Below are 115,343 nucleotides of genomic sequence, written 5' to 3' on the forward strand. Positions count from 1 at the left end.
ATGATCATTGAAGATTTATTGATTTCATTTGGAGCAGAAACTAAAAACTACGAATCCGGAGATATCATTTTCCGGGAAGGGGAATTTTCTACATTTTATTACCAGATCGAAAAAGGACAGATCAAGCTCAACAATTATACGGAAGACGGTAAAGAATTCATTCAGAATATATTTTCGCACGGCCACAGTTTCGGCGAATCACTGCTTTTTGTAGACCGTCCCTACCCGATGAATGCCATCGCTATAGAAGATTCCACCATTTACAGACTCCCGAAATCCAGCTTTTTGAATCTGATCAAGCAAAATCAGGAAGTTTCATTGAACGTTTACCAATGCATGGCGGAAAGAATGTATTACAAATACATCATGCTTTACAATCTTTCTTCCCAGAACCCCATCCTGAAACTGAAACAGCTGATGGATTATCTTAAAAGCTACCACGAAGACAAGACGCCCTATTCTTTCCAGATTCCACTTACCCGGCAGCAGCTCGCATCACTTACCGGCCTCCGCGTAGAAACAGTGATCAGAGCAATAAAGAGCATGGAAAAAGAGAAAATTTTAAAAATAGAGAAGAGGAAGATTATGTACTAAAGTTCCTGGTCTGGAAGTTTTGAAGATGGGAAATGGAAGTTTATTTTGTGAGGTATAACCCGAACTCCGCATCCCGCAACAAAAAATTCCTGTGGATATGTTACTACTGGTGGCTTCGGGAGCCTCTGCCACCAGATATTTGTCATTTTTTTACTATTTCAGGATTCTAGCTATCACTCTAAAACTCTCCAACACTATGACTCTCGGACGAAATACCCCGCAACTACTCCCCATCCAGCTGCCGTTGAAATTCCTCCAGATACCTCGCAATGTGGATACCGTCTGCCAGCCCATGATGCGCTTCCACAGAAACCGGAAGATATTTTTTGCCATCTTTGATATTGAACTTTCCGAATGTAATTTTCGGGACAGATTCGGAATTGTTGAAGCTCGTAGGATGCAGCAGAGCACTGAACGAGTTCCAGGGGATTGTAGAATGCCTGATCAGATCTTTCCCAAGCTCACCGTTGTTCATCCTGATCCCTGAAGTACGCTGTACATCTTCAATTTCCTCCTGCATAACCGCATTAAATACGGCAAAATCCTTTGAAAACGGAATAAAGGCAAAACCAAAAGTCCCGTCTTCCCTTCCGATGGTTGTTCCCGCATGGATGGCATCATACAAAACCACCTGATTGTCAACAATCCGCAGTTTCAGTTCATCTACTGCATTCACAGCAACCATCGACCGGTGAAGATAAGTGGCAAAAAATGAATCACCATTTTCCTTTGCATGAGCATAAGCTTTTGTACAATCTACCTCTGTGGTAAAGCCGAAATACGGGCTTGCCATCTTTGAGAAAAATTCAAAATGCTCTTTCCTGTTCCATTTTTCGATATCTATGATCTTCATTGAATTTTTATTTGCTGCAAATTTCCGGAAGTTTTCTGTGTTTTGAAAATTTATCTTAAATAATCCGAGTTCGGGATAAGAAATTTTCGTTTATATAATAGAGTAAGGAAGTTTGAAGCCGGAAGAGGGAAGTTATTGAAGTCCAAAGACAGAAATACACCGCGGTATTATTAATTTTTAGAATCCGCTTCAACATATTTAAAAACAGCTGTTTACTATTATTGTCTGGTAGTAACCTCCAGCCTCTGGCTTCCAGCTTCCAGCCTTAAATAAATTATTGAAATAAATAATCAGAGATATAGCAGAACCTTAATATCAGAAAGGCAGTTTTGGTCGGTTTTTTGTTTCCAATCAGACAGTTAAATATTGTACATTACTATATTCCCGGACTTTAGTATTTCTAAAAAGTCCGTTTAATACATACATTTAAAAAAGTAAAATATGGAAACAGAAAAAATAGGATTCATCGGATTAGGAAATATGGGCCATCCAATGGCTAAAAACCTTGAAAAAGCAGGCTTCCCACTATCCGTTTACAACAGATCAGCCGAAAAAGCCGAAAGTTTTAAAGAAAAATCAATTGTTTATACAGAAATTTCCGACCTGGTTAAAAACAACACTATCATATTCACCATGCTTACGGATGACAGGGCGGCAAAAGCAGTGTATGAAGACATTCTGAAATCAGACATCAGCGGAAAACTCTTTATAGATATGAGTACCATTTCTCCTCAGGCAACTTCTGAGCTCAGTGGTGCAGTCAAAATAAAGGAAGCCTCTTTCATTGATGCACCGGTGGCAGGAAGCACGGGACCGGCAAAGGATGGAACTTTAATTATTATGGCCGGCGGTGAGGAAAAAGATCTTCAGCGTGCCATGCCTTATTTTGAAAAACTGGGAAAAGCGGTCAAACATCTGGGCGAAAACGGAAAAGGAATTGCAGGAAAACTGTCCATCAATTACTTCCTGTCCGCCATTTATCAGGGATTGGCAGAAACCGTTCTGTTTGCTGATAAATTAGGAATTGAACGTACTTCCATGCTGGAAATCATCAACGAAAGCGCCAGTGGAAACGGAGCTACCAAAGTGAAAACACCCATGCTGATTAATGACCAGTACGAGCCAGCCTTTGCTTTGGATCTGATGCTGAAAGATATTCTGCTCGCTAAAGAAGCCGGGGCCGATTTTCCTTTATCCAAAGTTTTAAGCGAAACCTATCAGTCTGCCCATGATGAAGGTTTTGGAAAAGATGATGTGATCGGGATTATCAATTATCTGAAAAAATAGGCCCAATAAAACAAAGACTTGCAATTTAAAAACATTAATCTTTTTAAAGGTAAACACATGGAGATTCAAAATTTTAAAGGAAATACATGGTCCGCGAGAAAAGTTGATCAGATTTATATCGTAAGCATTAAAAACGGATCAGGTATCGTGGATACCTTGACAGATTTTATTAAAGATCAGAATATCAAAGCCGGGGAAGTGACCGGAATCGGGGCTGTGGATGAAGCAACCCTGCGTTTTTTCAAGCCTTCGGATAAGAATTATGCAGACAAAACATTTAAAGAACAGATGGAAATCACCAATATCTCCGGAAATATTTCTGAGATCGAAGGAAAACCTGTTCTTCATATGCATATTACGCTGGGAAGAGAAGATTATACGGCTCTGGCAGGCCATCTTCTGGATGCCAGGATCTGTGGCGCAGGAGAATTTATTTTCTATCCGCTCAATACCAGAGTTGTGAAAATTAAAAATGAAGAAGCGGGAATCAATTTCTATGATTTTGAAAAATAAAATAATGTAGGGAAATCCAACCGGAAGAATTATTGAATAGGTTCGTCATTGTCAAAGACTGTTATCAACCGTCCGATAGTTCTTCCATCTTCCCGCCTCCAGTGTCCATTCCCGTTAGTTTAATTTCTTTAGTTCAAACTCGTCTTAAAATAGTATTTTTGATTAAATCTTTTCCAGATGTTTGACATCCTTCTTGCTCACATACAAAACAAAATTGACCTTTCAGAACAACAGAAGAATGACATTCAGTCATTTTTTACCTTAAAAAAGCTGCGTAAAAAACAGTATCTGCTACAGGAAGGCGACATTTGCAAATGTCTGTCATTTGTAAACAGCGGTCTGCTGAAATCCTATGTTTTAGACGAAAAAGGAAACGAAAAGATCAATATGTTTGCGTTTGAAGGATGGTGGATCTCTGATTTCAACAGCTTTATCAACCAGGAAAAAGCCGTACTGAATATCGATGCCGTAGAAGAAACCGAAATCTTAATGATCACTTTGGAGGATTATGAAAAAATGATGCTGGAAATTCCTGTTATGGACCGTTATTTCAGGATCCTCTACCAAAACAGCCTGGTTACAAAAGATTACAGGCTGATGGCTTCCAACAGCTTTACAGCAGAAGAAAAATACATGCAGTTTGCTCAGAAAAACCCGGAAGTCATCAAAAGAGTTCCGCATAATCTTATTGCGTCCTATCTGGGGCTGGCTCCCGAAACCGTAAGCAGAATACGCAAAAAATGGTCCCTCAATACTTGATCTGAATCAACAGAAACCCATGACCCAGATCAAGTGTTTCTGCCTTTCCTGTTTATAATTTTGTCCTGTTAATCTAAGAATATGGACAATACAAAAAATACCGCACTCGTTGTGGGTGCTACAGGAATTACAGGCAGTAATCTCGCAGAAGAACTTATATCACAGGGATGGACCGTTTATGGACTGTCCCGGAACCCAAACAGCAACATCCCTGCACTTCTTCCGGTTAAGGCCGATTTACTGGATATCGAAAGTCTGCATAAGGCATTGGATAGCATCTCTCCTACCCACGTTTACTTTACCACATGGATGCGGAATGATACGGAAGAGGAAAATATCCGGGTGAACAGTGCTTTGGTAAGAAATCTTTTGAATGTACTGGCCCCGAAACAATCCGTAAAACATGTGGCGCTTGTCACCGGACTTAAACATTATTTAGGACCTTTTGAAGCCTATGCCAAAGAAGGAAAGCTTCCGGAGACTCCTGTGAGAGAAGAACATCCGAGACTTCCGCTTCCTAATTTTTATTATGCCCAGGAAGATGAAATTTATAAAGCTTCAGAAAGGGACGGATTTACATGGAGTATCCACAGACCGCACACGGTCATTGGTTATGCAGTGGGTAATCTGATGAATATGGGAACTACTCTGGCGGTTTATGCAAGTATCTGCAAAGAAACAGGAAGGAAATTTGTGTGGCCCGGATCTGCCGAGCAATGGAATGGCGTTTCTGATGTGACGGACGCCAGAATTTTAGCAAAACAACTGGTATGGGCTTCTACAACTGATGGGGCAAAGAACCAGGCTTTCAATATTGCCAATGGTGATGTATTCCGCTGGAAATGGCTTTGGAAAAGACTTGCAGACTGGTTTGGAATTGAAGTTGAAGATTTTGACGGTACCGTAAGACCGCTGGAAAACGAACTGAACAATGCCGGAGAAATATGGAAAGAGATAGCATCCAAACATGGCTTAAAGGAAAATAATATCAACAGGCTGGCATCTGCATGGCATACCGATCTGGATCTCGGAAGACCTCTGGAAGTCATGTGTGATATGTCCCGAAGCCGGAAACTGGGATTTACAGCCTATCAAAATACTGAAGATTCTTTTACTGAGCTGTTTGAAAAACTGAGAGCAGAAAGATTGATCCCTTAATCTGAATTCGATTAAAAGTTGGAAGATGCTGTTATTATCCATGTCAAGGTTCAAAACCTTGACATGGATAATTACCAATAAAAACATGTCTGCAGTCCTGATTCCGGTTTCAATAATTACCACTTCAGAATCCCGGCATATGAGAAAAAAGGAGCAACGATCAGTTGCTCCTTTCTTATTATTAATGTGTTTTTTTATTTACTTCTAAACTTCAGTGGTTGTGAGGCCGAACTTCTGTTTAAATGAATAATAGAAATGGGAAAGGTTTTCAAATCCCAGTTCCAGATAGATCTCCGACGGTTTTTTGTCTTTATGCCGGATCTGATAATAGGCTTCATCCAGTCTCCTGTCTTTAAGCCATTGCTTGGGTGTGGTATTGAATGCTTTAGTGAAATCACGTTTAAACCCTGAAAGACTGCGGCCTGTGAGCCTTGCAAATGTTTCCACAGATACATTGAACATGAAATTCTTATTCATAAACTCCTTCAGATCGATCTTATACGGTTCCGAGAAATCAAAAAGCATATTGACAAAATCAGGATTGCTCTGGAGAATCAGTTCTATCGCTTCTTTGATCTTTAAAACGATCAGCCTGGAAGTCGCTGTTTTCGTTTTGTCGATATACGGAAGAAGCGAAGTAAAATAACCGCTGAAAAACTCATCAGATTCAAAGAAAAGCTTTTGGGTATCCGGAAATTTATCAACCGCCGTGATTTTATTTTCTGCCGCATACTGCCGGAGCGTTTCCATGTCAAGAGTAATCGCCAGAAACTGATACTTCCCGTTTTTTGCAGGCTGCTTGATCGTACGGATCAGCTGGTTTTTTCTGACCAGAACCACCGTATTCTCCTTGATTATCGTTTTACCTTTATCGTGGAAGGCATGCGTTTCACCGGACAGCTGAAAACCCAGGAAATGATCCGGAATAAATTCCTCATGTCCCCTGTACGTTTCAAAAGCACAGGAATACACCAGTTTATCGAAAATGATTTCAGAAGTTCTCTCCATGATACAAATATCTGAAATTTAGCCCATAACCGCAGCACCCGCCGCCGCAATCTCTTTATCCTGCTCAGGAGTTCCGCCCGAAGATGCGATGGCTCCAATGATCTTTCCTTCGGCATCTTTGATCACTACGCCGCCGGCAATCGTTAAAAGTCCATCATTGGAATTCAACATACCATATCCGTGAATATCTGCTCCGGCAATAATGGTTCCCATCACATCGCTGTCAATTCCAAACATCACGGCAGTTTTTGCTTTTTTAAGAGCAAAATCAATCACGCCATATACACTGTCCAGCCTTGCAAGCGCCATCAGATGTCCGCCTGTGTCCACCACGGCTAAACTTACCGGAATATTGATGGATCTTGCTTTTTCTACGGCTGCATGGAGTGATTTTGCAGCCTGTTCATACGTCATGCTCATGATTTAGCTTTTTGCCGTCCATGCTTCAGCCTGAAGCTGTTTTACAAAATCTTCCGTTTCTTTTGGATGCACATTTCTGAAATTAGAGTTTTCGTCCAGTGCCACATCCACGATTACATCTGCCATAGACTGCGGATCCAGCTGGTGAGCCAGAGAATCTGCAACCCCGTCAAACGCTGAATTGGGTGTGAAATTCACCTTTGGATCATACCAGCGGAAGATGGAATCTACTCCTCTGTCATTAAATCCTGTTCCAAAAACACCCGGATTACACGTCGCAATCTTAATGTTAAACGGAGCCAGCTCAGTTTTTAAACCTTCTGCAATAGATTCCATCGCATGCTTGGAAGCACAGTAAGCCGCCACGTATGGAACCGTCCATAAACCACCCATCGAAGTAGTAAATACTATTTTACCCGGTTTTTTCTGTTCAATGAATTTTTTCACAAAGCCCTGAGCAAGTTCCAGCCCTCCAAAAACATTCACATCAAACATAGAACGGATGAATTCCAACGGCTGCTCAGCGATAGGACCGCCTTCCATAATACCGGCATTGCTGATCAGAATATCAATATCATATTTCTGATGAATGTAAGCAATGTCTCTTGAATTGGTCACATCCAGCTTATCTACTGTCAGTTCAATTCCCTGTTCTTTTGCTTCACGGATTAAATCACTCATCTGTGGATAAACCTGTGCCGTAGCAATTACTTTGTGTCCTTTTCTGGCAAGATCAAAAGCGGCTGTTTTTCCGAAACCGCTTGCTGCACCTGTAATTAAAATTGTTTTACTCATTTTGTTTTCTTATTGTTACAGATACAAATTTCAAGGATTTTCAAAGAGTTTTTATTGGTGGAAAGCTCAATGTTTTATTGCTGAAAAGTCCAAGATAGAACAGATTCTTGCAAACGTAATTTTTACTTAGGAAACATTCTCAGATTCTGCCTTTTTTTGTTCCCGCTTTTGCTTATAAAAACTTTTATCGGCAATATAAATCGTCTTCCTGATCTCACAATAAAGAGTTTCCTTGCTTTTATCGGTAAGCTGAGTAGTTTTAACTATCACAATCTCCTTTTCTGTTTTTATTCGTTCCTCTATCTCCTTTAATTCTTCCTGTGTATAAGTAAACTCTGCATGAAGATCAATATGAGCAGGTCTTTTGAAATAGATTTCTGCAGATTTGCCCCAAATAACATATTGATGGTCTGTAAGATAGATCAGTTGTACCATGGGTATAGGATCTACCGAAGAAAACATACTGCCTCCAAAGATGGTTCCCATATAATTTTTATTTTTATAAGTGATGGGAAGTTTAATGCAGATTTTTGATAAATCATCAGACACCGATTGTATTCTGGCTGTGCTCCTGCGGTACATGGGAGATAAATTGAATGCCCATTTAAAGAGTTTGGGAAGTCCAACAATCTTTGCTCCGTATTTGCTTAAATTCTGGTAAAAAGTCATTGTTAAAGTTTTAGATTTTCAATAATTTCATTCATCAATACTTGAATTTTATCTTTCGTATATAACCTTCCTATCTGAGCCAGTCCTACCAGCATAGACAGCAGTTCCAGTGCTTTCAGTCTGCAGTTTCTGATCTCCCGGAATTCTTTTTTTTCAATTCCGGATTCTAAAATTGCTGCAGTATGGGATAATATCGTTTCATTGAATTCTTTCAGCTTCTCTGTAACCTTTTCTTCCAGTGAATGATAGTCGGAGGCCAAAGTTCCGGTTAGGCAGATCTGCCGTTTATCTATCAGAAAAAGATAATAATTAAAGAGGCCCTGCAGTTTTTCAGTTTCCGTAAGAGCTTTCTGGGATTGTTCCAGGCTCAGAATCCTTTGCTGATGAACTTCAATAATGGCCAGGCACAGGTCTGCCTTGGTTGGAAAATGATAATGTATTGATGATGTTTTTATATTTATTTTCTTTGATATATCAGCATAACTGAACGCATTATATCCTTTCTCTATCAGAAATTGATTTCCGGTTTCAATAATTTTATCTTTGGTATTCATTATCTATCTATTAGTAGGTAGATAAAAGTACAAAATAAAAATGATTTTCAAAATTTTAATTTAAAAACCTGATTAATCAATATTTTAGAGGGAAATAAAGGAATTGGTTAGATTTTTGAAGATTAAAGTATAACCAAAACGCTATAAGACAAAAGTTTTATAGAAAAATCAAAATATTTTCCATTGAAACTCATAACATTCACAAAAGAAGGCATTTACTGTCCGCAGGGAAAATTCTATATTGATCCCTGGAGACCTGTGGATTTAGCCGTCATCACCCACGGACACGCTGATCATGCCCGCTGGGGAATGAAAAAATACCTTTGCCATCATTATACCAAACCCATTCTCTATCAAAGAATCGGGATCGATATTGAATGCCAGAGCGTAGAGTATGGAGAAACTGTTACCATCAACGGGGTAAAGGTTTCGCTGCATCCTGCCGGCCACATCATCGGCTCTGCACAGGTACGATTGGAATACAAAGGCTATGTCACCGTCATATCCGGAGATTATAAAGTTCAGGAGGACGGACTGAGTACACCGTTTGAGCTGGTAAAATGCAACGAATTTGTAACAGAAAGCACTTTCGGACTGCCTATCTACAACTGGCTGGAGGTTCCGGATCTGAATAAAAAACTTCAAACCTGGGTGCTTAAAAACCAGGAAAATTCAAAGACATCCGTATTTATAGGCTATTCATTGGGAAAAGCCCAGCGTATTATGAAAGCGGTGGAAGGTTTAGGGAAAATATACACCCATTATTCCATCGGAAAACTGAATGAAGCCTTTGAATCCGTAGGAATTGAGCTTCCTGATTACACAATTGCCGATTTCAGGGAAAATGCAAAAGAAGTCCAGCATCAGATCGTTATTGTGCCGCCGGCGCTTTTAGACAGCAGTATCATCAGAAAAATACCCGATGCTGCCACAGCCATCTGTTCAGGATGGATGCAGGTCCGCGGGGCAAGAAGATGGCGCAGTGCGGATGCCGGATTTGCCATGAGCGATCACGCCGACTGGAAAGGATTACTGCAGGCCGTGAAAGCTACAGAAGCTGAAATTGTACACGTCACCCACGGGCAGACTGAAATATTTTCAAAATATCTGAATGAAATAGGCATCAAAGCGGATGTTGTACAGACCCAGTTCGGTGAAGATGAGGAAGAAGCAGAAAAAGAAATCATTGAAAACCCGGAGCCATGAAACATTTTGCAGACCTTATCAATGCCTTGGAAACCACCAATAAGACCAATGCAAAAATAGAAGCCATCATTGATTATCTGGAACGCGCACCGGATGAAGATAAAGTATGGTTTATTGCCCTGTTTACCGGAAAAAGGCCCAAAAGGAATGTCAATACCAATTACATGAAAGAATGGGCGCTGGAGATTACAAAACTGCCGTTCTGGCTGTTTCAGGAAAGCTATTCTTCAGTGGGAGATCTTGGTGAAACCCTTTCCCTGATCCTTCCCCCGCCTTCGGAAAAAATTGAGCGTACCCTTTCCCAATGGATGACAGATATTGTTAATTTAAAAGAGAAGTCAGAAAGTGAGAAGAAAGAATTTGTCCTCCATTCATGGAACGGATTGGATTATACGGAACGTTTGATCTTCAATAAATTACTGGGAGGAAGTTTCAGGATTGGGGTTTCCGATAAAACTTTGATCAATGCCCTGACCAAATTTTCTTCCCAGGAATCCAGCACACTGATGCACAGCCTGATGGGTAAATGGATTCCCGGAGAGGTTTCATTTCAGGAACTGATCTCGGCAGAAAATATAAATCCGGACAATTCAAAACCCTATCCTTTCTGCCTGGCCTATCCGCTGGAAAAAGAACTGCAGGAACTGGGGAATCCTGAAGACTGGCAGATAGAATATAAATGGGACGGAATCCGTGGCCAGATTATTAAAAGGAACGATGAAGTCTTTATCTGGTCCCGGGGTGAAGAGCTTGTCACAGACCAGTTCCCGGAAATAAAAGAGACGGTTCTCCTCATGAAAGGCAACTTTGTTTTAGATGGAGAAATACTTGCGGTAAAGGATTCTAATGTTTTAAATTTTAATGAATTACAGAAAAGATTAAACAGGAAAACTTTAACCAAAAAAATGCTGGCAGATATTCCGATTGAAGTTTTTGTTTATGATCTTTTAGAACTGGAAGGAACCGATCTCCGAGAAAAATCAATGGCATCAAGAAGGGCTATGCTGGAAGAATTACTGCTGAATGAAGCACCTCAGAATATTAAACTTTCAGAGGTTATTAGGTTTGAAAACTGGAATGATCTTAATGCGATACGGGAAGGATCCAGAGACATCAACAGTGAAGGCTTGATGCTGAAACAGAAAAATTCCCCTTATCATGCCGGCCGGAAAAAAGGCGACTGGTGGAAGTGGAAAGTAAGTCCGCTGACAATTGATGCCGTCTTGATTTATGCCCAAAAAGGAAGCGGAAGAAGAAGCGCCTACTACACCGATTACACTTTTGCCGTAAAAAACGGAGACGCCCTGGTAACCATTGCAAAAGCTTATTCCGGCCTTACCGACAAAGAAATCATGGAGGTCAGTAAGTTTGTCAACAAAAATGCCATTGAAAAATTTGGGCCCGTGCGGACGGTAAAAGCAGAACTGGTATTTGAGATCGCCTTTGAAGGAATAGGTTTCAGCAGCAGGCATAAAAGCGGCGTGGCTTTAAGGTTTCCAAGAATTGTAAGATGGCGGAAAGACAAAACGGTGGATGAAATAGACGAACTTGAAGAAATAAAAAAACTGATCCAATAATTTGAAAACATTTGAAAATACCAACGGATTTAAAGTCATTCAGCAATGGATGGCTGATAAAGGTATTTCCCCTTTCAAATTCCAGATAGACACCTGGCAGAAATTCGGAAACGGATACAGCGGAATGGTGGTTGCCCCCACCGGTTTTGGTAAGACATTTTCCGTTTTCCTTGCCCTGATCTCAGATTTTATGAATCATCCGGAACAATACAAAAAAGGATTGAAAATGATCTGGATCACTCCCCTTCGGTCCCTTTCCAAAGATATTGCCAAAGCCATGCAGGAAGCGATGGATGAAATAGGCCTCGACTGGACCGTAGGAGTAAGAAACGGAGATACAGAGCAGAAAATAAAACAGCAGCAGATCCGGAATATGCCGGAAATACTGGTCGTTACCCCCGAAAGTCTCCACCTGCTTTTAGGCCAGAAAAATCACATCCGGTTCTTTCAGGACACGAAATGTGTGGCAGTTGACGAATGGCATGAATTACTGGGTTCAAAGCGTGGAGTCATGGTGGAACTCGCCATCTCACAAGTAAGAAAATACGTCCCAAAAATAAAAATATGGGGAATTACGGCTACCATTGGAAATCTGAATGAGGCCATGGATGTTTTAATTCCTTATAACATCAAAAAGACCAAAATCACAGCCAAAGAACATAAAAAAATAGACATTATCCCCGTAATTCCTGATGAGATTGAAATTTTACCGTGGGCTGGGCATTTGGGAGCAAAACTGGCCGACAAAATAGTTCCGATTATTCTGGATTCAAAATCTACCATTGTTTTCACCAATACCCGGAGCCAGAGTGAAATGTGGTATCAGCTGCTGTTGAGCGCCTATCCGGATTTCGCAGGCCAGATTGCCATTCACCACAGCTCCATTGATGCCCATCTCCGGATCTGGATTGAAGAAAATTTAAGCTCCGGAAAGCTGAAAGCCGTAGTTTCCACTTCATCTTTAGATCTCGGCATCGATTTTAAGCCGGTAGACACTGTCATCCAGATTGGCTCGGCAAAAGGTGTGGCAAGATTCCTGCAGCGGGCCGGACGAAGCGGACACTCCCCTTTTGAAACCTCTAAAATTTACTGCGTTCCCACCCATTCACTGGAACTGATCGAAGTGGCGGCATTAAAAGAAGCGGTAAAACAGAAAGTCATAGAACCCCGCGATCCGCAGGTCCTGTGTTTCGATGTGCTGGTTCAGTTTCTGATGACTCTTGCAGTAGGTGACGGATTCTATCCCGAAGAAACCTTTGAAAGAATTAAAAAAGTATTTGCATTCCAGGAAATGACCCCGGAAGAATGGAAAAGCATCCTGGATTTTCTGACCATTGGCGGAAGTGTATTAAAAAGCTATGAAGAGTTTCACAAGATTGTGATCATGGAAGACGGCCTTTACAAAGTGACCTCCCGGAAAATCGCCATGCTTCACCGTATGAATATGGGCGTTATTGTAAGCGATGCCATGCTGAAAGTAAAATTTATTTCTGGCGGTTATATCGGAATGGTGGAAGAATATTTTATCTCAAAATTAAAAAAAGAAGAAAAATTTATTCTTGCCGGACGGACTCTTGAAGTAGCCATGATTAAAGATATGACCGTATACGTCCGTGCAGCAAAAGGAAAAGCCATGGCTCCGAGTTATTTGGGCGGAAGGCTTCCTTTAAGCTCCAATTTAGGTCATTTTTTAAGAGAAAAGCTCTCCCACGCCCTTAATCCGAAAGCTTCAGAAAAAGAACTGAAATTTTTGCATCCATTACTCGCCAACCAGGAAAAACATTCCCATATTCCCAAAGATGATGAATTTCTGGTCGAACTGATCAAAAACCGGGAAGGCTATCACCTGTTTATGTATCCTTTTGAAGGCCGTCTGGTCCACGAAGTCATGGCAGCCCTCATTGCGTACCGTATTTCAAAGCTCGCTCCCATCTCCTTTTCTATGGCGATGAATGATTATGGTTTTGAACTGTTCAGCGACAAGGAAATTCCGTTAAACGAAGATAATCTTCATAAAATCCTGACCCGGGACAATCTGATGAATGATGTGATCGCCAGCATCAATTCCGCAGAAATGGCAAGACGGAAATTCCGTGATATTGCTGTAATCTCAGGAATGGTGATCCAGAATTACGCCGGAAAACAACGTTCCAACAAATCATTACAAAGCTCTGCAGGCCTTATTTTTAAAGTTCTGGAAGATTATGACCCCGATCATTTCCTTGTAAGACAGGCCTACACCGAAGTCTTCAATATGCAGCTGCAGGAACAGCGCCTCGTGGAAGCCTTTAAAAGAATTGAAAAATCAAAAATCATTTTAAAATATTCCCATACCTTTACTCCATTGAGTTTCCCGATCAAGGTAGACAGCCTGAGGCAGACGCTTTCCAGTGAAAGTCTGGATGCAAGGATCAGGAAGATGGTGGAACAGGCGGGGAAGAGTTTTAGAGTTTAAAGTGATGAGTGATGAGTTGTGTTGCGGGATGCGGGGTCCGAGGGTCATAGTGTTGGAGAGTTTTAGAGTGATAGCTGTCGGAACCGGAAAATGTGAAAAAAACGACAAATATCTGGTGGCTGAGGCTCCCGAAGCCACCAGCAGCGGTTTTGCCCATCCTATCCGCCTTCTCAGGTTCCTTCACCCTTTAACCTCAAATAATCATCAAATACTACAAGAAATTGAACATCGCAGTAAAAAATATCACTCTCAACAACGAAGTCTTCACTTTGACCAATCAACGTGCAGCGTTTTGGAAAAAGGAAAAAGCATTGATCCTGTCTGATCTTCATATCGGAAAGACCGCTCATTTCCGGAAAAACGGGATTGCGCTGGCCAATCATATTATGAAAAGTGATCTGGAGAGGCTTTCCGTTCTTATTGAATATTTTCAGCCGGAAAAATTCATCGTGGTCGGAGATCTGCTTCATGCCGGAGATAACTCGGATGTAGATGAATTCTGCAGCTGGAGAAGCCAGTATCCTGATCTTCAGTTTTATCTTATTAAAGGAAATCATGACCGCCTGTCTGCGGCACTGGAGAAGAAACTATGCCTGAATTTTAAATCTGATTTTCTGACCATCCGCGATTTTACCCTGATTCATGATTTTGATAAAAAACGTCCGGAATTTCAGATTACAGGACATATTCATCCCGGTGTTGTATTGAATTCTTCAGTGAAAAGCATACGGCTTCCCTGCTTTGTTCAGACGGACAACCAGCTGCTGCTTCCGGCATTCAGTGAATTTACAGGGTTGGATACCAAAAATATTCCCAAAGGCGGAAAATTCTTTGTGTTTACGGATGCGGAGATTCATGAAGTCTAAGGGTGAGGTTAAGATTAAGGTTGAGTGTGTAAGCGGAAAAAGACTGCCCGGTAACAGACAGTCTTTGAAAATATAATAAACAGGTGAAATTATTTTTGATTTTTGCTTAAACGGATGCTGTACATCGTAATGACTACCGTTGCGAATAAAAACAAAGCTCCGATCCATGGTGTACTCGCCAGTCCAAGAGAAGAAGTTACCACAATACCTCCTGTATACGAACCAATCGCAATCCCGATATTGAAAGCGGCAATATTAATTCCTGAAGCTACATCTTCGGTTCCCGGAAGTTCTTTTTCCGCAATCTGAACCACTAAAAGCTGCAGTCCCGGCACGCTGGCAAAAGAAAGACCTCCCAAAAGAAATAAGGTGATAATGCTTAAGATCTGATTACCCGCAGTGAAATAAAATGCCAGCAAAACTAATCCCTGAGCTCCAAACATCCACAGAAGTGCTTTTAAAGGATTTTTATTCGCCGTTTTTCCTCCTAAAAGATTTCCCAAAGCAATCGCAATCCCGTAAATAAGCAGAATAAAAGTAACCGTAGACTCCTGAAATCCTGTAATTTCCTGTAAAATCGGGGATAAATACGTGAAAACAACAAATGTTCCTCCATATCCCATGGCTGTCATTAAAAAGGCGAAAATCATCCGTCTGTTTCCAAATACTTTGGGAAGGCTTTTCAGAGAAGCAGTCTGGTCGCTTTTAAGGTTTTTCGGAACCAGAAGCATACTCGCGATCAAACCAATAATCCCCAGGATAGAAACCCCGATAAAAGTGGCTCTCCATCCAAAATGCTGCCCAATAAAAGTTCCCAGTGGAACTCCCGTTACAATGGCAAGAGTAAGCCCTGCAAACATGATGGAAATGGCTGTTGCTCTTTTCTCTTCCGGTACCAGCGATGCAGCAATGGTTGAACCGATGGAAAAGTAAACGCCGTGCGCAAATCCCGTCAGAATTCTGGCCATCACCAGCGTTATAAATCCGGGAGCAACCGAAGCCAGTCCGTTTCCGATCACGAAAAGCAGCATGATTGAAATTAACAGGATTTTACGGGGAATTTTCCCTGTCAGAGCCGTGAGAATAGGTGCGCCGATAGCCACTCCAATCGCGTATAGGCTTACCAGAAGACCTGCCGAAGGAATGCTGATTCCCAAATCACCCGCCACCGTAGGAAGAAGTCCTACAATCACAAATTCAGTGGTTCCTATTCCGAATGCACTGATGGTTAATGCCCACAAAGCAGCAGGCAGCCCTTTGCTCTTTACGGCAGACTTTGTATTGATCTGTATTTCTTTTTGATAATTCATTGTATTGTTATTTGTAGTGTTTTGACTAGGCAAATTTCCGATGAATTATTCTATTATAAAAATTATTTAAATTCTAGTTAATTATCAGAATAATGATAGTTTGTTTTTTTGATCAAAAATTCCGTTCCTTTGCATTAAAGTCAGCATTTCTTATGAAAAAATCAGAAGCAACCCGCCTGAACATCCTGCAGAAAGCCTTTGAACTGATCTACGCAAAAGGATATCAGACCACCAGTGTGGATGAGATCATTGCTACGACACAGGTTACAAAAGGCGCTTTCTATTATCACTTTAAAACCAAAGATGAAATGGGTCTGGCGATCATCAATGAACTTCTGAAAAACAACTTTAAAAGTACTTTTATTGAACCGCTTCAAAACACTGACAATCCGCTGGAAAGCATCTACCAGCAGGTATATGATATTTTGATGGAAAACGATTTTTTAAAGGTAGAATATGGCTGCCCCGCTTCCAATTTCACCCAGGAAATGGCTCCCTGGCATATGGATTTCACCAAAGCCCTGAATGAGCTTTCCGGACGCTGGGAAAATGCGATGATCACCTGTATTGAAAACGGAAAGAAGCAAGGTTCTGTAAAAGAAAAGGTCAATGCCAGAGAAATCGCGGTTTTTGTGATGTCCGGCTATTGGGGAGTGCGGAATTTAGGAAAATTAGAGAATTCAAAATCAGCATATCTTATTTATTTAAAAGGACTTAGATCTTATTTTGATTCTCTTCAATAATTTTTTTATCAAAAAACATACTAACTAGTATGTTTTTGTTATACCTTTGAAGCATTCAAAAAAATCATCATGTACCAGACGCTTACTTTTCTGCATTCCTCATTCCGGTGGATCGTTTTATTAAGTCTTGTTTATGCCATCTGGAGAGCTTTCAGAGGGTATTTTTATCAAAAGTCATTTTCAAAAACCGATGATTCGGTACGCCACTGGACGGCAACCATCGCTCACATCCAATTGATTCTGGGGATTATATTCTATATTAAAAGTCCTATTGTAAAGTATTTCTGGAAAAATTTCAGTGAAGCGAAAGAATCTTTGGACCTGCTTTTCTTTGGGATAATTCATATTTCTCTTATGATCACTGCTGTTGTCCTGATCACCATTGGTTCCGCTTTAGCCAAGAGAAAAGATACAGACCCGGAAAAATTTAAAACCATACTAATCTGGTTCACTATTGCGCTTGCCGTTATTTTTATAGCGATCCCGTGGCCGTTCTCCCCTTTTGTTAACAGACCTTATTTCAGATAATTATGATGCATTTATTTAAAACAAAAATCGGACGCCTGAGAATTCTGGCTATTCTGGAAGGAATATCTCTCCTGACCTTAGTATTCATTGCGGTTCCCATGAAATACGGATTAGGAAATCCAGCCCTCGTAAAAATGATGGGCCCTGTTCACGGAACCCTGTTTCTTCTTTTCCTGTTTAATACTTTAAGCGTAGGTGTGGAACAGCAGTGGAAGTTTCGGGAAACCACCTGGAAAGTACTTTTAGCGTGTTTTATTCCTTTCGGGACCTTTTATATTGACCATAAAATCCTAAGCAGGCTATGAAAAGTATTCTGCTACTTGGCGCCATTGTACTGGCTGTTTATGTTATTTACCGTGTTTACAGATATCAGACCCTGGATGATGGCTTAGATCAACTGATTAGAAAAGGCGCTGTCATTCTGGATGTAAGAACTGAGAATGAGTATAAAACAGGCCATATTGAAGGATCCGTCAATATATCTCTGGGAACCCTCAGAGAAAGGTATATTGAACTCAATCCGGAGAAAACTTACATCACAGTCTGCTCACATGGGTTGCGCAGTGTCAAAGCTGAAAATATTCTGAAAGACAGAGGCTTTAAGCATGTTCATAATGGCGGTGCGTGGAGTGATCTTCAGGGGGTGATAGAGTAAGGAAGTCTGAGGATGGAGGATGGAAGGTATTACGGGTCCTGAAGATTGGCTATTATTCTGTTTGAATTAATTTCTTCCTTACTCGAAGCAAAGTTCTTAGAATTCTTGCAGAGGTTTTAAACTTTGGCAAGAATAACTTCCATCCTCCCTCTTCCCTCTTCCAATCCTTAATCTTTCATCCAGACTACTTTCTGTTCAGAATCATGCTCCATCCCGATAATATCGCGGTACAATTCCGGTCTTCTGGCTTTAACATATCTGCTTCCTCCGGCCTGAGTAAGCTTTTCAGGGGTGATCACAACTGTTTCAAAACTGTCATCAAAAGAACGGCATTCAGCGATAATATCCCCAAAAGCATCAATGATCATGGAACATCCGTTTTTCAGCTGATCATCATCCATCCCGACAGGATTTGAAAAAACAGCATACACTCCATTGTCATACGCTCTGGCAGGCAGCCATTTCATGAGCCAGTCCCGTCCTTTCATACTGTCAAATTCCAGACGCAGCGATGTGGGATCAGTTATTCTGTTCTTCCATAATTCCGGGTCTACAAATCCTGCTCCCGGCCTTGTGGAAGGCGTACACATCGTAACATGCGGCATAAAAATAATATCTGCTCCCAGAAGTTTTGTTGCCCTTACATTTTCAATGATATTGTTGTCATAGCAGATAAGAATTCCGCATTTCCAGCCATGGATTTCAAAAACACAGTATTCATTTCCAGGAGTCAGATTGGGATTGATAAAAGGATGAAGCTTCCTGTATTTAGCTTTCAGGCCGGTTTTATCAACACATACATAGGCTTTGAACAGGTTCCCCTCATTGTCTTTTTCGAAAAGTCCGGCTAATACCGTGATATTGTACTGCACAGCAATCTGTTGTAATCTTTCAATACTTTTTCCATCCGGAATGTATTCTGCAATATCGAGAAGCTGTTCTTTGGTAAGATTTCTGGCAAAAGTGTAGCCTGTCACTGAGCATTCATGAAATGCAATAGCCTGTGAGCCTTTGGAAGCGGCTTCGGCAGCCAGTTTCTCTATGACTGAAAGGTTGTACTCCTTATCTCCGCTTCTATTTTCGAACTGGGCTGTTGAAATTTTGAGATGGTCCATCTTTTTTCTGCAAAATTATCCCGCCGGATCATTTGAAGATTGTAAAAAACCGACATTTCTACTGCATCTCTATGAAATTGACCGCCAATTTATTTTCAGTTTTTAAATACTGAGTGGGTGTTAAACCTGTATTGTTTTTAAAATCTTTAATCAGATGGGACTGGTCAGTAAAGCCCGAATCATATGAAAGCCCCGCTATAGTTTCTCCATAAGGATTTTTTCTGATCAGATTAATGAAATGATGCAGCCTGATGATATTTGAATATTTTTTAGGACTTAAACCAATGTAGTTTTCAAACTTTCTTTCAAGCTGACGTTCAGAATATCCGGTGAAATGCTCCAGGTCTTTTGAAGAAACCAAACCTTTATTTTTAATCATCAACTCCTGAACGGCTTTAATTAATGCATGATCGGAACTTATTTTCCCGGACAGGAACCTTGTAAAGAAAAGATTCAGCTGATGAATAATTATTTTGGGATGTATTCCCTCCATAAGACTTTCCTGAAAAGGCAGCAGTTCGTTTTTTAAAACATCTTCAGCAGAAATAATCCGGTTCTTTGCTTCTTTTGCTGAAATTTTAAGAAGAATATTAAAAAAATAAGGCTGAAAAACCACAGCGATCATAGAAAACGGTCCACGGGCGGTAAAATCTTTATATCCGGCGGGCTGTCCATAAAAAAAGGAAGACGGAATATGTATTGTATCTGAGTACAGGTTTTGGCTTCCTGACAAAATCAATCCGGTGCTGCCGTCTGTGAATAACCGCAGGTTTCTATACTCATCCCCGGCATTTTCTAAAAAGATATAATGCCTGATATAGGTTGATAAATATTCAGGTGCCTCGATCTGCATTCTTCAAAATTACATAAATCCGGGAGATTAAAACACCGGATATTCATGATTTTACATGAATTTTTTAGCCGATGGTACCACATTATAATTCCGTTTGGTCAGGTATTTGAATATTTTAATAAGCAATTCATTGATTTTCAAATCAAAATAGCATTTAAATCTCATTCAATACCAACCCATAAAATATAATCATATGTCAACACAGAATTTAACCCACCTCGAGGCTATTAAAAAGATTCAGGAACTGTCTGAAAAAGCCAGAATATGTATGTTTTGTACCGAACTTGAAACGGTTCCGGTAAATTCCCGTCCCATGACCCTGCAGGAAACGGATGACAGCGGAAATCTATGGTTTATAAGCAGCGGAACGAGTAATAAGAATTTTGAAATAAAAGAAGACCGCAGAGTACAGCTTTTCTTTATGAACAACAGTGATTCCCAATATCTTTCTGTTTATGGCCAGGCCTCTGTTTATAAAGATAAAGCCACTATTGAAGAAAAATGGTCGCCTATGGCAAAAGCGTGGTTTGACGGAAAAGATGATCCGGATGTCACCATTATCCGCGTAGAACCTAAGGAAACCTATTACTGGGATACCAAGGCAGGAAAACTGGTCAGTTTATTCAGTTTTGTGGCTTCGGCGCTTACAGGCATTAAAACCAACAATGCCGATGGTGTGGAAGGAAATGCAACCGTATAAAATAAAAGCCGGCTGAGAATCTCTCAGCCGGCTTTTTTACAACATAAAAAAAACTGACATATAAAAACTATGAATGTCTTTGACTATCAGATGGCTTCGGGAGCCTCAGCCACCTGATTTTTTATTTTTTCACATCTTCCATAGAAGCTCCGAAATTGATATGCAGAACATTTCCGTTCGGTGTTACCAATGCCGGGACAGATTTTACGCCTGCATTTTCTGCGATGGCTATCTGGCTTCTGTCGTTTCCTAAATGCACGATTTCTACATTTTCAGCACCAATAAGATTGATGATATCATGTTCTGCACTTACGCATACGGAACATCCTGCGTGGTAAAAAACTGGCTTTTTCATACTGTTTAGATTAATTAAGGGTTTTGATAATATTTTTCAGCTCTTCTGTTTCCCTTTCTGTCAGAGGTTTTAACGGGCTTCTTAAGTTTCCGCCTTCTTGCCCTAAAATATTCAGGCCTGCTTTGACTGCTCTTGGCAATCCTTTGTTGACAATAAATTTCAGAAGATCAAACTGTTTGTAGAAAATTTCTTTTGCTTTTTCCAGATCTCCGGCTTCTACCGCTTTATAGAGATTAACATTCAGTTCCGGAATCAGGTTGGGAGCTGCTGTACACCATCCTCTGGCTCCGGCAGTAAATGCTGATAAGGCTAATGGATTGGAGCCGTTATAGAAAGCAACATCCTCACCCAGTTCTTTTCTCAGATAATGCATTCTCTGAATATCTCCCGTACTTTCCTTGATCATCGTCACATTTGGAATTTCAAGCAGTCTTTTCAAAAGGGCCGGCGACATATCTACCCCGCTGGTTGCCGGATTGTTATACGCCATGATCGGAATTGAAATTTGGCGGGCTACGGCATCATAATGGGCTACAATTTCATCGTCTGTAAGCTTCCAGTAGCTCATAGGAATAATCATAACGGCGTCTGCCCCTGCTTTTTCAGCAAATTTGGCGTGATGAACCGTTTTTTCTGTCGTCAGATTGGATACCCCTACCAAAGTCGGAATTCTGCCGTTGGTCTGCTGTATCGAGGCTTCTGTAATGGCTTCTTTTTCATCATCTGATAAATACGGCATTACACCCGTACTTCCCAATGGGGCAATCCCGTGACTTCCGGAAACGATCAGTCTTTCTACAAGCTTCTTAAAAAGAGGAATATCTACTTTCTCATTCTGGTCAAAAGGCGTAATCGGATAAGCAATTATTCCTTTAAATGGAACATTTTTCATGTTTTATGGGTTTAAAATTACAATGATTATGAATGGATCTTCATGATAACCATTAAGAAAAGTTTAAGCGGCTGAGGATAAAGTTTAATGATGGAAAGCTTTACCATCTCCTTATCTGGATCATCGTAAGTGCTTTTTATTCAGGAGATGTCCGGCTTAATTGAGTGAATAATGGCTGGTTTGGTTTTAAACTCAATCTCAACCAGGCTTAAACTTTTACTTGTTTCTTAATGATTTGAATTTATTAAAGATCTCTTCCCTCTTCCTCTCTCAAGGCAACGCCAAGGTTCTGCAGCTGCGGTGCATTTTCGCAGGCCAGATATTTTGCAGGCTCCGTATCACTCATGTTCTGGTGCTTGTGCCATGCCCATGAAGGAATGTAAACAGCATCTCCCGCTTCCCAGTGTACTCTTTCATCTTCTACTTCTGTCCAGCCTTTTCCTTCGATCACATACAATACCGTTTCATAGGTATGACGGTGTCTGTTCGTCTGCTGTCCCGGAGTAAGTCCGCCAATCGTCATGCTTACATTTTTACTTGGAAGATCCACGAAGAAAACCGGATGCTTTCTTTCCGTTGAAAACTGGTTGTGCACTCCTGCATTTTCTACATTTTTATGAATTAAATGACTCGGTTTTACGTACTTTGGCCTTGCAAATGTTTCGTGAAAGTCTTTTGAACTGAAATCTTTCTTGTCCATGATGTTTTAAAATTTTAAGTGTTATTGCTTTATTGCATGACAAAATTATCTTATATTTGGACTGTTTAAATGATTCAGTTTTTACATTAATTGGTAGTCCAGATGCTTCGACCTTGGAAATTAGAACTTGAAATAGATAAAGAGCTTGAAAAAGCGGTGTATCTGCAGATCGCGGACACATTTATTACGGATATACGTTCCGGAAGACTTAAAGCCGGGGATGCGCTTCCCGGCAGCAGAAATCTGGCAATGATGCTGAAAATCAACAGAAATACTGTAGTGGAAGCTTATCAGGTGCTGATTAATGAAGAATGGGTAATTTCCAAAGAAAGAAAAGGAATTTTCGTATCAGACAAGCTTCCGGTTTTACAGGAAAGCATAAGCCACAGACATCAGGAGGCCGAAGAAAGTTCATCACCGCTCCATAAGCCGATGATTAATTTTGATGACGGACATCCGGACAGTAAAATAGCGCCTGTCACTGAGCTGGCCAGAGCCTACCGGGAAATCTTTAACCGTAAAGCCAGATGGCAGATGATGGGCTACGGAAATGAGCATGGCGATATTGAATTCAGAAGAACCATATCCCAGATGCTGAACCACCAGCGGGGAATGCACATCAATGAGAACGAAATATCAATCACCCGCGGAAGCCAGATGGCGATGTTTCTCACCGCTCAGTGCCTGCTGAAAGCCGGAGACCGGATCATCGTGGAAAATCCAGGGTATAAACCCGCCTGGAAAGCTTTTGAATATGCAGGAGCAGAACTTCTTCCTGCTGCAGTAGATCATGAAGGAATTCTGATAGAAGATGTCAGGAAACTTGTATTAACAAACAAGAATGTAAAAGCAATATACATCACCCCTCACAGACAATATCCTACAACAGTTACTTTAAGCCTGTCACGAAGACTTGAATTGATTGAACTTTCGAATAAGCACGGAATTACTATTATTGAGGATGATTATGACAATGAATTTCATTTCGGATATCGTCCTATCCTTCCCGTTTCCAGTTTTATGGAGCTTAAAAATTATGTCTACATAGGTACTTTGAGCAAAGTTGTGGCTCCGGCACTGCGGATCGGTTATCTGGCATCCAAAGATCCAAAACTGATTCAGAAAATAGGAGATTTAAGAAAGATTATTGATGTTCAGGGCGATGTGATTATGGAACAGGCCGTTTTACAGCTGATAAAAGATGGTGCTGTAAAAAAACACATCAAAAAAGCCACAGTTCATTATAGAAATAAAAGAGATCTTGTCTTCAATCTTCTGGAGAAACATTTAAAAAATATTGCTGACTTTAGTCTTCCGGAAGGTGGTCTGGCATTCTGGATCATCCCCAAAGAAGATGTAAATTGGGATGTAGTAACAGCTTTACTGATTGAGAAAAATATCAATATCATTCATCCGCAGCAATACAGCTACGATAAGATTATCAATGGATTCAGGCTGAGTTATGGCTCTCTTTCCGAAGAACAGCTGATTGACAGTATAAAAATAATTACTGAAGTGTTGAAGCATAAAAATGTAAAGCTGAAATAAAAGTAAGGCGGGTTAAAACCCGCCTCTATTGAATAATCCTCGGGAAATATTCAAAATAAACATTTACACATTAAAAAAATCTGTGTCATCTGAGTAATCTGCAGGAGATTAAAATATTTTCCCACAGATCGCAGATCACACGGATTATATAGCAAAAGCTCCAAAAAACTATTATTGGCAGCTGCATTTTAGGTTTCGGCTAAAGCCGTGGGAATTCTATAAATTGGTAAGGCGGGTTAAAACCCGCCCCTATTGAATAATCCTCAGAATATATTCAAAATAAACATTTTGAACATTAAAAAATCTGTGTCATCCGTGCGATCTGCGGGAGATTAAAATATTTTCCCACAGATTACTCAAATCACACGGATTATATAGCAAAAGTTCCAAAAAACTATTATTAACAGCTGCATTTTAGGTTTCGGCTAAAGCCGTGGGAATTCTATAAATTGGTAAGGCGGGTTAAAACCCGCCTCTATTGAATAATTTTCAGGAAAATATTCAAGACAAACATTTTACACATAAAAAAAATCTGTGTCATCTGAGTAATCTGCAGGAGATTAAAATATTTTCCTACAGATTACTCAGATCACACAGATCATATCGTTTACAGAAAAACTAATCTACTTCAAAAACCGCCTGTATCTCCACCGAAGAATTCACAGGAATAGATGAAGCTCCCAAAGTAGCTCTGGCATGTTTTCCTTTTTCTCCAAAGACCTCTACGGTAAGATCTGATGCTGCATTCATCAGGTCAGCATGTTTTGTATAATCATCTTTTGTATTGAAAATACCGGTCAGCTGTACACATTGCTTTACCCTGTTCAGATCGCCATCCACAGCCTCTTTCAAAACAGCAATAACGTTTAGCATTGTAGCTTTTGTGGCTTCTTTTACCTGTTGCTCATTCACATCAACGCCTAGTTTTCCAGGATTTAAAATTTTACCGTCTTTCAAAGCGACCTGATTGATAAATACCAGATTTCCTGAACGTACATAAGGTTTATAATTCCCGGCTGGCTGAGGAACCTTAGGTAAGACGATACTTTTCTGCTTCAAAACCGAATTGATATCCGCAGATTTTTCTGTCGTTACTGCCGGAATCTGTTTCTTAGCAAATGTTCCTTTCAGTGCAAAAGCTGTTTTAGCAAAATTTCTTCCCTGAAGTTCTGCCAATCCGCGCTCATCTTTTGTCGGTCTTTCCACATCTTTTAACGAAGCCATGCTTGTTACGCCCAACACTGAATTTCCCTGAGGAATTGTTTTATTGATATTTTCAGTACCTCTGATTCCATTGGAGACCAGAACCATCCCATGAACGGCAAGACTGTTCCAGAAAGCATTAAGAGCCAGCTCTTTTCCCGCGCCGCTTCCCGCAGACATGAAAACAGTGGCCGGCATTCCTTCCAGCGCGTGATTCGTCCATAAATTAACGGTTTTAGATAAAAATTCGCTCATTCCGGTACTGATATTTCCAAAATAAACCGGTGATCCGAAAGCAATTCCGTCATATGATGGAAGCTCATCTACTGATGCTACGGGAATGTTTTTCAATTTGGCATTTTGAGATTCTTTGACCTGCTTGATTACGGCTGTTGCATTCTTACTGTTTTCAATTCCGGATGCTATTTCTTTTGCCAGTTCGTAGGTTCCGCCATTATCTGAATGAATGAGAACCAATATTTTAGCTTTAGTGTCTTGTGCCATGACCGTTGTGATTTTTAATAATAAAATTAATACAAAAACTGTACTTAGTTTTTTCATTTTGATGGGATAAATAATTACTATACAAAATTAGTATTGTCGTTTTTATTAAATTTGCCAAAAACTCTATGCATAACGCCATCCTGAAATGCGGTTTGAAAGAACAGAATGACAGCAGATTTGTAGACAGCATTGAAAAAGAAGCCTACGTCTGGTGCGAAAAAGACTGGAAACACGATGATCACGAACACGCCCACCACCGTGCTCAACTTACTTTCGTAGAGGAAGGTTATCAATATTTCCACATTGATCAGAAGATCTATCTGGTCCCGCAGTATCATGTGATCTGGATTCCTTCGGGAAAGGCGCACCGGATTACTTCAGAAGCCAAAACAGTCAATTTAATGGTGTTCCTGTTTAAAACTGTTTTTAATGATGATTTTTATAAGAATGTTCAGGTGTTCGCAGTTCCACCTGTGTTAAAGGAAATGCTTCTGTATGCATCCAAGTGGAATCAACTCGTCAAAGAAGATGAAGAGCAGGATGTATTTTTTAAAGCTATTTTAAAAAGTCTTCCCAACTTCTGTAAGGAAAGCAGTTATCTGGAAATTCCTGTTCCGGCTGATGCAAGGCTTATTCCTGTCTGTACGTATATCAATTCAAATTTTAAATATAGTCTGGATCCGGATGCACTGGCAGAGAAAGCACAAATGTCCGTCCGCAGCCTTCAGAGGATTTTTAAAAATGAAACGGGAATTACTCTTCAGAAGTACCTCCAACTTGTAAGAATTTTGAAAAGTATAGAACTGATCGACACCAAGCAATATACTTTAAGCCAGATCGCGTATATGACAGGATATCAAAGTCTTTCCGCTTTTACAGCTTCGTATTTTGCCATTATGAAATCTAAACCAAAAGTAAAGAAGAACAGTTAAGGTATTTACCTTTTAAAATTATCTGATCTGCAGTGTGTCGCTTTCCGGATCAGGATTTCCTGTACCGCCGGTTTTGCTTTGTGCTGTTTTATACTTGTTTTTCGGTTCTTCTTCTTCTTCAATCTCACATTTGCACGATGCTAAAGTAAATGCACTTAAAATTCCTAAAATGAATGCTGTGGTTTTCATAATTTCTATTTTTTAAGTTGTAAGGTTTATCCGTTAACGATCAGGCCTCCGTTTGGATGAAGAACCTGTCCGGTTATTTGTGCTGCGCCGCTGCCTGCCAGGAAAAGGAAAGATTCTGCTATTTCTTCAGGGGTTGCATTTCTTTCAAAAGGTGGCAGATTGGGGTCTTCCTCTTCTTCCCCGAATGTTTCTTTGGTGAGGGGTGTAGCCACAGGTCCCGGTGCCACGGCATTGATCCGGATGCCTTTTGGTTTTGCCTGTAGAGCCAGAGATCTAGTAAATGATACGATGGCGCCTTTTGTGGCAGAATAATCCAGAAGCTCTGCATGGCCCTGATAAGCTGCGGCCGAGGTGGTATTGATCACGCTGCTTCCTTGTTTCAGATAAGGAAATACTACTTTTGTCAGAAGAATCATCCCTATGATATTGGAATCAAAAGTTTTCCGGATATTCTCTTCTTTCAGATCTTCAATATTTTCCGCCGGAAACTGTACTCCGGCATTATTAATCAGAACATCAATTCCCCCGAAAATATCAACCACCTTTGCTGCGGTTTCCTCACAAAATCCATAATCATTGATGTCTCCTTTAAAAAGAATGCATCTTCGGCCCAGTTGTTCGATCTCAGTTTTGGTTTTTCCGGCATCTTCATCATCTGAATGGTAAATAATGGCAATATCAGCACCTTCCCGTGCAAAAAGTAAAGCCGCAGCCTTCCCTATTCCACTATCGGCTCCTGTAATAAGAAGTGATCTGCCTGATAATAATTCGCCCATTAAATTTATTTTAAAATTAAGGACTGATTAATTTCACTTTTAAAGCATCCGAGAATGAATTCCGTATAATAAAGCTGGGCATTTAAAGCCTGCGTTTTAGGGTGCAGTTCCAGTTTTTTGGTCAGAATAATTTCACCTTTATAAGCAAACGAGAAAAAAGCAAAGATTTTATAGGATGAATTTCTGATGGGTGTGCAATAGCCCGTTGTTGCAATAGACCAGTCGGAATCGAAGATCTTTGCCACGTTCAGGGCCATTGTTTCAGCGATATTTTCAGATACGCAGTCGCATTCTTCAGCTTCTTCCTGTTCTACATTCAGAAGTTTCACTTTTTGGGGCAAGGTATAGGCTGTTATACCGCCATTGTAAAACAGGGAAGCGTTCGGCATTTGGGAAAAAGCCAGCTGCAGACAGCCTGAGGTAACGCTTTCGGCAATAGAGATCGTTTCGCCTGCAGTCATCAGTGACTGACTTATATATTCCAGAAGGTTCTTTTGAAAGTCCATAATTTTAGATATTTAGTGTGTGATGTGAAGGTGTTTTTTATAATCAGGTATTTCTTTCCTGCTCCAGCTCCCAGACTCTGTGATTTGAGATGGCTGTAATAAATTGTTTTCCGGCATCCGCAGTATCCCATGTGATCACAGCCGGGTCTTCATGTTTTTTCTGACCCACATTGCTGCTGTTGTAAATTTCTTTGCTATCCGCTCCAAAATACAGGGCTTTACAGTGTTTGTAAGCTTCATTAACGAAATTCAGGACATGATGTTTATTCTCAGGAGACATCAGTTCTTTTGCTGATTTTGCTCCGGCACAGATGTATAATGCATCAAAGCAGACACTGGCAATGCTTGTAAGAGAATGTTTCGGTGTAAGGAGTGATCCGTCATCAGCCTTAACAGCGGCCAGACTTGGTGCAATCAGTTCTACAGCAGCGCCTTCTCCTTCAAGTTTTGTTTTTAAACTGTTAACAGCTTTTCCATCTGCTCCGTTGGCTATGATAAAGCCAATTTTTCTGCTTTTGATGGTATCTTTAACTGTATCTTTCATGCTGAGTGCTGCGGAAGACTTTGTATCCGGCTCTCTCTCTTCGCTCTGAAGCTCCTCAATATTGCTGTCCGCAGGTAAACTCTGGTTAGGATGTTTCAGCTTTTTGACCTGAACGCCTACTTTTCCGGCTACTTTTTTCGCAAGATCTTTATTGATGAATGCAAGCTGGCCCACAAGCCTTTCCCTGATCTCCGGGATCGTCACTTTTGATAATTCAAAGATCAGCGCATTCTGAAGATGGGTCTGTTCAGGAAGCGACTGGCTGTTATAAAATAATTTGGCCTGAGAATAATGATCTACAAAACTCTGACTTCTCTTTCTGATTTTATCGCCCGAAACTCTTTCCTGATGAGACGTAAAGCCGCCTTCGGACATCATAGCCTGGAAAGGGCATCCTCCTCCGATGGAATTCGGTTCATAGCTTGTTTTTCCTTTCACGATCTGCTGTCTCATATGGCCGTCGCGCTGGTTATTGTGAACGGTATTAATGGATCTGTTGATCGGGATTTCATGAAAATTGGGAGATCCAAGCCTTGAAAGCTGGGTATCTGTATATGAAAATAATCTTCCCTGAAGCAGCGGATCATTGGAGAAATCAATGCCGGGAATAATGTGTCCGGGATGAAAAGCAATCTGCTCGGTTTCTGCAAAAAAGTTATTCGGATTTTTGTTTAATGTTAAGGTTCCTACAATCTGTACGGGAACTTCTTCTTCAGGAACCAGTTTTGTGGGATCCAGAAGATCAAAATCAAACTTGTGTTCGTCTTCTTCAGGAATCAGCTGCACGCCGAAATCCCATTCCGGAAAAGCTCCGTTTTCAATGGCTTCCCAAAGATCTCTTCTGTGAAAATCCGGGTCTGTTCCTGAGATTTTCTGAGCTTCATCCCATGCCACGGAATGCACACCAAGTTTTGGTTTAAAATGAAATTTCACGAAATGTACTTTCCCTTTGTCATTGATGAATTTAAAGGAATGAACCCCGAAACCTTCCATCATTCTCAGACTTCTTGGGATCGCCCTGTCACTCATCAGCCACATAATCATGTGCATGCTTTCCGGCATCAGGGAAATAAAATCCCAGAAGGTGTCATGGGCCGAAGCAGCCTGTGGCATTTCGTTATCAGGTTCCGGCTTTACGGCATGTACAAGGTCCGGAAATTTCATGGCATCCTGAATAAAAAAGACAGGCATATTATTCGCAACAAGGTCATAATTTCCTTCTTCCGTATAAAATTTAACAGCAAAACCTCTTACATCCCTGGCGAGATCCGTACTTCCTCTGCTTCCTGCTACGGTAGAAAAGCGTACAAATACAGGTGTTTCTTTCCCGGTTTCTGTTAAAAATTTTGCTTTGGTGTATTCAGCAAGGCTTTCAGACAATTTGAAAACGCCGTGTGCCCCAGAACCTCTTGCATGAACAATTCTTTCGGGAATTCTTTCGTGATCGAAATGGGTGATTTTTTCCCGTAAGATAAAATCTTCCAGCAGTGTGGAACCTCTTTCGCCGTCTTTCAGGGAATCCTGATTATTATTAATCTTCAATCCCTGATTGGTCGTCAGTTTTTCGTTTTCATTGGAAGTACTGTGGGTGTTCAGCTGGTCTAACTTTTCATTTTGGTTTTCATTTTTCATATCAATTTTATTTTCGGTGTGGTGTGAAGGATAAAAAGTCAAACAAATAATTCACGAAGATTATTCAGTGATCCGGTCCTGCTCTAATGTCGTTAAGAGCTTGCTGAGGTATTCCTCTTCTTTCAGCACTTTGTAATAGGCTGTTTTGGCGTATAACGTGAAAGAGGAGTTCTCAACTTCTATTTCGGCATCCATTTCTGTAACGGGTGTGGTGCTTCCGGTGTGGTATTCACGGATATGGAGGATGTATTCATTAATGTAAGTGTCTATTACATTTTTCAGAATGTCGCACTTGGCATTGTTTTTAATCTTTTCCAATGATTTGATCAGAAAAGCGGTGACTCCGTAAGAGTTGATAACGCTCGGGAATAAAGATTCATTCTCTATCATATTATTTTTATCATTCAGTCCGGAATGTCTTAAAGTGTCATTTTCAAATATCATAATCTCTAGGTTATTAGTTATCAGGAATTTTCAGATACTTCTCAAAATAATGGAGGTCTTCTTTGTCTTTAATGGAAAGATAAAACATGACCTGCTCCGGTTCTTTCAGCCCTATACTGCTGAAACAGTCGAAATGGGCGATCAATGCCTGGATATTTTCTATTTCTATGTCTTTTAAAATAACAAACAGAAGGAAAACATTGTCTTTGATTTCTTTGGCATAGATGGCAGCGCCGTCCTCAAACCAGCCTCCTTTGTTTGAAACCTTTATAAAGTCTTTATGCTTCAGCGTTTTTACTATTTTCTGACAGTCCATATCGTTGAGTATCATGGTTATCTCTGTTATTCAGAATAAGCACAGGGCTATTCTGAACTGACTTCTTGCCTCAATTCAATTCTTGTGAACTGTCGTCGCCGGAATCTCCAGTATTCTCAACTGAAATTTTTGGTGTGAATATGGAATGATATGTAGCGACCCGGCAGTGATCTGGAATCTGATGATCTATCCTGAAAGACAAAGCTTTCATACTGCCCTTACTGAGGTCTTAAGAATTGTATTGAAACCCGATGTATCAAAGATATACCGGAATTATTCACTTTTTTATGACCTGGATCATATTAAAGAGCTATTAATAAACGATTTTTCGGTTTTCTATCTTTACACTTCCCTCTTTCTCCATCTTTTTGAGAACCCTGATCACAGTTTCTACACGAAGCCCTACCAGATTAGCTACCTGCTGTCTTGTAAGCTCCACCTGAAAGCAGTTTCCACAGCTGTCGTCATGATAGCTTTTAAGGTAGTCCAGAAGCCCGGTAAGTCTTGAGACAGGATTCAGGGATGCCATATTCTGAAGCATAACTGCTTTAAAATACAGCCTTTGAGAAAGACAGGCATTCATTTCCAGAGAGAGGTCCGGATAGGATTTGATAAGTTTCAAAAACCTATCCTTCGGCACTCTTATAATTTCTGTCGGCTGAATACAGACAGCATTGGTGGGATAAAATTTATCTAAAAAAAGCATTGAATCCCCAAAGCTCTGTTTTCCTCCGAAAATGTTCTGTATAAACTCTTTTCCATCTTCATCATAATTATTAAGCTTCACTTTTCCGGTCTTTATCTGAAAATAATAAAGGGCATGATCTCCTTCTCTGTAGATCTGTTCACCTTTCTTATATACCCTTATTTCTCCTCCTGACGAATACAGCGTATTTTCGTCAATATTCATGCAGCTTATTGTCTTCATTTGTGTGTGTTTTGATTTAAATAATAAAATTTTGTATTGAAGCTGTTTTAATATAAAATTTTACGGTCTATGATCTGAACAATATTGTCCCGTTCCATATGTTTGATCGTTCTTATTGCCGTTTCCACGCAGAGGCCTGTATGATCCGCCATCTGCTGCCTCGTTAAAGGGATGGTAAAGGAAAACGGACTTTCATCATCATGCGAGCTCTTTTTAAGATAATCCATTAATCCTCGGAGTCTGATAGCCGGACTCTGGGAAGAAATATTCTGCATTTTCACCGTCTTATCATACAATATCTGAGATAAAAAACTGCTTACCTCAAGACATAACCTCGGGGAACTGCTCAGCAATTCCAGAAAAACAGACCGCTGCAGTCTTAATACATTGCAGTCTGTAAGAGCCTCAGCGTTCATAGGATAAGGCTTGTTGATAAAAAGTACGGACTCTCCGCAACTTTGTCCGTTGGAAAGGAGAAGCTGTATGAACTCCTTTCCTTCTTCATTGTAATTATTCAGTTTCACTTCGCCTGAAATGATCTGATAATAATAATTCGGGTTGTCCCCCTCAGAAAAAATATATTCTGCGGGCTTATAATGTATGAGCTCTGCGCCTGCTGATAGCAAAATGTCTTCATCGATAACCATAATAGTAGTAGTTTTTGGTGTTATTCAATCTTGGTCAATCTTTCTTAGTAAAAAATATATTGGTATCGAAGTCTATGTACGCATGCAAATATTGAACCTTTATGATTGTTCAAAATGTTAATTTTAGTTAAATTAATTATCAAAAATCAACCATTCATAAATTATCAATTGAATTATTAAACTAAATTGATTCATTTTTTAAAATATTCGTAAAAAAAATCAATATATACGCAAAATGATCCTAACAGTATTCTGAAGGACCTTAAAAACCCGCTTTATTGCTAAACGGGTTTTATGAGTTTATAATCGTTAAAATTATTTTTTTGCAGCCTTAGCCGTATCCATTTTCTTTGCTGCTGTATCTACAGCTCGCATCGTATCTGAAGGCAAAGGATTCGCAGGTGCAATCATTGTATCTGAAGGCAGGGTATCTGCAACGGCAGTATCCGAAATAGAGGTGGAATCAACCTTCGTTTCCTTCTTACAGCTTATGGCAGTAATGCCTAAAAGCATGATTAACAGGGCATATTTCATAATCTTATATTTTGTAGTGTCCCTTCAAAGATAGATCATTACAAAATACTTTGTTTATGATTTAAATCATAATCTATTATTTATGATTATTTCGCAAATTTCTTGGTTCCGGCTACACATAGAATTACCCCGATAGTCACCCCTACCATTCCCATACTTACCTGCTCGTTAAGAAGCCATGCCGCCAGCGCCAGCCCAAAAAATGGCTGCAGCAGCTGCAACTGTCCTACTCTGGCAATACCGCCCTGTGCCAGACCTTTATACCAGAATATAAACCCGATAAACATACTGAAAAGCGCGATATAAGCCATTCCTACCCAGCCCTGAACACTTACGGTTTCAATATGATCAGGAAAATAAATAAAAAATAAAGGAATCATAATAGGCAATGCCAGCACCAGAGCCCAGGAGATGACCTGCCATCCACCCAGTGTTTTTGAAAGTTTTGCCCCTTCGGCATAGCCCATTCCGCAAAGGATTACAGCCAGAAGCATCAGAATATCGCCTACAGGAGATGCTGAAATTCCCTGAGAAACGGCATATCCTATCACCAAAAGACTTCCTACAACAGAAAAGAACCAGAATACAGGATGCGGTCTTTCTCCACCCCGCAACACCCCGAATACGGCCGTAGCCAAAGGAAGCATCCCCAGAAACACGATAGAATGGGCAGAAGTAAGATATTGCAGGGCCAATGCAGAAAGCAGCGGAAAGCCAATCACGCAGCCCAGTGAAACCAAAAACAAAGGCATGAGCTGATGTTTAACGGGACGTTTTTCTTTACCCAGCCATAAAACCACCAGAGCCAGCAGTCCTGCAACAGCAGCCCGGACTATGGTAACAAAGGTCGGGCTCATTTCCATCACCGCTAATTTGGTGGCCGGAAGTCCCCCACTGAAGAGCACAACTCCAATAAAACCATTAATCCATCCGCTTACGTTTTCGTCTTTTGTTGATAATTGATCAGTCACCATTTTAAGTATCTTTTTAATGGTTCAAAATTAAAGAGCCCAAACGAATAAACACAGTCTCAGTTTTGTATATTTGCATGAGCACAGTTTAACGATATGAGCAAAGAATTTATATACACAGAAATCGCTGACGGCATTGCATCGCAGATCAGAAATGGCCTGCTGAAAGCCGGAGACAAGCTTCCTTCCGTAAGAATGATGTGCCAGGAACATCAGGTAAGCATGAATACAGCCAAGCGGGTTTTCCTTGAGCTGGAATCCCAGTCTCTCATAGAATCCAAACCGCAGTCAGGCTATTTTGTAAGCAGGCTGATGTCTGTAAAACTTCCCCTCCCTGAAATAAGCCGCCCTTCTCTGATTGCCAATAATGATGAGCCGGACGAGCTGATCAGCCGTGTTTATGAAAATATGGGTAAAAAAGGACTGACCTTTTTCTCTATAGGAATTCCTTCGGGAGACCTTCTGCCACAGGCTAAATTAAAGAAAGAGATCATCAATGCAACCCGGGAATTAAAAGACGGCGGAACGGAATATGAGGAACTGCAGGGAAATCTGAAGCTGCGCAGAATGATTGCCGTCCGGTCACTTCAATGGGGCGGAAATCTCAATGAAAATGATCTGGTTACCACCAATGGCGGCATGAATGCACTGTCGTTCTGTCTGATGGCTTTGGGAAAACCCGGTGACACGATAGCTATTGAAAGCCCTTGCTATCCTGGTATTTTGCAGCTGGCCAACGGCTTGGGTCTGAATGTCCTTGAACTTCCTACCCATCCTACAACCGGTATTGAAATTGAAGCATTACGGAAAGTGATTCCACAAATCAATCTGTGTTTACTGATTCCTAATTTCAATTCACCTTTGGGAAGCTGTATGCCGGATGAAAATAAAAAAGAGATCGTCAAACTTCTTGCAGAACATCATATTCCTCTGATTGAAGATGATGTATACGGTGATCTTTATTTTGGTTCCAGCCGTCCGAAATGCTGTAAATCTTTTGACAAGACCGGAAATGTTCTGTACTGCAGCTCTATATCCAAAACGCTGGCTCCGGGCTACCGAGTAGGCTGGATTGCGCCCGGCAGATACAAAGACAAGATCATGAAACTGAAGCTTCTTCATTCCACATCATCGATTTCTATTGTGAATGAAGCGGTTGCCAACTTCCTGAAATCCGGCAGATATGAAAAACACCTGCAGCAGATGCGGCGGGCTCTTCAGAATAATTATCAGAATTATGTACAAACCATTGCGGACTATTTTCCGGAAGGCACAAAGACCAGCCGTCCACAGGGAGGCCTTTCTCTGTGGGTGGAATTTGATAAAAAAATCCGTACCACAGAACTCTACGATCTGGCTATTAAACAGAACATCAGTATTGCGCCTGGCAGAATGTTTACCCTGCAGGATCAGTTCGAAAACTGCATGCGTCTCTGCATTGGCCTTCCATGGACGGAAGAAACCAGACAGTGTCTGCAGCAGGTAGGAAATCTCGCTAAAAAGATCTGAAATTATTTAACCTGACTTCGGTAAGAGGGTCAGGAAGTTTGAAGCCTGAAGATGAAAGTTATTAAAGTCCAAAGGCAGAAATATACCGCGGTTTATTTTTAATCAGCTTCAACAAATTTAAAGACGTTATTTAATATCATTGTCAATAGTAACCCCCAGCCTCTATCTTCCAGCTTCCTGCCTTTAATTTTAACTTCTTATCCTGCGAAAACAGATTATTTATTATCCGGAACGAAATTTTTTCTGGCCAGTTCTTTTCTTACCCTGCTTAAACTTTCAGGGGTAATACCAAGATAGGAAGCAATCATCCACTGCGGAACCCTGAGAAGAAGATCCGGATACATTTTAATGAATTTCATGTAGCGTTCTTCTGCGGTTTCGCCCAGGAGAGAATTGATTCTGTTCTGCAGGCTTCTGATATGTTTCTGCAGCAGGAAATCACTTCTTTCAATACTGTTCGGGAACTGCTCTACCAACTTATTGAAAAAGTCAGGATGAAGAAACAGCACTTCTGTATCTTCCACCGCTTCTATATAGTAAATGGATTTTTCGTTGAAATAAAGACTGCTCCGGTCAGAAATCAGCCAGCTTTCAGGGGCGAACTGGATGATGTGTTCTTTCCCATTCTTGTCAATGGAATACATTTTCAGCAGCCCTTTTTCTACAAAGAATATGTGTCTGCAGATTTCACCGTATTGTAAAAGAAACTGGTTTTTAGGAATTTTCTTTACTTCATAGTGTAAACTGCACATGTTCACTTTTTCTATGGGAACATTTAATACTTTAGCTAAATAAACATTTATATTCTTCATTCTATGATTTGGCTTATGGATATGTCTTCGTGTGAAGCACTGTTTATGACCTTTCCATCTTCAATAATGATCAGCTGGGGGCTTTCATGCCTGATTCCAAGATCTTCAGATATTTTATTTGAAATAGGTCTATGTTCCAGCAAATCTAAGTAATATAAATCCAGTTTATCATCTAAATTATCTATTTCTTTTTCAAAATTATTCAATACTGTCTTGCTGATGAAGCATCGCGTTGAATGTTTGAAAATAGCTATTCTATGTTGATAAGAACTTTCTATCGCTCTATTAAGATCTTCCTCAGACTCTATTTTTTTCCAGAAAGATTTACGCTCAGGGCTGTTGTTTTTTCCTCCGAAAATTTTATCAAAAAAACTCATACATTAAATTGTTTTAAATGATGATCAAGATGTTTGTATTCTAAAAATCCCCAGTCTTTTTCAGTCATTTTCCCGAATAATCTGTGGCTTTGCGGAAGATCTTTATGTTCAGATACTGTCCGGAACTCCTTCAGGGTATTCAGCAGATTGGTTTTTGATTCATCAAAATCACACTCAAAATTAACGATTAGTTTTTGAAAAGTCGGCATGTTTCGGGGAATTCCATTGTTAAAAATCTGCATTTCTATCCTGGTTGCCGCTCCAATCGCTTTAAAAATGATATTAATCTCAGGAAGTTCCACTTTACCCAAAGCCACCTTAAGGACAAGGTCACAGTGTGTTAGCATCTGCGAAACATTCATCTTTCCCCATCTTCCGGAAGCGTTTCCGGTAAGCCTGGAAATTCTCTGAATCATCTCTTCAAAATAAACCGGATTCTGCAGACTCTTTTTTACCACCCTTTTTCTTTCTTCAGATGTTCAATGTGGGCGTAATGATGGTCACAATGCCATACATAAAACGCAAGATAATGTCTCAGATTATAGTCTTTGTTCTGCTCAGGATGATGGAAAGTTCTTTCAAACTGTTTGTTGGTAAGGGTATTGAGCAGCACCGTCCATCTCTGGTGTGTTCCTTTGATCATTCTCATGGCAGGTTTTACCGGCATATTCAGGCTGTCCTGAAGTTCGGCCCATTTGGCTTCATCATATGGTTTGATCACCGGATTATCTTCTGTAAGTGCCAGTTTGAAACGGATAAAACTGTTGATGTGGCTGTCCGCAATATGATTAACGAGCTGTCGTACCGTCCATCCTCCTTCTCTGTAAGGCGTATCCAGCTGATCATCCGTAAAGTGTTCAATTAAATCTTTCAGTTTTCCGGGAAAGTTTTTGATCACTTTGATGTGCTCATCCAGCTTGATATCACAGATGTTTTGCGGTGCCTCGAACTGGCCAATGGGAAATTTCTTTAACTCTAGATCCATTTTTAATAATATTGATTCATTTATATTTAATAAAATACAGCAGTCTTAGCGAAACCCTGACAGATGACAGTTTTCTTCGTTTTAAATTTCCCTAAAATTACTACAAGAAAAGCAACAGGACAATAGAAAAAATTGTAATAAACAAATTTTATTGACGGTTGAAATTTCCCACAAAAAAACTTCAATTCTGTTACAATTGAAGCTCTTTATTTAAATGTATTAATAACCATGAAGATCGATGCCTTCTGTTCTTTGAAGGGTCACTTTCTTACCCATTTTCTTCTGGATTACCCTGAAGTGCTGCAGTTCATCATCGGTAAGAATACTTATGGCTGTTCCTTTTTCGTTAGCACGCCCCGTTCTTCCGATACGGTGAATGTAATCCAGAGGTGAGCGCGGCAATTCATAATTGATCACGCAAGGTAAAGACTCAATGTGAATACCACGGCCGATTAAGTCCGTCGCTACAAGGATCTGTGCTCCGTTTACTTTAAATTCCTCTAAATTATTTCTACGGGCACCCTGCGACTTCTGGCTGTGAATGGCCACTGCCTTTATTTTATTCTTCTTCAGTTTTTCTACTAAATTATCCGCAGATTTTGTTGATGAAACAAAGATCAAAGCCTTTTCAACCTTCTTTTCTTTAATTAAATACCGCAAAAAAGGACCTTTATTTTCAGAAGCTACATGATAGGCAAGCTGCTCAATATGATCAATTTCAACTTCTTCTTTTTTGATTTCAATAATCTCAGGATTGATGGATAAACGCTCCTTCATTTCAGCAACTTTATCATTCAGGGTTGCAGAAAAAAGAATCGTCTGTTTCATCACAGGCATCAGACCGAAAAGTTTGTTCATCTCTTCATCAAAGCCCAATTGGAACATTTTATCCGCTTCATCAATCACTAAATGACGGATTCCTGAGATGCTTACCGCTTTATGGTCAATCAGATCCAGCAAACGGCCCGGTGTTGCGATCAGAACTTCCACCCCAAACATTCCTTTCATCTGAGGATTAATGGAAACGCCTCCGTAAACAGCCATCGTACGGATCTCACGCTTCAGATTATCTGTAAAAGCTCTGAAAACCTCGTCGATCTGGATCGCCAGCTCCCGCGTAGGAACCAATATCAATACCTGAACATTACGGTCTTTCTTAACTTCGGCATTCTGCAGTTTTTCTAAAATAGGCATCACAAAACAAGCCGTTTTTCCGGAACCTGTCTGTGCAATTCCCATCAGGTCTTTACCTTCCAGAATAGCGGGGACAGCTTTCTCCTGAATGGGAAACGGCTTCAGATAACCTAATTTGTTAACAGAACGAATAATATTGTGTGATAATCCTAAAGATTCAAATGACATAAAAAACTTATTTCCTGCAAAGATAAGCTATTGAGCTTTGGTTTAAGAATTGGACCCATTTTTCTTTTTCTGGAAATTTAATTCTGATTGAATCTTTTAATTATTTTTTTAACACAAAGCTATACAAAGCTTTTTAACAGCTTCATTAAAAATTTTAAGATAAACAATGGCGTAAACTTTACAAAGAAATACAATCCTTTGTTTTACTCTGATCAACGAAGTGGCTTTGTTTTGCTTAACAATATTCTCAAAGTAAAAACCTTTGTCTTTCTTTGCGATAAATAATTACAAGTATTTAGGCCACTCTTTTTATTTTATATTGACCATCTAAATGTGTTTGCTTTAAAAATTAATTTTGCCGATTTGTCCGATAATTCAGTTTTGGAAAGTTTTTTGAGTAATTTTATGCAAAATTCGAGAAATCTAAATATGAAAAAAGCGTTAATAATCGTAGATGTACAGAATGATTTCTGTGACGGCGGCGCATTAGCAGTTCCGGGAGCCAATGAAGTGATTCCCTACATCAATCTTTTGATGGAAGAAAATGAATATGACCAGATTGTACTTACCCAGGACTGGCATCCTGCCGATCACAAAAGTTTCGCCAGCAACAATGGCAGAAATGTAGGCGAAAGCATTATCCTGAACGGCGTTCCGCAGTTTATGTGGCCGGATCACTGTATCCAGGGAACGTTCGGGGCAGAATTTCATAAAGATCTGAACAGAGATAAAGTAACCCATATCATCCAAAAAGGAAAAAATACTGAAATAGACAGCTACAGCGGTTTTCAGGACAATAACCATTTTATGAAAACCGGACTGGATGATTTCCTGAAATATCATGAGATCCAGTTACTGGAAGTTGTTGGCCTTGCCATGGATTACTGTGTGAAATTCACCTGTACGGATGCTGTAGCCAACGGATACATCACATGCCTTCACTTCAACGGAACTAAAGCAGTGAACGTAAAGCCTGAGAATGGCAGAGACGCTATTTATGATATGATCCAGAAGGGAATTACGGTTCTTGGATAATTTTAAGTATAAATTTGGTGCGGGTTTCGGGATTCGGGATGGTGTTCCAAATTAATTTTCAACATATGATTGTCTATAAATAATTAAGACGCGGAATTTTTTCTGCGTCTTTTTTATTAAAGATTGTTCTTTGAAATCAATTTTAAAGGGCCAAATCCCTTATACGTACTCCCCAAAATCTCGAACCCCGCATCACGAAATATTACTCATCACTTTTTAAGATAATTATCTATATTTGAAAGAAATACCGCAAATGAAAAAAGGGATTTTACTTATCGGATTTTTCACTGTAATTCTTGGAAAAGCACAAAATACCACGGGTGATCAGTTCAAATATCTGGAATATGATATCCAGAAGATCCAAAGTCTTTACAAAAGCAATAAGGCAACGGTAAAAGAAGTCGTTGAAGCTTATCTGAAACGGATCAATGACATTGATAAAAACGGCGTACAGCTGAATTCTGTGATAACCATTAATCCGGATGCTGTCAGAATTGCAGATTCTTTAGATCATATCAGTTCAAAATTAAAAGATAAGCCCCTTTTCGGAATTCCTGTCTTACTGAAAGATAATATAGATACCCGCGATAAGATGCCCAATACGGCAGGATCTTTAGCTCTGAAAAACTCCTTCCCTTTACAGGACAGTTATCTCGTGAAAAAATTAAGAGAAGCAGGGGCTGTCATTATCGGAAAGACCAATCTCAGCGAATGGGCCAATTTCCGTGGTATGAAATCCACAAGCGGCTGGAGCGGGCTGGGCGGACTTACCAAAAACCCATACATTCTGGACAGAAATACCTGCGGATCCAGTGCCGGTTCCGGGGCTGCTATTTCGGCCAATCTTGGGATTGTAGCCATTGGAACAGAAACCAACGGTTCCATAGTCTGCCCTTCAAGTATCAACGGAATTGTAGGATTAAAACCAACGGTAGGCCTGATTTCCAGACAGGGAATCATCCCTATTTCAAGTTCGCAGGATACGGCAGGTCCCATGGCCAGAACTGTGACTGATATTGCCATAAGCCTGGGGACAATGGTTGGCGAAGATAAACGTGACGTAAAAACCGTTGGCAATACGCCGTATCTTCATAAAGACTATACCCGCTTCCTGAATTTAAACGGACTGAAAGGAAAAAGATTAGGCTATGTGAAAGGCATCACCAAAGGAGCCAGTAAAAAGGTAGATGAATTGTTTTTGCAGACCTTAAAAGTTTTGGAAAGTCAGGGTGCTGTCATCGTTGAAATAGAAAATGATCCGCTTTCGGGAGAAGTCCATGAAAAATCTCTGGAACTGATGATTGATGAATTTAAAGACGGTCTGAATGATTATTTTGCATCATTGGGTAAAAATGCTCCCATTAAAAATATTGATGAGCTCATTGCTTTCAACAAAAACAATAAAGAAGAGCTGAAATATTTCGGACAGGAATTTCTGGAATTAGCCGCCAAAAGTAAAGGAACGAAAGAAAAAAACTATGCAAAGGCTGTAAAAACCGCCCAGGAAGGAAGCCGTGAAAAAGGAATCGACTTTACTATGAAAAAATACAATCTGGACGCCATTATTTCCCCTACCACCACAGAAGCCTGGAAAACTGATCTGCAAAATGGCGATCAATATTCTTTCGGGAGTGCAGATGCAGCCGCTATTGCAGGATATCCAAGCATTACCCTGACCATGGGTTATATCGACAGATTACCGGTCGGAATCTTATTTTCCGCTGAAAAATGGAGCGAAGGAAAACTTATCAATATGGCTTATACTTTTGAACAGGCCGCTCCGCAGAGGAAAGTTCCACAGTTTTTAAAGGAGTAGCAGATTCGGGTTCCGGGGGCTCGGGATTCGAGTTTTTTTAGGTTCGGGGTCCGGAATTCGGGGTTGTGGATGCGAGTTGTATGGGAAATCGTTTCGTGTAAAGAGTCGTGACATAAAAAGAAAAAAGCGTTGAATTTTATTTCAACGCTTTTTATGCTTATAATTCTTCTGTATTGCTTAATGTTCAGCTTTCCATCATACAATGAAAACCTGTATTGCGGCGGTATCCAACCCGAAACCCGAACCTAAAAAAACTCGAATCCCGAATCCCGGACCCCGTTTAAAGCATCTTAAGATTATTAACTTCCAGTTCTGTAAGGATTCTCCAGTGTCCACGTTTGATGTTTTTCTTGGTCATTCCGGCAAACATTACTCTGTCTAAAGCCTCTACTTCATAGCCAAGTCTTTGGAAAATTCTTCTGATCACACGGTTCCATCCGATATGAATTTCAATTCCGATTTCGTTTTTCGGTTTTCCTTCGATAAATGAAATCTGATCCACTACCGCTACTCCTTCATCAAGACGGATTCCTTCTGCGATCAGCTTCATGTCTTCATGCGTCAGCTTTTTATCAAGAGTCACATGATAGATTTTTTTGGCATCAAAAGATGGATGCGTCAGTTTTTTCGTCATGTGTCCGTCATTCGTTAAAAGAATAACTCCGGTGGTGGAACGGTCAAGTCTTCCAACAGGGAAAAGACGGTACGGCGATGCGTTTGCGACCAAATCCATTACGGTTTTTCTCGCTTTATCGTCCTTAGTGGTAGAAATATATCCTTTTGGTTTATTCAAAAGTACATATACCGGCTTCTCAGGAGTGATTCCCTGCCCGTCGAAAACTACTTTATCAGTCTTCTGAACCTGATATCCCATTTCATTTACTACTACTCCGTTCACTTCTACAAGTCCCTGCGTAATCAGTTCATCTGCTTCTCTTCTGCTGCAGATTCCTGAGTTGGCAATGTACTTATTAAGACGGATGGTATCTTTATGAACATCTTTGTCAATCTTGTTTAACCTTCTTTTCTGTACAAAAGATCTTGCCTTGTCTTCATTTTTATCATCTCCATTGGATGGTCTTCTTCCGTATTTCAGGCAGCCTCTTTCATACTTGTCTCTGGTATCAAAACTCTTTCCACCTCTTTTTGGTCCCGGTTTGCCGAAAGTTTTTCTTTCACGCCCTTCACTGGCATTCGTGATATAGGCTCTGCTTTCAGTTTTAGAACCCTGATCTTCATCTCTGGCGGAGCTTTCGCTGCTTCTTTTGAAGGGTTTCTGTTCGAATTTTGAATTGCTGCCTTTATGCTCAGAATTTCTTTCACCGGCTTTTGGAAAAGGTTTCTTAGAAGGTCTTGACCCTGAAGAATTTCCAGGTCTGGAAGCACGAGAATCATCAGAACTTTTTCTAGTTGAAATTCTTGGTTTTTTGGGTCTGTCTGAATTATTATTATCTCTGCTCATTCTAAAAAATTTCTGCAAAGATAGTAATTTAGTTACGAGTTAAAAATTAAGAATCATAACTTTGCAGAATAGTTCTATTTTAAATTTAAAGAAACTCCGATAATGATAACAATATTAAACGATGATTTTTCTCAATTAAACAGCTTCTTACACGAAAAATCTTTCAGCAGGATTTTTATTTTGGTTGATGAAAACACCCATGAATATTGTCTTCCTGTTCTTTTGGGCAATATGGAAACAGACCTTGGCTTTGAGATTTTGGAAATCGAGGCCGGCGAAGAGATGAAAAACATCCAGACCGCCAACCAGCTATGGGAGATTCTTACCGAAATGCAGGCGGACAGAAAAGCACTGGTCATCAATCTTGGAGGCGGTGTGATCACAGATATGGGCGGTTTTATTGCTTCCACTTATAAAAGAGGCATCCAGTTCATTAATATTCCGACTACTCTTTTATCCATGTGTGATGCTTCTATTGGCGGGAAAACCGGGATAGATCTTATGCATTATAAAAATATGGTGGGTACTTTTGCTTTTCCGGAACAGATCTTTATTTATCCTAAATTTTTAGAAACCCTTCCTTTTAAAGAATTAAGAAGCGGGTTTGCAGAAATGCTGAAACACGGCCTTATTGCAGACAAAGCCCATTGGGAAAGCCTGATCCAGATTCATAAACTGGATGTGGAAGCTGTGGTTCCTCATATTCAAACCTCAATGGATATCAAGCAGGATGTGGTGGAGAAAGATTTCCATGAAAGAAACATCAGAAAAACGCTGAATTTCGGACATACAATCGGGCATTCCGTGGAAAGTCTTTGTCTGAGCCAGGGAAATCCCATCCTTCACGGAGAAGCAGTGGCTATGGGAATGATCTGTGAAGCCCACCTTGCCTTTCTTGAAAATCTTATCAGTGAAGAGGAAGCAGCTTCTGTTATTGAAAACATTCAGAGATACTATCCTTACCTTGATATCAGTGACTTTACGGATGAAAGCATTACAGCCCTTCTTATGAATGATAAGAAGAATACAGACAGTAAAATCAATTTTTCTCTGCTTACAGGAATTGGCTCATGTACCTATGACCATCAGTGCAGTCAGGAAAACATATTGAAATCTCTGTATTTTTACAGAAAACTCAATAATGCGTAAATATTTCCACGAATTTTCTGCTTTAAAAATTTGATTTATTGCAGAAACAATTATTTAGATCATTTCTAAACAAACGTTTAATAGATTTTATAAATATCTATTAATCAACACTATAAAATAAAAACCACTTATTAAACAAGTGGTTTTTTTATTGACATTTATCATGTTTTTTATTTTTGGCAAGCAATTTGGAAGATACTCTGCGTTCAACTGAAAAGGCTGAACAGTAGTAAAATTTAAAATTAAGAATAGTAAAATATTAAAAAATTAAAGTTATGAAAAAGTTAATTTTAGGATTAGCAGTAACTGCAAGTTCACTGGCATTCGCTCAGCAGACACCATCATCTTCTTCTAACCCGGTAACATTTGGTGTGAAAGGTGGGATGAACGTATCTTCTCTTTCTAAAGACGAAGGTCTTGATGATCAAAAATCTAAAATTGGTTTCAACGCAGGTGTATTTGCGAACATTCCAATCGCTGAATCTTTCAGTGTTCAGCCGGAGGTTTTATACTCTCAGTATGGTGAAAAGTCTGAGTACAGATTAGGAAACACTAATTACTCTGCATCAACTAAACTAGATTATATCACAGTACCGGTAATGTTCCAGTATAACTTGATTCCAAATCTTTATGTTGAAGCAGGTCCTGAATTCGGATTCATGGTAAGTGCTAAGAATAAATTCAAAAACGAAAGTAACGGAAACTCTACCACTTCTGACAATTACAAAGACAGATTACAAACGTTCAATTTTGGTGTAGGTCTTGGTGCAGGATATTACTTTACTCCTAACTTAGGTATTACAGCAAGATATGTAGCTGGTGTAACTGATATCTTCAAGGAAAATTCTGGTGATGCAGTAAGAAACAATACATTCCAGGTAGGATTAGCTTATAAATTCAAGTAAGCTCAAACATTCAAGTAACAAATTTTATATTTAATAGAAAGCCGGATTATTCATTTAATCCGGTTTTTTTGTTTTAACGGAAAGTTCATCTTTTTTGGCAAGAATTTTGCGTAGATAAGTTTAAGCCGGAACACATGATATACTTGACAGAATCATCCGGCAAAAGTTTCTTCATATACAAATTGATTTCAATAGAAAAGGTCAGGTTTATTCGTTAAACCTGACCTTTTCGCCTTAAAATATGATTTTTATCAGTTTACTCCCTTTGGCGGGAATTTTGATGCAGTGTCGGAAACAAGTTTAAACTTTAAAATCATGAAAAAACTAATTCTAGGATTAGCATTCGCAGGAAGCCTTTTGGTAAATGCACAGGAAAAAACTCAATCTACATCACCGGTTACTTTCGGGGTTAAAGCTGGATTCAACGCTTCTACTCTTACTCAAGCTGATCAGTATGACAATGATCAGAAACTGAAGCCGGGTTTTAATGCAGGGGTATTCGCTAATATTCCGGTGGCGCAGAAATTCAGCATTCAGCCTGAGGTTCTTTTTAATCAGGTAGGTTCAAAAACTGAAGAAAGAGAAGTATACTACGTTAACTCTGATAAATACAGCAGAGAAGTAGATTATAAAAAATCATTAAGCTATCTTTCCGTACCGGTAATGGTGCAGTACAACATCCTTCCTCAGCTTTATGTAGAAGCAGGTCCTGAATTCGGATTTCTTTTAGGAGGAAAAGACAAAGGAGATATTACCACTACCAAAACTTCGGGGAATACTACAAACACACAAACAACGACTTTTTCAGACAAAATTGTTAAAGATCTGTACAGCACATTTAATTTCGGAATCGGGATCGGGGCCGGATATTATTTCACTCAGAATTTTGGGGTAACTGCCAGATTTACTGCAGGCGTTACAGATATCTATAAGCACAACAGTGGAGATGCAGTTAGAAATAACTCTTTCCAGGTAGGGGTAGCTTACAAATTCAAATAATAACATGAAAAAGTTATTTTTAGGATTAGCTGTTTCGGTAGGTTCACTGGCATTGGCACAGGAAAAGAAAGAAACCCAATCTAAATCTCCCATTAGTTTCGGAGTAAAAGGAGGAATGAACGTTTCTTCTCATACTGACGGAAATGAGGATACTTATTATTGGTCAAAATATGAGCGAAGTGCAAAAATCGGTTTTAATGCAGGAGTTTTCGCGAATATTCCGATCTCGGGTAAATTCAGTGTTCAGCCGGAAGTATTGTATAACGGATTGGGTTCAAAAATAGAAAGTACCATGAATTTTGATATTCCTTTAGCCAGAATGGATATCAAAGAAACACTTTCTTTAAGCTATCTTTCAGTTCCTGTAATGCTTCAGTATAATCTAATGCCTGATTTATATGTAGAGGCAGGTCCTGAATTCGGATACCTGCTGGGTGGAAGATACAAAAATGAATCCACCCAAACCAGCAGTATAGACGGATCAAGCAGCACGCAAAGTCAGTCTGGTAAAATTGCTATGTACATGTTTAATAAGTTCAATTTTGGAATAGGTATTGGCGCAGGCTATTATTTCACTCAAAATCTTGCCGTTACAGCCAGATTTACAGGTGGAATTACAAATATCTATAAGCACAATACCGGAGATGCCGTTAGAAATAATGCATTGCAGGTTGGCTTAGCTTACAAATTCAAATAATATTATATATATTTTCAAAGCGGATGCCGGGTTTCTCAGAAGCCCGGCATTTTTTGTAAGGAATTATCATCAAAAAGGTTGAATTAAAAACCGCTTATCTTCCGGTTTTATAGCAAACAAAATTGGACTTTCAAATAAATTTCTTTAAGATTTACCTCATTTTTAATTTACTTTCAGGAAAGAATTCGGACTTACGGCTACTGAATTACTGGATAAAAAATCATCAACATAAAGACAATTTCCTTTAGAATCATCATGAAAAAACAGATTTCCATAACATAATTTCTCATAAAAAACAGTTAAAATCGCGAACCAGACAACGGGCAAAACCTTCGTTAAACCGCTTCCAGTAAGGGTTTTTGAAGTTTGGCAAGCATTTTGCAAAATAATTCAAGTCTGATTGAAAAATCGGACGAGAAGTAAAATAGTAAAATTAAAAAATAAAATTATGAAGAAGTTATTTCTAGGGTTGGCAGTTACTGCCAGCATGATGACGTTTGCTCAGGAAACACAAACTGTAAACCAGGAACCTATCAAGCAAGATCCTATTCAGAAAGAAAAACAACCTATCAGATTCGGTATTAAAGCGGGAGGAAACTCTTCTTACTTCAGTGAGCAGAAATTAAGCCTTAATAACCAGAAAATCGGATTCCATGCAGGGGTTTTAGTTAATATTCCACTATCTCAGAAATTCAGCTTACAGCCGGAGGTTTTATACAACCAGCTTGGAGCGAAAAGTGTCATCTCGTCTACTGATGTTACCACAGGTGGTACCAACGTAAAAACGAAAAGTGATTACAAAACGACTATGAACTATATTTCAGTTCCTTTAATGGTACAGATGAGACCTACAGAGCGTTTTTACGTAGAAGCAGGTCCTGAGTTCAGCTATTTCATTAATGGTAAAAACAAAGGAGAAAGCACTATCTCTACCACTACAGGAGGAGTGACAACCACACAGACTGTATCCAACTCTGAAGATATTAACAAGGACAATGTGAATAAATTCAATTTAGGTCTTGGTTTAGGTCTTGGATATGATATTACCCAGAATCTGGGAATCAATGCAAGATATATCAACAGCCTTACGGATATGAGAAATCAGAAGCCTGAAGGTACCGAACCTTTGAACCACAGAGCATTTCAGCTTGGCCTGAATTATAAGTTCTAATAAGAGACAATCAATTATTTAACCTATAGTAAAGTCCGGATTTAATTTTTTTAAGTCCGGACTTTCGTTTTTTATATTGAGGACTGGTGGCTTCGAGGCCCTCAGCCACCAGGTATTTGTCATTTATTCAATGTTTCCCGGTATCATCTTAGATATCAGACATCAGACGTCAGATATCAGAAATGAAATGTCAAAAGCAGCGAAATATGCATTTCAAAACTCTCAAACCCTAAGACACTCTGACGCTCAAACCCGTACCTCGCATCCCGAAACACTCCAACTCTAAAACGCCCAAACTCTCAAACCTCTTTACCGGTTATTCAAATATCCTCGGATCATCACTGATCACGCCATCAATTCCCATCTCTTTTAATTCTTTAAGCCTTTCTTTGGTGTTTACGGTCCATGGGATCACTTTCATGCCCAATGCATGACATTCCTGGACGAGTTTTGAAGTAACGAGTGTATGCTCCGGGCTGTAAATGGTTGGGGTAAAACTCAAAAATTTCATATCTCCGGCTACTCCATTCAGGTGATTCGGATACATTCTGAATTTTTCAACGGGTATATTTTCGAAATGCGTCTGCTGCTGTGCCATCTTTTTATCATCCACTTTTTCTACCAGAAAAGCGGTCATGATCTTAGGATATTCCTTGTGAATGATTTCCAGTGTCCTGGGATCAAACGACTGTATAATGACCCGGTCCTGGATTCCTTTCTTTACAATAATTTTCATCATCAGCTCTACAAATTCTTCAGGTTCCGGATGAAATATATGATCGGAAAAAGGGCGTGTTTTGGTTTCTATATTATAAAAAGGCAAAGGTCTTTTCAGTTCACGGGAATAAGCTTCGCAGGCATCAATGACGTCTGATAACAGCGGTTTCTGAGCCTTCATTTTCTTTTGATCGGGATAGCGCTCAAGTTTCTTTAAGCCTACATCAAATGTCTGAATCTTTGCATAAGGCATTTCATAAATCTTATAGTAAAATCCGGAGTCTTTGGGGATATAGGTTCCATCCGGCTTTGTTATTAATTCAGGGGACAGGAAAGCATCGTGGGAAAGAATTACTTTTTTGTCCTTTGTGATGGCCAGATCCATTTCCAGTGTGGTAACATTCATTTGTAAGGCATTCTTCATGGCCGGAATGGTATTTTCGGGATATAAGGATTTTCCTCCGCGGTGGGCCTGATTATCGAAAGACTGAGAGGAAAACCATTGGGCAAGTATCACAAAAGCACCCGTTAAAAATACGTTCTTCATTTCGCTACATTTTAGAACAACAAATTTAAAGTTTGCTCTTGTACTGTATGATACAGGAATATTAAGATTCTGATACATTATCTTAACGTGTGCGTGATAAAAGTAATTTCTTCTGCGGCCGGAAGCTGGAAGAGGGATGATGGAAGATCATACGTACGGTTAATTAAATATACAGTTAAAGATTATCTTTCCTGAAATGGGACCTAAAAAAGAGCCAGACTCAATGCCTGGCTCTTCATTTTTATTTTGAATGCAGATATTAATTAAATAATTCTACCTCCTCTCCTTTTCCTACCGGATATTCTTCTGTAAAGCATCCGAAACAGTGGTTGGAAGATCCTAAAATTTCTTTCAGGCTTTCTGTACTCAGGAATTCCAGAGAATCTACGCCCAGATAAACTCTAAGCTCTTCAGTGGTCATATTCGCTGAGATCAGATCATCTTTTGAAGGGGTATCAATACCTAAATAGCATGGTGCAATAATAGGTGGAGAAACACTTCTGAAATGAATTTCTTTTACTCCTGCATCTTTCAGTATTTTTACCAGTCTCTTGGAAGTAGTTCCTCTTACGATGGAATCATCAATAATCACTACTCTTTTATCCTTGATCTCGGAAATAATAGGGTTAAGTTTAAGGTTCACTACCCTTTCTCTCATTTCCTGGGTAGGAACAATGAAGCTTCTTCCGATGTATCTGTTTTTGATCAGAACCGGACGGAAAGGTATACCTGAAGCCTTAGAGAAACCAATTGCAGCAGGAACTCCTGAATCAGGAACCCCGATGACAACATCAGCTTCTACAGGAGCCTGCTCCCAGATCTTTTCACCGGATTTTTCCCTGATCTCATACACATTGATATTTTCCATGGTAGAGTCAGGTCTTGCGAAATAGATGTATTCAAAAGAACAGATCCTCTGCTTTCCTTTTCCTTCATTGACCATATAAGACTGAAGTTTTCCTGGCTCATTTTCATTGGTGTAAATGATCTCTCCCGGAAGGATATCACGTACATACTGAGCCCCTACAGCGTCCAGTGCCACAGATTCGGAAGCTACCACGTATGTTTTTTCGTCAACAGCTCCTAAAACCAGCGGACGGATTCCATTGAAATCCCTGAACGCAAAGAATTTATTTCTCGTCATTCCCACTACGGAATAGGCACCTTCAATTTTCTCCATGGTTGCTTTGATTGCTCCACGAAGTCCAAGGTCAAGATTTTTCTGGATCAGTCTTAAAATAACCTCAGAGTCGGAAGTAGCTCTGAAAACTACGCCTTCAGCTTCCAACTCAGTTTTTAATTCTTTCGCATTGGTAAGGTTACCGTTGTGCGCTATAGAAAGTATAATCTGGTCGTACTCGTTTTTTGCAAAGAACGGCTGGAAATTATATTTCTTTTTGTCTCCTGCAGTGGTATAACGGGTATGCCCGATTGCAGAATTGCCCATAAAAGTTTCAGGTTCCTGAATTTCTTTATAAACGTCCAAAACCAGTCCTTCATCTTTCATGTTGGTGATTTTCCCGTCTTTTAAAACGGAAATACCGCAGGCTTCCTGTCCTCTGTGCTGGAGGGCAAAAAGTCCGAACTGTGAAAGAGAAAACGTATCCAGATCATTATCAGAATACAGCCCGAAGATCCCGCACTCCTCATTGGGAGCATCCAGTCTTTCTTCTTCCTGCGTTCTGAAAAGGTTCCTTCCGTACGTCTGGTCTTTAAACTGTTTTAAATATTCACTTTTATGAATGTCTAAACTTTTCATTTCTATTTTTCTAAATTAGAAGTTAGATATTAGATGTTAGAATTTAGTCTAAGTTAACTTCAATTATAATTTTAAACTTTCTTTTAATGAGTAGATCATTTTCTGAATTTCAGCCAGAAGATTTTTTAAAGGTAGTATTTTAGCTTCGGAAATAAAATTCAGATCTATTAATAACTGTAACTGCGTCTGAAGTTCATAAGTAGAACCAAATGCAATTCCGAGAAATTGATAGAACTCATTTTTATTATTTCTTCCTGCTCCTTCAGCAATATTAGAGGGTATTGAAACGGCACATCTTCTGATTTGAGACAGCAGACCAAATTTTTCTTCAGCTGGCAGTTCTGCAGAAACTAAATAAACTTCTTTTACCAAAGCCATTGATTTGTTCCAAACCTTTAAATCTTCTATCCGGTGCGATTTCATACTAATTTCTAATATCTCACTTCTAACTTCTCAAATTTACTTATTCAGTAAATTTTTCAGTCTGTTGTAGATCTCCACGTAAGCTTCGGTAACTTCTCCAAGATCTCTTCTGAATCTGTCTTTATCCAGTTTCTTCATGGTATCTTTATCCCAAAGTCTGCATGTATCAGGGGAAATTTCGTCTGCAAGGATGATTTCTCCGTCTGCCGTTTTTCCTAGTTCAATTTTGAAATCCACAAGGATGATGTTCATCTTATCAAAAAGATCAATCAGGATCTCGTTGATATCAGAAGTAAGCTCATACATTTCATCAAGCTCCTCATAGGTTGCTGCTCCTAAGAAAACGGCATGGTGATCGTTGATAAGCGGATCTCCCAATTCGTCTTTTTTGTAGCAGATATCGAAGATGGTTACCGGAGATTTAATTCCTTCTTCCACTCCCAATCTCTGAGCCATGCTTCCTGCAGAGTAATTTCTTACCACCATTTCCAAAGGAATAATGGATACTTTTTTTACCAGCTGCTCTCTTTCGTTCAATTGTTTAATGAAATGAGTTTTAACCCCTTTTTCATTTAAATATTCAAAAATAAGTGTGGTGATCGCGTTGTTCATTTCCCCTTTCAAATCAACAGACCCTCTTTTCTGAGCATTAAATGCTGTAGCATCATCTTTAAAACGTACTACTACTTCATTAGGATTATCGGTAGCAAATACCTGTTTTGCTTTACCTTCGTACAACATTTCTTTCTTTTCCATTTCTAAATTCTTGTTAGTTAGATTTATTTTATATTACTTAATTAAAATTCCCGTTAAAACAGCCATTCCAAAACTCAGCAATGTGCCGATAAGCACATATTCCGTGAGTTTTCTCTGCTTGGCCTGCGCCAGATCACTGAATCTGAAAACAGATTTGGCGGCTACCATAAAACCTACGCCTTCCCAGTGGTTGACCATGATAAAGGTAAAAACCAGAAGACGTTCCAATATTCCGATATATTTTCCTGCACTCGACAGTGATTCGGTCTGTAAACTGCTTTGTGTCTCCGGAACCGGCGTCCATGAAGACAATAATATTTTAATGAAAATAGAGGCAGGTGTTGTGAGGAACAATGCTGCCATCAGTATTTTTAAAAATTCCTGGGTATTCAGAAAGCCAAAACTGAATTCTTTAGAATAAAATGAAATTCCTGCGATCACAAGAATATGCAGCAGCTGATCTATAAAAAACCATCTCTTCTTATTCTTTAACGTCTGGAACATCAGTTTCGAGGCATCAATGATAAAATGTGTAATCCCGATAAGCAGTGAAATCCACCACAGGTCTGTATTCCAAAGGAAAACAAAGCTTAAAACGGTATGGATCAGAACATGAAGATACAGATACGGGCTTTTCAGCTTACGGCGTTCTTTATCTGCAACCCAAGAATTTGGCTGAAGAATAAAATCTCCGAGTAGATGTGCCAATATGAGTTTAGTAAAGATCATGCTTACAGTTCTGAGATTTTCTTTCTAAAATATTGATTCGTTTCTACGATAAGTTCGTAGTTGGCGCGTTTCAGTCTCTGGCTTACCGAGGACTGTGAAATAGCAAATTTCTTAGCGAGATCTTCCTGTGTGATATCTTCATTCATGATCATTTCGTGGATGATCTCTGCTGTAGCTACCGTCCAGCTGTCAAAATCTTTTGAGGACCATTTGAGAAGGATATTCAGGTCCCGGTCTACGGCTTCACTGGAGGTTTTGATGGAAACGGTGTGGCCGTCACTTTTAAGGTCATTCAGAAGGCGTCCGGAATGTACGTACGCTGTTCCGTTCGATTCGGTGATTTTTTCAGAGGAAAAATTCTCTTCACCAATGCCTATGGCAATCCGTACATCTAAATTTTCCTGGCTTCTTATGAGAGACTTAATGGCTAGAAAACGCCAGAATACCTGGTCAATATTACATTTGAACTGAAATTCGTCTCCTCTGTAGATTTCCCATGCGAGCGGTGAACTTCCCCAGTTTTCCAGGAGATTCTTGAGTTTGGTGATCCAAACTTCTGTGTCTGCATGCTGTGAATTTATAATATCACCGGTTATGACCGCTATCATTGTGCAAATATAAGCATAATTACTTATAAATAAAAAATATAAGCAGAAACACTTATAGATATTGATTATTAGTGAATCTGCTTATATCAATGATGTCTTGAATAGATGTGAATTGTGAATTTTCAATGAGTGAATTTGGGCCAAAAAGCGAAATGACTACAGAGCAAAATTGCTTTATACCCCACGTCATTGCGAGCAAAGCGAAGCAATCTTCTTATCAATCTCTTAAATGAAATTGCTTCGCTTTACTCAATGGCGTTGTTATTATTTTTTAATAAACTGATACGCTTTATCATCCAGTTTTAAGAAATAGAAACCAGCCGGAAGACTTTGTACCGAAATATTTTTCTTATTTCTGAACGGTTCTTTTTCAGTGTAGATCACTTTTCCTGAAGCATCTGTTATCTGAGCTGTTTTTATATCCTTAATTTCTCCGCTTACGAAAAGATCATCATGAACAGGGTTGGGATATATTTTAAATTCTTTATTGGAAGTAATCAGATCCGTAGTAGAGAGTGTTCCAAGATTCTGGCAGTAATCGGTTCCAAAAGAGTCCCATTCACTGATATTAAATGTCACAGAAGGCTGAGTCACAGTATTTTTTCTGTAAAGAGAAACATCTCCGTATGAATTGCTTACAAACTTACTTCCTATCGCATCAACTGTCGCTGATTTATAGATCAGCTCTACGTATTGGGTTCCCGCAAAAGTCAGTGCATCGCCTGCTGTAAGAAACCTTGCATCATTATTCGTATAACAGGATAGTGCCGCTTTTGGATTCAGAATAACGAAATTCTGATTATTGGGAATTTTCCCTTCCAGTTCAAAACTGTTTCCATAATAATAGGAAGTATTTGTACTGTTATAATATTGTACTCTTATGCTGTAGTTATTTAAATCTACTTCGTGACCTGTTCTGTTGACAATTTCCAGTGCTTTGTTATTGCCTGAACCTTCAATATATTTAACGATGAAAAGATCCTTAGAATTAGTGTCCGATGCTGATGTAGACACTGTACTCACATTGCTGTCCGGAGACTGCAGATAACCCTGATCATACGCTTTTACCGTAAAAGAATAAGAAGTGGAAGGAGTCAGATGATCAATAATGATGGATGTAGATTTCGTGGTAGCTGCAAGAACTCCATTCTGATAAATATTATATCCGATAACATCCGGGCTAGTACTCGGCGACCACGCCAAATGCGTATAATAAGCTCCGGTCTGAGTTGAATTTAAATTTAAAGGAGCCTGTGGCACTACAGCGTCAGGGGTCTGCACCCAGATAGCATTCACCCACTGAGGATTGTCAATAAAAGGGTTTCTGTTTTTCTGAATAGCATAGATCGCATTATTCCGGTCTGTTTCTCTTTGAGATACGGGATCCTGAAGGTGCCATTGAAGCAGCATCGAAATATAAGCCGGATCAAAAGCCCGTTCTGCGGTTCCATCCAAAGCAGACCGGTCTATCGCCGGGTTAATATTGGTAGAATAATTAAATGAAGGCAGCTTGTCTTCATACCTTACCGCAAAATAGAGCAGCATTCTCGCAATATCCCCTTTGAATTCATCCAAAGGCTCATACACTCTGTTCGTATACACATAGTTAGGAATAGCACTGTTGGCAATTTTAGAAGTATTGGTAAAGGTATAATGAACCGTGGAATTCCCAACGCCATAAGGATAATTATTTCTCAGCTGATTAATCCTCGCATCCGTAGGAATCACAAAATGCAAATCCGAATACATCGGGTAATTACTGTCAAAAGTACTTTGCGGAACCACGTGCTCTCTGTTATATCCAAGTCCTTCTGCACCTGAAGTACTGATCAGGTTGGCTGAAGTATATTCATAAGAATCCGGGCCGGAAGGAATTTCCGAATATAGATCCAGTAAAATCGTCGTATTCGTTGGTCCATGGTCATAATATTTATCTAAATCGGTCTGATTATACAGATTGGGTAAATCACCATAATGCCAGTTGATATTCTTTTCAGAAATAATATCGTGCAGTTTAGACTTCAGCGCATAGCCGGTAAGTCCGGTCGCCCCATCATAATATCCTGCCGGAATCTGGGCGGAAATTAAAGATGAAATTAAAATAACAGGTAGTAAAAGTTTTTTCATTCCTTAAAAATTGGGTGACTAAAATAGTAAATTAAAACACTTAAAGTTCTGAAAAAAATATTAAAAAATCATTAATTAATAAAATATAAAAAATTGATTATTAAAATATTGCGTATACAACCCTATGGACTAAATAATTATTTTTGGCTTTCCGTCAATTTGGTTATCTTTGGGAACTAACTATTTTATCTATATGAACACAGAGACTATTGACAACATTAAAATGATAGCGGAAACAGCAAGAGAATTTGCTGAGAAGAATATCCGACCGAATATTATGGAGTGGGACGAGAGCCAGACATTTCCAAAAGACTTATTTCACCAGCTGGGAGAAATGGGTTTCATGGGAATTGTAGTTCCTGAGCAGTACGGAGGTTCCGGTCTGGGTTATCATGAATATGTTGCTATTCTGGATGAAATCTCTCAGGTAGACCCTTCTATCGGTCTTTCTGTAGCAGCACACAACTCACTTTGTACCAATCATATTTATGAGTTTGGGAACGAAGAGCAGAGAAACAAGTGGCTTCCACAGCTGGCTTCAGGAAAAGTAATCGGTGCATGGGGACTTACTGAGCACAATACAGGTTCTGATTCAGGAGGTATGTCTACCACTGCTGTAAGAGATGGCGACGAGTGGATCATCAGCGGAGCTAAAAACTTTATTACCCACGCTATTTCCGGAGACATTGCCGTAGTAATGACCAGAACAGGTGAAAAAGGAGCTAAAAACAATTCTACCGCTTTCGTTTTAGAAAAAGGAATGCCTGGATTTACTTCAGGAAAGAAAGAAAACAAGCTTGGAATGCGTGCTTCTGAAACTGCTGAACTTATCTTTGACAGCGTTCGTGTACCGGATTCCCACCGTTTGGGAGAAGTAGGTGAAGGTTTCAAGCAGGCTATGAAAATTTTGGATGGCGGAAGAATTTCTATCGCTGCCTTAAGTTTAGGAACAGCAAGAGGAGCTTACAAAGCGGCTTTGAAATATGCTAAAGAAAGACACCAGTTCGGAAAAGCTATTGCTGAATTCCAGGCGATCAACTTTATGCTTGCTGATATGGCAACAGAAATTGACGCTGCTGAACTTCTGATCCAAAGAGCATCAACCTTGAAAAATGCCAAGCAAAAAATGACCAAAGAAGGAGCAATGGCTAAATTGTATGCTTCTGAGGCCTGTGTAAGAATTTCCAACAATGCCGTTCAGATCTTCGGAGGTTACGGATATACAAAGGACTTCCCTGCTGAGAAATTCTACAGAGATTCCAAATTATGTACGATTGGTGAAGGAACTTCTGAAATCCAGAGAATGGTGATCGGAAGAGATATTACAAAATAACTTTAATACCTTATACCATGATCAAGCAAGCCCTTTTAGGTGAATTTCTGCATGAAGCAGAAAACACCAGGAAAATTCTTAAAGCAATTCCGGACAGTGCTTTAGACTGGAAACCGTCTGAAAAGAACTGGACAACCGGCCAGCTCGCGTCCCATATTGCAGAAGTTTACAACTGGTATGATTCCACCTTTAATCAGGATGTTTTTGATATGGGCGCTTACCGGTATGACAAAGGAGATATTTCTAAAGCGGAGAATATTGTTGCTAAATTTGAAGAAAATGTAGCCCAAGCTCAGAAAGTTCTGGAAAACTCCGATGAGAATACCTATTTCAATGAATGGAAGATGGAAGTGAATGGAAACGTTGTTTTCCCTCCCACTCAGAGGATACAGGTAATCAGAGGTTTTTTATACAATCATCTGTACCATCACAGAGGTGAGCTGGTGGTTTATTTAAGGTCAACGGGCAATAAAGTTCCGGGGCTTTACGGACCTACCGCAGATGATAAAATGTAATTAAGAATTATTTTATTAATAAATGAATAGCATACGCATTTTGCGTGTGCTATTTTCTTTTTTTGAGATAATAGATTTTGGATTATATTCAATGCATAATATATTATTTTGAACAGATATTCTAAATTTTTCTTAAAAATTTTTGTTTTTCGTAATATATTTTTTATTAATTTTAACATTCCACAATCAAAAATAATATTTAATATGAAAAAACAATTATCCATGATTGGAATGCTTCTTATTACGGGCATTTCTTTCGCGCAGACTGACCGTCTATGGAGTGAAGGTTCAAAAAAAGCACCTTCAGACATTTTTGAGAACAAAACCCTGATCACCAATCCGAAGATTTACAGCTTAGATTTTGCAGGATTAAAGAACGCCCTTGCAAAAGCTCCCAAAAGACTCGCACCGGGAGAAAAATCTGAAATCATCATTTCTTTTCCTAATTCTGAAGGAAAGATGGAAAACTTTAAGGTAAGGGAAAATTCAAACTTCGACCCTCAGCTTGCCGCGAAATATCCGGATATCAAATCTTATGTAGGCGAAGGCCTTGACGATCCTACTTCAACGGTATACTTCAGTATCTCTCCGCTTGGTCTTTCTTCTATGGAAATTTACGGAGATAAATCCGCTGTTTTCATTGAGCCTTACACCAAAGACCTTTCTTCTTACGTAGTCTATAGAAAGTCTGATAAGAAAGATGATTTAAGCAAATTTGAATGTACTGTTATCGACGTTGCCGAAAAAGGTGTATCCAATGCCAACATCGCCGCAAGACCCAATGCGGATGATGCCAAGCTGAGAACATTCAGACTCGCACTTTCCAGCACCGGAGAATACACCGCGTATTTCGGAGGTACCAAAGCCAATGCCCTTGCAGCAATGAACAATACCATGACCCGCGTCAACGGTGTTTTCGAAAAAGATTTTGCTGCCAGAATGGTGCTTATCGCCAACAATGACGCTGTAATTTATACCAATGCCTCTACAGATCCCTATTCTGCCGCTTCATCAATGAGCAACTGGAACTCCCAGCTTCAAAGTACCCTTACTTCGGTAATCGGGGAAGCCAACTATGACATCGGGCACTTATTCGGAGCTTCCGGAGGAGGCGGAAATGCAGGATGCATCGGCTGCGTCTGTACAAATGGCTCAAAAGGAAGCGGATATACTTCACCGCTGGATGCCATTCCTTCAGGTGATAATTTCGATATTGATTTTGTAGCCCACGAAATGGGACATCAGTTCGGAGGAAATCACACCATGTCCCACAGCACGGAAAGATCCGGAAACAATATGGAACCGGGATCAGGCTCTACCATTATGGGGTATGCAGGGATTACCGCTCAGGATGTCCAGCCGCATTCGGATGCCTTCTTCCATGCCGTAAGTATCCAGCAGATCACTAATAATATCAAAGCTAAAACATGTCCGGTAAGCACTTCTACAGGAAATGCTATTCCTACAGCAGATGCCGGTCTTGATTATACCATTCCGAAAGGAACACCGTTCATGCTTACGGGCAGCGGAACCGATACGAACGGAGATGCATTAACGTATGTCTGGGAGCAGATGGACAGCGCTACGTCTTCGCAGACAGGAGCCAGTTCTGCAGCCAGTGCGACCAAGACATCAGGACCAACTTTCAGATCATGGACGCCGACGGCTTCTCCAACGAGATACTTCCCAAGAATGGCCTCTATATTAACAGGAGCTACCACTACGGCAGGTTCTGAGATTACAGTAGAAGCCTTACCTACTGTTGCAAGATCTTTAAATTTCAGATTTACAGTGCGCGACAACAGAGCCGGAGGTTCAGGAAACAATTCTGACGATGCTCTGATCACTGTAAACGGAACCGCAGGACCTTTCAGTGTTTCTTCACAAAACTCAGCAACATCTTACGCAGGAGGAAGCTCACAGACCGTTACATGGAACGTTGCGGGAACCACTGCCAATAATGTGAACGCTGCCAATGTAGACATTTTATGGTCCACAGACAGTGGAAACACCTGGACTACCCTTCTTGCAGGAACTCCAAATGACGGCACACAGGCAGTAACCATTCCAAATTCATCCACTACAACGGGAAGAATTATGGTAAAAGGCTCCAATCATATCTTCTTTGATGTGAATAACGCCAACATCACTGTAAATGCAGGTTCCGGTACCGACACTGTAGCGCCTACAGCTCCTACTCTTGCCGCTTCAGGAACTACCGCTACCACAACAAATCTTTCATGGAGCGGAGCTACCGACAACGTTGGAGTTACAGGATATGATGTATATATGAACGGATCAATGATCGGTAATACAGCATCTACTACCTATACTGTAACAAGCTTAACGCCTGCTACAACATACAGCTTCACTGTAAAATCTAAAGATGCGGCAGGAAACGTTTCCCCATCAAGCAATACAGTGAGCGTGACAACGCTTTCAGGAGGTACGGTTACTTACTGTTCTGCTGCTGCCACCAATACAGCGGATGAAAGAATCGGAAATGTGAAATTCGGAACTATTAATAACACTTCAACAGGAACTGCAGGTTATGAAGACTTCACTTCTGTTTCTGCCAATGTTACAAAAGGAACCGCTTACACCATCTCAGTAACTCCTACATGGACTTCAACTGTTTACAGCGAAGCTTATGCGGTTTATATTGACTACAATGGTGACGGCGACTTTACAGACAGCGGTGAACTGGCATGGTCTAAAGCCGGATCTACAACCACTCCTGCAACAGGCAGCATTACCATTCCTGCTACAGCTACCGCCGGATCTACCAGAATGAGAGTAATGATGAAATACAGCTCATTGCCTACCTCTTCATGTGGATCGTACACTTACGGTCAGGTTGAAGATTATACACTGAATATTGTTTCTTCAGGAAGAGGTGATCTTACGGATACCAAAGACCTGATTACAGATATTAAGCTTTATCCAAACCCTGTAAGAGATATGCTGCATATTTCAAATACAACTTCTGAAGACTATAAGATCTTCGATATGGGCGGAAAACTGATCAATTCAGGAAAACTGGAAAGAGGCAGTGTGAATGTAAGCGGGCTTATCAAAGGTGCCTACATGATCCAGATTGGAGAAACCAGCAAAAGATTTATCAAAAACTAGTAACCCAATTGATTAAACTATGTCAATACTGTCTCTTTCGAGGCAGTATTTTTTTTGAATTTTTTTAACCATTTTAAGCAAATCAGATGTATTTTTTTCGGTAATATAAAATTTGAATTATTATTCAACGTTAAAAGAAACAAATTAATGAACGACTTCATAAAATGTTGTATATGAGCATTTTTCATAGAATATTATTCACTAATTTTAGATTTACCAATTATAATATATTTATATGAAACAACAATTATGTATGATCGGGATGCTAATGATGACAGGCATCACTTTCGCCCAAACAGACCGCGTATGGTCTCAGGCTTCATTAAAAAATTCTTCTGACGTACTGGAAGACAAAACAAGCATTAATGATCCCAGAATCTTCAGACTCGACATCGATGGATTGAAGAACACACTTTCTGCCGCACCAAAAAGGCTGGCCGCCGGAGAGAAATCGGAGATCATTATTTCTTTCCCCAATTCCGAAGGAAAGATGGAAAATTTTAAAGTAGCCGAGAATTCGAACTTTGCTCCTGAGCTGGCCGCAAAATATCCGGACATCAAATCTTATGTAGGACAAGGCATAGATGACTCCAGCTCTACGGTTTATTTCAGTATTTCGGCATTAGGACTTTCATCCATGGAGATCTATGGGGATAAATCTGCTGTTTTTATTGAACCTTATACCAAAGATCTTTCCACCTATGTGGTTTATAAAAAATCAGACCGGAAAGAAAGTCTTAACAAGTTTGAATGCACCGTGCTTGATGTAGCACAAAAAGGAACTTCCGAAGCCGCCAAAAACGCCAATGATGCCACACTCAGGACTTTCAGGCTGGCACTTTCCAGTACGGGAGAATACACCACTTATTTCGGGGGAACAAAAGCTGGCGCTTTAGCAGCTATGAATAATACAATGACCCGTGTAAATGGTGTTTTTGAAAAAGATTTTGCTGCGAGAATGGTTTTGATTGCCAATAATGATGATGTAATCTATACCAATGCCTCCACCGATCCTTATTCAGCATCCTCACAAAAACAGAAATGGAGCTATGAACTGATGCAGACTTTAAATTCTACCATCGGGAATGCGAATTTTGATATAGGCCACGTATTTGGGAAAGACGGCGGTGGCGGAAATGCAGGCTGTATTGGTTGTTTATGCAGCAACGACACCTCTTACACAACCCAGGCAGGTGTGAGATATCCCAACAATTACAAAGGCAGCGGTTACACATCCCCGGCCAATGGGATTCCTTCGGGAGATACTTTTGACATCGATTATGTTGCTCACGAAATGGGACATCAGTTTGGAGGAAACCACACGTGGTCTTATTCTACACAAACCGGACTGCAGCCTGTTGAACCTGGTTCCGGATCTACAATCATGGGCTATGCAGGAATTACCAGCTATGATGTTCAGCCCAATTCGGATGCTTTTTTCCATGCATTAAGTATTGAGCAGATTACAAACAATATTAAGTCAAAAACCTGTTCGGCAGATACTGCTACAGGAAATTCTATTCCTACAGCCAATGCAGGAGCAGACTACACAATTCCCAAAAGCACACCGTTTATGCTGACCGGAGTTGGAGCTGATGCCAATGCAGGAGATGTTCTTACGTATATCTGGGAGCAGATGGACAAAGGAACCTCTTCTCAAACAGGAGCCAGTTCTGCAGCTACTGCGACAAAAACAGCAGGACCTACTTTCAGATCCTGGACTCCCACCACTTCTCCGGTAAGGTATTTCCCGAGAATGACTTCAGTTTTAGCAGGTTCTACCACCACAGCAGGTACCGAAATCAATGTAGAAGCGTTGTCATCTGTGGCAAGAACTCTAAACTTCCGGTTTACCGTTCGTGACAACAGAGCCGGAGGCGCAGGAAACAGTTCGGATGACACCAAAATCACGGTGAACGGAACTGCGGGACCTTTCAATATTACGACACAAAATTCAGCGGTAACCTATACGGGAGGAAGTTCCCAGACGGTAAGCTGGAATGTAGCAGGAACAACAGCCAATGGAGTGAATGCAGCCAATGTAGATATCCTGTGGTCAACAAACAGCGGAACTACCTGGACTACCCTGCTTGCAGGAACACCTAATGACGGATCCCAGGCGGTAACCATTCCAAATTCAGCCACTACAACCGGAAGAATCATGGTAAAAGGTTCCAATCATATTTTCTTTGATGTCAACAACGCTAATATTAAAGTCAATGCAAGTGCTGCAAAAGCAGTTCAGGAAACCAAAGAAATACCTACACTTACAGACCTTAGAGTATACCCTAACCCTGTAAAAGATGTCCTGAATATTTCCAATACCACATCTGAAGACTATAAAATCTTCGATATGTCCGGAAAAGTCATCAGTTCAGGAAAGCTGGAAAGAGGCAGCGTGAATGTAAGCAAACTGATCAAAGGTGCTTATATGATCCAGATTGGAGAAACTACGACGAAGAGATTTATTAAAAACTAAAAATTCAACCTGTTTACATAATACTGCCTCAAAAGAGGCAGTATTTTTTTTACTATTTATTTTCCTGTCAGTTGTATTTTTTTACAAGAAAATAAAGATTAGACTATTATTTAATGTTAAAAATAAAAACTTAACTAATGAAGCCTTAAAACATTACATACAACGTTGATTAATAAACAATTATTCTTTAGATTTGAGAATAAGTTCGATACCAGTTTATGCCAATAAGAGTGTAGGTAAAAGTTTATTGAGTGAATTTTCAAGTGATGTGCGAGACTGCCTTTTGGCGGTCTCTTTTTTTTATCTGTACAGGATCAATTTCAGTTTAATGATTTATTATATTTCACTATTTGATCATTCAATTGATGCAAATTACTAGTAAAAAACATATATACAAATTATAAATTCATATATAATTATTTATTTAAAACAAATTAACAATTATTTTATTTTTTTGATTTAAATTTACCCCTGATTGTACCGTCAGCCAGCTTTGTTTGAGGAAGTTCTGAAGATGAACTTTCTGCAGTTGGTGATACGCCTGTTTCTTTCATCTGTCCTTTGAAGATGATCAGTCTGCTCTAAACAGGTATCCCAGAATTTTTTATCAGTAAGAACAAGATAGCACTATCCTGTTCCGGAAAGAAATTCACATTATACTCCTCAAAAAAACAAAATAACCATAAAACTTTTATTATGAAACACTTATTTAAGTACATTTTTTTATTGACCGTTACTTTTTTATCGGTTTCCTGCAGCTCAGACGACGATGATGAGAACAACAACAGCGCGACCCCACCCGTCACCCATGTATTCTACAAAAATGCGGATGAATTTGCCTTGACCTATGACACCTCCGGAACCTTAAGCCAGGGGATCAAAAACCAGCTGTTTGATTTATACAAGCAGGGAAGATGGAGTGAACTGGAAGCTCAGTTTAAAGCCAATAACCTGAACGGCGGATGGCCGCCAGCCAATGGAGGCTATAATATTGTGGACGATGTTCCTTTCCAGGCCGGACAGAAATTTGACCGATACAGCGGAGCCATCGGAAACTACGACGGAACCGGAGTTCCTACTTTAGGAGGCAGCTTTACAAGCCCGATCATTAACGGATATGTTTACACTTTCTCGCAGAGAGCCTTAAACCAGCCTGAAAACAAATATGATTTTTATTATGAAATAGATGTTTTAAATAATTTGCTACCTTTCAAGTCTCAGGTAGGCGATGTCATTCCGTGGTTTAATCAAGTGGGCGGCGGAAAACAGACCATGTGGAAAATACCGATTGATGTAACAACCGGTTACCAGAAAACCTGGAACAAACTGGCACAGGAAGGCTATATAAAGATTACCATTAAGAAAAGTCCAAGCGGAAAATACAATAATATCGTAGGGACCGTTATTCAGCAATAAAAAGATTCAGATGCATTCAATATCAAAAAAAATAAAAATAGGCAACCCGATTTCTCCGGCGAAGAATCATTTCAGCAATGATGAAATGATTCCGTCTGCGGCCACCACATTTATCTGCGTCGATTGCGGCCACGAAAATGCAATTGAAATAATTCCTTACGAAACCGGATTTCCTATCTTTCAGCTATATCATGAAGACAAAGTTTTATCCAAAAGTGAATTATTAAACAACAGGATGGCTACCAAAACGGCTCCCGGAATGCTGCATTTCGGAGAAATAACGGTTAATAATTTACCTACTTTATATTTTGGTACCGAATGCAAAACCTGTCAGTCAAAATACCTTTGTATTTTCAGTTATGGAGAAAAACAGCCTGGATTAACGCTGCTTAACATATCCGGCATCTGGAAATATGAGGAACTGGAATGATCTAACTCCTTAAAGTGAAACTCATCTTAATATTCTTAAAAACTTAATGGATCTTAATGGTTTAATTTTTAATCCCACAGATTTTTCAGAGGACACAGATTTTATTCTTTTAAACCATTAAGAAAATTGAAGCATTTAAGGCAGATTAAGATAAAATCAAAGATTTTTTAAGATACTTTCAGGAAGAAATCTGCGTCATCTGAGAAATCTGCGGGAAATGATTTTTTTAATCGAAAAGGAAACCAAATATTTTTAACACTTTAGTTAACAACTTATTGCACCCTTAATCATAAAAAACAAAAGCGTAAAGAATTTCAATTCTGCTTTTCAAAATTCACTATAAAATCCACGGTTTAAGCTGTGGATTTTTTGTAGAAACAGTTACAAATTTTACAAAATCGTTTTCTATCTTTGCTGTAAATAATAAAATTCATGGATAAAATTGATAGTCTGAACCAGGTAGCAGAATTCCACACCACTTTTAAAGCCCCTATTTTAGGTACTCCACAAATTCCTTCTCAGGACAGATCTAACCTCAGAGTTGAACTTTTACAGGAAGAACTGAATGAGCTGAAACAAGCCATTGCCGACAATGATATCGTAGAAATTGCTGATGCTTTGTGCGATCTTCAGTACGTTTTAAGCGGAGCTGTTCTGGAATTCGGACTTGGCAATAAATTTGTAGAGCTATTCAACGAAGTACAGCGTTCCAATATGTCTAAAGCCTGCGATACGGCAGAACAGGCAGAGGAAACCGTAGCATTTTATAAAGAAAAGGAAGTAGAATCTTTTTATGAGAAATCCGGAGAGAAGTTTAACGTCTACAGAAAAGCAGACCATAAAGTTCTTAAAAACAAGTACTACTCCCCTGCAGATTTAAAAACAATTATCGAAAAATAGTATGAAAAAATTTATTACCCATATTGTTGCCATTTCAAGCCTTACCCTGGCTGCCCAGCAGTTCAGTGCCCAGAAAGTGGTAATGAACCGCGAAGTGGAAACTCAGAATGACGGCAAAATGCTTTTGGGAAACCAGTTCAAAGAGCAGTTTTTAAAAGCGCCGTATGCAGACTGGTATGTAAAAGAACATGATGAGTATGCTATAGACCAGAAAGCAGTGGATCAGCTGAGAAAAGCCAAGATGACCACCTATTCACTGGTTGTTTTTATGGGAACATGGTGTGAAGACAGCCACAGGGATTTTCCGAGACTGATGAAGATTCTTGAGGAATTAAAATACCCTGATAACAAGCTGACGATCATTGCCGTAAACCGTAAAAAGGAATCTCCTACCGGCGATGAAGTGCGTTATAATATCCATAAAGTTCCTACCATTATCGTAGAAAAATACGGTAAGGAAATCGGAAGGATCATTGAAATGCCTACTTCCGGATACATCGAGAGAGATCTGGTAGAAATTCTGAAAAAAGATGACGGTTCTGTAATCAAAGAAATTTTTAATAAATAACCTTGAGAAATTACAAAGTAATCATATCATTTGCAGGGGGAATTCTCCTGATGCTGATCCTGTTTTTCGGGTTCAGATCGTGTTTGAATCCTACCGGAAAGACGGAAAAGTCCGATTATTATATTCTGACCAACCAGATTTCTAAAATGAATAAGATGGTGGTGATGGAACAGAACATTTCCAGCATGCAGAAAACCAAAATGGGCTATGAGGTGTTCGGAAAAGAAGTTTCAAATAACAGCATTATCACCTACACCAAAACCAATGCCCAGGTTTCCTATGATCTGAATAAAATGAAAATGGAAGTAGATTCAATCAACAAAAAACTCGTGATCACAGAGCTTCCTGAAGCAGAAATAAGGATTACTCCAAGTGTTGAGATCCAGTCGCTGGACGATTCTTTTTTCAACAGGATTTCAGAAAAGGATATTAAAAACGTGACTCAAAAAGCTAAGGAAACTGCCGTTAATTCGGTTAATCAGAATCAGTTGAGAACTGAGGGACGTAAACAATTAATGGAAAATCTTAATAATATTTTCGTTTTGGCAAAGGCTTTGGACTATACCATAGAAGACGAAACCGGTAAACTCGGTGTTTTAGGACTCTAAAAATTCAAGCCTATGGATTCAAAAGATAACAAAAAGAAGGAATCTGCCAACAGTGCAGAAACCAAAAAGCAGAACGAGGATTTTCAAAATATTCCTGCTTCATCAGAGAAAAGCAATCCGCCTGATATTGATAAGGAAGATGTTCAGAAGTCTTCTAAAAATAAATCAGGGAAAACGGATAATACGAAAAAATAAAACTAAAGGTTCTGCTATTAAAGCGGAACCTTTTTTATTTAAAATTTTAAACCACAAAAGGCACAAAAGTTTTTTGAACACTTTAGTTATTTTTAAGGTTAATACATTGCACATAAAAAGTACACTTAAGTTTTGTGAAAATCTTTGATTTTCTGCTTATGTGATCGTACTATATTCAGAGTCTTAAAAACTTTTGAAACTAAAGTGTTCTAAAGTGTTTAAAAATAATTCCCTCAGATTTCTTTCTGAAAAGAATCTTAAAAAATCTTTTGATTTTAACTTAATCTACCTTAAACACTTCAATTTTCTTAATGGTTTAAAAATATTAAAATCTGTGTCCTCTGAGAAATCTGTGGGCGATAGAACTTGAACCATTAAGATCCATTAAGTTTTTAAGATTATTAAGGCGAGCTTCGCTTTAAGGTGTAACAGTTTAAAATAAAATCGAAAAGTTCCGCTCAAATGAATGAGCAGAACCTTTCTTCCTATCTATTATTATATGGACTACTTCCGGTTTTATACGATCGTGGATTTCCCGATCTTGATATTTTCAAAATTGTAATACGACTTCTCAGAATATTTAATGTAATCGGCTATAAAACTTCCCACTTCACCCGTAGTATAATGCTGCTGCGCATTAAGATCTACCGTAACGTATCTGTTCTCAATCGAGTGTTCTACGGCTCTCCTTAATTTATCAGCAGCTTCAGGAAGTTCAAGATAATCAAGCATCATAGCTGTACTTAAAATAGATGCCACAGGATTGGCAATTCCTTTTCCTTTAGCCTGCGGATACGAGCCATGGATAGGTTCAAACAAGGCATTCTCCTCACCTATCGACGCTGACGGTAAAAGTCCGATAGAGCCACCAATAACACTGGCTTCATCCGAAATAATGTCTCCGAACATATTCTCGGTTAAGATCACATCAAATTGTCTCGGATTAAGGACCAGCTGCATCGCTGCATTATCAACAAATATATAATCCAGCTGTACATCAGGATATTGCGGGGCAATTTTCTGGCAGATCTTTCTCCAAAGTCTTGACGTATCCAGAACATTCGCCTTATCGATCAGGGTAAGTTTCTTTTTCCTTTTCTGTGCTTCCTTAAAAGCCATATGAGCAATAGGAATAATATCTCCGGTACTGTATTTACAGACATCATAGGCATATTTACCATCCGGATCTGTAAATTTCTCACCAAAATAAATTCCGCTTACAAGCTCTCTGAAAATCTGGATATCCGTTCCTTCAATGATTTCCCTTTTTAAAGGACTTTTATCAATCAGGGAAGCATAGGTTTTCAAGGGCCTTATATTGGCATACAATCCCAGCTCTTTACGGAGTTTCAGCAATCCCTGTTCAGGTCTTACTTTCGCATCCGGATTATTATCGAAAACAGGATCTCCAATGGCTCCGAAGAGAACAGCATCAGAGTCTTTACAGATCTTCAATGTGTCTTCAGGAAGAGGATCGCCTGTTTTGAAAATGGCTTCTGCACCCATTAATCCGTAGGAAAACTGGAATTTGACCTGGAAAACTTCTGCCACCGCATCCAAAATTTTAATGCTTTCATTCACCACTTCCGGGCCTATCCCGTCTCCGGGAAGCACTGCTATTTTAAAATAACTGTTGCTCATACTTTTGTGTTTTTTGTTCGAATTGTTGTATCACCTGTTTTTTGCTGATTAAAAAATCAATATCGTCATAGCCGTTGATCAGGCATATTTTTTTGTAAGAATCGAGTTCGAAGGTCTCTGTTTTTCCTTTGAAACTGATGGTCTGCTGCTCCACATCCACATCAATTTCCAGTTCAGGATCTTCCGTTATATTTTCCAGAATATATTTCAGGAATTCTTCGGAAACCTTTACAGGAAGAAGACCGTTATTCAGGGCATTCCCTTTAAAAATATCGGCAAAATAACTTGATACGATCACTTTAAAACCATAATCGGTTAAAGACCACGCTGCATGCTCCCTGCTGCTTCCGCATCCGAAATTATTTCCTGCTACCAGAATCTCTCCGCTGTATCTGGAATTATTCAGGACAAACTCCGGATTGGGCTCTCCTGAATGGATATTAAACCTCCAGTCTCTGAACAGATTTTCACCAAAGCCTTTTCTGTCAATACTTTTCAGGAATCTGGCCGGAATAATCTGGTCTGTATCTATATTTTCTGCCGGCAGCGGCACTGCCTGGGATTTTATGTGTGTTAATTTTTGCATTTCTCTGTACGATCTTTAGTTTAAGCTTTCAAAAGCTGAAATTCTTCCTTCTATAGCTGCTTTTGCAGCGGTAAGCGGACTGGCGAGAATGGTTCTTGCCCCTTGTCCCTGTCTGCCTTCAAAATTCCGGTTGGAGGTGGAAACACAGTATTCTCCTTCAGGAATTTTATCATCATTCATTGCCAAACAGGCTGAACATCCCGGCTGTCGGATCTGAAATCCAGCCTCACTGAATATTTTGTCAAGACCTTCTTCATAAATCTGCTTTACTACCTGCTGTGAACCCGGAACAATCAGTGCTTTCACGGTTTCTGATTTGGTTTTCCCTTTAATATACTGCGCTGCAGAACGGAAATCCTCTATCCGTGCATTGGTACAGCTTCCGATGAATACATGATGAACGTCAATTCCTGAAACTTCCTGTCCGGCCTTTAATCCCATATATTTCAGCGCTTTTTCCTCAGATTCATTCTGGGGAACCGGGATCACTTCATGCACAGAAATTCCCATTCCTGGATTGGTTCCGTATGTAATCATTGGAAATATATCGGCTGCATTAAAGGTTAATTCTTTGTCAAAAACAGCTCCTTTATCCGTTGGAAGCGTTTTCCAATAGGCCAGTTTATCCGTCCATTCTTCCCCTTTCGGAGCGTACGTTTTTCCTTTTACATAGTCGAAAGTGGTTTCATCCGGAGCAATCATTCCGCCTCTGGCACCCATTTCAATGCTCATATTGCAGACGGTCATTCTTCCTTCCATAGACATTTCTTCAAAGACATTTCCGGCATACTCACAGAAATAACCTGTTCCGCCATCCGTCCCGATTTTAGAAATAATATAGAGAATAACATCTTTAGGCTGAACATTGGGATTCAGCTTTCCACTGACGGTGATTCTCATGGACTTCGGCTTATTCAGAAGCAGGCACTGACTGGCAAAAACCTGCGCCACCTGACTCGTTCCGATCCCGAAAGCAATCGCCCCAAAAGCTCCATGAGTAGACGTATGGCTGTCTCCGCATACAATACTCATTCCCGGCTGGGTAACGCCCAGTTCAGGAGCGATAATGTGTACAATCCCCTGATATGGATGTCCCAGCCCGAATAATTCAATATTATTTTTCTTACAGTTTGCAGTCAGCTGTTCTACCTGATTTCTGGATAATTCATCACGGATCGGCTGCTCCTGATTCAGTGTAGGAACGTTGTGATCTGCAGTGGCTACAATCTGCTTTGGTCTGAAGATGTCAAGATTTCTTGCTTCAAGTTCTGCAAACGCCTGAGGACTGGTTACTTCGTGAATCAGGTGTTTGTCAATATAAATGATTTGAGGTCCGTCCGGAACCGTGTCCACCACGTGAGCATCCCAGACTTTATCAAAAAGTGTCTTTTTACTGTTGTCCATATTCAATTTTCCTTGATTTTATCACTATCCTATTTTACGGCTGCAGGTTTCCATGATCATGTACAGATCATTATTTTTAACCTCTTTCTTTTGATCTGCCACTTTTAAAAACTCCTGGTACAAGAAATCCAGCTCGTTTTTAGTAATATCATAGCCGATATGCTTGAAACGGTAAGCCAGCGCCGAACGGCCGCTTCTCGCGGTCAGAATAATGGATGAAGCATTCACTCCCACTTCTTCAGGATCTATAATTTCATAGGTTTCCCTGTTTTTAATGACGCCGTCCTGGTGGATTCCCGAACTGTGAGCAAAAGCATTGGCGCCAACAATGGCTTTATTGGGCTGTACCGGCATTCCCATCAGATCAGAGACCATCAGGCTCATTTCATTAAGCATCCGCGAATTAATATCCGTATGCAGATTTAAATCTTTATGCTGCTTCAGGATCATGACGACTTCTTCCAAAGCGGTATTTCCGGCTCTTTCTCCCAATCCGTTGATCGTACATTCGATCTGGCGGGCTCCGTTGATGGCTCCGGCAATTGAATTAGCTGTAGCCAGGCCCAGATCATTATGGCAGTGGCATGAAATAATTGCTTTTTCAATGCCTTTTACATTTTCTTTCAGGTATTTTATTTTCTCCCCATATTCTTCAGGAAGACAGTATCCGGTAGTGTCCGGAATATTCAATACGGTGGCTCCGGCTTTGATCACCTCTTCACAAACCCTTGCCAGAAAGGCATTATCCGTTCTTCCTGCATCTTCAGCATAAAATTCTACGTCTTCTACATAGCTTTTGGCATATTTTACGGCATCCGCAGCACGTTCCAGGATATCTTCACGGGTTGAATTGAATTTATATTGAATGTGAGAATCAGAAGTTCCGATTCCGGTGTGGATACGCGGTCTTTTTGCATACCTTAAAGCATCCGCAGCCACATCAATGTCCTTTTTATTGGCTCTTGTCAGTCCGCAGACTTTGGCATTTTTTACCAGTTTTGAAATTTCCGAAACAGACTCAAAATCTCCCGGACTTGAAATAGGAAAACCAGCTTCTATTACGTCAATCCCTAGCTTATCAAGCCTTTCTGCAATGATGAGCTTTTGTTTTGTATTCAGTTTACATCCGGGAACCTGTTCCCCATCCCTCAGCGTCGTATCAAAAATTTCAATTTTTTCGGAATTCATAATGAAGTTTTTTACTTAATTTTGATCAAAACTACTGCTTCCGATATTTTTACGTTTTCATATCTTCTGAAAATTACAATATTCAACAAGTGGAAAAATTACCATATTTATTTAATAATCAATAATTTACATTTTACAAATTTACAATGGCAGAATTGCAGAAAGATTTTTTGTTTGTACTGATCAAGTCATTAACCACTTCTGAAAAACGGCAGTTCAGACTGTATGTGAACCGTCTCGGGATTAATGTGGATGCTAAATTTCTGCTCCTTTTCTCGGAACTGGACAAGATGAATGAATATCATGAACAGATCATTATTGAGAAAAAAATTTCAACAAAACAGCAGCTTTCCAACCTGAAAGCTCATCTTTATAAACAAATCCTGGTAAGTCTCCGGATGAATCCCAGCCATCAGAATTACAGGATACAGCTTCGGGAACAGCTTGATTTTGCTACGATTCTTTATCAGAAAGGACTTTACAAGCAGGCATTAAAAATACTGGACAAAACCAAACAGTCTGCCCTGGAACTGGATGAAAAAAGCATTGCTTCGGAAATCATCGATCTTGAAAAAGTCATTGAATCACAGTTTATTACGAGGAGTATTAAAGGACGTGCCGATGAACTGATCATGCAGTCTACGGAGATCAGCAAACAGAATCATTATGCAACGGAGCTTTCCAATCTTTCCCTGAAATTATACAGTGAAATGCTGACGCATGGCTATGTCAATAATGATGACGACCGGGAAAAGGTTCTGGAACTGTTCAATGGGGAAATTCAAAAGATCAAACTTGAAAAACTGAATTTTACAGAGAAGTTGTGGTATTTTAAAGCACATGTCTGGAAAAACCAGCTGCTTCAGGATTATAAATATACGCTGAAATATGCTCATCAATGGGTAGAACTTTTCCATAAAAACCCTGAAATGATCATCAGCCATCCCGTATGGTATATCAAAGGAAATACGTACCTGCTGAAGATTTTGTTTTTGTATGGAAATATTGATATCCTGGAAGAACATTTTGAGAATTTCAATACCATGGTGAGTTCCCAGAATTTTGCCCAGAATGAAAACCTTCAGGCTTTAATTTTCCTTACCCATTACAATACTTTAATGAATATTCATTTTGTGAAGGGTGAATTTTTCACCGGTACCAAGCTTATTCCTGAAATTGAAATGAAGATGGAAAGACTTCGGGAAAGAATTGACGAGCACCACTTTATGATCCTTTATCTCAAAATGGCTGCCATGTTTTTCGGAAGCAAAATGTTTGATAAATCCATCGAATATTCTATGAAAGTGGTTGAGTGCAAAGGCAATGTTCAGGAGGATCTTCTGTTTCATACGCGGATTCTTATTTTAATGGCAAAATATGAATCGGGGAATGATGAAGACTATGATGAATTCATCACTTCTACCCGGAAGTTTGCCCGAAAAATGAAAAAACCTGAAGCATTTCATTTTGAAAGCATAGAGTTTTTCAAAAACATTAATAACGTGGTATTGGATCAGCACCAGAAAGCTTTTGAGGCTTTTGATGAAGTCCTTGAAGAATTTTCTAAAAATGAATATTACAGGAGGTCACTGTTCTATATTGACATCCATGGCTGGGTAAAATCTAAGATAAGGAATGTAGATGTTATAGAGATTATCAAGCAGAAAGTGAGGTATAAGAGGAAGAATTAGAAAACGGTTGGTGACTTCGGGAGCCTCAGTCACCAACCGTTTTTTTTATATTCTATCCAGAATAAAATTAGTTTATAATAAGTCCCTTGGTGGCCTCAGGTGCCTCAGCCACCAATTGGAATGCCAGTTATTCGCTGGAATATTCATTTGAAATACAGCATAATGGTGGCTGAGGGACCCGAAGCCATCATCCTCTATAGTTTAATCCTTTCCATAAAGTCCAGAACATTCTTATGGCTTATCTTCTCCATGATTTCAGGGGAAAACTCCTGTTCAATCTTATTGTTGATGGCATTGAAAGACGAAGCGTCGTCGTAGCCATCAAAGAAAATAGGATGGCGGGATTTATCCGGATGGTTTTTGCAGAAGAAGAAATCTGCTCCGTAAGCCACGGCATCTATCCCACCCAGATCCAGTCCGTACTGAATATGTTCAAATAATAATTCCGGGTTTTTATCATCCACGCAGTTTCTGATAAAGTTGACCCCGATGAGACCTTTTCTTCTGATCACTTCTTTGGCCAGTTCATCAGGAAGGTTTCTGTTTTTATCATGAATACTCCTGTAATTGGAATGGCTTGCTATAATGGGAATACTGTAGTTTTTCTGGTCTACATAATTAAGAATTCCATACGCAAGCTGATCACTGGTATGGGCAAGGTCAATCGGTATATTTTTATCTGAAATATAATCAAGCAGTACTTTTCCATCCTCTTTCAGCCCGGCTGTAGAATTATTTCCTCCTCCAAAACGGTTTTCAGTATGGTGTGTGATTCCTATGTAAAAAATCTTCTGTGTTTTTTCGATGATCGCTTCCAGCTTTTTGAATCCGGAATCAAGTGCTTCATCCTCTCCACAAAAACCGGATGCATTTTCAATAGAAGCTATAACGCCTACTCTGTTTTCATTCTCAGGATTTTTATAGTTTTCGCCCTCAAATAAAAAGAAATTTTCATTTTTTAATAAATCTGAGAACAGTTCACTCTGCTTTGCTGCATCTGCCGTACTGTTGCCACCTGTTGCAGAATAAATCGCCATCACCTGCAGCTTTACATTACCTTCTTTTAAAAAAGGAAGCGAACATCCCAATTCTCTGTCATCAATTTTTGCAGCCGGATCCAATAAATAGCATAAGAGGTCGCAGTGCAGATCAATATTAAAATTTTTCATATGGTACTATTATCATTTCTTCTTTAAATTACTGGGTTCATTATAGATAAACAGCCTGCTCTCACAGCATTTTACTGTAAAAAAAAATATTTTTCTTAAAAAAAACAGGAGTTAAGACGAATTTATTTAAAATCACAAATCTCATTTTCAAGATTCAACAGCAATTCTTATTTCAAATATAGTTTAAATATAGCATATTAACTAAAAAATGCGTATTTTTGCATCTTAAAATTTCTTAGTAAACAATGATAAAAATTACACTTCCAGACAATAGTGTCAAAGAATTCGAGGGAGAAGTTACTCCGCTTGATGTGGCAAAATCTATCAGCGAGGGATTGGCTAGAAATACCATTTCCGCAGTTGTAAACGGCAAACAAGTAGAAACCACCACACCTATAACGACGGATTCAACGGTACAATTGTTGACATGGAATGATGATCTTGGAAAGAAAGCTTTCTGGCATTCTTCTGCCCACTTGCTGGCGCAGGCTATCCTTGAATTTTATCCTGATGCTAAGCTTACCATCGGACCTGCTATTGAAAGCGGATTCTATTATGATGTAGATTTCGGAGACGAAAGTTTATCTGAAAAAGATTTTGAGAAGATTGAAAAGAAAGTTTTGGAAAACGCCAAAAAAGGTTCAACATTCTCTTTATACCCTGTCTCTAAAGAAGAAGCATTAAAAACATATGCAGATAACCCTTACAAAGTAGAGCTTATCTCTAATCTGAATGATGGAGAGATCACTTTTGTAACTCACGATAATTTCACGGATTTATGCCGTGGAGGACACATTCCTAACACAGGAATTGTGAAGGCAGTTAAAATTTTGAATGCAGCCGGAGCTTACTGGAGAGGAAATGAAAAAAATCCTCAGCTGACAAGAGTGTACGGTATTTCTTTCCCTAAACAGAAAGAACTTACTGAATATCTTGAAAGACTTGAAGAAGCTAAAAGAAGAGACCACAGAAAACTGGGTAAAGAACTTGGAATTTTTGCATTCTCTGAAAAAGTAGGTGCAGGTCTTCCACTATGGCTGCCAAAGGGTACTGCTTTAAGAAGAAAATTAGAGAATTTCCTTTCTGATGCTCAGAAAAAAGGAGGTTATGAATTTGTAATGTCTCCGCATATCGGGTCAAAAGAACTGTATGTAACTTCAGGACACTGGGATAAATACGGTGCAGACAGCTTCCAGCCGATTAAAACTCCAAATGAAGGAGAAGAATTCATGCTAAAGCCTATGAACTGCCCTCACCACTGTGAAATCTACAAGACTTCACAATGGAGCTACAGAGATCTTCCGAAGAGATATGCAGAATTCGGTACGGTTTACAGATATGAGCAAAGTGGAGAGCTTCACGGACTGACAAGAGTGCGTGGATTTACTCAGGATGATGCCCACCTTTTCTGTACTCCGGATCAGCTTTCTGAGGAATTTGAAAAAGTAATTGATTTAACATTATATGTGTTCAAATCATTAGGTTTTGAAGATTTTGTGACTCAGGTTTCATTGAGAGATCCTGATAACAGAGAAAAATATATCGGTTCTGATGAAAATTGGGAAAAAGCCGAAAATGCCATCATCAATGCGGCAGAGAAAAAAGGATTGAAGACTATTGTGGAATACGGTGAAGCTGCATTCTACGGTCCGAAGCTGGATTTCATGGTGAAAGATGCTTTAGGAAGAAAATGGCAGCTGGGAACCATCCAGGTAGATTATAATTTACCGGAAAGGTTTGATCTTCACTACATCGGAAACGATAACGAGAAGCACAGACCGGTGATGATCCACAGAGCACCATTTGGTTCTATGGAGCGTTTTATCGCGATCCTGCTTGAGAATACTGCCGGTGATTTCCCGTTATGGCTGAGTCCGGATCAGTTTATTATTCTACCGATCAGTGAAAAATATGTAGATTATTCAAAAAAAGTTTCACAATTTTTGGAAAATCACGATATTAGCGGTCTGATTGATGACAGAAATGAGAAGACCGGGAAAAAGATCCGTGATGCGGAATTGAAGAAAATCCCGTTCATGCTGGTTGTAGGTGAAAATGAGGAGAAAGAAGGCACAATTTCTGTAAGAAGACGTGGTGAAGGTGACTTAGGTGTCATGAATATGGAAGATTTTGTTGCTTACTTTAAAAAGGAGGCTGCGATATAAAAAACATTAAAAGATTGAAGAATTAAAAAGATTGAAAAATTGCTAAACGCACATTAATCTTTAAATGATTAAATTTTTAAATCTTTAATTTTAGAAAAAATAGATAAGTAATTAACCAATAAAATTATAATACAATAGCACAAAGATTTAACAACAGGGGCCCACAGAGACGTCCGGTACAGGAGGACTTACACTTGATCAACGATAAAATTCGTGTGAGAGAGCTTCGTTTGGTGGGCGATAACGTAGAGCCGGGAGTTTATCCGATTGACAAAGCAAGACAACTTGCCACAGAGCAGGAACTTGATCTGGTAGTAATCTCCGATAAGGCTGAGCCTTTCATTGCAAGAATATTAGACTATAAAAAGTTTTTATACGAGCAAAAGAAAAAGCAGAAGGAACTAAAAGCCAAGCAGGTAAAAGTGGTTGTAAAAGAGATCCGTTTCGGACCTCAGACTGATGATCACGATTATGAATTTAAGAAGAAGCATGCTGAAAAGTTTCTTGAAGAAGGTTCAAAATTGAAAACCTACGTATTTTTTAAAGGACGTTCAATTATCTTTAAAGATCAGGGAGAAATCTTACTTTTAAAACTGGCTCAGGAATTGGAGCACGTTGGAAAGGTAGATCAGCTTCCTAAACTTGAAGGAAAGAGAATGATCATGATGATGAGTCCTAAAAAACCAGCTAAATAGTTTTAACAGACATAGCGTCTGTTTCCTATATATAAAACCTCAAATTACTTTGAGGTTTTTTATTTTTTTATAGATTCCTAGTTTCCTTTAATGATAAAAGAGCGGGCTTATTTCTTTAACGCAAAGTTTGATCTTGACAGTGAATATTTTGAAAGATGCAAAGAGTAAATCAATTGTATCGATTTATTGAGACCCCAAACCGTGTCAAGGTTTTGAACCTTGACACGGTTAAAAAATCGCAAATTAGGCCCAGTGATGTAAACTACTTTTAGAAATTCAAGCATAGATCACTTGCATTGATTTAGCTAAGCAACATTTTATTCACTTATACTAAAACAATAAAAATCAGCGAAAAGCTCTTTTTGGAATAAAAAATGATACATAAAGAATACAACTCGCTGAAAAACTGATACTCATCTTTCGAAATTTGATTAAAGTGAAATATTTTGAAAGAAATCGGCTTCTTAAAAAAGTAATTCAGAATTTTAAATTATCATTAAATATTATCTTACATCAATATCCATTGAAAGATATAAGCATACATTTGTATTGTAAATAACAAACAACAACATTCATTGTATTATTAATAACTTAAACAGGAAAACTATGAGCACACTTACATTAAAAGACGGAACAGAAATTTATTACAAAGACTGGGGAAAAGGACAGCCTGTATTTTTTCATCACGGATGGCCGTTATCCAGCGATGACTGGGATGCGCAGATGTTGTTCTTTTTAGAGAAAGGTTACAGAGTGATTGCCCACGACAGAAGAGGTCACGGAAGATCTGAGCAGACTCCGGAAGGACACAATATGGATACGTATGCATCAGATGTTGACGAAATTGTAACCGCATTGAACCTTACAGACGTAATCCACGTAGGACATTCTACAGGGGGCGGTGAAGTGATCCGGTATGTGGCACAGCACGGAAAAGGAAGAGTGGCAAAAGCCGTTTTGATAAGTGCCGTGACTCCCATTATGGTTAAAAACGAAAACAATCCGGATGGGGTTCCTATTTCTGTTTTCGATGATATCCGTAACAATACTGCCAACCACAGACAACAATTCTATATCGACATCACCTTCCCTTTTTACGGGTACAACAGAGAAGGCGCTAAAATTTCTGAAGGCATCCAGAGAAACTGGTGGAGACAGGGAATGATGGGATCTATCAAAGCTCATTACGACTGTGTCAAAGCTTTTTCTGAAACCGATTTTACAGAAGATCTTAAAAATACCGATGTTCCTGTTTTGGTGCTGCATGGTGAAGATGACCAGATTGTTCCTTTTGAAACGACCGGTAAAGTGGCCGCTACCCTTCTTAAAAACGGAAAATTAATTTCCTATCCAGGATTTCCGCATGGAATGCCTACGACTGAAGCTGAAACGATCAACAAAGATCTTTTATCATTTTTTCAGTCATAAATAATTTGTATTAAAATATTTTAAAGCCGTCATGCAAAACAATGACGGCTTTAAATTTAAAAACACCATAAAGTGTCTTATATTTATTTGTAAAACACCATTAATAAAGGGTTTGTTCACAACTATTTAATCTCATACTTGTGATTTAATACTGTAATTACTATATTTGCAGCATTAATTTATAACCTATGAAAATTAAATTGCTGGCTTTATTAGGCCTTCCGATGCTTCTTGCATCTTGCGCTCAGGATGATGTTCTTGACAATACCAATGTGAATGCACAAAATGAAATCCATAGCGGTGTAGATAAAAACAGTACATCCCGTGGTATCCTGGATCTTACACGTTATAAACTTTTAAAGGAAAGCACCAATCATCCTCAGGTATTGGAAGCTGGACAATCCATCAGTATGGAATATGGAGGCAGTACGTACCGGTTCATTATGCAAACGGATAATAATTTGGTTCTATACAGAGAAAGACCAGGATTTAATATGGTCCTATGGCATTCCAATACCTACAGAAGCTCAGGTACTCCAAGACTTATTGTACAAAATGATGGAAACATGGTTATTTACAGAGATGGGAATCCTCTTTGGAGCTCTAATACTGCTGTTAATTATCATGTGGCTAATCCACACGTCAAGCTTCAGCTTTATTCAAGAGCGGGTGCAGCTATTCCTACAGGGTACAGGATTAAAGTTATTTTAGGCGGGAACAACGAAGAAAGAAACGATATTATAGTTGAAGACTTCTTATAAAAAAACAACTTTTACTCATAGCCGTTTCTTAACAGAGACGGTTTTTTTGTGAGAAAGCTCCGATAAAATCACAGATAATAAAAGTTTGGATTAATTTTTTTTGTATCTTTGCCAACTGTAATTCCTGAGTATTACAAAGGAATCAAGGACAAGATATTGATAACAAAACAATAAAAAAGCAGAACAATGCCAAAATTAAAAACGAAATCAGGTGCTAAAAAGCGTTTTAAACTTACCGGAACTGGTAAGATTAAAAGAAAAAATGCTTTCAAAAGCCACATCCTAACTAAGAAAGAAACTAAGCAGAAGAGAAATCTTACGCAGACTTCTTACGTTGCAGCTGTGGATACAAAAAGCGTTCTACGTCAATTAGCCATTAAGTAGTTTTTATAAATCTATATTCGGTTTATAAGAATTCAAACAAATTCAACAATTTAACCCTGAAATGGAGCCACTAAGAGTAATGAAACAATTACCGCACATTTCAAAAAAACAATTTAAATTATGCCAAGATCAGTAAATGCAGTAGCTTCAAGAGCTCGCAGAAAGAAAATTATTAAGCAAGCTAAAGGTTTTTTCGGTAGAAGAAAGAACGTTTGGACAGTTGCTAAAAACGCGGTAGAAAAAGCAATGCAATATGCTTACCGTGGAAGAAAAGAGAAGAAAAGAAACTTCAGATCACTTTGGATTACTCGTATCAACGCGGGTGCCAGAGAGCATGGAATGTCTTACTCTCAATTTATGGGAGCTCTTAAAAAGAACAACGTTGAGCTTAACAGAAAAGTTTTAGCAGATTTAGCAATGAATCACCCTGAAGCTTTCAAAGCAGTTGTAGATCAAGTAAAATAATGTAGAATTTTTTGTTATCAATATAATCCCGGGTTTTGCCTGGGATTTTTTTTGCCCTGTACAGCAATTGTTATTAATTTTCATTAAAAACATAATATAATAGATTAAATTTCACCATTTTAAATCGATCATAAAAAATAAAGCTTCATTAAAGAATTTTCCTTTTTGCATAAAATAAAATTGATTTTTATTATCTACATTTGTTGAATTATAAAATATCTAAAAATTTAGTTAAAAGTGAAAAAAATAACGACTATTCTACTTCTTTCATTATCATCTTACAGTCTTCAGGCCCAGAATTTTATACAGGCTTATCAATCCAGAGCCAATAATGTTTCTCAGGCCAACATCACTGCCAATCTTCAGGAATTCAGCAACCTGGGTATAAAAACTACAGGCTCCCAGGCCAATACCAATGCACTGAACTGGCTGAAAGCAAAATACCAATCCTATGGCTATACAGCCAGCCAGATTACGGAGGATAGTTTCAATTACGGAAATACCACTTCAAAAAATTTAATCATAACCAAAACAGGGACCGTTTATCCCAATACTTATGTAATTATCTGCGGACATTATGATACCGTGAACGGCCCAGGCGTAAGTGATAATGGAAGCGGGACTTCTATTCTTCTGGAAGCGGCAAGAATTTTAAAAGATACTCCTACAGAGTATTCTGTGAAATTTATACATTTTTCCGGCGAAGAACAGGGGCTTCTGGGAAGTAACCATTATGTAAACAATGTTGTTTTTCTGAATAATGTACGCCAGCTTAACCTTAAAGTAGTATTTAATATTGATCAGGTAGGCGGACAGTTAGGAAACGTAAACAATAATATCAAGTGCGAAAGTGATCAGAGCGGACAAAGCGGAAATAACGCGGCTTCACTGGCAATGACCCAGCAGTTAGCTACCTGCACAACACTTTACTCTCCGCTTCAGACAACGATGTCCAATGCATTCAATTCGGATTATATGCCGTTTGAAGGTAAAGGAGATATTATTACAGGTTTTTATGAAACAGAAAGAAGCCATAACGAGCATACTGCCAATGACACTTTTGCAAATGTAGATCCTGTGTATGTTTTCAATGTAGGAAAAGCAGCGGTGGGAGCTCTTCAGCACTTTGCGGTGGCTACAGGAACTCTGGCAACGGATGATGTTCAGGCGGAAGGTTTGGAAACCGTTAAAATTTATCCTAATCCTGCACAGAATATCATTCATATTGAACTCCCAAAAGATCACAAAGATTTTAAGGTAGAAATTACCGATATGAACGGCAGGCTGCTTCTGAATGCTGAAAACGAAAATAAAATGAATACTTCAGGCCTTGCCAACGGAGTGTATATGGTCACCGTAAAATCTGATAAAAGCAATGTAACGAGAAAAATAATCATTGAGAAATAGTTGAGAAAGGTTAAGGTTTAGGATAAGGTTAAGGTTAAGGTTAAGGTTAAGGTTGAGAAAAAACAGACCGCAAGCAGTTTAGCACACAACTCCCCTAGCTCTAGCCCTAACTCTCAAACACTCCAACTCTAAAACTCAAGCACCCTCCAGCTCACCACACACACATCACCAAACCCAATATATTAATATGAAAAAACTGACTACCTTTTTAGGCACTGTATTAGCTGTCGGCAGCCTCAGTGCCCAGACCTTCATTCAGGAGTATAAGAACAGGGCTGATCTGGTCTCCCAGACCAATATTACTGCCAATCTCCAGGAGTTTTCCAATTTTGGAATCAAAACTACGGGATCTGTCAATAATACCAATGCCCTGAACTGGCTTAAAAACAAGTATACCTCTTTCGGATATTCTGCAAGTCAGGTTGTGGAGAATCCGTTTACCTTCGGGAGTACAAGCTCAAAGAATCTGGTCATTACGAAAACGGGAACCCTTTATCCCGATAAATATGTGATCATCTGCGGCCATTACGACACCATTACCGGTCCCGGAACCAATGACAACGGAAGCGGAACTTCTGTAATTCTGGAGGTAGCCAGAATCTTAAAGGATGTTCCTACGGAATATTCCATCAAGTTTATTCATTTCTCAGGAGAGGAACAGGGCTTGTATGGAAGTTCCCATTACGCCAACAATGTAGCCTTCCAAAGCGGGGTAAAAAAACTGGATATCAAAGTAGTTTTCAATCTCGATCAGGTAGGCGGTAAGCTTGGCAACACGAATACCAAAATTATCTGTGAAAGAGACACTTCCGGACAGTCAGGGAACAATGCGGCCTCCAATACCATTACGCAGCAGCTGGCAACCTGTACTACCCTGTATTCTCCTCTTAAAACGAGTATTTCAAATGCCTACTCCTCCGATTATATGCCTTTTGAACAAAAAGGATATACCATCACTGGTTTTTATGAATACACCAGAAGTTATACGGAACATACGGTCAATGACACATTTGCCAATGTAGATCCTGTCTACGTATTTAAAGTAGGTAAAGCGGCTGTAGGTGCTATGCAGCATTTTGCAACGGCATCTTCAACAGCTGTACCTGTTGTGGCTAAAGAAAATCCATCCCATACATTAGAATCTGTAAAAATGTACCCGAATCCGGTTAAAGATGTTCTCAATGTAGAACTTCCTGATTCATCGGTAAAAGATTTCACCGTTGAAATTACCGACCTGAAAGGATATTCGGTATTGAAAGCAGAAAACCAGCGCCAGATCAGTGTTTCACATCTGAATAACGACATTTATTTATGTACGGTAAAAGCAGAAGGCGCAAGCACTACCCGCAAGATTATTATTGAAAAATAAGCACACACCAAACCCAATATAATTTAATATGAAAAAGCTTATTACATTTTTATGCTCCGCAGCCACCCTCGGAAGTATAAACGCTCAGACCCTGATACAGGCGTACAAGAACAGGGCTGACCTCGTTTCCCAAACGAATATCACGACCAATCTGCAGGATTTTTCCAATCTGGGGATAAAAACCACCGGATCTACGAATAATGCCAATGCCCTGACCTGGATAAAAAACAAATACATTTCCTACGGATATTCCGCCAGCCAGATCGTGGAAGACCCTTTCACTTTTGGAAGCACAAGTTCAAAGAACCTCGTCATTACCAAAACAGGAACCGTTTATCCAAACAAATACGTGATTATCTGCGGGCATTTTGACAGTATTTATGGTCCCGGAGTTAATGATAACGGAAGCGGAACTTCCATCATTCTGGAAGCAGCAAGAATTCTGAGAAACGTTCCTACGGAATATTCCATAAAATTCATTCATTTCTCCGGAGAAGAACAGGGATTAAGGGGAAGCAGCCATTACGTAAACAATGTAGCCTATCAGAACGGCACACGCGTACTGGATATCAAACTGGTATTCAACCTTGACCAGGTAGGCGGTGTGATGGGAAATAACAACAATACGGTATATTGCGACGAGGATCAGGCCGGACCAACCAGCAATAATGCAGCCTCTGCCGCAGTAACCCAGCAGCTCAGAAACTGTACGGCCCTTTATTCGCCGCTTCAGACGGCTGTAGACCCTGCGGAAGACACAGATTATATTCCTTTTGAAAGAAAAGGTGAAGTGATCACCGGATTTTTTGAAAGAATAAGAAGTACCTATCCGCATACATCCAATGATACTTTCGCCAATACAGACCCTGTCTATATCTACAAAATCGGAAAAGCAACCGTAGGAGCACTTCAGCACTTTGCCGTTGCCACTACTTCAAGCTCGATTGTATTGGGAACAAAGGAAACTGTATCCAGCCCTGCTATTGAAGCGGTATCTATTTTCCCTAACCCGACCAAAGACACCGTAAATATTGATCTTCCTGCTGGTGTAAAAGATTTCAGTTTTGAAATTACAGACCTTTCAGGAAAACTTCTGATCAAAAAGGATAATGAAACTGCTGTAAATGTTTCCGGACTGGCTGAAGGAGCTTATATCGGGATTATAAAAGCTGACGGACAGAAGGCTGTGCGAAAAATTCTGATCGAAAGATAATTTAAATATGAAATGAGAGCAGGAAGGATTTCTTCCTGCTTTTTTAATTTAGCGTGATTCCGGGAATTAGTATCAAGGCAACTAACTACTTAACCGTGTCAAGGTTTTGAACCTTGACACGGTTAACTTTCAGCCAATTACACTCCTCATTTTACCCCAAACACCCTAGATTTTGACGCAAAGTTCTACAATAGCCATGCATATTTTTAAAGGTTGCAAAGTTGGAATCGATCAGAGATCGATTCGACTAAGCGTTCGTTTTATCTTTCCTGCAAAATACTTTCGATTAAAAAAATTAATAAAACCGCGGTGCATTTCTGCCTTTGGACTTCAGTAACTTCCCTCTTCTGGCTTCAAACCCCCTGTCCTATTTACTACAAGATCAGCTATTTACTCCTGTTCTGAAGCATTTTTTCAATATCTTCAAGTGAAAAATCTTTTGCCTTAAGCAGGATCAGGAAATGATACAGCAGATCTGCCGCTTCGTTTTTGAAAAGGTCATCATTGCTGTCCTTGGCTTCAATTACCAATTCTACGGCTTCCTCTCCTACTTTCTGAGCCATTTTATTGATTCCCCGCTGATACAGTGAATAGGTGTAAGAACCTTCTGTTTTATTATCGATTCTTTCAGCAATTTTAGATTCCAGCTCGTAGAGAAAACCTTTTGATTCCTTTTCTCCAAAACAGCTGAAACTTCCGGTATGGCAGACTGTATTGGTAGGAACAGCCTGAATCAGTATGGTATCCTGATCACAGTCAATGCTTATCTTTTGTACCGTCAGGAAATTTCCGGATTCTTCACCTTTTGTCCAGAGTCTGTTTTTGGAACGGCTGAAAAAAGTGACAATACCTTCTTTTTCTGTTTTTTCAAAAGCTTCTTCATTCATGTAGCCCAGCATCAATACCTGCTGGGTTCTGCTGTCTTGGATGATTACCGGAACAAGACCGTTATCTTTATTAAAATCTATTTTCATCGTACGGGAATTTTTTGAGTTTTTAACTGTTGTTTTAATTCTTGAACGGGTACTTCATTAAAGTGGAAAATACTGGCTGCCAATGCGCCTGTAGCTCTTGTTTCATTAAACACTTGAACAAAGTCATCTGCACTTCCTGCTCCTCCGGAAGCAATCACCGGAATAGATACTGCTTCTGAAACCAGCTTTGTAATGCGGATATCGAATCCGTTTTTGGTTCCGTCGCCATCCATTGAGGTCAGCAGAATCTCTCCTGCTCCCAGGGCAGCGGCTTCTTTGGCCCATTCCACAGTATTTAAAGCAGTGGCCTGTTTTCCGCCTCTTACGTGAACCAGATCTGCTCCGTTTGTCAGCCGGGTATCAATAGCCACCACAATACACTGGCTTCCAAATTCATTGGCGAGCTCATAGATCAGCTGGGGATTTTTCACCGCAGAAGAATTAATACTGATCTTATCTGCCCCGGCTTCCAGAAGTTTCCGTACATCCTCCACAGAGGAAATTCCTCCTCCTACCGTAAACGGAATGCTCAGCTGACGGGCTATTTCTTTTACGAGATCTGCAAAGGTCTTTCTGTCTTCCAGGGTTGCCGTAATATCAAGAAAAACCAACTCATCAGCGCCTTCCTGCTCATATTTCACGGCAAGTTCTACAGGATCTCCGGCATTTCTGAGCCCTTCAAAATTAATTCCTTTTACCGTAGTCCCGTCTTTAATATCAAGACACGGAATAATTCTTTTTTTAAGCATTTTCAATAAATTCCTGAAGTTGTTGTAATGTTATTTTTCCCTCGTAAATTGCCTTTCCAATAATGGTTCCGGCGCATCCTATCTCTTTCATTCTGTGGACATCTTCTATGCACGATATGCCTCCGCTTGCCGTAAGCTTTATCGCTGTTTGTTCTAAAATTTCCTGATACAGATCCGTTGAAGGCCCTTCCAGCATTCCGTCCTTTGAGATATCGGTGCAGATGGTCCGGCTGATTCCTTTCTTCTGATAATCAAGGAGAAATTCAATAATATCCAGACCACTTTCTTCCAGCCATCCGGATGTTTTTATTTTTCTGTTTTCACAATCGGCTCCTAAAATAATGCGGTCACTGCCATATTTTTTAATCATTTCAAGACAAAATTCCGGATTCTGTACAGCAATACTTCCCAAAGTGATCTGTTTTGCCCCGGCATTAAAAGCAATTGCAATATCTTCGCCTGTCTTTAATCCGCCTCCGAAATCAATCTGAAGTGAAGTTTCCCGCGCTATATCTTCTAGGACCTTCTGATTGACAATGTGCCTGGATTTAGCTCCATCCAGATCTACCAGGTGAAGAAACCGGATTCCGAAGCTTTCAAACTCTTTAGCAGTCTCCACAGGGTCTTCGCTGTATATTTTTTTGGTAGAATAATCTCCTTTTGAAAGACGGACACATTTTCCGTCAATAATATCAATAGCTGGAATAATTTTCATCATTTAAAGATTTATAAAGTTGTTTAAAATCCTGCTTCCTGTAGCTCCCGACTTCTCCGGGTGAAACTGTACGGCAAAAAAATTATCTTTCTGCAAAGAAGCACTGAATGGCAGGATATAATCGCAAGCAGCCACCGTAGCATCAGCCAAACCGCAGTAATAGCTGTGAACGAAATACACATCACTCTTATCTTCAATCCCGGAAAAAAGAGGTGATTTCAGCTCCGAAATCGTATTCCAGCCCATATGCGGGACGAGATCTTTGGGAGGAAACCATTTAACATCGACATCAAAAATTCCCATTCCTCTTGTATTGCCTTCCTCATTGTCGCCGCACATCAGCTGCATCCCGAGACAGATTCCCAAAACAGGCTGCTTCAGGCTAGGAATCAATACATCCAGCCCTTTTTCCTTCAGGAGTTTCATGGTTGAGGAAGCTTCCCCGACTCCCGGAAAAATAACTTTATCCGCTTTCAGGATCAACTCGGGATCATCCGTAATCACAGAATCAATATTCAGACGGGTTAAAGCATTCTGAACCGAACTTACATTGCCTCCGTTGTATTTTATGAGTGCGATCATTTTATAAACTTCCTTTGGTTGATGGTAAATTAAAATTGCTGTCCGACTGATTGACTGCCATTTTCACGGCTTTTGCAAATGCTTTGAAAACCGCTTCTATCTTGTGGTGCTCGTTGTTTCCTTCCGCTTTGATATTCAGATTGGATTTTGAAGAATCTGTAAATGATTTAAAGAAGTGAAAAAACATTTCTGTAGGAACATCGCCGATTTTTTCCCTTTTAAAATCAACATCCCAAACGATCCACGGCCTTCCTCCAAAATCAATGGCAGTCTGTGCCAGACAGTCATCCATCGGAAGAAGAAAACCATATCTTTCAATTCCTTTTTTGTTTCCCAGTGCTTTCAGGAAAGCTTCCCCTAAAGCAATTCCTGTATCTTCAATGGTGTGGTGTTCATCTACATTGAGATCTCCGTTCACTTTTATTTTAAGGTCTAAATTTCCGTGTTTTGAAATCTGTTCCAGCATATGATCGAAAAAATGAAGACCTGTAGAAATTTCAGAAGCTCCGTTTCCGTTAAGATCTATTTCAATATCAATTTCGGTTTCATTGGTTTTTCTGTAGACTTTAGCCTTTCTCGATTCCTGTTTTAAAAACGAATAAATCTCATTCCAGCTGCCCGTAGCAAGCGTCGCTTCTTCATTAGAGTTTTGATTGAGATAGATAGATTTAGTTCTCATGTTTTTAGCCAGTTGAATGTCGCTAATTCGATCACCGATTACATATGAATTTTCAAGATCATAATTTCCGTATCTATATTTTGAAAGCATCCCGATTCCCGGTTTTCTGGTGGGAAGATTCTCATGTTCAAAACTTTTATCAATCAGAATATCATTGAAAACAATACCCTCATTTTCGAAAGCCTTTAGCATTTTTTCATGAGGTTTTATAAAATCTTCAAAAGGAAAACTCTCAGTTCCCAATCCGTCCTGATTGGTCACCATTACCAATTCGTAATCCATTTCTTTTACAATTTTGGAAAGGTTCTGAAATACGCCCGGATAAAATTCAAGCTTTTCCAAGGAGTCTACCTGAAAATCTTCCGGCGGTTCTACGATAAGTGTTCCGTCGCGGTCTATAAACAGTACTTTTTTCATGATAATATTCCTTTTAAAACGTTGATTAATTTTTCATTTTCTTCACGGCTTCCTACATTGATCCTGATACAGTCTGCAATGGCGGGTGATCTCTGACTGGTCAGAATCTCCTGTTCCAGCAATTTCTGATAAACAGTCTGCGCATTATTCATTTTAATCAGAAAGAAATTGGCATCCGTCGGAAAAACTTTTACAATGCATTCAATGCTTTTGAACTGTTCTTCCAGCCAGGCTCTTTCCTCTAAAACCTTACCGACGTTTTCCTGAAGTTTATTTTTGTTATCCAGCAGGTTTAAAATAAATTCCTGACTTAAAGAATTAACGTTATAAGGAGCTTTAACGGTATTGATAAGGCGGATAATCTCTTCTGAAGCATAAGCAGCTCCTACCCTTGCTCCGGCCGTTCCCCAGGCTTTGGAAAATGTCTGAAGAACAATTACATTAGAATACTGGTCCAACAGTTCAATTCCGGATCTGTTTCCCGAAAACTCAATGTAGGCCTCATCAATGACAACGATCCCATCAAAATTCCGGATAAAAAATTCAATGTCCTCCACACTGTTTCCTGTAGGATTATTGGGTGAGCACAGAAAGAAAATTTTAGGCTTATTTTCTTTACTAATCTTTAGAAAATCATCTTTTAGAATTTCAAAGTTTTCATCAAGATTCAGCTTTAAAACCTCATTTTCATTCACTGCAGCATAAAAACCGTACATGGCAAAGGATGGATTCATCATCAGAATAGCATCTTTTTTAGGCTCGCAGAAGATTTTTATGATCAGGTCGATCAGTTCATCACTTCCGTTTCCCAGGGCTATTTTTGAAGGAGAAATCCCTTTCAGTTCCGCCAGTTTATTTTTAATCTTTTTCTGAGACGAATCCGGATATCTGTTGAATTCTCCAAACGGGCACTCATTCGCGTCCAGCATCACCGGAGCATTGAACTCATTGTGATCCCTGAAGCTGATGTATGGCTGCAGATTCAGGATATTTTTTCTTACTAAAGTATTGATATTAAATTCTTTCATTATATTATTTTAATCGGATAGATACTGCATTTTTGTGAGCGATAAGACCTTCGGCCTCCGCCATGATTTCAATGGTTTTCCCTATTTTTTTAAGACCTTCTTTTGACAGGTGCTGGAATGTGATTTTCTTGACAAAACTATCCATGGACACACCGCTGTAGTTCCTTGCATAAGCATTGGTGGGTAAAGTATGATTCGTTCCGCTGGCGTAATCTCCGGCACTTTCACAGGAATAATTCCCCAGGAAAACCGATCCTGCGTTGCCAATCGCCGGAATATATGTTTCAAAATCCTCTAACGCCAGGATAAGGTGTTCAGGGGCATATAAATTACTGAAATCCAATGCTTTTTCAATGGAATCCGTTAAAATAAAAAGACTGTGATCCAATGCTTTACAGGCCATATCATTTCTTGGAAGCTTTTTGACCTGTTTTTCTACGGCTTCCATGGTTGAAGTGAAAATTTTAAAATCATCGGTGATGAAAACGACCTGACTGTCACTTCCGTGTTCCGCCTGGGAAAGCAGATCTGCGGCGCAAAATTCAGGAACGGCCTGACGGTCTGCTATGACAAGAACTTCACTGGGACCTGCCGGCATATCGATGGCAACTCCATAGCGCTGAGCAAATTCTTTCGCTGCCACTACATACTGGTTTCCGGGTCCGAAAATTTTATAGACCTTCGGAATGCTTTCAGTTCCCAATGCCATCGCAGCCACCGCCTGTGCTCCTCCTGTTTTGAAAACCTGAGTAATTCCACAGAGTTTTGCGGTATACAGAATAGCAGGATTAATATTTCCGTTGGAATCAGGAGGCGTACAAAGGATAATTTCGCGGCATCCGGCCAGCTGAGCGGGTACTGCAAGCATTAAAACCGTTGAAAACAAGGGTGCTGTTCCTCCGGGAATATAGATCCCTACTTTTTCAACGGCCCGGTTTTCCCGCCAGCAGATGACGCCTTTCGTGGTTTCAATTTTTTCGGTTTCTGCAATCTGAGCCGCGTGGAATTTCGAAATATTTTCTTTGGCCTGCTGAATAGCTTTCTTTAAATCTTCGGAAATTTCATCCGCTGCATTGTCAAGTTCTGTTTCTGAAACAGTGATCTGCGGAGTGAGTGCCTGATCAAATTTTTTATTGAACTGAATCAAGGCTTCATCACCGTCTTTCTCAACCGTTTCAAATATTTCTGCGATCAGTCCGGATATTTCTTCACGTTCAAAAACCGGACGTTTTACCAGCTCTGGCCATGTTTTTCTTTCAGGATATCTGTATATTTTCATAATTAAATCACCATTTTATCAATTGGAATAATAAGGATGTCCTGGGCTCCGTTTTCTTTCAGTTCGTCAATGACGTCCCAGAATCTTTCTTCATCTATTACGGAATGAATGCTGCTCCATCCTTTTTCTGCCAGGGGAATCACTGTCGGGCTTTTCAATACAGGAAGCACAGAAGCAATATCGCTGATCTTGTTATCGGGAACATTCATCAGGATGTATTTTGAGTTTTTTGCTCTTAAAACAGACTGAATCCGGAAAAGGAATTTATTAAGGATATTTTCTTTTTCGGCGTCAAGCACAGAAGTTTTTGCCAGAACAGCTTCGGATTTCAGGATGGTGACCGTTTCCCTCAGTCCGTTTTTAAATAGAGTGCTTCCTGAGCTTACGATATCGCAGATTCCGTCTGCCAGACCAATATTGGGCGCGATTTCTACAGAACCTGAAATAATGTGGATATCAGAAGTGATTCCTTTTTCTGCAAGAAATTTTTTAAGGGTATTGGGATAGGAAGTGGCAATTTTTTTGCCCTGAAAGTAAGAAAGATCATCAGTTTCCACCTCTTTTGGAACGGCGAGGGAAACGCGGCATTTTGAAAATCCCAGCTTTTCAACGATCTGGATGTTTTTCTGTTTTTCCGCTAAAAGATTTTCGCCCACGATGGCAATATCTACCACTCCGTCTTCCAGATACTGGGGAATATCGGAGTTTCTGAGATACATAATTTCCATGGGAAAGTTATCTACGGAAACTTTGAGCTGGTCTTTCCCGTTGTTGACGAAAATGCCGCAGTCTTTGAGGAGCTGAAGAGATTCTTCGTAAAGCCGGCCGCTTTTCTGGATCGCAATTTTTAATTTACTCATTGTATTGTTTTAAGGAATCTGAGCAAATAAAAACTGATCTGTGGATATTTCCGGGAAGAATTCAGGAAACAAAAAAACCGTCTATTTACTCAGACGGTTTTTATTATTTTTTGATTTTAACACATGTTTATATCAATCAATTCCGTCTTGGCAGAGATGATGATAGTAATGATGAAGTGTTAAAAAATTCGGTTTCATTGTTTTGAATTGTGGTACAAATGTAGGATTTATTTTTAAACTGCAAAGTTTTTTTACAGAATTTTTTTGTAGAGTTCCATCAATTGGGCTGCAATAGGTTCATCATTAAATTTCTGAACAAATGCGAAACTCCTTTCAGCACGGCGTTTTCTTTCGGATTCATTTTCCCACAAAAATTTTATCTTGGCACTAATGTCAACATAGTTTTCCGGATCTACATACACCGAGTCTTTTCCACCTGCTTCCGGCAGACAGCTGACATTGCTGGTAATGGTTACAGTTTTTGAGAAAAGTGCTTCTATCACAGGGATTCCAAAGCCTTCAAAAAAGCTCGGATAGACAAAAATATCTGCCAGTTTATAGATTACAGCGAGCTCATCCATGGAAACTCCTTCCAGAAAAAGGATCTGTTTTTCCATTTTATTTTTCCGGATAAATGCTTCTACTTTTTTGTAATATTTTGTCTTTTTACCAACAACAATCAACGGAATATCTGTTCCATTGATTCCTTTAACGATATTGAGAAGGTTTTTACGGTCTTCGATCGTTCCAACATTTAAAATATACCGTTCAGGAAGGCCGAATTTCTCTTTTACTGCCTGAATAACTTCCTCCGTCTGCTCTTCTTTAAATGCTTTGTGACAGCCCTGATAAATAACTTCTATCTTGTTTTCGGGAACTTTTAAATAAGTAATGATATCTCTTTTGGTCTGCTCTGAAATGGCTATGATCTTATCCGCCGAGACTGCAGCCTTTTTAAATTTCCATAAATGGATTTTCCTGTCGAAAAAGGAATAATACTGCGGATATCTCATGAAGATCAGATCATGGATCGTCACGATCTTTTTAATGGGTTCTTTTCCCCATTTCAAAGGCAGTTCACCGGACAGACCATGGAATATCTGTGCGCCTTCTTTCTGGGCATCTTTTCCCATTTTAAACTGTCTGGCCAGGGTTCCTTTTGAAGTTTCCACAAACCGGACATTTTCCTTTTCCAGAATATCTTTACCCCGCTCTGAACTGTTTTTGTTCAGCAGGAGGTATTCATTTTCAGGATAGTACTGAGAAAGAATCCTGATAAGGTCTCTTGAATAATTGCCCAATCCGGACGTATTGTGAAAAAAACGTTTTGCATCGAAGGCAATTTTCATATCAATGTTTTTAATAAACTTTTCTACGGTTTAAATTTATAAATAAAATAAACCCCAAATGATTATTCAGGGTTTATTATGTAAATTTTAAAATAATCTTCAAAATTTAGAAGCAATACAGCTTATACCGCTACATTGTTCTCTCTTAAAGCATCATTAAGAGACGTTTTTTTATCTGTTGATTCTTTTCTCTGGCCAATGATCAATGCACAAGGAACCTGGTATTCTCCGGCAGGATACTGTTTGGTATAGCTTCCCGGAATCACTACTGAACGGGCAGGAACTCTTCCTTTGATCTCCACAGGCTCGGAACCTGTAACATCAATAATTTTTGTAGAAGCGGTTAAAACTACGTTAGCTCCCAATACAGCCTCTTTTTCTACATGCACACCTTCTACCACGATACATCTTGAACCGATGAAACAGTCGTCTTCAATGATCACAGGTGCTGCCTGCAACGGCTCCAAAACACCACCGATACCTACACCACCACTCAGGTGAACATTTTTACCGATCTGTGCACAGCTTCCTACAGTAGCCCATGTATCCACCATCGTTCCTGAATCTACGTAAGCTCCGATGTTTACATAAGAAGGCATCAAAATAACGCCTGAAGCTACGAAAGATCCTTCTCTTGCGATGGCATGCGGTACAACTCTTACTCCTTTTTCAGCATAGTTTCTCTTCAAAGGAATTTTGTCATGAAATTCAAACGGACCTACTTCAATAGTTTCCATCTTCTGAATCGGGAAATACATTACTACGGCTTTCTTCACCCACTCGTTCACCTGCCAACCGTTTTCTGTAGGCTCAGCAACACGAAGTTCTCCTGAATCCAATAAGGAAATTACTTCTCTTATCGCCTTCTGGCTGTCTTCATTCTGTAATAAATCTCTGTTATCCCAAATGTTTTCAATAGTTTGTTGTAACGACATGTTTCTTGTTTGATTTTAATATAAATTATCCTGCAGCATTCCGCAGTTTCCAAGCTCAAAAGTACAAAAGATTGTTTTAGTATACAAGTTGATCCGTGAAGCCGAAAAGAACATTATTCTCTATTTTTTCACCTGCTGTCAGTCAGAAATAATAAATTCCATGGTCTTTTCAACGTGTTTTTCCTGAATAATTCCTTTTGAATATTTAAGGTTTCGGGCTGTATTATATTTTGTTAAATAAGCTGTGTTGATTTCAGCAGTGAGTTCTTTAATATCCTCCGGGATAAGGGCTTTAATGTTAATGATTTTCTCTCCGCAACGGATCTGGCCGTTCGGGTCCTTAAGAAATGTATAATACCAGCTTCTTTCGGAAAGGCCCCATGATCTTGCGAAAACCCTGCCATTCACAATAACCATCCATATTTCAAGAAAGGTGGTTCTTTCCTCTCCTGCTTTAATTTCAATGATGCTGTGGGTGTTAATGTATTGGAGTACTTCTTCTTTATTCATGGTTAATTTTTCACGAATCTAATGTGAATAAAGCGGTTAAAATAATTTATTATTCAGCAGGAAGAAAACCTTATCCGGAATGCCTGTTTTCTGATGCGGATGTTAAATTGGTATGTGGAAGCCATGTCAAGGTTTTGAACCTTGACATGGCTTTTAACTTTCTCAAAGCATCATTTTGTTGAGTGCATCAACCAGGCATTCTTTGTAGCTTTTGGCCACAGCAATTTTCTGATCCTGACAGACCAGCTGATTGTCTTCGAAATATTCGATATTGGTTAGATTGACAATATATGAATTGTGGACTCTCATAAATTCACCGGGAAGGCTTTCAATGAGGTCTTTAAGTGTCTTGTAATAGATGTATTTTTTGTGGGACAGCGTATTGATCTCTACATAATTTCCCAGCCCTTTTATCACCGTAATGTCTTTAAAGAAAAGCTTTACGAGTTTTTTATCTGTTTTAATAAAAGCAAAGGTACGGTTCTCCATCTACAGGCGGTTTTAATAGTCTTATTATAAAACCCTTTGGGCATGAAGATAGGCTTTATTCCAATATTTTTCGTTTAATGAAGAAATCATGACGCCTTTTGAAGTAGAGGCATGAATGAATTTCACTTCTCCATCTGACCCGATATCATGAACGATGCCTACATGGGAAACCCTGCTTCCTCCGGCTGTTGCAAAGAAAAGCAAATCTCCGGGTTTTACTTCTTTGATATCGATTTTTTTACCGGCTTCAGCCTGATCGGATGATCTGCGTGGGAGTGAATGATCATTTTCTTCAAAAATCTTGACCGTAAATCCGGAGCAGTCGAAGCCTGAAGAGGTATTTCCTCCGAATTTGTAAGGGGTTCCGATATATTTTTCAGCATCTTTCAGGATATCACCGACAGATCTGGAAATATTTCCATCAAATTTGGAATCCAGTTTTCTCAGGTTTTCAGCTCTTACCACAGTTTTGTTTCCTGTATTTTTTTTTGAGGATACGTTTTTGGAAGATCCGCATGAAACAGCTACAGCAGAAGCAATCAAAAGTACTGAAAGCTGCTTTATTCTTAAGTTTTTTTCAAATAATCCCGGTATCATAGTCATCTGATTTTAAATGAAGTAACTAATTATGAGACAAATATACATTTTTATATTTTAATTATAATATAACTATACTACAACTATATGATAAATATATGTTAAAATTTTAATTTCTCTGATTTATTAGTATATTTGAATTCAATTTTGCAATATGGCAACGTATGAAAGTTTAATAAAGATCAAAGGAAGTGTTGGCGATCTGGTTTTTTACAGCCTGAACGGGAAAAACGTCGTGCGGAAAAAAAGCGGGTTTAACAAGAAAGCTTTTAAAAAGGATGCTTCTTATGAGAAAGTAAGGCAGAACAGTTCCGAATTCGGGCATTGTTCCAAAACCGGGAAAATACTTCGCAGCTGTATTGAAAGCTATATCAAAGAAGCCGGCGATCCTCTGCTCTACCAGAAATTTGCAAAACTGATGACCATTATCAAGGATTTTGACACGGTTTCGGAAAGAGGCAAAAGAACCGTGGAAAAAGGCCTTGCCACACCGGAAGGATCGAAGGAACTTAAAAAATTCAGATTTGGGGAGAAAGAGAATATCAGCGGTGAGATTTCTGTCTCAGAAGAAAAAGAAAGCAGAATTCTCAGTACAGGCAATCCGTTTTCTGCGGACGAAATTGTGATGGTTACTATACAACCGGATTTTGAAAATTATTCAGCAGAATATTCCGAAGAGAAATTTCCTTACAATGGTGAAAAGGAAATCCGTTTTAAAAAATACTTTGAGGATAGGAGTCTACTACTCTATTTTTTAGTGATCAGGGATAAGGAAGAAATTACCCGGATGGGATTTGTTTGAGAGGATTTAGATTTAAGATTTCAGACATCAGATTCTTAAGGCTAAGGCTAAGATTGAGGGAGGTGCTTGGTATATCAAATTTTTCCGATATTCAAGCCAGTATCCTTCAAATTTTGATTGCTGTTCGGGATCAGGATCAATAAAAAAGCCTGCAGATTGATCTGCAGGCTTTCTTTTTATTGTTTGTTTCCTGTCCAGGTTCCGGCTCTTGCGGGTGTCGGGACATTGTTTGACCAGTTTCCGTTTCCATTTTTCTCTCTTGAAAGGGTTCCTTTGAATTCTCCGTCGGAAGGAAGCCCGATTACAGCCGTAAGATCACCGGTATCGGTTAAATTTCCGGAAATATTATAATTTTCGTCATTTACCGTGGAATGCATTGTTCCGGTTACTTTTCCGTCACTGGATACCACAAGATTCCAGGTTCCGTCATCGCTTCCTGTGTATTTTCCTGACCATGTTCCAATATAATCGTAGATGGTATCATCATCAGAGCTGCATCCGATAAATAAAAAAGCTGTTAAAAGAAGTAAAAAAAGTTTCTTCATAGTTTCTAATAGTTCAAATTTATTGTTATCCGTTCACTTTCTGCTTACAGAAGCATCAAAGTGAAATTAATGTTTATTATTTCGGGCTTGTTCCGTGCAAATCTACTAATTTTTTCATTCAGATTATCTGAATTTTAATCAGCTGTTTATATTTTTATGAATTAGCTTCATATTTCGGCTAAAATACAATTATTTCCCAAATAAAAACAAGCATTTGAGCATCAGCACAGCAAGATATCAGTGAAATACTGACATTTTATAAAAGTCTTCGAAATTGCGTTTATTTTATTCAATTAATCCAATATGAATTGTTTTTATTCATTAATAAATAATTTATACAAAATTTATTTCCTTAATTATAAATATTTCTTAATTTAGTGAAAAATCTAAAAACCATTAAAACCCAATCATTAGCATGAAAACAAGAATAATCTTTTTTGTTGCAGTCATTTTTTTCAGCAGTCTGAAATCTCAGGTAGGGATCAATACTACCACGCCTTCACATACTTTGGATGTTAACGGACTTGTCAGGGTAAGAGCACTGGCCAATGCTGAGAACAAAATTGTTTCTGCAGATTCAAACGGGGTTTTAACCCTGGTGTCGCCAGAAGAGATCTTCTCTCCGAAAGCTTTATTAAATACGTCTATGTCAGCAACAGAGCAAAGGCTGACCATATATGAAGGAAAATGTTTCCAACCTACAGATAATGCCTCTTCCTGTACGGTTAGTGTTAATCATTACAGCTCGTGCGCAGGGTTTAGCCAGGCTGTAGATACGCAGATCGTTATCGGACAGACGATCAATACCGGGAACGGGCAATTTTTAGGAACGTGGACGACCCGATTCATAGATAATAAAGGGTATATAGGGGGTGCAACAGCCGCTGGACAGGTTGCCCCGGACTATCCAAGGATTTCCTATCCTACCGCCAACTCGGCTAACTATTTAGGGACCGGAAGTTTTTCGGGACAGTGCAATACGGATCTGGTAGCCACCATTAACCAGGGCACAGGTGATGTGAAGATAGAATCCGTGAAAAGAAGCATGTTTGCCCATCTGGTGTACCTTCTTTCTATTTCACGTTCAAGAAGTAATTAAACAAATCTTTTTCATTCAATACAATAGCTGCATTTAAAGAAAATGCAGCTATTTTTATTTGATTCTGTAAAAAAGGTTATCTATTTTATAAGAAACCTAAATTTATTGATGTTTTTAAGGGCAATACCCGTTCCGCGCACAACAGCTCTTAAAGGATCTTCTGCCACACATACCGGCAGGCCTGTTTTAAGATGAATCCTGTCTGCAAGACCATTAAGCAATGCTCCTCCTCCGGCAAGGAAAATTCCTGTTTTATAAATATCTGAGGCCAGTTCCGGCGGCGTAATAGCAAGCGTTTCCATAATGGCATCTTCAATTCTCATGATGGATTTATCAATGGCCTTGAATACTTCTTTATAGCTTACCATAATTTCTTTCGGCTTTCCTGTAATGAGATCTCTTCCGCGTACGGGAATATCTTCCAACGTAAAATTAAGCTCTTCCATTGCGGAACCTACTTCAATTTTTATTCTTTCGGCCGTCCTTTCTCCAATATCCAGATTATACTGGGACCGGATAAAATAGGCAATATCATTGGTGAAAACATCCCCTGCAATCTTAAGAGACCGGTCACAAACGATACCTCCCAAAGCAATGACCGCAATTTCAGTGGTCCCGCCACCTATATCCACAATCATGTTTCCCTCAGGACTTTCCACATCGATACCGGCACCGATAGCTGCTGCCATAGGTTCGTAAATCAGTTTTACTTCTTTTGCATTTACTTTGAGTGCTGAATCTTTAACCGCCCTTTTTTCTACTTCTGTAATTCCGGAAGGAATACATATTACAATTCTAAGGGCCGGCTGCATGAATTTACCTCCAATATCAGGAATCAGTTTAATAAATTCCTTAATCATATGTTCAGAAGCGTGAAAATCGGCGATTACACCATCTTTTAACGGGCGTATGGCCCGGATATTTTCGTGGGTTTTACCCTGCATAAGTTTGGCCTGCAGTCCTACCGCAATAGGTTTTCCTGTAATCCTGTCTATAGCAACGATAGAAGGCTGGTCCACCACAATCTTATTGTTATATATGATTAAGGTATTAGCAGTTCCAAGATCAATCGCTATCTCCCGTGTAAACATATCAAACAATCCCATATCCCATTATTTTATTGACCGCAAAAGTACGCTATTCCTTATGAAATCGGTGGTTCCGGAAGCAGGAATCTGAGTTAAACTTACGTTAAAGTATTGGTGAAAAAACAAATGAATCTTCCTATTGGATTTATATTTTTAATGAATTCAATGAATCACAGCATCTTATTAATTCTTAAATAACATGCATCCCTGATAATACTTACTTTTTTGTCAGCCGCCATATTCGCCGTTCCTCTTGCATAAAAAATTAACTTTATTTTCTGACCTGCTTTCAACCAGATGGTAGAATGACTCTGGCTGTCATAATAATTAGGAAAACCGCTCATAAAAGCTCCTCTTATTACTCTTATATCATTAGCTCCGGAATTACCTTCCGGTTCTGTATTGTTATCAATACTGTATCCTGTGCTGAATAATCCACCGTCCCCGTTGAATTTTCCGGTTCCTACCTGCAAGCGGACCCTTGATTTGATGTTGTATAATCCGTCTTCCGGAACAGTAAACTCTCCTGTAGCCGGATCATACGCGTTGAGAGGATCATAGCCTTCATTAAGAGGTAAAGGAGTAACTACCTCATCCTGCCAATTGACCGTAAAATGATATTCGCTGCCTCCTGTTACACGCAGTACCCTGTTGCCACTGTCTGTCGTGGACCATGGAGTGCCAGTCTGTGCGCCCACAATAATTGATAATGAGCACAATAAAATGATCAAGAATGTCTTTTTCATACTAATAAATTTTATGATGGTTATAAATATTTGGTTCTTGTTGTTTGTTTTATTTCCAGTAACTCCAGACCGCCCCGTCGAATACAGCAAGAGATTTGCTTACCGTATCGTAGCACATCATGCCGGGATAAGGTGTTTTGACAAAAAGATGCGGGTTGGCTATCTGTGGAAGAATCATGGCTTTATCAGGTGATTCTAAAACAAAAATTCCACTTGCATTAGTTGTCGGGCTTCCTACAATAATTTTGGTTCCCGTTTCCGGTGAGGCATTGGAAAGAATGGAAGAACTGCGTCCTGAATCTGATAAACTCCTCCAGGCATTATTTTCAAACATTTTAATTTTTGCATCTGATCGGTCAAAAACAAAAGTTCCGTTGTCGCTGCTGTTCAATCCTGCCGGAGCACTGTCTACAGCAGGAAGAATAAGTCCTTTTGTGTTCCCGGGAACATCATTAAAATCCAGAATGGTACTGTTTCCGTTTACTGTGCTTTTAGCAATTCCTATTTGCCCGCTTACTAGGCAGATCCATAAATTAAAGACTACAGTATATATTATTTTTTGTGTTTTCATTTTGAGTTAAATTTTAATCATTACATCGTCTTTGGATGCATTTCCAGATAGTACCGTTATAGATTTTCACACAGCTGGCAGCGATATCATAAATAAGCATTCCTTCTTTCGGGTCTTTTACAGCAGTATGACCGGTCACTCTTGTAATTACAAATCCTTTACTTTTGGATTCCATCGCGATAAAGCCATTTGGAACGGTATCCGGCCATTCAGACTTTTTGGTTTGTGAAGTAATCCCTATGATTGTATAGCTGTCGGGCTGACCAGCCGCAGGTAATTTTGTGCAGTAACAGTCATCGGTAACAGAAACGGTAACAACGCTGCCCGGTTGGCTGTAACAATTTCCGGAAAGACTGTAATAAAAAGGATAATAAGTGCCCGCCCCTACGGCAGAAGGGTTGCTTACCGGAGATCCCGTGTGCGTACTGTTCGTGAACCACACAAGCGTCATTCCAGCCGGAGGTGTCTCTATAAGCAGGCTATTCAGATTGGCAGTCATTGCAGGACACGTATTTCTGAGCGTTGTTGTATTTAATACTGGTACCTTTGCCTGACTTTCTGTTACAGTAACTGCAGTACTTGCTGCACTGTAACAATTTGCCGCTGAATTATAATAAAATGCATAATAAGTTCCCGGTTGTGCTGCTGCAGGAGTACTGTATGCACTTCCGGTATGAGTACTGTTTGTATACCATACGATTACAGATCCTGAAGGCACAGTTCCCGTATGCAGCCCGTTTAAATTGTAACCTGTTGCAGGGCAGGAAAAGTTTACAGATGATGAGCTGAGCGGCGGACTGGTATTACTGATCTGCCCGCAAGCTGAATTGAACATGGGTAAGGAACAATCTGTAATTTCATGCATCATACAGGTGTTCTGATTAAAATAGACCGCTTCACAGCCGTCGAAGTCATCCGGAATTAAATCGGCAACATTAGTATCACATATTTTTGTTCCTGAAGAAAGTGACTGCCCATGGGAAGTACTTCCCTGCTGATGAATCGTTATATATTGATTGGCAGCGGGATTTTTAAGAATAGCCCAGGCTTTGTTATGCGTTGTCTCTTCAAACATTCCTTCTCCGGAAGCAAAATTGGCATCAAACCATAAAAGCGGTAATGCAGGTCCGGGATTCCAGTCGGCCACGACCAGTGTATATTGCCCGGGCTGTAAAACCGTTCCCGATGGAAATGTAAATACCGGGGCTCCTGCTCCGTTTTGGTCCACATATAGCTGCCAGCCGGAAATATTGACGGGTTGAGAGGAATAATTTTTGAAGGCGATAAAATCATCATCATCTTCATCATCATTACTCAAATCTCCGAGAGTCTGTGAATCTGCATCTCCCAGCCAGATGTGTACGCCTACTCCATTCAGTTGGCAAGGAGGGCCGCACTGCCCGTAAACAGAAGTAAACAGGGAAAACAGAAGTAAGATTAATAATTTTTTTTTCATCACATATATTTTTAAAAATTGTTTACTGTGAATAAGCTATTTGTATTTTTAAGTAATTTTTTTGATCAGACAGGACATACATGAGGCTATACCTATTTCCATTAAGGCAATAGCTAAAAATTCCAGAAAGAGGAGAAACATTAACGTTATTTCATCTTTCTGCAAAAATTCATGATCCGTGTGCGGTGTTCATGAGGCTCATTACACCACCAATAAAATAGTAGAATTATTTTCCGGAGAGTTCCGCTTTAAGAAAAGCTGAAGGATAAGAATAAGTTTCTTCCGGATATTCAAATGGTAATACCTAATCACCCTTTTTAATAGATTAACAATGGCAACAATATATCGGAATACTTATGAAAAATATTCATAAAAGCTGGCTTCTAAAAATCACTACCATTATTTAACGCAGCCTATTTTGATATATCGTTGCCAAAGTTTTAACAGAAAAGCCAATCATTAATGACAGACTTTTCTATTGACCAAAAAAACTTTACACGTATTGATTATTGCAGTTCTGCTGCTTTTGCATTACGATTTACTCTGAAAGGGGTCAACAAACCTCCCTGAATAAATTGATTATCCTGCTTTAACTTATAATTGCTCCCTACGAAATAGGATTTGGCAGCAGCATTATTTTCAGCCAGATACTTATGCCATGCAACCGTTATTCCTGCAAATTCATTTTTAGAAACCTCCATCGTAGGGCTGAAGTGTGTAGCAGTTGTTGCAGTCGCAGTCCATGCCGGCTGGGAAATTGAATGATATTGCCACAGCTTATGCATAATTGGCGGAACGATGATATCCAATCCTCCGGTTAAAAATAATGTTGGAACTTTTACCGGTGAGCCTATCGCAATCGGGCTTCCCTGTAGTGACATTGCTCCCACTATGTTTATTTCAGAATCAAGGGCTTTGAAAGTATTAGGAGACAAGCTTGCTGTTAAAAGAGTTGCTCCTCCTCCCGCAGAGTGTCCGGAGATCAGTAAACGTGATAAATCTACTTTTCCATATAATGGAGACTGCGGGTCTTTGTTCATATTGCTCAATTCTTTGAAGGCCAGCAAATGCATTGTTGGAAGCACATTCACAAAATTTGAAGAAATAATAACAACATATCCATTGCTGGCCCAAAGTCTTGCCATCTGATAGTAATTAGCCGTATTGGAAGTAAAACCGCCTACGAAATTCACAACAGGAAGTTTACCCATATTCTGGATGTTCGTAGGATAATAGATATGTGATGAAAAAGCATTGGTATTAAAACCATATGGAAAATCATTATTACATTTTATGGTATTATCAAGAATACCCAAAGCCTGAATAATAGGAAATACAGCTCCAACATAACTGTTGCAGTCACCCAGAACTTCATTGGTTGAAACCTCGTATGGTCCTGGTTTTGCAAACTCTTCGTTAGCCAGACCTCCTGCCGTAAAGATATTTGATTTAGCCTCAGGCTTGCTCAGGTCTTCTGGTTTTACCGGTAAATTCTGGATTGCCTTTCCACCAAACATGTTGACATCATTGGGATCAATCACAGACTTCATGGTTTTTGACTGTGCCTGAACTTCTGTCCCTAAAGAATCTTCTCTCTGGCAGGAAATGGTAAGCAAAAGCGATGCTGTTGCAATAAAGGTAATTTTTTTCATAGTTTAAAAAATATAATTATTATAAAAGAATTGTGTTTAAAAAATTGGGTAAAAACAAGCTCCTTAATGATGTTTTTATCCGTTAAATAATTTTCATCAAAAATAATATTAGTATATCCGGGTCCATAATCCAGTTTTTAATTTTTCAGGAAACCAGTCGGTGAATTCAAATTTTCATCTTTTTATATTGTAGCTTTAATGCTTTTATTTTTATCTAAATTTCATTCATAATACCTCTATACATAAAAATATGATGATATAATAATGTTATTTAATTATCACCTGTTTTAGATTTATTTTCAAATAAGACCTGTTTTTTAAAAATGAATATTTTTCTATAAAGACACATAGTTATGATTATTAACAACTTACATAAAAACTAAAATCATCAGGAACTTAAGGAAAAAGCATAAAAAAATCAGTTTCACCTATGATAAAACGGATATTGTTTAGCTATGAACAACTAATCTGGTTTGCTGTATATTTTCTTCCATTTAGTAACGGTGTTTCTACTCAGTTTAAAATGATTGGCCAGCTGGATATTATTTAAGCGGTTTGTTTTCTGATAATTTAAAATTTTCAGGATGGCTTCTTCACTGTAAGATCTGTGCTTTTGGTTAAAAATATCAGTTTGCCTGCAGTTTGTATTGAATACAAGATCATTCAGTAAAAGAATATCAAGTGTAGTTAAATTCTTCTTTTTCAGGATCAGCATGCATTTCTTACCCGGATTCAATCCCTTCTTTACAATGATATCTGTAAATAATTTTTTATAGTCCGGCCCATTTTTTTCCATCTGCTACAGGTATTTAATTCGTTGTATTATTATATTTAATCATCCATTTATAAAGTGTTGTTTTAGGAATCCTGTATTCATCTATAATCTGCCTCCTGTTTTTTTCTCCGGTCTGGATAAGGTTGAGGATGTAATCTATCATTTCTTTGGTATAGATATTTTTTCTGAATTGAGGCAGTTGAGTTTCTGATTTTGTCTTTTTAAGAAAGGGAGAATACAGGATCAGATGCTGGCTGTATAATCTGAAAAAATCATATTCCAGCAGTTTACACCATTTTAAAAGCAGATCCGAGTCTATTGATTTGGAAACATATACTTCCTCAATTTCAGCTTCATTCCAATTAAAATATTTACAAATCCTGTTGATTTCTACTCCGGACTCTTTAACCCGCTGCTCAATGAATGAGCCGATATGAATATTCTTTGATTCAAAATTCATGAATACTATTTTTTATGTAAATACCCCAGATCATCTATAATTTTCACTAAGATTATAGCCAAAATATTTTGTTAATCAGCCGCCAAAGTCTGTATACTTATCACTTGAGAATGCATTAAGTTTAGCTGTTTTTAAATATTTTCTGAATTATTTTTGATCAGTAAGTATTTATATGACATCAACATTAAAAAACAACATTCCATAATACAAATCTGACTGAGTATTTGAAATCCTTACAAAAGAAAAGAAAAACACAAGGCTGAGCCTAATCCAGTTTTTAATTTTTACAGTGACCAGGTTTCTGTTCGGAATTTGGCCAAAAAAGTTTAGAAAAGAGAATTGATCATTCCGTATTAAAATCTTCTGATATTTATGATTTCAAAACAATTATTAACCATAAAGCATTTATTATTTTTTTCTGACCAAAATAAATTCTTAATTTTACAGCCAAATGTTTCAACACAAGTATATATTCTTTTTTATCCTGTTCGGGTTTTTACTGATCCCGAAACAGATGTATGCCTGTGATCTGAAAATATCACCAAAAAAATCTTCAGCGTGTGAAAGCCGTACCGTAAAATCTGTAAGCAAACATCACTGCCATTTTTGCGGTTCAAAAACCTGTGACGGGAAATGTAAAGATCCTTTGTGTAAATGTCCCGCTTCAAATGTAACTCCAACGCTTGCCAACAGACAGGATCTTAATTTCTTAAAGTTGGAGGATTTCAATTTTATTTCTTTCTCATCGTACGAAACCCCTGTTTCAAAAGGGTTTCTTTCAATCTGGCTCATTCCTAAGATAGGTTAATCCTTCCCCGTATAGCCTAAACTGTGCGTTTTTTTAAGAAAATTCACTCAGTTTTCCAATACTTTCAAGTTTACAAACAAAGCAACAGAGACCGTTCTTTTGCTCTTAAAAACAATTCAAAATGAAATTAATATCAAAAATATTGGTTGCATTCACTTTGTTGATATCATTGACAAATAATGCCCAGATTAAAAATACAAAGACAGAGACCATCAAGGTCTACGGAAGCTGTGATCTCTGTAAAGGAATGATAGAAAAAGCCGGCACCCTTAAGAAAACAGCTGCAGTGACCTGGAATAAAGATACCCAAACAGCAACCTTAACGTATGATGCCCATAAAACCAATCAGGAGGAGATTTTAAAACGTATTGCACTGGCTGGTTTCGATAATGAAAAATTCTTAGCTCCAGATGATATTTACGCTGCATTACCGGAATGCTGCCACTACAGCAGAGAACTGAAGCCTACTTCCAAAAGCAAAGATGCTGCTATGAATATGGCTGCAGACCACAGCGGTCACGATCACAGCAAAATGACTCAGGCGGAAACGGCTCCTGCTCAGAATAGCTCCCAGCTGAAACCTGTTTTTGACAGTTATTTTTCTGTAAAAAATGCTTTGGTAAATACAGATTCCGGCACCGCATCTGCAAAAGCGGGAGAACTGCTGAAAGCAATTAAAGCAGTTGATATGACCAAACTTTCTACTGAGGAACATATGGTCTGGATGAAAATAATGAAGGATCTGACCGCTAATGCAGAAAAGACAGCCTCAGCTAAGGATGTTGCGAAACAGAGAGAAATATTTGCCCTGCTTTCCAGGAACATCTACGATCTCGCAAAAGTATCTCAGCAGGGTAACTCAATCTATTATCAGCATTGTCCGATGTACAACAATGGTAAAGGAGCGAACTGGCTGAGCCTTGAAAACGAGATCAGAAATCCCTATTTCGGTTCCCAGATGATCACCTGTGGCAGCACGGTAGAAACTATTGATAACAAATAAAAAATACCTGATTATGGATCATATGTCAAATAATCATGAAATGAAAAACGAAGAAAATTCTTCCGGAAATTCATTGGTAATGTACAGACATTTTGCCGTAATGGCAGTTGTAATGTTCGTTGCTATGTATTTTATCATGTTTGCCATGATAGACGGGCTGCAAAACCTCATCCCGAATATCAATAACCTGTACATGACCCTTCTTATGACTTCCGCGATGCTTCTTATTGAACTACTGATCATGGGAGGTATGTATAAAAACAGAAAAATGAATGGGATCATAATAGCCGTTTCTGTTGCCGTTGGTATTTTTTCCTGGATGGGAATCAGAGAACAGATTGCTGTAGGTGATAAAGAATTTGTGAAAGGCATGATTCCCCATCACGCAGCGGCAGTTCTGATGTCTGAAAAAGCAAAGCTTACCGATCCTGAATTAATCCAGCTGCAAAAAAACATCCTGGAAACCCAGGCTCAGGAAATCGGATTGATGAAGCGAAAGCTGAAGGAATTCAACAACAAATAAGTAAAAAAACCATGAGATACAAGTCATGATATTCAAATTCAAAATTTTAACAATCGTAAATACTCACGTAATGAAAAATATATTTTTCTCAATCGCTATAACAGCAATAACTGCACTCACATTATCTTCCTGTAAAGAATCTCAAAATAAAAATACAGAGTCCCATGCTGACCACACTCCTGCTGTATCAGAAACGCAGACACAGCCCTCTGAACAAAAAGTGACTGATCCACCTCAGGATACCGTTAATAAAACTGCAGCAAAACCTTCTGTAAAAGAAGAAGTGAAAACGTTCTCCATTTCTCCTGTAATTAAGGAGTATCTGGCTTTGAAAGATGCACTTGCTGCCGATAATGACAAAGCGGCGGCCCAGGCGGGTAAACAATTATTTGCCACCTTAAAAAATACAGATATGAAAGCTGTTCCGGCGGATAAACACAAAGAATACATGGATATAGCAGAAGATGCCAAAGAAAATGCAGAACACATTGGTGACAATGCCGGAAAAATAGATCACCAGAGAGAGCATATGGCAGCATTGAGCAAAGATGTGACAGATCTTATTGCGTTATTCGGGACCACTCAAAAGTTGTATCAGGATTACTGCCCGATGTATAATGACGGTAAAGGGGCTATCTGGATCAGTGAGTCAAAAACCATCAAAAACCCTTATTACGGAAAAGAAATGTTAACCTGCGGTTCCATAAAAAAGGAATATTAGCATGAAAAAAGCACTGAAAATTACAGGAGTAATGCTGCTGCTGGTTTTTATTGCTGTACAATTTTATCAGCCTGCCCCGAATGTAGATAAAGGGCAGGTTTATACCACAGATTTTACGCAGAACTATCCGGCAATGCCTGATGAAGTGAAAACAGCCATCCGGACATCCTGCTACGACTGTCACAGCAATAATACCAACTATGAATGGTATGATTATATACAGCCCGCCAGAAGCCTAGTGGAAAAACACATTAAAGACGGAAAGGAAAACCTCAACTTCAGTGAATGGGATACCTACTCCGGGCGGAAGCAAAAAAGATTAATAACCTCCATAAAAAAACAGATTGAAACCAAAAAAATGCCCATGTCTTCCTATACGCTGATGCATAAAGATGCAAAACTGAATGATCAGCAAATAAAGACTTTAACCCAATGGTTGAAAGAGCAGGAATAAAGTTTCATTTAACAAGAAATATCAAAATGAATATACCCAAAAAAATTCCCTCGAAATTATGGCAGATAATAGCTATCCTGCTGTGTTCGAATATGATTTTCGCCCAAAAGGTGGTCCGTTACGAACTTTACGTAAAAGACACCGTTGTCAGCTATGCCGGCAAGGAAAAAAGAGCCATCGCCGTAAACGGACAGATCCCGATGCCTACCCTTACCTTTACTGAAGGCGATACTGCTGAAATCGTAGTACACAATCAGCTGAAAGAAAGCACATCCCTGCACTGGCACGGTGTATTTCTGCCCAATAAAGAAGATGGTGTTCCTTTTCTGACCCAGCAACCCATAAAACCGGGCACCACCCACACCTACCGCTTCGCCATCATTCAGCATGGAACCCACTGGTACCACTCCCATTCCGGGCTGCAGGAACAGATCGGGATGTACGGGAACTTTGTCATGAAGAAACGTAATGACGACAAAAGCTTCAGAAAAGGCATTGATGATCTGCCGACTGTTCCCATCATCTTAAGCGAATGGACAAATCTCAATCCGGATAATATCAACAGGATGCTGCATAATGCCAACGACTGGGCCGCGATTAAGAAAAATGCCACGCAGTCTTATGCAGAAGCAATCAGGGAAGGCTATTTTAAAACCAAAATTGCCAATGAATGGAAACGTATGCTGGCCATGGATGTAAGTGATGTATATTATGATAAAATATTAATCAACGGAAACAATGCCAACGACCTGAAAAGTGTTGACGGAAAGCCCCTGAAAGCCGGTGACAAAGTAAGATTACGGATTTCAAACGGCGGTGCTTCCTCCTATTTCTGGCTTCGCTATGCCGGCGGTAAAATAACGGTGGTAGCCAACGATGGCAATGACGTGGAACCTGTGGAGGTAGACCGTTTAATTATTTCAGTTTCGGAAACCTATGATATCGTGGTTACTATTCCTGAAGACGGGAGATCCTATGAGTTTCTGGCTACTACGGAAGACAGAACCCAGTCTGCCAGTTATTATATCGGAAGCGGGATTAAGCAGCTGATCTCACCGCTGCCCCGTCTGAAGTATTTCGAAGGAATGAAAATGATGAATGATATGATGAAGATGAATGGTGATCTGGACGACATGGGAATGAAGATGAGCCTGAACCAAATGGATATGAATGTCGTTATGTATCCTGAAATCACAGGCGATTCCAAAAAAATGCAGAAGCAGAAAGAAGATCACAGCAAACACGTCATGAACATGGATAATGATCCCAACCGCTACAATGCCAATGCTCTGGGAAATATTGTTACCCTCAACTATGCAATGCTGGCATCTCCTGACAACACTACCCTTCCCAAAGACGCTCCTGTAAAAGAGCTGAAATTTACCCTCACCGGAAATATGAACCGTTACGTCTGGAGCATGGACAATAAAGTGCTTACAGAAACAGATAAAATTCCGGTAAAGAAAGGAGAAATATTAAGGATTACCATTCATAATAACTCAATGATGCGGCACCCGATGCACTTACACGGCTTTGATTTCAGGGTAATTAACGGTAAAGGTGAAAAATCGCCGCTGAAAAACGTATTGGATGTAATGCCGATGGAAACAGACACCATTGAATTTTTAGCCAACGAAGAAGGTGATTGGTTTTTCCACTGTCATATCCTTTACCACATGATGGCGGGCATGAACAGGGTATTTGCCGTAGGTGATTATAAAAATCCATTATTACCCGATAAGGAAAAAGCTTACAAAGCTTTGCAGATGGAGAGCAATATGCCTCATTTTATGGCTCAGAATGATTTTGCAACCAATGGAAACGACGGTCAGGCTATGCTGCAGAATTCAAGATGGTCTTTAGGTTCGGAATGGCGTTTAGGCTATAACAGCATGCACGGTTACGAAGTGGAGACCCATTTAGGAAGATATATCGGAAAAATGCAATGGTTTATGCCATTTATTGGTTTCGACTGGCGTTACCGTAAAATGGGAATGGATGAGCACGAAAAGAATATATTTGGCCAGAAAAATGAAAAAGATACCAGAAGAGCCGTTAGTTTAGGATTTATGTACACCCTTCCGATGCTTGTCAACTTCCAGGCAGAAGTGTATCATGACGGTATTGTAAGGCTTCAGCTTATGCGTGAGGACATTCCAATTTCCAAAAGAATCAGAGGAGGTTTTATGGTGAATACGGATTTGGAATATATGGCAGAGCTTCGTTATATCATCAATAAAAATGTTGATCTCCGTACGCATTACGACAGTGATATGGGCTTTGGTGCCGGTATTTCTTTAAATTATTAGTAAAAAATCCTGAAAATCCGATAGAGATTCAAGGATAAAATAAATAAACCCCAGGTCAATATTTGGCCTGGGGTTATTTTAATGATAAGATCTGATAATATTTGAATTTGATCAATATCAAAACATTCATTTTATAATTTGACATTGATCAAACACTCCATCGGATCCTAATAAATATCTTTAAAAAAAAATTAAAAATGAAAAACAAATCTACAATTCTGCTGTTATTTTTACTTCTTCTATTATCCGGAAATCTCTTTAGTCAGCAATGGCAAACTGCGGTGCTTCAGCATGCCTCGGGAGCGCGGGAATATTCCATTTATGTTCCGTCAAATTATAATCCCCAGAATCCCGCCTCTTTAGTGCTCACCTTACACGGACTTGGAGACAATATGACCAATTTCAGAAATATCGGATTCAACATTCTCGCGGAAACCAACAACATTATAGTGGTAACGCCTCAAGCCATCAGCGATCCCATTATCGGCAGCACTTCATGGAACTCCGGTGCGGGATTCAGTTTTTATACTCCTAATTCTACCGTTGATGATGTTGGATTCATCAGTGCCCTTATTGATAAAGTAAAACAGACTTACAGCATTAACCCGAATAAGGTTTTTGCCTGCGGATTCTCAATGGGCGGATTTATGACAGAACGTTTGGCTCTTGTGCTGAATAACAAAATAAAAGTATTTGCTTCTGTGGCCGGAACCTTTGGAAATGCTATACTTCCTGTGGCAGCTGGAACACCGGGAAGACCGGTTTCCATTGCCCATTTTCACGGGACCAGCGACGGCACCATTGGCTATACCAACAATACTTATGGAAATTCTGTAGATGATATGATCAGCTACTGGAAAACCAACAACCATTCTGTAAGCACTCCTGTTCATACCCAACTTCCGGATACAGCCAATGACGGCTATACTGTGGATCATTACAAATATGTGAGCAACAGCAATAATTCTGTGATAGAACTGTTTAAAGTAAATAATGCAGGTCATACATGGCTTACCGCACAGAATGATATCTCCTACACCCAGAAAATATGGGAATTCTTCAACCAGAACAGCAGCACATTATCTGTAGATGAAACCTCTTCCTCTATCGATTTTTCAATGGCTCCCAATCCCGCTGCGGACTATGTGGAATTCAATTTTCTTTCAAACAGCCCGGACCTTTCTTCTGCTGTAGAAATAGTGATCAATGATCTGGCTGGAAGAACCGTATTAACCCAAAAGCTGGAATCCCGTGACAAAAAGTACAGATTAAGCTTAAAAGACCATGCTTTAAAAAGCGGTGTTTATCTGGTAACTATCAAAATAAAAAACAGTGTGAATACCCTTCATAAAAAGCTTATCATAAAATAGATCTTATCAGGCAAAATAGCAGCGTGCTCATTATAAAAATTTCTTTCACAGTTCAGTTTTTTTAACAAGGAAGACTGTCTCAGATTGAGGCAGTCTTTTTGTTTTTAGTAGAATTTACTTTTTAAAAAATATCAATTTAAAACCACAAATCGTTTAACTTTACATGAATTAAAATCATTTAAATAAAAAGGCTGTGAAATTAGAATTATATCAAATTGATGCTTTTACCGATGAACTTTTTAAAGGAAATCCGGCATGTGTTGTTCCCCTTAAAAACTGGCTTCCGGATGAAATTCTTTTAAAAATTGCGAAAGAAAATGCCGTGGCTGAAACCGCTTTTTTTATTGATTCCGGAAACGAAGTACATCTGCGCTGGTTTACCCCGGAATTTGAGATGGATTTATGCGGCCATGCCACCCTTGCCACCGCGCACTGCCTGATTTCAGCGTTGCAATATCCCGGTAATAAAATTATTTTCCAGACCAAAAGCGGCAGGCTGGATGTTATTTTTCAGGATGATCTTTACTATCTTGATTTTCCTTCAAGAATGCCTGTACCGGCAGAGCTTCCTGATTTAATCTCGAAATCGCTTAATATTCAGCCACGAGAAGTTCTCAAAGCAAGAGATTATGTTCTTGTTTATGATACGGAGGAGGAGATAAAAAATATAACGATTAACCGGGCAACTTTTGATCTTATCAACCTGGATCCCGGCGGAGTTATCGTTACTGCAAAAGGAGACAAAAGCGATTTTGTATCCCGTTTTTTCACCCCGCAGGCGAGTATCCTGGAAGATCCGGTGACCGGTTCGGCCCATTGCTCACTCATCCCTTTCTGGGCACAGAGATTAGGAAAAAAAGATCTTTTTGCCATACAGCTTTCCGAAAGACAGGGCCAGCTTTTCTGTAAAGATCAAAATGAAAGGGTAATTATTGCGGGTAAAGCGAAGATGTATTCTGCAGGATTTCTGTGGACTGAATAACAGAAGCGTTAAAATTGCACATATCGCTGATATTTTTTTGTAACACAATTTCAACAGTTTAACATATTCTGAGCAAAAAAAATTACAAAATATTTGTAAATGCCATTTAAATACTTACTTTTGTACCGCTTTAAAAAATAAGGGGAATTAGCTCATCTGGCTAGAGCGTTAGACTGGCAGTCTAAAGGTGACGGGTTCGATCCCCGTATTCTCCACAAAGCGAAAGATTTAAGTTTATCAATACGCTTAGAAAATTTTAAATCCTGTAATTGCTTATAATTACAGGATTTTTTTTGATAGAATATTAAATTAAAAATCAATTACTTTAATTTTCATTCTTCAGCTGTAACGCCCGCTGATAAAAAGATTGGGTGGCAATTTTTTCTTCTGCTTCATTGATGGCGGCTAACAGATTATTTTTATTATCGGCAATCTCGCCCAATATTTTAGACATCAGTTCCCAAACGGGTTTCATTTTTTCAATCAGCTCAATTCCTTTTGGAGCCAGAACGATCAGTCTTCTCCGCTCATCCTGCTTGTCTTTTTTTGACTGGATAAGTTTCTGTTTTTCCAGTTCTTTCAGCAGGCTTATCGTTGATGGATGGGTATACCCTATTTCATTGGCAATTTCTACAACGCTCAGCATGCTTTTGTGATGGAGCGTAAATATGACCGGAAACCATTTGGGTTCAAAATCAATATCAAAAGATTTATAGATCATGGCACCATCCTTTCTCAGCTGCTCACTCAGACGCTGCAGCCTTGTTGAAATGGCCAGAATTCCGGATTCATCTATTATATTCATACTGCTTGGTTTATTTTTAAAGCATAAAAAACATCATCTGCACTCATCAATGGAAAGCGCACAGGAAGATTTTCTTTTTCTACCTGTACAAAGTAATTTCGTTCGTAAAAACGCATCGCTGCTTTCAATACAGAGACTGTTCCTAAATATATAGCATCTATTCCGTTTTCCCGGCAGAAAGAGATTAAAACTTCCAGAAGTTTCTGGGCAATATTCAGTTCTTTTCCTCTGAATTCCTTTTTCACAAACATTTTTCTTACCGCTCCTGCCCTTTCATCAAATTTAACCAAAGCAATGGAACCTACAAGTTCACCGTCTATAAAAGCACCCCAAAAGTTCCCTCCTGCTTCCTGATAAAAACTATCGATCTGCCTAAGATCCGGCTGGTCTTCAATGGTTATAGGAATATTAAATTCTTTCTGCTGAATACTTAAAATCAAATCAATAAGCTGGTCTGAATAGGTATTATCTAATGGTTGAATATTTATTTTCATAGGTCTTTTGATTTTACAATACAAAACTACGTAGTTAACTACATTAATACAAATAATAATTTTAATTTATATAAATTTTAACAATATGAAATAATTTGATATAGCTAAAGATCTGCCTGAACAGAATAATCTGCGGGAGATTCTTTAATCCAAGATGATTGGGCTGTAACGAAGATTCCTTCTGATTTTAT

118 protein-coding genes and 1 tRNA gene are annotated in these 115,343 nt (G+C 39.2%); 55 read left to right on the forward strand and 64 right to left on the reverse strand.

Features of this window, described 5'->3' with window-relative positions:
- Positions 1 to 594 carry a Crp/Fnr family transcriptional regulator gene (locus JET18_RS09465; protein WP_202090358.1) on the forward strand — a complete coding sequence of 198 codons (594 nt, stop codon included), beginning with the start codon at positions 1 to 3 and terminating at the stop codon, positions 592 to 594.
- 223 nt (positions 595 to 817) lie between these two features.
- Here JET18_RS09465 and JET18_RS09470 read toward each other — a convergent pair whose 3' ends face one another.
- On the reverse strand, positions 818 to 1,447 hold the full coding sequence (locus tag JET18_RS09470) for a chloramphenicol acetyltransferase (RefSeq protein WP_202090359.1): 630 nt from the start codon (positions 1,445 to 1,447) through the stop codon (positions 818 to 820).
- Between the two features lie 441 nt (positions 1,448 to 1,888).
- Between JET18_RS09470 and JET18_RS09475 the strand changes: the two genes are divergently transcribed.
- The 4 genes from JET18_RS09475 to JET18_RS09490 all read left to right on the forward strand — a co-directional run bounded on the left by JET18_RS09475 (position 1,889) and on the right by JET18_RS09490 (position 5,164).
- A complete protein-coding gene (locus JET18_RS09475) occupies positions 1,889 to 2,734 on the forward strand; it encodes an NAD(P)-dependent oxidoreductase (RefSeq protein WP_202090360.1) in 846 nt (281 codons plus the stop codon).
- A 57-nt stretch (positions 2,735 to 2,791) separates the two neighbouring features.
- Positions 2,792 to 3,247 (forward strand): PPC domain-containing DNA-binding protein, encoded by a 456-nt coding sequence (locus JET18_RS09480; protein ID WP_202090361.1) that lies wholly within the window; start codon positions 2,792 to 2,794, stop codon positions 3,245 to 3,247.
- Between the two features lie 177 nt (positions 3,248 to 3,424).
- A complete protein-coding gene (locus JET18_RS09485; RefSeq protein ID WP_202090362.1) occupies positions 3,425 to 4,006 on the forward strand; it encodes a Crp/Fnr family transcriptional regulator in 582 nt (193 codons plus the stop codon).
- A gap of 81 nt (positions 4,007 to 4,087) precedes the next feature.
- A complete protein-coding gene (locus tag JET18_RS09490) occupies positions 4,088 to 5,164 on the forward strand; it encodes an SDR family oxidoreductase (RefSeq protein WP_202090363.1) in 1,077 nt (358 codons plus the stop codon).
- A 204-nt stretch (positions 5,165 to 5,368) separates the two neighbouring features.
- Here the strand turns inward: JET18_RS09490 and JET18_RS09495 are convergent, their stop codons facing one another.
- From JET18_RS09495 to JET18_RS09515, 5 genes are all read right to left on the reverse strand, one after another.
- Complete coding sequence (locus JET18_RS09495; protein ID WP_202090364.1) at positions 5,369 to 6,172, reverse strand: helix-turn-helix domain-containing protein; 804 nt, start codon at positions 6,170 to 6,172, stop codon at positions 5,369 to 5,371.
- Between the two features lie 18 nt (positions 6,173 to 6,190).
- Positions 6,191 to 6,592, reverse strand: a complete 402-nt coding sequence (locus JET18_RS09500; protein WP_202090365.1) for a GlcG/HbpS family heme-binding protein — start codon at positions 6,590 to 6,592, stop codon at positions 6,191 to 6,193.
- A 3-nt stretch (positions 6,593 to 6,595) separates the two neighbouring features.
- Positions 6,596 to 7,387, reverse strand: a complete 792-nt coding sequence (locus JET18_RS09505; RefSeq protein ID WP_202090366.1) for an SDR family oxidoreductase — start codon at positions 7,385 to 7,387, stop codon at positions 6,596 to 6,598.
- Between the two features lie 126 nt (positions 7,388 to 7,513).
- Positions 7,514 to 8,056 (reverse strand): PaaI family thioesterase, encoded by a 543-nt coding sequence (locus tag JET18_RS09510; protein WP_202090367.1) that lies wholly within the window; start codon positions 8,054 to 8,056, stop codon positions 7,514 to 7,516.
- Between the two features lie 2 nt (positions 8,057 to 8,058).
- Entirely contained in the window at positions 8,059 to 8,610 is a 552-nt protein-coding gene (locus JET18_RS09515) for a TetR/AcrR family transcriptional regulator (RefSeq protein WP_202090368.1), read from the reverse strand.
- 183 nt (positions 8,611 to 8,793) lie between these two features.
- Between JET18_RS09515 and JET18_RS09520 the strand changes: the two genes are divergently transcribed.
- The 4 genes from JET18_RS09520 (at position 8,794) to pdeM (ending at position 14,714) form a co-directional block, all read left to right on the forward strand.
- Entirely contained in the window at positions 8,794 to 9,816 is a 1,023-nt protein-coding gene (locus tag JET18_RS09520; RefSeq protein ID WP_202090369.1) for a ligase-associated DNA damage response exonuclease, read from the forward strand.
- Positions 9,813 to 11,393, forward strand: a complete 1,581-nt coding sequence (locus JET18_RS09525; RefSeq protein ID WP_202090370.1) for an ATP-dependent DNA ligase — start codon at positions 9,813 to 9,815, stop codon at positions 11,391 to 11,393. The genes JET18_RS09520 and JET18_RS09525 overlap by 4 nt, the downstream gene beginning before the upstream one ends.
- Before the next feature lies 1 nt (position 11,394).
- On the forward strand, positions 11,395 to 13,848 hold the full coding sequence (locus tag JET18_RS09530) for a ligase-associated DNA damage response DEXH box helicase (protein ID WP_202090371.1): 2,454 nt from the start codon (positions 11,395 to 11,397) through the stop codon (positions 13,846 to 13,848).
- 221 nt (positions 13,849 to 14,069) lie between these two features.
- Positions 14,070 to 14,714, forward strand: a complete 645-nt coding sequence (gene pdeM / locus JET18_RS09535) for a ligase-associated DNA damage response endonuclease PdeM (protein ID WP_202090372.1) — start codon at positions 14,070 to 14,072, stop codon at positions 14,712 to 14,714.
- 89 nt (positions 14,715 to 14,803) lie between these two features.
- Here the strand turns inward: pdeM and JET18_RS09540 are convergent, their stop codons facing one another.
- The gene (locus JET18_RS09540; protein ID WP_202090373.1) at positions 14,804 to 16,024 is read right to left on the reverse strand and encodes an MFS transporter; all 1,221 of its coding nucleotides are present in this window, start codon (positions 16,022 to 16,024) and stop codon (positions 14,804 to 14,806) included.
- Positions 16,025 to 16,176: 152 nt separating this feature from the next.
- On the opposite strand from JET18_RS09540, the gene JET18_RS09545 reads away from it, so the two are divergent.
- The 4 genes from JET18_RS09545 to JET18_RS09560 all read left to right on the forward strand — a co-directional run bounded on the left by JET18_RS09545 (position 16,177) and on the right by JET18_RS09560 (position 17,950).
- Positions 16,177 to 16,767, forward strand: a complete 591-nt coding sequence (locus tag JET18_RS09545) for a TetR/AcrR family transcriptional regulator (protein ID WP_202090374.1) — start codon at positions 16,177 to 16,179, stop codon at positions 16,765 to 16,767.
- Between the two features lie 69 nt (positions 16,768 to 16,836).
- Positions 16,837 to 17,295, forward strand: a complete 459-nt coding sequence (locus JET18_RS09550) for a hypothetical protein (protein WP_202090375.1) — start codon at positions 16,837 to 16,839, stop codon at positions 17,293 to 17,295.
- 2 nt (positions 17,296 to 17,297) lie between these two features.
- Entirely contained in the window at positions 17,298 to 17,600 is a 303-nt protein-coding gene (locus JET18_RS09555) for a DUF3817 domain-containing protein (protein WP_202090376.1), read from the forward strand.
- Positions 17,597 to 17,950, forward strand: a complete 354-nt coding sequence (locus JET18_RS09560; RefSeq protein ID WP_202090377.1) for a rhodanese-like domain-containing protein — start codon at positions 17,597 to 17,599, stop codon at positions 17,948 to 17,950. The genes JET18_RS09555 and JET18_RS09560 overlap by 4 nt, the downstream gene beginning before the upstream one ends.
- A gap of 167 nt (positions 17,951 to 18,117) precedes the next feature.
- Here JET18_RS09560 and JET18_RS09565 read toward each other — a convergent pair whose 3' ends face one another.
- Both JET18_RS09565 and JET18_RS09570 read right to left on the reverse strand, forming a co-directional pair.
- On the reverse strand, positions 18,118 to 19,065 hold the full coding sequence (locus JET18_RS09565) for a nitrilase family protein (protein ID WP_202090378.1): 948 nt from the start codon (positions 19,063 to 19,065) through the stop codon (positions 18,118 to 18,120).
- Between the two features lie 58 nt (positions 19,066 to 19,123).
- A complete protein-coding gene (locus JET18_RS09570; RefSeq protein WP_202090379.1) occupies positions 19,124 to 19,918 on the reverse strand; it encodes an AraC family transcriptional regulator in 795 nt (264 codons plus the stop codon).
- 193 nt (positions 19,919 to 20,111) lie between these two features.
- Between JET18_RS09570 and JET18_RS09575 the strand changes: the two genes are divergently transcribed.
- Positions 20,112 to 20,618: a pyridoxamine 5'-phosphate oxidase family protein gene (locus tag JET18_RS09575; protein ID WP_202090380.1), complete on the forward strand. Its 507-nt coding sequence runs from the start codon at positions 20,112 to 20,114 to the stop codon at positions 20,616 to 20,618.
- Positions 20,619 to 20,739: 121 nt separating this feature from the next.
- Here JET18_RS09575 and JET18_RS09580 read toward each other — a convergent pair whose 3' ends face one another.
- From JET18_RS09580 to JET18_RS09590, 3 genes are all read right to left on the reverse strand, one after another.
- A complete protein-coding gene (locus JET18_RS09580; protein WP_202090381.1) occupies positions 20,740 to 20,973 on the reverse strand; it encodes a thioredoxin family protein in 234 nt (77 codons plus the stop codon).
- A 10-nt stretch (positions 20,974 to 20,983) separates the two neighbouring features.
- On the reverse strand, positions 20,984 to 21,865 hold the full coding sequence (locus JET18_RS09585) for a dihydrodipicolinate synthase family protein (RefSeq protein WP_202090382.1): 882 nt from the start codon (positions 21,863 to 21,865) through the stop codon (positions 20,984 to 20,986).
- Between the two features lie 244 nt (positions 21,866 to 22,109).
- The gene (locus JET18_RS09590) at positions 22,110 to 22,565 is read right to left on the reverse strand and encodes a cupin domain-containing protein (RefSeq protein ID WP_202090383.1); all 456 of its coding nucleotides are present in this window, start codon (positions 22,563 to 22,565) and stop codon (positions 22,110 to 22,112) included.
- 102 nt (positions 22,566 to 22,667) lie between these two features.
- Between JET18_RS09590 and pdxR the strand changes: the two genes are divergently transcribed.
- Positions 22,668 to 24,113 (forward strand): MocR-like pyridoxine biosynthesis transcription factor PdxR, encoded by a 1,446-nt coding sequence (gene pdxR / locus JET18_RS09595; RefSeq protein WP_202090384.1) that lies wholly within the window; start codon positions 22,668 to 22,670, stop codon positions 24,111 to 24,113.
- 618 nt (positions 24,114 to 24,731) lie between these two features.
- Here the strand turns inward: pdxR and JET18_RS09600 are convergent.
- Positions 24,732 to 25,877 carry an Atu1372/SO_1960 family protein gene (locus JET18_RS09600; protein ID WP_202090386.1) on the reverse strand — a complete coding sequence of 382 codons (1,146 nt, stop codon included), beginning with the start codon at positions 25,875 to 25,877 and terminating at the stop codon, positions 24,732 to 24,734.
- A 68-nt stretch (positions 25,878 to 25,945) separates the two neighbouring features.
- Here JET18_RS09600 and JET18_RS09605 point away from each other — a divergent pair, with 68 nt between their 5' ends.
- Entirely contained in the window at positions 25,946 to 26,752 is an 807-nt protein-coding gene (locus JET18_RS09605; protein ID WP_202090387.1) for an AraC family transcriptional regulator, read from the forward strand.
- Positions 26,753 to 26,770: 18 nt separating this feature from the next.
- Here the strand turns inward: JET18_RS09605 and JET18_RS09610 are convergent, their stop codons facing one another.
- The 10 genes from JET18_RS09610 to JET18_RS09655 all read right to left on the reverse strand — a co-directional run bounded on the left by JET18_RS09610 (position 26,771) and on the right by JET18_RS09655 (position 34,242).
- Complete coding sequence (locus JET18_RS09610) at positions 26,771 to 26,941, reverse strand: hypothetical protein (protein ID WP_202090389.1); 171 nt, start codon at positions 26,939 to 26,941, stop codon at positions 26,771 to 26,773.
- A 26-nt stretch (positions 26,942 to 26,967) separates the two neighbouring features.
- Complete coding sequence (locus tag JET18_RS09615; RefSeq protein WP_202090391.1) at positions 26,968 to 27,717, reverse strand: SDR family oxidoreductase; 750 nt, start codon at positions 27,715 to 27,717, stop codon at positions 26,968 to 26,970.
- 5 nt (positions 27,718 to 27,722) lie between these two features.
- Positions 27,723 to 28,223: a CinA family protein gene (locus tag JET18_RS09620; RefSeq protein WP_202090398.1), complete on the reverse strand. Its 501-nt coding sequence runs from the start codon at positions 28,221 to 28,223 to the stop codon at positions 27,723 to 27,725.
- 43 nt (positions 28,224 to 28,266) lie between these two features.
- Entirely contained in the window at positions 28,267 to 30,399 is a 2,133-nt protein-coding gene (locus JET18_RS09625; protein WP_202090401.1) for a catalase, read from the reverse strand.
- Positions 30,400 to 30,459: 60 nt separating this feature from the next.
- The gene (locus JET18_RS09630) at positions 30,460 to 30,843 is read right to left on the reverse strand and encodes a hypothetical protein (RefSeq protein ID WP_202090403.1); all 384 of its coding nucleotides are present in this window, start codon (positions 30,841 to 30,843) and stop codon (positions 30,460 to 30,462) included.
- A gap of 13 nt (positions 30,844 to 30,856) precedes the next feature.
- Entirely contained in the window at positions 30,857 to 31,174 is a 318-nt protein-coding gene (locus JET18_RS09635) for a hypothetical protein (protein WP_202090405.1), read from the reverse strand.
- A 298-nt stretch (positions 31,175 to 31,472) separates the two neighbouring features.
- On the reverse strand, positions 31,473 to 32,087 hold the full coding sequence (locus tag JET18_RS09640) for a Crp/Fnr family transcriptional regulator (protein ID WP_228728510.1): 615 nt from the start codon (positions 32,085 to 32,087) through the stop codon (positions 31,473 to 31,475).
- A gap of 47 nt (positions 32,088 to 32,134) precedes the next feature.
- On the reverse strand, positions 32,135 to 32,734 hold the full coding sequence (locus tag JET18_RS09645; RefSeq protein ID WP_202090407.1) for a Crp/Fnr family transcriptional regulator: 600 nt from the start codon (positions 32,732 to 32,734) through the stop codon (positions 32,135 to 32,137).
- Positions 32,735 to 33,049: 315 nt separating this feature from the next.
- Positions 33,050 to 33,268 (reverse strand): hypothetical protein, encoded by a 219-nt coding sequence (locus JET18_RS09650; RefSeq protein ID WP_202090409.1) that lies wholly within the window; start codon positions 33,266 to 33,268, stop codon positions 33,050 to 33,052.
- 86 nt (positions 33,269 to 33,354) lie between these two features.
- On the reverse strand, positions 33,355 to 34,242 hold the full coding sequence (locus JET18_RS09655; protein WP_202090411.1) for a DMT family transporter: 888 nt from the start codon (positions 34,240 to 34,242) through the stop codon (positions 33,355 to 33,357).
- Positions 34,243 to 34,335: 93 nt separating this feature from the next.
- Between JET18_RS09655 and JET18_RS09660 the strand changes: the two genes are divergently transcribed.
- On the forward strand, positions 34,336 to 35,748 hold the full coding sequence (locus JET18_RS09660) for an aminotransferase-like domain-containing protein (RefSeq protein WP_202090413.1): 1,413 nt from the start codon (positions 34,336 to 34,338) through the stop codon (positions 35,746 to 35,748).
- Between the two features lie 215 nt (positions 35,749 to 35,963).
- Here JET18_RS09660 and JET18_RS09665 read toward each other — a convergent pair whose 3' ends face one another.
- The 5 genes from JET18_RS09665 to JET18_RS09685 all read right to left on the reverse strand — a co-directional run bounded on the left by JET18_RS09665 (position 35,964) and on the right by JET18_RS09685 (position 39,284).
- Positions 35,964 to 36,560, reverse strand: a complete 597-nt coding sequence (locus JET18_RS09665; RefSeq protein ID WP_202090415.1) for a Crp/Fnr family transcriptional regulator — start codon at positions 36,558 to 36,560, stop codon at positions 35,964 to 35,966.
- A complete protein-coding gene (ytxJ, locus tag JET18_RS09670; RefSeq protein WP_202090416.1) occupies positions 36,557 to 36,937 on the reverse strand; it encodes a bacillithiol system redox-active protein YtxJ in 381 nt (126 codons plus the stop codon). Before ytxJ ends, JET18_RS09665 begins: the two co-directional genes overlap by 4 nt.
- Positions 36,934 to 37,395 (reverse strand): DUF1569 domain-containing protein, encoded by a 462-nt coding sequence (locus JET18_RS09675; RefSeq protein WP_317193251.1) that lies wholly within the window; start codon positions 37,393 to 37,395, stop codon positions 36,934 to 36,936. Before JET18_RS09675 ends, ytxJ begins: the two co-directional genes overlap by 4 nt.
- The gene (locus JET18_RS09680) at positions 37,389 to 37,922 is read right to left on the reverse strand and encodes a YfiT family bacillithiol transferase (protein ID WP_202090418.1); all 534 of its coding nucleotides are present in this window, start codon (positions 37,920 to 37,922) and stop codon (positions 37,389 to 37,391) included. The genes JET18_RS09675 and JET18_RS09680 overlap by 7 nt, the downstream gene beginning before the upstream one ends.
- 219 nt (positions 37,923 to 38,141) lie before the next feature.
- Positions 38,142 to 39,284 (reverse strand): DEAD/DEAH box helicase, encoded by a 1,143-nt coding sequence (locus tag JET18_RS09685; protein ID WP_202090420.1) that lies wholly within the window; start codon positions 39,282 to 39,284, stop codon positions 38,142 to 38,144.
- 429 nt (positions 39,285 to 39,713) lie between these two features.
- Here JET18_RS09685 and pncA point away from each other — a divergent pair, with 429 nt between their 5' ends.
- Entirely contained in the window at positions 39,714 to 40,319 is a 606-nt protein-coding gene (gene pncA / locus JET18_RS09690) for a bifunctional nicotinamidase/pyrazinamidase (protein ID WP_202090422.1), read from the forward strand.
- Positions 40,320 to 40,572: 253 nt separating this feature from the next.
- The gene (locus tag JET18_RS09695; protein ID WP_202090424.1) at positions 40,573 to 42,135 is read left to right on the forward strand and encodes an amidase; all 1,563 of its coding nucleotides are present in this window, start codon (positions 40,573 to 40,575) and stop codon (positions 42,133 to 42,135) included.
- A 280-nt stretch (positions 42,136 to 42,415) separates the two neighbouring features.
- On the opposite strand, the gene JET18_RS09700 is transcribed toward JET18_RS09695, so the two are convergent.
- Positions 42,416 to 43,597: a pseudouridine synthase gene (locus JET18_RS09700; protein ID WP_228728511.1), complete on the reverse strand. Its 1,182-nt coding sequence runs from the start codon at positions 43,595 to 43,597 to the stop codon at positions 42,416 to 42,418.
- Positions 43,598 to 43,699: 102 nt separating this feature from the next.
- Here JET18_RS09700 and aroB point away from each other — a divergent pair, with 102 nt between their 5' ends.
- The 5 genes from aroB (at position 43,700) to JET18_RS09725 (ending at position 48,518) form a co-directional block, all read left to right on the forward strand.
- A complete protein-coding gene (gene aroB / locus JET18_RS09705; RefSeq protein ID WP_202090425.1) occupies positions 43,700 to 44,746 on the forward strand; it encodes a 3-dehydroquinate synthase in 1,047 nt (348 codons plus the stop codon).
- Between the two features lie 275 nt (positions 44,747 to 45,021).
- Positions 45,022 to 45,651, forward strand: coding sequence for a porin family protein (locus JET18_RS09710; protein ID WP_202090427.1), 630 nt, complete (start codon positions 45,022 to 45,024; stop codon positions 45,649 to 45,651).
- 315 nt (positions 45,652 to 45,966) lie between these two features.
- Positions 45,967 to 46,650 carry a porin family protein gene (locus JET18_RS09715; RefSeq protein ID WP_202090429.1) on the forward strand — a complete coding sequence of 228 codons (684 nt, stop codon included), beginning with the start codon at positions 45,967 to 45,969 and terminating at the stop codon, positions 46,648 to 46,650.
- 4 nt (positions 46,651 to 46,654) lie between these two features.
- Positions 46,655 to 47,347 (forward strand): porin family protein, encoded by a 693-nt coding sequence (locus tag JET18_RS09720; RefSeq protein WP_202090431.1) that lies wholly within the window; start codon positions 46,655 to 46,657, stop codon positions 47,345 to 47,347.
- A 448-nt stretch (positions 47,348 to 47,795) separates the two neighbouring features.
- The gene (locus JET18_RS09725) at positions 47,796 to 48,518 is read left to right on the forward strand and encodes a porin family protein (protein ID WP_202090433.1); all 723 of its coding nucleotides are present in this window, start codon (positions 47,796 to 47,798) and stop codon (positions 48,516 to 48,518) included.
- Positions 48,519 to 48,834: 316 nt separating this feature from the next.
- Here JET18_RS09725 and JET18_RS09730 read toward each other — a convergent pair whose 3' ends face one another.
- From JET18_RS09730 to JET18_RS09760, 7 genes are all read right to left on the reverse strand, one after another.
- Positions 48,835 to 49,782 (reverse strand): glycerophosphodiester phosphodiesterase family protein, encoded by a 948-nt coding sequence (locus tag JET18_RS09730; protein ID WP_202090435.1) that lies wholly within the window; start codon positions 49,780 to 49,782, stop codon positions 48,835 to 48,837.
- Positions 49,783 to 50,041: 259 nt separating this feature from the next.
- Positions 50,042 to 51,541 (reverse strand): amidophosphoribosyltransferase, encoded by a 1,500-nt coding sequence (gene purF, locus JET18_RS09735; RefSeq protein ID WP_202090437.1) that lies wholly within the window; start codon positions 51,539 to 51,541, stop codon positions 50,042 to 50,044.
- Between the two features lie 63 nt (positions 51,542 to 51,604).
- Complete coding sequence (locus JET18_RS09740) at positions 51,605 to 51,964, reverse strand: four helix bundle protein (RefSeq protein ID WP_202090439.1); 360 nt, start codon at positions 51,962 to 51,964, stop codon at positions 51,605 to 51,607.
- Positions 51,965 to 52,000: 36 nt separating this feature from the next.
- Positions 52,001 to 52,720, reverse strand: a complete 720-nt coding sequence (gene purC / locus JET18_RS09745; protein ID WP_202090441.1) for a phosphoribosylaminoimidazolesuccinocarboxamide synthase — start codon at positions 52,718 to 52,720, stop codon at positions 52,001 to 52,003.
- A gap of 33 nt (positions 52,721 to 52,753) precedes the next feature.
- The gene (locus tag JET18_RS09750; protein ID WP_202090442.1) at positions 52,754 to 53,449 is read right to left on the reverse strand and encodes a DUF3307 domain-containing protein; all 696 of its coding nucleotides are present in this window, start codon (positions 53,447 to 53,449) and stop codon (positions 52,754 to 52,756) included.
- A 2-nt stretch (positions 53,450 to 53,451) separates the two neighbouring features.
- Positions 53,452 to 54,057 carry a SatD family protein gene (locus tag JET18_RS09755; RefSeq protein ID WP_202090444.1) on the reverse strand — a complete coding sequence of 202 codons (606 nt, stop codon included), beginning with the start codon at positions 54,055 to 54,057 and terminating at the stop codon, positions 53,452 to 53,454.
- 264 nt (positions 54,058 to 54,321) lie between these two features.
- Positions 54,322 to 56,184 carry an endonuclease gene (locus JET18_RS09760; RefSeq protein WP_202090452.1) on the reverse strand — a complete coding sequence of 621 codons (1,863 nt, stop codon included), beginning with the start codon at positions 56,182 to 56,184 and terminating at the stop codon, positions 54,322 to 54,324.
- 193 nt (positions 56,185 to 56,377) lie between these two features.
- Here JET18_RS09760 and JET18_RS09765 point away from each other — a divergent pair, with 193 nt between their 5' ends.
- From JET18_RS09765 to JET18_RS09810, 10 genes are all read left to right on the forward strand, one after another.
- A complete protein-coding gene (locus JET18_RS09765) occupies positions 56,378 to 57,517 on the forward strand; it encodes an acyl-CoA dehydrogenase family protein (RefSeq protein ID WP_202090457.1) in 1,140 nt (379 codons plus the stop codon).
- 17 nt (positions 57,518 to 57,534) lie between these two features.
- The gene (locus JET18_RS09770; RefSeq protein ID WP_202090458.1) at positions 57,535 to 58,032 is read left to right on the forward strand and encodes a DinB family protein; all 498 of its coding nucleotides are present in this window, start codon (positions 57,535 to 57,537) and stop codon (positions 58,030 to 58,032) included.
- A gap of 204 nt (positions 58,033 to 58,236) precedes the next feature.
- The gene (locus tag JET18_RS09775) at positions 58,237 to 61,164 is read left to right on the forward strand and encodes a reprolysin-like metallopeptidase (RefSeq protein WP_202090459.1); all 2,928 of its coding nucleotides are present in this window, start codon (positions 58,237 to 58,239) and stop codon (positions 61,162 to 61,164) included.
- Positions 61,165 to 61,399: 235 nt separating this feature from the next.
- Complete coding sequence (locus JET18_RS09780) at positions 61,400 to 63,643, forward strand: zinc-dependent metalloprotease (RefSeq protein WP_202090460.1); 2,244 nt, start codon at positions 61,400 to 61,402, stop codon at positions 63,641 to 63,643.
- Positions 63,644 to 64,339: 696 nt separating this feature from the next.
- Complete coding sequence (locus JET18_RS09785; RefSeq protein ID WP_202090475.1) at positions 64,340 to 65,059, forward strand: glycohydrolase toxin TNT-related protein; 720 nt, start codon at positions 64,340 to 64,342, stop codon at positions 65,057 to 65,059.
- A gap of 10 nt (positions 65,060 to 65,069) precedes the next feature.
- The gene (locus tag JET18_RS09790) at positions 65,070 to 65,489 is read left to right on the forward strand and encodes a hypothetical protein (protein ID WP_202090477.1); all 420 of its coding nucleotides are present in this window, start codon (positions 65,070 to 65,072) and stop codon (positions 65,487 to 65,489) included.
- 432 nt (positions 65,490 to 65,921) lie between these two features.
- Positions 65,922 to 66,389: a pyrophosphohydrolase domain-containing protein gene (locus JET18_RS09795; protein ID WP_202090479.1), complete on the forward strand. Its 468-nt coding sequence runs from the start codon at positions 65,922 to 65,924 to the stop codon at positions 66,387 to 66,389.
- Position 66,390: 1 nt separating this feature from the next.
- Complete coding sequence (locus JET18_RS09800; protein ID WP_202090481.1) at positions 66,391 to 66,957, forward strand: TlpA family protein disulfide reductase; 567 nt, start codon at positions 66,391 to 66,393, stop codon at positions 66,955 to 66,957.
- Between the two features lie 2 nt (positions 66,958 to 66,959).
- A complete protein-coding gene (locus JET18_RS09805) occupies positions 66,960 to 67,565 on the forward strand; it encodes a DUF4230 domain-containing protein (RefSeq protein ID WP_202090483.1) in 606 nt (201 codons plus the stop codon).
- A gap of 12 nt (positions 67,566 to 67,577) precedes the next feature.
- Positions 67,578 to 67,760 (forward strand): hypothetical protein, encoded by a 183-nt coding sequence (locus JET18_RS09810; protein WP_040995254.1) that lies wholly within the window; start codon positions 67,578 to 67,580, stop codon positions 67,758 to 67,760.
- 516 nt (positions 67,761 to 68,276) lie between these two features.
- Here the strand turns inward: JET18_RS09810 and leuB are convergent.
- The 4 genes from leuB to JET18_RS09830 are packed head-to-tail and all read right to left on the reverse strand — an operon-like array spanning position 68,277 to position 72,579.
- Positions 68,277 to 69,401: a 3-isopropylmalate dehydrogenase gene (gene leuB, locus JET18_RS09815; protein ID WP_202090485.1), complete on the reverse strand. Its 1,125-nt coding sequence runs from the start codon at positions 69,399 to 69,401 to the stop codon at positions 68,277 to 68,279.
- The gene (gene leuD / locus JET18_RS09820) at positions 69,382 to 69,987 is read right to left on the reverse strand and encodes a 3-isopropylmalate dehydratase small subunit (RefSeq protein ID WP_202090486.1); all 606 of its coding nucleotides are present in this window, start codon (positions 69,985 to 69,987) and stop codon (positions 69,382 to 69,384) included. The genes leuB and leuD overlap by 20 nt, the downstream gene beginning before the upstream one ends.
- Before the next feature lie 15 nt (positions 69,988 to 70,002).
- Positions 70,003 to 71,391, reverse strand: coding sequence for a 3-isopropylmalate dehydratase large subunit (gene leuC, locus JET18_RS09825; protein ID WP_202090488.1), 1,389 nt, complete (start codon positions 71,389 to 71,391; stop codon positions 70,003 to 70,005).
- Between the two features lie 24 nt (positions 71,392 to 71,415).
- Positions 71,416 to 72,579, reverse strand: a complete 1,164-nt coding sequence (locus JET18_RS09830) for a 2-isopropylmalate synthase (RefSeq protein ID WP_202090490.1) — start codon at positions 72,577 to 72,579, stop codon at positions 71,416 to 71,418.
- 146 nt (positions 72,580 to 72,725) lie between these two features.
- Between JET18_RS09830 and JET18_RS09835 the strand changes: the two genes are divergently transcribed.
- Positions 72,726 to 74,270: a hypothetical protein gene (locus JET18_RS09835; protein ID WP_202090492.1), complete on the forward strand. Its 1,545-nt coding sequence runs from the start codon at positions 72,726 to 72,728 to the stop codon at positions 74,268 to 74,270.
- A 194-nt stretch (positions 74,271 to 74,464) separates the two neighbouring features.
- On the opposite strand, the gene JET18_RS09840 is transcribed toward JET18_RS09835, so the two are convergent.
- A complete protein-coding gene (locus JET18_RS09840; RefSeq protein ID WP_202090494.1) occupies positions 74,465 to 75,439 on the reverse strand; it encodes a dipeptidase in 975 nt (324 codons plus the stop codon).
- 245 nt (positions 75,440 to 75,684) lie between these two features.
- Between JET18_RS09840 and thrS the strand changes: the two genes are divergently transcribed.
- The 9 genes from thrS to JET18_RS09885 all read left to right on the forward strand — a co-directional run bounded on the left by thrS (position 75,685) and on the right by JET18_RS09885 (position 85,326).
- The gene (thrS, locus tag JET18_RS09845) at positions 75,685 to 77,604 is read left to right on the forward strand and encodes a threonine--tRNA ligase (RefSeq protein WP_202090496.1); all 1,920 of its coding nucleotides are present in this window, start codon (positions 75,685 to 75,687) and stop codon (positions 77,602 to 77,604) included.
- Positions 77,605 to 77,798: 194 nt separating this feature from the next.
- Positions 77,799 to 78,299: a translation initiation factor IF-3 gene (gene infC, locus JET18_RS09850; protein WP_172617123.1), complete on the forward strand. Its 501-nt coding sequence runs from the start codon at positions 77,799 to 77,801 to the stop codon at positions 78,297 to 78,299.
- 606 nt (positions 78,300 to 78,905) lie between these two features.
- On the forward strand, positions 78,906 to 79,727 hold the full coding sequence (locus JET18_RS09855; protein WP_202090498.1) for an alpha/beta fold hydrolase: 822 nt from the start codon (positions 78,906 to 78,908) through the stop codon (positions 79,725 to 79,727).
- A gap of 188 nt (positions 79,728 to 79,915) precedes the next feature.
- Positions 79,916 to 80,488, forward strand: a complete 573-nt coding sequence (locus tag JET18_RS09860; protein WP_202090500.1) for a hypothetical protein — start codon at positions 79,916 to 79,918, stop codon at positions 80,486 to 80,488.
- A gap of 186 nt (positions 80,489 to 80,674) precedes the next feature.
- Positions 80,675 to 80,872, forward strand: coding sequence for a 50S ribosomal protein L35 (rpmI, locus tag JET18_RS09865; protein ID WP_047453167.1), 198 nt, complete (start codon positions 80,675 to 80,677; stop codon positions 80,870 to 80,872).
- Positions 80,873 to 80,992: 120 nt separating this feature from the next.
- Positions 80,993 to 81,337, forward strand: coding sequence for a 50S ribosomal protein L20 (gene rplT / locus JET18_RS09870; RefSeq protein ID WP_034705993.1), 345 nt, complete (start codon positions 80,993 to 80,995; stop codon positions 81,335 to 81,337).
- 237 nt (positions 81,338 to 81,574) lie between these two features.
- Complete coding sequence (locus tag JET18_RS09875) at positions 81,575 to 82,744, forward strand: M28 family peptidase (RefSeq protein WP_202090502.1); 1,170 nt, start codon at positions 81,575 to 81,577, stop codon at positions 82,742 to 82,744.
- Positions 82,745 to 82,931: 187 nt separating this feature from the next.
- The gene (locus JET18_RS09880) at positions 82,932 to 84,113 is read left to right on the forward strand and encodes a M28 family peptidase (RefSeq protein ID WP_202090504.1); all 1,182 of its coding nucleotides are present in this window, start codon (positions 82,932 to 82,934) and stop codon (positions 84,111 to 84,113) included.
- Positions 84,114 to 84,141: 28 nt separating this feature from the next.
- Positions 84,142 to 85,326, forward strand: coding sequence for a M28 family peptidase (locus JET18_RS09885; protein ID WP_202090506.1), 1,185 nt, complete (start codon positions 84,142 to 84,144; stop codon positions 85,324 to 85,326).
- Positions 85,327 to 85,712: 386 nt separating this feature from the next.
- Here the strand turns inward: JET18_RS09885 and hisIE are convergent, their stop codons facing one another.
- The 13 genes from hisIE to JET18_RS09950 all read right to left on the reverse strand — a co-directional run bounded on the left by hisIE (position 85,713) and on the right by JET18_RS09950 (position 96,489).
- Positions 85,713 to 86,300, reverse strand: coding sequence for a bifunctional phosphoribosyl-AMP cyclohydrolase/phosphoribosyl-ATP diphosphatase HisIE (gene hisIE, locus JET18_RS09890; protein WP_202090508.1), 588 nt, complete (start codon positions 86,298 to 86,300; stop codon positions 85,713 to 85,715).
- Complete coding sequence (gene hisF / locus JET18_RS09895) at positions 86,297 to 87,049, reverse strand: imidazole glycerol phosphate synthase subunit HisF (protein WP_202090509.1); 753 nt, start codon at positions 87,047 to 87,049, stop codon at positions 86,297 to 86,299. Before hisF ends, hisIE begins: the two co-directional genes overlap by 4 nt.
- A complete protein-coding gene (gene hisA / locus JET18_RS09900; RefSeq protein WP_202090773.1) occupies positions 87,042 to 87,764 on the reverse strand; it encodes a 1-(5-phosphoribosyl)-5-[(5-phosphoribosylamino)methylideneamino]imidazole-4-carboxamide isomerase in 723 nt (240 codons plus the stop codon). Before hisA ends, hisF begins: the two co-directional genes overlap by 8 nt.
- Before the next feature lie 3 nt (positions 87,765 to 87,767).
- Positions 87,768 to 88,346 carry an imidazole glycerol phosphate synthase subunit HisH gene (hisH, locus tag JET18_RS09905; protein ID WP_202090511.1) on the reverse strand — a complete coding sequence of 193 codons (579 nt, stop codon included), beginning with the start codon at positions 88,344 to 88,346 and terminating at the stop codon, positions 87,768 to 87,770.
- A 1-nt stretch (position 88,347) separates the two neighbouring features.
- Positions 88,348 to 89,442, reverse strand: coding sequence for a bifunctional histidinol-phosphatase/imidazoleglycerol-phosphate dehydratase HisB (hisB, locus tag JET18_RS09910; RefSeq protein WP_202090513.1), 1,095 nt, complete (start codon positions 89,440 to 89,442; stop codon positions 88,348 to 88,350).
- A complete protein-coding gene (gene hisC, locus JET18_RS09915) occupies positions 89,439 to 90,470 on the reverse strand; it encodes a histidinol-phosphate transaminase (protein ID WP_202090515.1) in 1,032 nt (343 codons plus the stop codon). Before hisC ends, hisB begins: the two co-directional genes overlap by 4 nt.
- Positions 90,471 to 90,474: 4 nt before the next feature.
- The gene (gene hisD / locus JET18_RS09920) at positions 90,475 to 91,749 is read right to left on the reverse strand and encodes a histidinol dehydrogenase (protein WP_202090517.1); all 1,275 of its coding nucleotides are present in this window, start codon (positions 91,747 to 91,749) and stop codon (positions 90,475 to 90,477) included.
- Between the two features lie 2 nt (positions 91,750 to 91,751).
- Positions 91,752 to 92,609 (reverse strand): ATP phosphoribosyltransferase, encoded by an 858-nt coding sequence (gene hisG / locus JET18_RS09925; protein ID WP_202090519.1) that lies wholly within the window; start codon positions 92,607 to 92,609, stop codon positions 91,752 to 91,754.
- A gap of 251 nt (positions 92,610 to 92,860) precedes the next feature.
- A complete protein-coding gene (locus tag JET18_RS09930; RefSeq protein ID WP_202090521.1) occupies positions 92,861 to 93,958 on the reverse strand; it encodes a glycosyltransferase family 4 protein in 1,098 nt (365 codons plus the stop codon).
- 122 nt (positions 93,959 to 94,080) lie between these two features.
- Positions 94,081 to 94,893, reverse strand: coding sequence for a 2,3,4,5-tetrahydropyridine-2,6-dicarboxylate N-succinyltransferase (locus tag JET18_RS09935; RefSeq protein WP_202090523.1), 813 nt, complete (start codon positions 94,891 to 94,893; stop codon positions 94,081 to 94,083).
- A gap of 138 nt (positions 94,894 to 95,031) precedes the next feature.
- Positions 95,032 to 95,403, reverse strand: a complete 372-nt coding sequence (locus JET18_RS09940) for a DUF2255 family protein (RefSeq protein ID WP_202090525.1) — start codon at positions 95,401 to 95,403, stop codon at positions 95,032 to 95,034.
- A 162-nt stretch (positions 95,404 to 95,565) separates the two neighbouring features.
- On the reverse strand, positions 95,566 to 95,892 hold the full coding sequence (locus JET18_RS09945) for a LytR/AlgR family response regulator transcription factor (RefSeq protein WP_202090526.1): 327 nt from the start codon (positions 95,890 to 95,892) through the stop codon (positions 95,566 to 95,568).
- A gap of 24 nt (positions 95,893 to 95,916) precedes the next feature.
- Positions 95,917 to 96,489, reverse strand: coding sequence for a C40 family peptidase (locus tag JET18_RS09950; RefSeq protein ID WP_202090529.1), 573 nt, complete (start codon positions 96,487 to 96,489; stop codon positions 95,917 to 95,919).
- Between the two features lie 154 nt (positions 96,490 to 96,643).
- On the opposite strand from JET18_RS09950, the gene JET18_RS09955 reads away from it, so the two are divergent.
- On the forward strand, positions 96,644 to 97,291 hold the full coding sequence (locus tag JET18_RS09955; protein ID WP_202090531.1) for a hypothetical protein: 648 nt from the start codon (positions 96,644 to 96,646) through the stop codon (positions 97,289 to 97,291).
- Positions 97,292 to 97,467: 176 nt separating this feature from the next.
- On the opposite strand, the gene JET18_RS09960 is transcribed toward JET18_RS09955, so the two are convergent.
- Complete coding sequence (locus tag JET18_RS09960; protein WP_202090533.1) at positions 97,468 to 97,836, reverse strand: hypothetical protein; 369 nt, start codon at positions 97,834 to 97,836, stop codon at positions 97,468 to 97,470.
- Between the two features lie 415 nt (positions 97,837 to 98,251).
- On the opposite strand from JET18_RS09960, the gene JET18_RS09965 reads away from it, so the two are divergent.
- On the forward strand, positions 98,252 to 98,935 hold the full coding sequence (locus tag JET18_RS09965; RefSeq protein ID WP_202090535.1) for a hypothetical protein: 684 nt from the start codon (positions 98,252 to 98,254) through the stop codon (positions 98,933 to 98,935).
- An 80-nt stretch (positions 98,936 to 99,015) separates the two neighbouring features.
- On the opposite strand, the gene JET18_RS09970 is transcribed toward JET18_RS09965, so the two are convergent.
- From JET18_RS09970 to JET18_RS10000, 7 genes are all read right to left on the reverse strand, one after another.
- Positions 99,016 to 100,041 carry a rod shape-determining protein gene (locus JET18_RS09970; protein ID WP_202090537.1) on the reverse strand — a complete coding sequence of 342 codons (1,026 nt, stop codon included), beginning with the start codon at positions 100,039 to 100,041 and terminating at the stop codon, positions 99,016 to 99,018.
- A gap of 152 nt (positions 100,042 to 100,193) precedes the next feature.
- Positions 100,194 to 100,769: a hypothetical protein gene (locus JET18_RS09975; RefSeq protein ID WP_202090539.1), complete on the reverse strand. Its 576-nt coding sequence runs from the start codon at positions 100,767 to 100,769 to the stop codon at positions 100,194 to 100,196.
- Positions 100,770 to 100,818: 49 nt separating this feature from the next.
- Positions 100,819 to 101,340 carry a hypothetical protein gene (locus JET18_RS09980; protein ID WP_202090541.1) on the reverse strand — a complete coding sequence of 174 codons (522 nt, stop codon included), beginning with the start codon at positions 101,338 to 101,340 and terminating at the stop codon, positions 100,819 to 100,821.
- A 13-nt stretch (positions 101,341 to 101,353) separates the two neighbouring features.
- Positions 101,354 to 102,796, reverse strand: a complete 1,443-nt coding sequence (locus tag JET18_RS09985) for a lamin tail domain-containing protein (protein WP_202090542.1) — start codon at positions 102,794 to 102,796, stop codon at positions 101,354 to 101,356.
- A 506-nt stretch (positions 102,797 to 103,302) separates the two neighbouring features.
- Positions 103,303 to 104,448, reverse strand: coding sequence for a poly(ethylene terephthalate) hydrolase family protein (locus JET18_RS09990; protein WP_202090544.1), 1,146 nt, complete (start codon positions 104,446 to 104,448; stop codon positions 103,303 to 103,305).
- A 463-nt stretch (positions 104,449 to 104,911) separates the two neighbouring features.
- Entirely contained in the window at positions 104,912 to 105,244 is a 333-nt protein-coding gene (locus JET18_RS09995) for a helix-turn-helix domain-containing protein (protein WP_202090546.1), read from the reverse strand.
- 13 nt (positions 105,245 to 105,257) lie between these two features.
- The gene (locus JET18_RS10000) at positions 105,258 to 105,683 is read right to left on the reverse strand and encodes a helix-turn-helix domain-containing protein (protein ID WP_202090548.1); all 426 of its coding nucleotides are present in this window, start codon (positions 105,681 to 105,683) and stop codon (positions 105,258 to 105,260) included.
- Between the two features lie 451 nt (positions 105,684 to 106,134).
- Here JET18_RS10000 and JET18_RS10005 point away from each other — a divergent pair, with 451 nt between their 5' ends.
- The 9 genes from JET18_RS10005 to JET18_RS10045 all read left to right on the forward strand — a co-directional run bounded on the left by JET18_RS10005 (position 106,135) and on the right by JET18_RS10045 (position 114,068).
- On the forward strand, positions 106,135 to 106,491 hold the full coding sequence (locus JET18_RS10005; RefSeq protein WP_202090550.1) for a hypothetical protein: 357 nt from the start codon (positions 106,135 to 106,137) through the stop codon (positions 106,489 to 106,491).
- 121 nt (positions 106,492 to 106,612) lie between these two features.
- The gene (locus tag JET18_RS10010; RefSeq protein ID WP_202090552.1) at positions 106,613 to 107,494 is read left to right on the forward strand and encodes a DUF3347 domain-containing protein; all 882 of its coding nucleotides are present in this window, start codon (positions 106,613 to 106,615) and stop codon (positions 107,492 to 107,494) included.
- 40 nt (positions 107,495 to 107,534) lie between these two features.
- Positions 107,535 to 108,017 carry a DUF305 domain-containing protein gene (locus JET18_RS10015; RefSeq protein ID WP_228728512.1) on the forward strand — a complete coding sequence of 161 codons (483 nt, stop codon included), beginning with the start codon at positions 107,535 to 107,537 and terminating at the stop codon, positions 108,015 to 108,017.
- A gap of 70 nt (positions 108,018 to 108,087) precedes the next feature.
- Positions 108,088 to 108,738, forward strand: coding sequence for a DUF3347 domain-containing protein (locus JET18_RS10020; RefSeq protein ID WP_202090556.1), 651 nt, complete (start codon positions 108,088 to 108,090; stop codon positions 108,736 to 108,738).
- A gap of 1 nt (position 108,739) precedes the next feature.
- On the forward strand, positions 108,740 to 109,192 hold the full coding sequence (locus tag JET18_RS10025; protein ID WP_202090558.1) for a heme-binding domain-containing protein: 453 nt from the start codon (positions 108,740 to 108,742) through the stop codon (positions 109,190 to 109,192).
- Positions 109,193 to 109,218: 26 nt separating this feature from the next.
- A complete protein-coding gene (locus JET18_RS10030; RefSeq protein WP_202090567.1) occupies positions 109,219 to 111,501 on the forward strand; it encodes a multicopper oxidase family protein in 2,283 nt (760 codons plus the stop codon).
- 197 nt (positions 111,502 to 111,698) lie between these two features.
- Positions 111,699 to 112,871 carry a T9SS type A sorting domain-containing protein gene (locus JET18_RS10035; protein WP_202090574.1) on the forward strand — a complete coding sequence of 391 codons (1,173 nt, stop codon included), beginning with the start codon at positions 111,699 to 111,701 and terminating at the stop codon, positions 112,869 to 112,871.
- A 193-nt stretch (positions 112,872 to 113,064) separates the two neighbouring features.
- A complete protein-coding gene (locus tag JET18_RS10040; protein WP_202090576.1) occupies positions 113,065 to 113,853 on the forward strand; it encodes a PhzF family phenazine biosynthesis protein in 789 nt (262 codons plus the stop codon).
- 141 nt (positions 113,854 to 113,994) lie between these two features.
- Positions 113,995 to 114,068, forward strand: a tRNA-Ala gene (locus tag JET18_RS10045).
- A 110-nt stretch (positions 114,069 to 114,178) separates the two neighbouring features.
- On the opposite strand, the gene JET18_RS10050 is transcribed toward JET18_RS10045, so the two are convergent.
- Both JET18_RS10050 and JET18_RS10055 read right to left on the reverse strand, forming a co-directional pair.
- On the reverse strand, positions 114,179 to 114,658 hold the full coding sequence (locus JET18_RS10050) for a MarR family winged helix-turn-helix transcriptional regulator (protein WP_202090578.1): 480 nt from the start codon (positions 114,656 to 114,658) through the stop codon (positions 114,179 to 114,181).
- Positions 114,655 to 115,152, reverse strand: a complete 498-nt coding sequence (locus JET18_RS10055; RefSeq protein WP_202090580.1) for a GNAT family N-acetyltransferase — start codon at positions 115,150 to 115,152, stop codon at positions 114,655 to 114,657. Before JET18_RS10055 ends, JET18_RS10050 begins: the two co-directional genes overlap by 4 nt.
- Between the last annotated feature and the right edge of the window lie 191 nt (positions 115,153 to 115,343).

The sequence above is a fragment of the Chryseobacterium endalhagicum genome, assembly GCF_016745235.1.
Lineage (GTDB): Bacteria > Bacteroidota > Bacteroidia > Flavobacteriales > Weeksellaceae > Chryseobacterium > Chryseobacterium endalhagicum.

Bases quoted from the DNA above. Each gene is read 5' to 3' on its own strand.
- JET18_RS09625 (WP_202090401.1), bottom strand. From the start codon at position 30,399: ATGAAAAATGAAAACCAAAATGAAAAGTTAGACCAGCTGAACACCCAC.
- JET18_RS09785 (WP_202090475.1), top strand. From the start codon at position 64,340: ATGAAACACTTATTTAAGTACATTTTTTTATTGACCGTTACTTTTTTA.
- JET18_RS09765 (WP_202090457.1), top strand. From the start codon at position 56,378: ATGAACACAGAGACTATTGACAACATTAAAATGATAGCGGAAACAGCA.
- JET18_RS09650 (WP_202090409.1), bottom strand. From the start codon at position 33,268: ATGAAATATGCCCTGTTAATCATGCTTTTAGGCATTACTGCCATAAGC.
- JET18_RS09960 (WP_202090533.1), bottom strand. From the start codon at position 97,836: ATGAAGAAACTTTTTTTACTTCTTTTAACAGCTTTTTTATTTATCGGA.
- JET18_RS09515 (WP_202090368.1), bottom strand. From the start codon at position 8,610: ATGAATACCAAAGATAAAATTATTGAAACCGGAAATCAATTTCTGATA.
- JET18_RS09475 (WP_202090360.1), top strand. From the start codon at position 1,889: ATGGAAACAGAAAAAATAGGATTCATCGGATTAGGAAATATGGGCCAT.
- JET18_RS09485 (WP_202090362.1), top strand. From the start codon at position 3,425: ATGTTTGACATCCTTCTTGCTCACATACAAAACAAAATTGACCTTTCA.
- JET18_RS10010 (WP_202090552.1), top strand. From the start codon at position 106,613: ATGAAATTAATATCAAAAATATTGGTTGCATTCACTTTGTTGATATCA.
- JET18_RS09795 (WP_202090479.1), top strand. From the start codon at position 65,922: ATGGATAAAATTGATAGTCTGAACCAGGTAGCAGAATTCCACACCACT.
- JET18_RS09750 (WP_202090442.1), bottom strand. From the start codon at position 53,449: ATGATCTTTACTAAACTCATATTGGCACATCTACTCGGAGATTTTATT.
- JET18_RS09680 (WP_202090418.1), bottom strand. From the start codon at position 37,922: ATGGATCTAGAGTTAAAGAAATTTCCCATTGGCCAGTTCGAGGCACCG.
- JET18_RS09490 (WP_202090363.1), top strand. From the start codon at position 4,088: ATGGACAATACAAAAAATACCGCACTCGTTGTGGGTGCTACAGGAATT.
- JET18_RS09500 (WP_202090365.1), bottom strand. From the start codon at position 6,592: ATGAGCATGACGTATGAACAGGCTGCAAAATCACTCCATGCAGCCGTA.
- JET18_RS09510 (WP_202090367.1), bottom strand. From the start codon at position 8,056: ATGACTTTTTACCAGAATTTAAGCAAATACGGAGCAAAGATTGTTGGA.
- JET18_RS09855 (WP_202090498.1), top strand. From the start codon at position 78,906: ATGAGCACACTTACATTAAAAGACGGAACAGAAATTTATTACAAAGAC.
- JET18_RS09715 (WP_202090429.1), top strand. From the start codon at position 45,967: ATGAAAAAACTAATTCTAGGATTAGCATTCGCAGGAAGCCTTTTGGTA.
- purC (WP_202090441.1), bottom strand. From the start codon at position 52,720: ATGGAAAAGAAAGAAATGTTGTACGAAGGTAAAGCAAAACAGGTATTT.
- JET18_RS09980 (WP_202090541.1), bottom strand. From the start codon at position 101,340: ATGAAAACACAAAAAATAATATATACTGTAGTCTTTAATTTATGGATC.
- leuC (WP_202090488.1), bottom strand. From the start codon at position 71,391: ATGGACAACAGTAAAAAGACACTTTTTGATAAAGTCTGGGATGCTCAC.
- JET18_RS09645 (WP_202090407.1), bottom strand. From the start codon at position 32,734: ATGGTTATCGATGAAGACATTTTGCTATCAGCAGGCGCAGAGCTCATA.
- JET18_RS09965 (WP_202090535.1), top strand. From the start codon at position 98,252: ATGAAAACAAGAATAATCTTTTTTGTTGCAGTCATTTTTTTCAGCAGT.
- JET18_RS10035 (WP_202090574.1), top strand. From the start codon at position 111,699: ATGAAAAACAAATCTACAATTCTGCTGTTATTTTTACTTCTTCTATTA.
- JET18_RS09620 (WP_202090398.1), bottom strand. From the start codon at position 28,223: ATGGACTTTCAAAAGAACCTTCTGGAATATATAAGTCAGTCACTGATG.
- JET18_RS09540 (WP_202090373.1), bottom strand. From the start codon at position 16,024: ATGAATTATCAAAAAGAAATACAGATCAATACAAAGTCTGCCGTAAAG.
- JET18_RS09630 (WP_202090403.1), bottom strand. From the start codon at position 30,843: ATGATATTTGAAAATGACACTTTAAGACATTCCGGACTGAATGATAAA.
- JET18_RS09955 (WP_202090531.1), top strand. From the start codon at position 96,644: ATGGCAACGTATGAAAGTTTAATAAAGATCAAAGGAAGTGTTGGCGAT.
- JET18_RS09770 (WP_202090458.1), top strand. From the start codon at position 57,535: ATGATCAAGCAAGCCCTTTTAGGTGAATTTCTGCATGAAGCAGAAAAC.
- JET18_RS09930 (WP_202090521.1), bottom strand. From the start codon at position 93,958: ATGAAAATTGCCTTCGATGCAAAACGTTTTTTTCACAATACGTCCGGA.
- JET18_RS09780 (WP_202090460.1), top strand. From the start codon at position 61,400: ATGAAACAACAATTATGTATGATCGGGATGCTAATGATGACAGGCATC.
- JET18_RS09655 (WP_202090411.1), bottom strand. From the start codon at position 34,242: ATGGTGACTGATCAATTATCAACAAAAGACGAAAACGTAAGCGGATGG.
- JET18_RS09730 (WP_202090435.1), bottom strand. From the start codon at position 49,782: ATGAAGAACGTATTTTTAACGGGTGCTTTTGTGATACTTGCCCAATGG.
- JET18_RS09495 (WP_202090364.1), bottom strand. From the start codon at position 6,172: ATGGAGAGAACTTCTGAAATCATTTTCGATAAACTGGTGTATTCCTGT.
- JET18_RS09970 (WP_202090537.1), bottom strand. From the start codon at position 100,041: ATGGGATTGTTTGATATGTTTACACGGGAGATAGCGATTGATCTTGGA.
- JET18_RS09990 (WP_202090544.1), bottom strand. From the start codon at position 104,448: ATGAAAAAAATTACCTTTATTGCAACAGCATCGCTTTTGCTTACCATT.
- JET18_RS09590 (WP_202090383.1), bottom strand. From the start codon at position 22,565: ATGGACAAGAAAGATTTCAGTTCAAAAGACTTTCACGAAACATTTGCA.
- JET18_RS09550 (WP_202090375.1), top strand. From the start codon at position 16,837: ATGTACCAGACGCTTACTTTTCTGCATTCCTCATTCCGGTGGATCGTT.
- JET18_RS09775 (WP_202090459.1), top strand. From the start codon at position 58,237: ATGAAAAAACAATTATCCATGATTGGAATGCTTCTTATTACGGGCATT.
- JET18_RS09560 (WP_202090377.1), top strand. From the start codon at position 17,597: ATGAAAAGTATTCTGCTACTTGGCGCCATTGTACTGGCTGTTTATGTT.
- JET18_RS10020 (WP_202090556.1), top strand. From the start codon at position 108,088: ATGAAAAATATATTTTTCTCAATCGCTATAACAGCAATAACTGCACTC.
- JET18_RS09975 (WP_202090539.1), bottom strand. From the start codon at position 100,769: ATGAAAAAGACATTCTTGATCATTTTATTGTGCTCATTATCAATTATT.
- JET18_RS09605 (WP_202090387.1), top strand. From the start codon at position 25,946: ATGCATAACGCCATCCTGAAATGCGGTTTGAAAGAACAGAATGACAGC.
- JET18_RS09695 (WP_202090424.1), top strand. From the start codon at position 40,573: ATGAAAAAAGGGATTTTACTTATCGGATTTTTCACTGTAATTCTTGGA.
- JET18_RS09555 (WP_202090376.1), top strand. From the start codon at position 17,298: ATGATGCATTTATTTAAAACAAAAATCGGACGCCTGAGAATTCTGGCT.
- JET18_RS09665 (WP_202090415.1), bottom strand. From the start codon at position 36,560: ATGAAGAATATAAATGTTTATTTAGCTAAAGTATTAAATGTTCCCATA.
- JET18_RS09885 (WP_202090506.1), top strand. From the start codon at position 84,142: ATGAAAAAGCTTATTACATTTTTATGCTCCGCAGCCACCCTCGGAAGT.
- pdxR (WP_202090384.1), top strand. From the start codon at position 22,668: ATGCTTCGACCTTGGAAATTAGAACTTGAAATAGATAAAGAGCTTGAA.
- JET18_RS09570 (WP_202090379.1), bottom strand. From the start codon at position 19,918: ATGCAGATCGAGGCACCTGAATATTTATCAACCTATATCAGGCATTAT.
- JET18_RS09755 (WP_202090444.1), bottom strand. From the start codon at position 54,057: ATGATAGCGGTCATAACCGGTGATATTATAAATTCACAGCATGCAGAC.
- hisD (WP_202090517.1), bottom strand. From the start codon at position 91,749: ATGAAAATATACAGATATCCTGAAAGAAAAACATGGCCAGAGCTGGTA.
- JET18_RS09575 (WP_202090380.1), top strand. From the start codon at position 20,112: ATGTCAACACAGAATTTAACCCACCTCGAGGCTATTAAAAAGATTCAG.
- hisA (WP_202090773.1), bottom strand. From the start codon at position 87,764: ATGAAAATTATTCCAGCTATTGATATTATTGACGGAAAATGTGTCCGT.
- JET18_RS09640 (WP_228728510.1), bottom strand. From the start codon at position 32,087: ATGAAGACAATAAGCTGCATGAATATTGACGAAAATACGCTGTATTCG.
- JET18_RS09840 (WP_202090494.1), bottom strand. From the start codon at position 75,439: ATGAAAAATTTTAATATTGATCTGCACTGCGACCTCTTATGCTATTTA.
- JET18_RS09725 (WP_202090433.1), top strand. From the start codon at position 47,796: ATGAAGAAGTTATTTCTAGGGTTGGCAGTTACTGCCAGCATGATGACG.
- JET18_RS09580 (WP_202090381.1), bottom strand. From the start codon at position 20,973: ATGAAAAAGCCAGTTTTTTACCACGCAGGATGTTCCGTATGCGTAAGT.
- JET18_RS09710 (WP_202090427.1), top strand. From the start codon at position 45,022: ATGAAAAAGTTAATTTTAGGATTAGCAGTAACTGCAAGTTCACTGGCA.
- JET18_RS10030 (WP_202090567.1), top strand. From the start codon at position 109,219: ATGAATATACCCAAAAAAATTCCCTCGAAATTATGGCAGATAATAGCT.
- JET18_RS09995 (WP_202090546.1), bottom strand. From the start codon at position 105,244: ATGGAAAAAAATGGGCCGGACTATAAAAAATTATTTACAGATATCATT.
- rplT (WP_034705993.1), top strand. From the start codon at position 80,993: ATGCCAAGATCAGTAAATGCAGTAGCTTCAAGAGCTCGCAGAAAGAAA.
- JET18_RS09700 (WP_228728511.1), bottom strand. From the start codon at position 43,597: ATGAGCAGAGATAATAATAATTCAGACAGACCCAAAAAACCAAGAATT.
- purF (WP_202090437.1), bottom strand. From the start codon at position 51,541: ATGAAAAGTTTAGACATTCATAAAAGTGAATATTTAAAACAGTTTAAA.
- pncA (WP_202090422.1), top strand. From the start codon at position 39,714: ATGAAAAAAGCGTTAATAATCGTAGATGTACAGAATGATTTCTGTGAC.
- JET18_RS09720 (WP_202090431.1), top strand. From the start codon at position 46,655: ATGAAAAAGTTATTTTTAGGATTAGCTGTTTCGGTAGGTTCACTGGCA.
- JET18_RS09585 (WP_202090382.1), bottom strand. From the start codon at position 21,865: ATGAAAAATGTTCCATTTAAAGGAATAATTGCTTATCCGATTACGCCT.
- JET18_RS09940 (WP_202090525.1), bottom strand. From the start codon at position 95,403: ATGAATAAAGAAGAAGTACTCCAATACATTAACACCCACAGCATCATT.
- JET18_RS10015 (WP_228728512.1), top strand. From the start codon at position 107,535: ATGAAAAACGAAGAAAATTCTTCCGGAAATTCATTGGTAATGTACAGA.
- rpmI (WP_047453167.1), top strand. From the start codon at position 80,675: ATGCCAAAATTAAAAACGAAATCAGGTGCTAAAAAGCGTTTTAAACTT.
- JET18_RS09525 (WP_202090370.1), top strand. From the start codon at position 9,813: ATGAAACATTTTGCAGACCTTATCAATGCCTTGGAAACCACCAATAAG.
- JET18_RS09800 (WP_202090481.1), top strand. From the start codon at position 66,391: ATGAAAAAATTTATTACCCATATTGTTGCCATTTCAAGCCTTACCCTG.
- JET18_RS09945 (WP_202090526.1), bottom strand. From the start codon at position 95,892: ATGGAGAACCGTACCTTTGCTTTTATTAAAACAGATAAAAAACTCGTA.
- leuB (WP_202090485.1), bottom strand. From the start codon at position 69,401: ATGAGCAACAGTTATTTTAAAATAGCAGTGCTTCCCGGAGACGGGATA.
- hisB (WP_202090513.1), bottom strand. From the start codon at position 89,442: ATGAAAAAAGTACTGTTTATAGACCGCGACGGAACACTTATCGTAGAA.
- JET18_RS09505 (WP_202090366.1), bottom strand. From the start codon at position 7,387: ATGAGTAAAACAATTTTAATTACAGGTGCAGCAAGCGGTTTCGGAAAA.
- JET18_RS09465 (WP_202090358.1), top strand. From the start codon at position 1: ATGATCATTGAAGATTTATTGATTTCATTTGGAGCAGAAACTAAAAAC.
- hisC (WP_202090515.1), bottom strand. From the start codon at position 90,470: ATGAAAGAATTTAATATCAATACTTTAGTAAGAAAAAATATCCTGAAT.
- JET18_RS10000 (WP_202090548.1), bottom strand. From the start codon at position 105,683: ATGAATTTTGAATCAAAGAATATTCATATCGGCTCATTCATTGAGCAG.
- JET18_RS09545 (WP_202090374.1), top strand. From the start codon at position 16,177: ATGAAAAAATCAGAAGCAACCCGCCTGAACATCCTGCAGAAAGCCTTT.
- JET18_RS10050 (WP_202090578.1), bottom strand. From the start codon at position 114,658: ATGAATATAATAGATGAATCCGGAATTCTGGCCATTTCAACAAGGCTG.
- JET18_RS09480 (WP_202090361.1), top strand. From the start codon at position 2,792: ATGGAGATTCAAAATTTTAAAGGAAATACATGGTCCGCGAGAAAAGTT.
- JET18_RS09950 (WP_202090529.1), bottom strand. From the start codon at position 96,489: ATGATACCGGGATTATTTGAAAAAAACTTAAGAATAAAGCAGCTTTCA.
- JET18_RS09810 (WP_040995254.1), top strand. From the start codon at position 67,578: ATGGATTCAAAAGATAACAAAAAGAAGGAATCTGCCAACAGTGCAGAA.
- JET18_RS09860 (WP_202090500.1), top strand. From the start codon at position 79,916: ATGAAAATTAAATTGCTGGCTTTATTAGGCCTTCCGATGCTTCTTGCA.
- thrS (WP_202090496.1), top strand. From the start codon at position 75,685: ATGATAAAAATTACACTTCCAGACAATAGTGTCAAAGAATTCGAGGGA.
- JET18_RS09985 (WP_202090542.1), bottom strand. From the start codon at position 102,796: ATGAAAAAAAAATTATTAATCTTACTTCTGTTTTCCCTGTTTACTTCT.
- JET18_RS10025 (WP_202090558.1), top strand. From the start codon at position 108,740: ATGAAAAAAGCACTGAAAATTACAGGAGTAATGCTGCTGCTGGTTTTT.
- JET18_RS09565 (WP_202090378.1), bottom strand. From the start codon at position 19,065: ATGGACCATCTCAAAATTTCAACAGCCCAGTTCGAAAATAGAAGCGGA.
- leuD (WP_202090486.1), bottom strand. From the start codon at position 69,987: ATGCAAAAATTAACACACATAAAATCCCAGGCAGTGCCGCTGCCGGCA.
- ytxJ (WP_202090416.1), bottom strand. From the start codon at position 36,937: ATGAGTTTTTTTGATAAAATTTTCGGAGGAAAAAACAACAGCCCTGAG.
- JET18_RS09935 (WP_202090523.1), bottom strand. From the start codon at position 94,893: ATGTCGTTACAACAAACTATTGAAAACATTTGGGATAACAGAGATTTA.
- aroB (WP_202090425.1), top strand. From the start codon at position 43,700: ATGATAACAATATTAAACGATGATTTTTCTCAATTAAACAGCTTCTTA.
- JET18_RS09610 (WP_202090389.1), bottom strand. From the start codon at position 26,941: ATGAAAACCACAGCATTCATTTTAGGAATTTTAAGTGCATTTACTTTA.
- JET18_RS09685 (WP_202090420.1), bottom strand. From the start codon at position 39,284: ATGTCATTTGAATCTTTAGGATTATCACACAATATTATTCGTTCTGTT.
- hisH (WP_202090511.1), bottom strand. From the start codon at position 88,346: ATGATCGCACTCATAAAATACAACGGAGGCAATGTAAGTTCGGTTCAG.
- JET18_RS09615 (WP_202090391.1), bottom strand. From the start codon at position 27,717: ATGGGCGAATTATTATCAGGCAGATCACTTCTTATTACAGGAGCCGAT.
- JET18_RS09740 (WP_202090439.1), bottom strand. From the start codon at position 51,964: ATGAAATCGCACCGGATAGAAGATTTAAAGGTTTGGAACAAATCAATG.
- JET18_RS10055 (WP_202090580.1), bottom strand. From the start codon at position 115,152: ATGAAAATAAATATTCAACCATTAGATAATACCTATTCAGACCAGCTT.
- JET18_RS09880 (WP_202090504.1), top strand. From the start codon at position 82,932: ATGAAAAAACTGACTACCTTTTTAGGCACTGTATTAGCTGTCGGCAGC.
- JET18_RS09600 (WP_202090386.1), bottom strand. From the start codon at position 25,877: ATGAAAAAACTAAGTACAGTTTTTGTATTAATTTTATTATTAAAAATC.
- hisF (WP_202090509.1), bottom strand. From the start codon at position 87,049: ATGCTTAAAAAAAGAATTATTCCGTGTCTTGATATTAAAGACGGGACT.
- JET18_RS09790 (WP_202090477.1), top strand. From the start codon at position 65,070: ATGCATTCAATATCAAAAAAAATAAAAATAGGCAACCCGATTTCTCCG.
- JET18_RS09760 (WP_202090452.1), bottom strand. From the start codon at position 56,184: ATGAAAAAACTTTTACTACCTGTTATTTTAATTTCATCTTTAATTTCC.
- JET18_RS09660 (WP_202090413.1), top strand. From the start codon at position 34,336: ATGAGCAAAGAATTTATATACACAGAAATCGCTGACGGCATTGCATCG.
- hisIE (WP_202090508.1), bottom strand. From the start codon at position 86,300: ATGAAAATAGATTTTAATAAAGATAACGGTCTTGTTCCGGTAATCATC.
- JET18_RS09635 (WP_202090405.1), bottom strand. From the start codon at position 31,174: ATGATACTCAACGATATGGACTGTCAGAAAATAGTAAAAACGCTGAAG.
- JET18_RS10005 (WP_202090550.1), top strand. From the start codon at position 106,135: ATGTTTCAACACAAGTATATATTCTTTTTTATCCTGTTCGGGTTTTTA.
- hisG (WP_202090519.1), bottom strand. From the start codon at position 92,609: ATGAGTAAATTAAAAATTGCGATCCAGAAAAGCGGCCGGCTTTACGAA.
- JET18_RS09830 (WP_202090490.1), bottom strand. From the start codon at position 72,579: ATGAATTCCGAAAAAATTGAAATTTTTGATACGACGCTGAGGGATGGG.
- JET18_RS09835 (WP_202090492.1), top strand. From the start codon at position 72,726: ATGGCAGAATTGCAGAAAGATTTTTTGTTTGTACTGATCAAGTCATTA.
- JET18_RS09470 (WP_202090359.1), bottom strand. From the start codon at position 1,447: ATGAAGATCATAGATATCGAAAAATGGAACAGGAAAGAGCATTTTGAA.